The 115343-nt window shown below is 31.8% G+C and carries 105 protein-coding genes and 14 pseudogenes (2 of these 119 only partly in view); 81 read left to right on the top strand and 38 right to left on the bottom strand.

Annotation, left to right across the window (positions count from 1 at the left end; all coding sequences use genetic code 11):
• The 8 genes from MKX66_RS29245 to MKX66_RS29210 all read left to right on the top strand — a co-directional run.
• A protein-coding gene (locus MKX66_RS29245) for an NAD-dependent epimerase/dehydratase family protein (RefSeq protein ID WP_341087991.1) crosses the window boundary here: on the top strand, nt 1-390 show its end. 534 nt of this gene lie to the left of the window's left edge; 390 of the gene's 924 nt are visible here — the last part of the coding sequence; its start codon lies beyond the left edge, outside the window; it ends in the stop codon at nt 388-390.
• Complete coding sequence (locus MKX66_RS29240; protein ID WP_341087990.1) at nt 365-1606, top strand: aminotransferase class V-fold PLP-dependent enzyme; 1242 nt, start codon at nt 365-367, stop codon at nt 1604-1606. Before MKX66_RS29245 ends, MKX66_RS29240 begins: the two co-directional genes overlap by 26 nt.
• Before the next feature lie 11 nt (nt 1607-1617).
• Nucleotides 1618-2499 (top strand): peptidoglycan bridge formation glycyltransferase FemA/FemB family protein, encoded by an 882-nt coding sequence (locus MKX66_RS29235; protein WP_341087989.1) that lies wholly within the window; start codon nt 1618-1620, stop codon nt 2497-2499.
• Between the two features lie 3 nt (nt 2500-2502).
• Nucleotides 2503-3192: a WbqC family protein gene (locus MKX66_RS29230; RefSeq protein ID WP_341087987.1), complete on the top strand. Its 690-nt coding sequence runs from the start codon at nt 2503-2505 to the stop codon at nt 3190-3192.
• Between the two features lie 6 nt (nt 3193-3198).
• Complete coding sequence (locus MKX66_RS29225) at nt 3199-3876, top strand: PIG-L deacetylase family protein (protein WP_078205764.1); 678 nt, start codon at nt 3199-3201, stop codon at nt 3874-3876.
• Nucleotides 3877-3887: 11 nt separating this feature from the next.
• Nucleotides 3888-4823 carry an endonuclease gene (locus MKX66_RS29220; protein ID WP_341088160.1) on the top strand — a complete coding sequence of 312 codons (936 nt, stop codon included), beginning with the start codon at nt 3888-3890 and terminating at the stop codon, nt 4821-4823.
• A 131-nt stretch (nt 4824-4954) separates the two neighbouring features.
• Nucleotides 4955-6328 carry a M28 family peptidase gene (locus tag MKX66_RS29215; protein ID WP_341087986.1) on the top strand — a complete coding sequence of 458 codons (1374 nt, stop codon included), beginning with the start codon at nt 4955-4957 and terminating at the stop codon, nt 6326-6328.
• 108 nt (nt 6329-6436) lie between these two features.
• On the top strand, nt 6437-7711 hold the full coding sequence (locus MKX66_RS29210; RefSeq protein WP_002068800.1) for an MDR family MFS transporter: 1275 nt from the start codon (nt 6437-6439) through the stop codon (nt 7709-7711).
• A 179-nt stretch (nt 7712-7890) separates the two neighbouring features.
• On the opposite strand, the gene MKX66_RS29205 is transcribed toward MKX66_RS29210, so the two are convergent.
• Nucleotides 7891-8358, bottom strand: coding sequence for an RsfA family transcriptional regulator (locus MKX66_RS29205; RefSeq protein ID WP_002068801.1), 468 nt, complete (start codon nt 8356-8358; stop codon nt 7891-7893).
• Between the two features lie 425 nt (nt 8359-8783).
• Between MKX66_RS29205 and MKX66_RS29200 the strand changes: the two genes are divergently transcribed.
• The 7 genes and pseudogenes from MKX66_RS29200 (at nt 8784) to MKX66_RS29170 (ending at nt 16249) form a co-directional block, all read left to right on the top strand.
• Nucleotides 8784-10433, top strand: coding sequence for a S8 family peptidase (locus MKX66_RS29200; protein WP_341087985.1), 1650 nt, complete (start codon nt 8784-8786; stop codon nt 10431-10433).
• 428 nt (nt 10434-10861) lie between these two features.
• The gene (locus MKX66_RS29195) at nt 10862-11209 is read left to right on the top strand and encodes a YxeA family protein (RefSeq protein ID WP_016096888.1); all 348 of its coding nucleotides are present in this window, start codon (nt 10862-10864) and stop codon (nt 11207-11209) included.
• A 233-nt stretch (nt 11210-11442) separates the two neighbouring features.
• Nucleotides 11443-11850 (top strand): type VII toxin-antitoxin system MntA family adenylyltransferase antitoxin, encoded by a 408-nt coding sequence (gene mntA, locus MKX66_RS29190; protein ID WP_016093855.1) that lies wholly within the window; start codon nt 11443-11445, stop codon nt 11848-11850.
• Complete coding sequence (hepT, locus tag MKX66_RS29185; protein ID WP_016093854.1) at nt 11840-12253, top strand: type VII toxin-antitoxin system HepT family RNase toxin; 414 nt, start codon at nt 11840-11842, stop codon at nt 12251-12253. Before mntA ends, hepT begins: the two co-directional genes overlap by 11 nt.
• A gap of 407 nt (nt 12254-12660) precedes the next feature.
• Nucleotides 12661-13071: pseudogene (locus MKX66_RS29180) on the top strand (hypothetical protein).
• A 1046-nt stretch (nt 13072-14117) separates the two neighbouring features.
• Nucleotides 14118-15875 carry a methyl-accepting chemotaxis protein gene (locus MKX66_RS29175; RefSeq protein WP_341087983.1) on the top strand — a complete coding sequence of 586 codons (1758 nt, stop codon included), beginning with the start codon at nt 14118-14120 and terminating at the stop codon, nt 15873-15875.
• A gap of 158 nt (nt 15876-16033) precedes the next feature.
• Complete coding sequence (locus MKX66_RS29170) at nt 16034-16249, top strand: alpha/beta-type small acid-soluble spore protein (protein ID WP_001167047.1); 216 nt, start codon at nt 16034-16036, stop codon at nt 16247-16249.
• Nucleotides 16250-16324: 75 nt separating this feature from the next.
• Here MKX66_RS29170 and MKX66_RS29165 read toward each other — a convergent pair whose 3' ends face one another.
• The gene (locus MKX66_RS29165) at nt 16325-16738 is read right to left on the bottom strand and encodes a hypothetical protein (protein ID WP_341087981.1); all 414 of its coding nucleotides are present in this window, start codon (nt 16736-16738) and stop codon (nt 16325-16327) included.
• 743 nt (nt 16739-17481) lie between these two features.
• Entirely contained in the window at nt 17482-17943 is a 462-nt protein-coding gene (locus MKX66_RS29160) for a hypothetical protein (RefSeq protein ID WP_341087979.1), read from the bottom strand.
• A gap of 406 nt (nt 17944-18349) precedes the next feature.
• On the opposite strand from MKX66_RS29160, the gene MKX66_RS29155 reads away from it, so the two are divergent.
• The 3 genes from MKX66_RS29155 to MKX66_RS29145 all read left to right on the top strand — a co-directional run bounded on the left by MKX66_RS29155 (nt 18350) and on the right by MKX66_RS29145 (nt 19946).
• On the top strand, nt 18350-18538 hold the full coding sequence (locus tag MKX66_RS29155) for a hypothetical protein (RefSeq protein ID WP_341088168.1): 189 nt from the start codon (nt 18350-18352) through the stop codon (nt 18536-18538).
• Nucleotides 18539-18947: 409 nt separating this feature from the next.
• Complete coding sequence (locus MKX66_RS29150; RefSeq protein WP_341087978.1) at nt 18948-19274, top strand: ArsR/SmtB family transcription factor; 327 nt, start codon at nt 18948-18950, stop codon at nt 19272-19274.
• A 405-nt stretch (nt 19275-19679) separates the two neighbouring features.
• Nucleotides 19680-19946, top strand: a complete 267-nt coding sequence (locus tag MKX66_RS29145) for a hypothetical protein (protein ID WP_445662220.1) — start codon at nt 19680-19682, stop codon at nt 19944-19946.
• Between the two features lie 188 nt (nt 19947-20134).
• Here MKX66_RS29145 and MKX66_RS29140 read toward each other — a convergent pair whose 3' ends face one another.
• From MKX66_RS29140 to MKX66_RS29125, 4 genes are all read right to left on the bottom strand, one after another.
• Nucleotides 20135-20308: a helix-turn-helix transcriptional regulator gene (locus tag MKX66_RS29140; protein ID WP_219303818.1), complete on the bottom strand. Its 174-nt coding sequence runs from the start codon at nt 20306-20308 to the stop codon at nt 20135-20137.
• A gap of 221 nt (nt 20309-20529) precedes the next feature.
• Entirely contained in the window at nt 20530-21558 is a 1029-nt protein-coding gene (splB, locus tag MKX66_RS29135; RefSeq protein WP_341087973.1) for a spore photoproduct lyase, read from the bottom strand.
• Nucleotides 21555-21818, bottom strand: coding sequence for a transcriptional regulator SplA domain-containing protein (locus tag MKX66_RS29130; RefSeq protein ID WP_341087971.1), 264 nt, complete (start codon nt 21816-21818; stop codon nt 21555-21557). Before MKX66_RS29130 ends, splB begins: the two co-directional genes overlap by 4 nt.
• 174 nt (nt 21819-21992) lie before the next feature.
• Complete coding sequence (locus tag MKX66_RS29125) at nt 21993-22166, bottom strand: hypothetical protein (protein ID WP_000354585.1); 174 nt, start codon at nt 22164-22166, stop codon at nt 21993-21995.
• Nucleotides 22167-22439: 273 nt separating this feature from the next.
• Between MKX66_RS29125 and MKX66_RS29120 the strand changes: the two genes are divergently transcribed.
• Entirely contained in the window at nt 22440-22802 is a 363-nt protein-coding gene (locus MKX66_RS29120; protein ID WP_002090463.1) for a carboxymuconolactone decarboxylase family protein, read from the top strand.
• 315 nt (nt 22803-23117) lie between these two features.
• Here MKX66_RS29120 and hfq (MKX66_RS29115) read toward each other — a convergent pair whose 3' ends face one another.
• Together hfq (MKX66_RS29115) and MKX66_RS29110 are read right to left on the bottom strand one after the other, a co-directional pair.
• Nucleotides 23118-23306 (bottom strand): RNA chaperone Hfq, encoded by a 189-nt coding sequence (hfq, locus tag MKX66_RS29115; RefSeq protein ID WP_219303822.1) that lies wholly within the window; start codon nt 23304-23306, stop codon nt 23118-23120.
• A gap of 559 nt (nt 23307-23865) precedes the next feature.
• Nucleotides 23866-24079, bottom strand: a pseudogene (locus tag MKX66_RS29110) (hypothetical protein); the annotation flags it as partial.
• Nucleotides 24080-24696: 617 nt separating this feature from the next.
• Between MKX66_RS29110 and MKX66_RS29105 the strand changes: the two are divergent.
• Nucleotides 24697-25122: a DUF4879 domain-containing protein gene (locus tag MKX66_RS29105; protein ID WP_002017095.1), complete on the top strand. Its 426-nt coding sequence runs from the start codon at nt 24697-24699 to the stop codon at nt 25120-25122.
• A gap of 100 nt (nt 25123-25222) precedes the next feature.
• On the opposite strand, the gene MKX66_RS29100 is transcribed toward MKX66_RS29105, so the two are convergent.
• The 4 genes and pseudogenes from MKX66_RS29100 to MKX66_RS29085 form a co-directional block, all read right to left on the bottom strand.
• Complete coding sequence (locus tag MKX66_RS29100; protein ID WP_341087970.1) at nt 25223-25324, bottom strand: YjcZ family sporulation protein; 102 nt, start codon at nt 25322-25324, stop codon at nt 25223-25225.
• A 176-nt stretch (nt 25325-25500) separates the two neighbouring features.
• On the bottom strand, nt 25501-25845 hold the full coding sequence (locus MKX66_RS29095) for a DUF4064 domain-containing protein (protein WP_341087968.1): 345 nt from the start codon (nt 25843-25845) through the stop codon (nt 25501-25503).
• A 30-nt stretch (nt 25846-25875) separates the two neighbouring features.
• Nucleotides 25876-26136, bottom strand: a pseudogene (locus tag MKX66_RS29090) (DUF4352 domain-containing protein); the annotation flags it as partial.
• Nucleotides 26137-26251: 115 nt separating this feature from the next.
• Nucleotides 26252-26761 carry an excalibur calcium-binding domain-containing protein gene (locus MKX66_RS29085; protein WP_341087967.1) on the bottom strand — a complete coding sequence of 170 codons (510 nt, stop codon included), beginning with the start codon at nt 26759-26761 and terminating at the stop codon, nt 26252-26254.
• Between the two features lie 760 nt (nt 26762-27521).
• Between MKX66_RS29085 and MKX66_RS29080 the strand changes: the two genes are divergently transcribed.
• From MKX66_RS29080 to MKX66_RS29060, 5 genes and pseudogenes are all read left to right on the top strand, one after another.
• Nucleotides 27522-27656 (top strand): hypothetical protein, encoded by a 135-nt coding sequence (locus tag MKX66_RS29080; protein ID WP_016093845.1) that lies wholly within the window; start codon nt 27522-27524, stop codon nt 27654-27656.
• A gap of 10 nt (nt 27657-27666) precedes the next feature.
• On the top strand, nt 27667-27861 hold the full coding sequence (locus tag MKX66_RS29075) for a hypothetical protein (protein WP_033716034.1): 195 nt from the start codon (nt 27667-27669) through the stop codon (nt 27859-27861).
• A pseudogene (locus tag MKX66_RS29070) lies at nt 27858-28038 on the top strand (hypothetical protein); the annotation flags it as partial. The gene MKX66_RS29075 and the pseudogene MKX66_RS29070, both read left to right, overlap by 4 nt.
• A gap of 337 nt (nt 28039-28375) precedes the next feature.
• Nucleotides 28376-28504 carry a hypothetical protein gene (locus MKX66_RS29065; RefSeq protein WP_341087964.1) on the top strand — a complete coding sequence of 43 codons (129 nt, stop codon included), beginning with the start codon at nt 28376-28378 and terminating at the stop codon, nt 28502-28504.
• A 33-nt stretch (nt 28505-28537) separates the two neighbouring features.
• The gene (locus tag MKX66_RS29060) at nt 28538-28711 is read left to right on the top strand and encodes a hypothetical protein (RefSeq protein ID WP_341087963.1); all 174 of its coding nucleotides are present in this window, start codon (nt 28538-28540) and stop codon (nt 28709-28711) included.
• Nucleotides 28712-28725: 14 nt separating this feature from the next.
• On the opposite strand, the pseudogene MKX66_RS29055 reads toward MKX66_RS29060, so the two are convergent.
• Together MKX66_RS29055 and MKX66_RS29050 are read right to left on the bottom strand one after the other, a co-directional pair.
• Nucleotides 28726-28953 (bottom strand): annotated as a pseudogene (locus tag MKX66_RS29055) (IS4 family transposase); the annotation flags it as partial.
• Nucleotides 28954-29007: 54 nt separating this feature from the next.
• The gene (locus MKX66_RS29050) at nt 29008-29577 is read right to left on the bottom strand and encodes a TetR/AcrR family transcriptional regulator (RefSeq protein ID WP_341087960.1); all 570 of its coding nucleotides are present in this window, start codon (nt 29575-29577) and stop codon (nt 29008-29010) included.
• Nucleotides 29578-29978: 401 nt separating this feature from the next.
• On the opposite strand from MKX66_RS29050, the gene asnB reads away from it, so the two are divergent.
• The 3 genes from asnB to MKX66_RS29035 all read left to right on the top strand — a co-directional run bounded on the left by asnB (nt 29979) and on the right by MKX66_RS29035 (nt 32980).
• Nucleotides 29979-31805 carry an asparagine synthase (glutamine-hydrolyzing) gene (gene asnB, locus MKX66_RS29045; RefSeq protein ID WP_341087959.1) on the top strand — a complete coding sequence of 609 codons (1827 nt, stop codon included), beginning with the start codon at nt 29979-29981 and terminating at the stop codon, nt 31803-31805.
• Nucleotides 31806-32020: 215 nt separating this feature from the next.
• Entirely contained in the window at nt 32021-32575 is a 555-nt protein-coding gene (gene satA, locus MKX66_RS29040) for a streptothricin N-acetyltransferase SatA (RefSeq protein WP_341087957.1), read from the top strand.
• A 225-nt stretch (nt 32576-32800) separates the two neighbouring features.
• Nucleotides 32801-32980 carry a DUF4083 family protein gene (locus MKX66_RS29035; protein ID WP_002090483.1) on the top strand — a complete coding sequence of 60 codons (180 nt, stop codon included), beginning with the start codon at nt 32801-32803 and terminating at the stop codon, nt 32978-32980.
• A gap of 238 nt (nt 32981-33218) precedes the next feature.
• Here the strand turns inward: MKX66_RS29035 and MKX66_RS29030 are convergent.
• Nucleotides 33219-33468: pseudogene (locus MKX66_RS29030) on the bottom strand (IS4 family transposase); the annotation flags it as partial.
• Between the two features lie 402 nt (nt 33469-33870).
• Here MKX66_RS29030 and MKX66_RS29020 point away from each other — a divergent pair.
• From MKX66_RS29020 to MKX66_RS29010, 3 genes are all read left to right on the top strand, one after another.
• Complete coding sequence (locus MKX66_RS29020; protein ID WP_341088157.1) at nt 33871-34341, top strand: DUF6773 family protein; 471 nt, start codon at nt 33871-33873, stop codon at nt 34339-34341.
• A gap of 296 nt (nt 34342-34637) precedes the next feature.
• The gene (locus MKX66_RS29015; RefSeq protein WP_341087955.1) at nt 34638-35372 is read left to right on the top strand and encodes a DUF874 domain-containing protein; all 735 of its coding nucleotides are present in this window, start codon (nt 34638-34640) and stop codon (nt 35370-35372) included.
• A 475-nt stretch (nt 35373-35847) separates the two neighbouring features.
• The gene (locus tag MKX66_RS29010; protein ID WP_341087954.1) at nt 35848-36363 is read left to right on the top strand and encodes a hypothetical protein; all 516 of its coding nucleotides are present in this window, start codon (nt 35848-35850) and stop codon (nt 36361-36363) included.
• A gap of 552 nt (nt 36364-36915) precedes the next feature.
• Here MKX66_RS29010 and MKX66_RS29005 read toward each other — a convergent pair.
• The 3 genes from MKX66_RS29005 to MKX66_RS28995 all read right to left on the bottom strand — a co-directional run bounded on the left by MKX66_RS29005 (nt 36916) and on the right by MKX66_RS28995 (nt 39673).
• Entirely contained in the window at nt 36916-37185 is a 270-nt protein-coding gene (locus tag MKX66_RS29005) for an HU family DNA-binding protein (protein WP_098762818.1), read from the bottom strand.
• A gap of 138 nt (nt 37186-37323) precedes the next feature.
• Nucleotides 37324-37689, bottom strand: a complete 366-nt coding sequence (locus MKX66_RS29000; protein ID WP_016093829.1) for a hypothetical protein — start codon at nt 37687-37689, stop codon at nt 37324-37326.
• Between the two features lie 565 nt (nt 37690-38254).
• Nucleotides 38255-39673: a right-handed parallel beta-helix repeat-containing protein gene (locus MKX66_RS28995; protein ID WP_341087952.1), complete on the bottom strand. Its 1419-nt coding sequence runs from the start codon at nt 39671-39673 to the stop codon at nt 38255-38257.
• 543 nt (nt 39674-40216) lie between these two features.
• Between MKX66_RS28995 and MKX66_RS28990 the strand changes: the two genes are divergently transcribed.
• From MKX66_RS28990 to MKX66_RS28970, 5 genes and pseudogenes are all read left to right on the top strand, one after another.
• On the top strand, nt 40217-41518 hold the full coding sequence (locus tag MKX66_RS28990) for an SIR2 family protein (protein ID WP_341087951.1): 1302 nt from the start codon (nt 40217-40219) through the stop codon (nt 41516-41518).
• A complete protein-coding gene (locus MKX66_RS28985) occupies nt 41502-41993 on the top strand; it encodes a hypothetical protein (protein WP_341087949.1) in 492 nt (163 codons plus the stop codon). The genes MKX66_RS28990 and MKX66_RS28985 overlap by 17 nt, the downstream gene beginning before the upstream one ends.
• On the top strand, nt 41990-43984 hold the full coding sequence (locus MKX66_RS28980) for a hypothetical protein (RefSeq protein WP_341087946.1): 1995 nt from the start codon (nt 41990-41992) through the stop codon (nt 43982-43984). The genes MKX66_RS28985 and MKX66_RS28980 overlap by 4 nt, the downstream gene beginning before the upstream one ends.
• Before the next feature lie 341 nt (nt 43985-44325).
• A pseudogene (locus tag MKX66_RS28975) lies at nt 44326-45419 on the top strand (IS3 family transposase).
• 247 nt (nt 45420-45666) lie between these two features.
• A protein-coding gene (locus tag MKX66_RS28970) for an IS3 family transposase (RefSeq protein WP_341087944.1) occupies nt 45667-46997 on the top strand; the annotation gives its coding sequence in 2 pieces (ribosomal slippage) (nt 45667-46054 and nt 46054-46997; 1332 coding nt in all).
• 71 nt (nt 46998-47068) lie between these two features.
• On the opposite strand, the gene MKX66_RS28965 is transcribed toward MKX66_RS28970, so the two are convergent.
• Nucleotides 47069-47395 carry a helix-turn-helix domain-containing protein gene (locus tag MKX66_RS28965; RefSeq protein WP_097807950.1) on the bottom strand — a complete coding sequence of 109 codons (327 nt, stop codon included), beginning with the start codon at nt 47393-47395 and terminating at the stop codon, nt 47069-47071.
• Between the two features lie 143 nt (nt 47396-47538).
• Here MKX66_RS28965 and MKX66_RS28960 point away from each other — a divergent pair, with 143 nt between their 5' ends.
• Nucleotides 47539-47757 carry a helix-turn-helix transcriptional regulator gene (locus tag MKX66_RS28960; RefSeq protein WP_001105582.1) on the top strand — a complete coding sequence of 73 codons (219 nt, stop codon included), beginning with the start codon at nt 47539-47541 and terminating at the stop codon, nt 47755-47757.
• A gap of 127 nt (nt 47758-47884) precedes the next feature.
• Nucleotides 47885-48295 carry a hypothetical protein gene (locus tag MKX66_RS28955; RefSeq protein WP_341087942.1) on the top strand — a complete coding sequence of 137 codons (411 nt, stop codon included), beginning with the start codon at nt 47885-47887 and terminating at the stop codon, nt 48293-48295.
• A 371-nt stretch (nt 48296-48666) separates the two neighbouring features.
• Here MKX66_RS28955 and MKX66_RS28950 read toward each other — a convergent pair whose 3' ends face one another.
• Nucleotides 48667-49401: a hypothetical protein gene (locus tag MKX66_RS28950; RefSeq protein WP_341087941.1), complete on the bottom strand. Its 735-nt coding sequence runs from the start codon at nt 49399-49401 to the stop codon at nt 48667-48669.
• 510 nt (nt 49402-49911) lie between these two features.
• On the opposite strand from MKX66_RS28950, the gene MKX66_RS28945 reads away from it, so the two are divergent.
• From MKX66_RS28945 to MKX66_RS28910, 8 genes are all read left to right on the top strand, one after another.
• Nucleotides 49912-51036 carry a competence protein CoiA family protein gene (locus MKX66_RS28945; protein ID WP_341087939.1) on the top strand — a complete coding sequence of 375 codons (1125 nt, stop codon included), beginning with the start codon at nt 49912-49914 and terminating at the stop codon, nt 51034-51036.
• Nucleotides 51037-51120: 84 nt separating this feature from the next.
• The gene (locus MKX66_RS28940; RefSeq protein ID WP_341087937.1) at nt 51121-51564 is read left to right on the top strand and encodes a hypothetical protein; all 444 of its coding nucleotides are present in this window, start codon (nt 51121-51123) and stop codon (nt 51562-51564) included.
• A 37-nt stretch (nt 51565-51601) separates the two neighbouring features.
• Nucleotides 51602-52465, top strand: a complete 864-nt coding sequence (locus tag MKX66_RS28935) for a hypothetical protein (protein ID WP_341087936.1) — start codon at nt 51602-51604, stop codon at nt 52463-52465.
• A gap of 30 nt (nt 52466-52495) precedes the next feature.
• Nucleotides 52496-53032 carry a hypothetical protein gene (locus tag MKX66_RS28930; RefSeq protein ID WP_341087934.1) on the top strand — a complete coding sequence of 179 codons (537 nt, stop codon included), beginning with the start codon at nt 52496-52498 and terminating at the stop codon, nt 53030-53032.
• 36 nt (nt 53033-53068) lie between these two features.
• Nucleotides 53069-53236, top strand: a complete 168-nt coding sequence (locus MKX66_RS28925; RefSeq protein WP_327983285.1) for a hypothetical protein — start codon at nt 53069-53071, stop codon at nt 53234-53236.
• A gap of 41 nt (nt 53237-53277) precedes the next feature.
• Nucleotides 53278-53550, top strand: coding sequence for a hypothetical protein (locus MKX66_RS28920; RefSeq protein WP_098316128.1), 273 nt, complete (start codon nt 53278-53280; stop codon nt 53548-53550).
• 44 nt (nt 53551-53594) lie between these two features.
• Entirely contained in the window at nt 53595-53849 is a 255-nt protein-coding gene (locus MKX66_RS28915) for a hypothetical protein (RefSeq protein ID WP_341087932.1), read from the top strand.
• 24 nt (nt 53850-53873) lie between these two features.
• Nucleotides 53874-54308 (top strand): hypothetical protein, encoded by a 435-nt coding sequence (locus MKX66_RS28910; protein ID WP_341087931.1) that lies wholly within the window; start codon nt 53874-53876, stop codon nt 54306-54308.
• Nucleotides 54309-54440: 132 nt separating this feature from the next.
• Here the strand turns inward: MKX66_RS28910 and MKX66_RS28905 are convergent, their stop codons facing one another.
• Nucleotides 54441-54686: a hypothetical protein gene (locus MKX66_RS28905; protein WP_341087930.1), complete on the bottom strand. Its 246-nt coding sequence runs from the start codon at nt 54684-54686 to the stop codon at nt 54441-54443.
• 85 nt (nt 54687-54771) lie between these two features.
• Here MKX66_RS28905 and MKX66_RS28900 point away from each other — a divergent pair, with 85 nt between their 5' ends.
• The 3 genes and pseudogenes from MKX66_RS28900 to MKX66_RS28890 all read left to right on the top strand — a co-directional run.
• The gene (locus MKX66_RS28900) at nt 54772-56652 is read left to right on the top strand and encodes an ATP-dependent nuclease (protein ID WP_341087929.1); all 1881 of its coding nucleotides are present in this window, start codon (nt 54772-54774) and stop codon (nt 56650-56652) included.
• The gene (locus MKX66_RS28895) at nt 56645-58438 is read left to right on the top strand and encodes an ATP-dependent helicase (RefSeq protein WP_341087928.1); all 1794 of its coding nucleotides are present in this window, start codon (nt 56645-56647) and stop codon (nt 58436-58438) included. The genes MKX66_RS28900 and MKX66_RS28895 overlap by 8 nt, the downstream gene beginning before the upstream one ends.
• Before the next feature lie 488 nt (nt 58439-58926).
• Nucleotides 58927-59132 (top strand): annotated as a pseudogene (locus tag MKX66_RS28890) (tyrosine-type recombinase/integrase); the annotation flags it as partial.
• Between the two features lie 160 nt (nt 59133-59292).
• On the opposite strand, the gene MKX66_RS28885 reads toward MKX66_RS28890, so the two are convergent.
• Nucleotides 59293-59652: a helix-turn-helix domain-containing protein gene (locus MKX66_RS28885; RefSeq protein WP_097952583.1), complete on the bottom strand. Its 360-nt coding sequence runs from the start codon at nt 59650-59652 to the stop codon at nt 59293-59295.
• Nucleotides 59653-59804: 152 nt separating this feature from the next.
• Here MKX66_RS28885 and MKX66_RS28880 point away from each other — a divergent pair, with 152 nt between their 5' ends.
• Both MKX66_RS28880 and MKX66_RS28875 read left to right on the top strand, forming a co-directional pair.
• Nucleotides 59805-60002 (top strand): helix-turn-helix transcriptional regulator, encoded by a 198-nt coding sequence (locus tag MKX66_RS28880; protein ID WP_341087926.1) that lies wholly within the window; start codon nt 59805-59807, stop codon nt 60000-60002.
• A 97-nt stretch (nt 60003-60099) separates the two neighbouring features.
• Nucleotides 60100-60510 carry a hypothetical protein gene (locus MKX66_RS28875; RefSeq protein WP_098833162.1) on the top strand — a complete coding sequence of 137 codons (411 nt, stop codon included), beginning with the start codon at nt 60100-60102 and terminating at the stop codon, nt 60508-60510.
• 832 nt (nt 60511-61342) lie between these two features.
• Here the strand turns inward: MKX66_RS28875 and MKX66_RS28870 are convergent.
• From MKX66_RS28870 to MKX66_RS28860, 3 genes and pseudogenes are all read right to left on the bottom strand, one after another.
• Complete coding sequence (locus MKX66_RS28870; RefSeq protein WP_341087925.1) at nt 61343-61987, bottom strand: hypothetical protein; 645 nt, start codon at nt 61985-61987, stop codon at nt 61343-61345.
• A gap of 103 nt (nt 61988-62090) precedes the next feature.
• On the bottom strand, nt 62091-63743 hold the full coding sequence (locus MKX66_RS28865) for a pyridoxal phosphate-dependent decarboxylase family protein (RefSeq protein ID WP_341087924.1): 1653 nt from the start codon (nt 63741-63743) through the stop codon (nt 62091-62093).
• Nucleotides 63744-64229: 486 nt separating this feature from the next.
• A pseudogene (locus tag MKX66_RS28860) lies at nt 64230-64776 on the bottom strand (aldo/keto reductase).
• 365 nt (nt 64777-65141) lie between these two features.
• Here MKX66_RS28860 and MKX66_RS28855 point away from each other — a divergent pair.
• The 5 genes from MKX66_RS28855 (at nt 65142) to MKX66_RS28835 (ending at nt 75733) form a co-directional block, all read left to right on the top strand.
• Complete coding sequence (locus MKX66_RS28855) at nt 65142-72740, top strand: non-ribosomal peptide synthetase (RefSeq protein ID WP_341087923.1); 7599 nt, start codon at nt 65142-65144, stop codon at nt 72738-72740.
• 350 nt (nt 72741-73090) lie between these two features.
• Complete coding sequence (locus tag MKX66_RS28850; protein WP_002016818.1) at nt 73091-73222, top strand: hypothetical protein; 132 nt, start codon at nt 73091-73093, stop codon at nt 73220-73222.
• A gap of 148 nt (nt 73223-73370) precedes the next feature.
• Nucleotides 73371-74276: an ABC transporter ATP-binding protein gene (locus MKX66_RS28845; RefSeq protein WP_002204111.1), complete on the top strand. Its 906-nt coding sequence runs from the start codon at nt 73371-73373 to the stop codon at nt 74274-74276.
• A 2-nt stretch (nt 74277-74278) separates the two neighbouring features.
• Nucleotides 74279-75004 carry an ABC transporter permease gene (locus MKX66_RS28840; RefSeq protein ID WP_341087922.1) on the top strand — a complete coding sequence of 242 codons (726 nt, stop codon included), beginning with the start codon at nt 74279-74281 and terminating at the stop codon, nt 75002-75004.
• Nucleotides 75005-75019: 15 nt separating this feature from the next.
• Nucleotides 75020-75733: an ABC transporter permease gene (locus MKX66_RS28835; RefSeq protein WP_341087921.1), complete on the top strand. Its 714-nt coding sequence runs from the start codon at nt 75020-75022 to the stop codon at nt 75731-75733.
• Nucleotides 75734-75972: 239 nt separating this feature from the next.
• On the opposite strand, the gene MKX66_RS28830 is transcribed toward MKX66_RS28835, so the two are convergent.
• Nucleotides 75973-76638, bottom strand: coding sequence for a hypothetical protein (locus MKX66_RS28830; RefSeq protein ID WP_341087920.1), 666 nt, complete (start codon nt 76636-76638; stop codon nt 75973-75975).
• Between the two features lie 474 nt (nt 76639-77112).
• Between MKX66_RS28830 and MKX66_RS28825 the strand changes: the two genes are divergently transcribed.
• Together MKX66_RS28825 and MKX66_RS28820 are read left to right on the top strand one after the other, a co-directional pair.
• Nucleotides 77113-77274, top strand: coding sequence for a hypothetical protein (locus MKX66_RS28825; RefSeq protein WP_341087919.1), 162 nt, complete (start codon nt 77113-77115; stop codon nt 77272-77274).
• A 3-nt stretch (nt 77275-77277) separates the two neighbouring features.
• Nucleotides 77278-77430 (top strand): annotated as a pseudogene (locus MKX66_RS28820) (IS3 family transposase); the annotation flags it as partial.
• Nucleotides 77431-77535: 105 nt separating this feature from the next.
• Here MKX66_RS28820 and MKX66_RS28815 read toward each other — a convergent pair.
• A complete protein-coding gene (locus MKX66_RS28815) occupies nt 77536-77832 on the bottom strand; it encodes a hypothetical protein (RefSeq protein ID WP_326996883.1) in 297 nt (98 codons plus the stop codon).
• Between the two features lie 1478 nt (nt 77833-79310).
• Here MKX66_RS28815 and MKX66_RS28810 point away from each other — a divergent pair.
• Together MKX66_RS28810 and MKX66_RS28805 are read left to right on the top strand one after the other, a co-directional pair.
• Nucleotides 79311-80036, top strand: coding sequence for a hypothetical protein (locus MKX66_RS28810; RefSeq protein ID WP_326997876.1), 726 nt, complete (start codon nt 79311-79313; stop codon nt 80034-80036).
• 82 nt (nt 80037-80118) lie between these two features.
• Entirely contained in the window at nt 80119-80373 is a 255-nt protein-coding gene (locus tag MKX66_RS28805) for a hypothetical protein (RefSeq protein WP_326997875.1), read from the top strand.
• A gap of 144 nt (nt 80374-80517) precedes the next feature.
• Here MKX66_RS28805 and MKX66_RS28800 read toward each other — a convergent pair whose 3' ends face one another.
• Complete coding sequence (locus MKX66_RS28800) at nt 80518-80922, bottom strand: DUF3221 domain-containing protein (RefSeq protein WP_341087916.1); 405 nt, start codon at nt 80920-80922, stop codon at nt 80518-80520.
• A gap of 409 nt (nt 80923-81331) precedes the next feature.
• Between MKX66_RS28800 and MKX66_RS30960 the strand changes: the two genes are divergently transcribed.
• The 4 genes from MKX66_RS30960 to hlyIIR all read left to right on the top strand — a co-directional run bounded on the left by MKX66_RS30960 (nt 81332) and on the right by hlyIIR (nt 85719).
• Nucleotides 81332-81523, top strand: a complete 192-nt coding sequence (locus MKX66_RS30960) for a phage holin family protein (protein ID WP_445662216.1) — start codon at nt 81332-81334, stop codon at nt 81521-81523.
• 310 nt (nt 81524-81833) lie between these two features.
• The gene (locus MKX66_RS28790; protein WP_341087914.1) at nt 81834-83066 is read left to right on the top strand and encodes an N-acetylmuramoyl-L-alanine amidase; all 1233 of its coding nucleotides are present in this window, start codon (nt 81834-81836) and stop codon (nt 83064-83066) included.
• A gap of 306 nt (nt 83067-83372) precedes the next feature.
• Complete coding sequence (gene hlyII, locus MKX66_RS28785; protein ID WP_341087913.1) at nt 83373-84611, top strand: hemolysin II HlyII; 1239 nt, start codon at nt 83373-83375, stop codon at nt 84609-84611.
• Nucleotides 84612-85113: 502 nt separating this feature from the next.
• Complete coding sequence (gene hlyIIR, locus MKX66_RS28780; protein ID WP_326997870.1) at nt 85114-85719, top strand: hemolysin II regulator HlyIIR; 606 nt, start codon at nt 85114-85116, stop codon at nt 85717-85719.
• A 302-nt stretch (nt 85720-86021) separates the two neighbouring features.
• On the opposite strand, the gene MKX66_RS28775 is transcribed toward hlyIIR, so the two are convergent.
• A complete protein-coding gene (locus MKX66_RS28775) occupies nt 86022-87500 on the bottom strand; it encodes an Lsa family ABC-F type ribosomal protection protein (RefSeq protein WP_341087911.1) in 1479 nt (492 codons plus the stop codon).
• A 1098-nt stretch (nt 87501-88598) separates the two neighbouring features.
• Here MKX66_RS28775 and MKX66_RS28770 point away from each other — a divergent pair.
• Nucleotides 88599-88877 carry a hypothetical protein gene (locus MKX66_RS28770; protein WP_137077120.1) on the top strand — a complete coding sequence of 93 codons (279 nt, stop codon included), beginning with the start codon at nt 88599-88601 and terminating at the stop codon, nt 88875-88877.
• A 399-nt stretch (nt 88878-89276) separates the two neighbouring features.
• Nucleotides 89277-89501, top strand: coding sequence for a hypothetical protein (locus MKX66_RS28765; RefSeq protein ID WP_326997868.1), 225 nt, complete (start codon nt 89277-89279; stop codon nt 89499-89501).
• 228 nt (nt 89502-89729) lie between these two features.
• Here MKX66_RS28765 and MKX66_RS28760 read toward each other — a convergent pair whose 3' ends face one another.
• Nucleotides 89730-89885, bottom strand: a complete 156-nt coding sequence (locus tag MKX66_RS28760) for a hypothetical protein (protein WP_412097860.1) — start codon at nt 89883-89885, stop codon at nt 89730-89732.
• A gap of 763 nt (nt 89886-90648) precedes the next feature.
• On the opposite strand from MKX66_RS28760, the gene MKX66_RS28755 reads away from it, so the two are divergent.
• Together MKX66_RS28755 and tnpB are read left to right on the top strand one after the other, a co-directional pair.
• On the top strand, nt 90649-92631 hold the full coding sequence (locus MKX66_RS28755) for a methyl-accepting chemotaxis protein (protein WP_341087904.1): 1983 nt from the start codon (nt 90649-90651) through the stop codon (nt 92629-92631).
• Nucleotides 92632-93738: 1107 nt separating this feature from the next.
• On the top strand, nt 93739-94866 hold the full coding sequence (gene tnpB / locus MKX66_RS28750; protein WP_341087902.1) for an IS200/IS605 family element RNA-guided endonuclease TnpB: 1128 nt from the start codon (nt 93739-93741) through the stop codon (nt 94864-94866).
• Between the two features lie 555 nt (nt 94867-95421).
• Here tnpB and MKX66_RS28745 read toward each other — a convergent pair.
• The 3 genes and pseudogenes from MKX66_RS28745 to tnpA (MKX66_RS28735) all read right to left on the bottom strand — a co-directional run.
• Nucleotides 95422-95727: pseudogene (locus tag MKX66_RS28745) on the bottom strand (hypothetical protein); the annotation flags it as partial.
• Nucleotides 95728-96103: 376 nt separating this feature from the next.
• Nucleotides 96104-97216, bottom strand: coding sequence for a transposase (locus tag MKX66_RS28740; RefSeq protein ID WP_341087899.1), 1113 nt, complete (start codon nt 97214-97216; stop codon nt 96104-96106).
• Between the two features lie 11 nt (nt 97217-97227).
• On the bottom strand, nt 97228-97626 hold the full coding sequence (tnpA, locus tag MKX66_RS28735) for an IS200/IS605 family transposase (protein WP_002169923.1): 399 nt from the start codon (nt 97624-97626) through the stop codon (nt 97228-97230).
• 808 nt (nt 97627-98434) lie between these two features.
• On the opposite strand from tnpA (MKX66_RS28735), the gene MKX66_RS28730 reads away from it, so the two are divergent.
• The 6 genes and pseudogenes from MKX66_RS28730 to MKX66_RS28705 all read left to right on the top strand — a co-directional run.
• On the top strand, nt 98435-99175 hold the full coding sequence (locus MKX66_RS28730) for a 2OG-Fe dioxygenase family protein (protein ID WP_002065477.1): 741 nt from the start codon (nt 98435-98437) through the stop codon (nt 99173-99175).
• Nucleotides 99172-99918: an SDR family NAD(P)-dependent oxidoreductase gene (locus MKX66_RS28725; protein WP_002144105.1), complete on the top strand. Its 747-nt coding sequence runs from the start codon at nt 99172-99174 to the stop codon at nt 99916-99918. Before MKX66_RS28730 ends, MKX66_RS28725 begins: the two co-directional genes overlap by 4 nt.
• 144 nt (nt 99919-100062) lie before the next feature.
• Nucleotides 100063-100950, top strand: coding sequence for a DMT family transporter (locus MKX66_RS28720; RefSeq protein ID WP_412097835.1), 888 nt, complete (start codon nt 100063-100065; stop codon nt 100948-100950).
• A gap of 388 nt (nt 100951-101338) precedes the next feature.
• Nucleotides 101339-101740 carry an IS200/IS605 family transposase gene (tnpA, locus tag MKX66_RS28715; RefSeq protein WP_033733370.1) on the top strand — a complete coding sequence of 134 codons (402 nt, stop codon included), beginning with the start codon at nt 101339-101341 and terminating at the stop codon, nt 101738-101740.
• Nucleotides 101741-101745: 5 nt separating this feature from the next.
• Nucleotides 101746-102825 (top strand): RNA-guided endonuclease InsQ/TnpB family protein, encoded by a 1080-nt coding sequence (locus MKX66_RS28710; RefSeq protein WP_326996633.1) that lies wholly within the window; start codon nt 101746-101748, stop codon nt 102823-102825.
• 127 nt (nt 102826-102952) lie between these two features.
• Nucleotides 102953-103345: pseudogene (locus MKX66_RS28705) on the top strand (cupin domain-containing protein); the annotation flags it as partial.
• 295 nt (nt 103346-103640) lie between these two features.
• Here MKX66_RS28705 and MKX66_RS28700 read toward each other — a convergent pair.
• The 3 genes and pseudogenes from MKX66_RS28700 to MKX66_RS28690 form a co-directional block, all read right to left on the bottom strand.
• On the bottom strand, nt 103641-105026 hold the full coding sequence (locus MKX66_RS28700; RefSeq protein ID WP_341087894.1) for a glycosyl hydrolase family 8: 1386 nt from the start codon (nt 105024-105026) through the stop codon (nt 103641-103643).
• 401 nt (nt 105027-105427) lie between these two features.
• Nucleotides 105428-106228: an ADP-ribosyltransferase gene (locus MKX66_RS28695; RefSeq protein WP_326996637.1), complete on the bottom strand. Its 801-nt coding sequence runs from the start codon at nt 106226-106228 to the stop codon at nt 105428-105430.
• 283 nt (nt 106229-106511) lie between these two features.
• Nucleotides 106512-107952 (bottom strand): annotated as a pseudogene (locus MKX66_RS28690) (IS4 family transposase).
• Nucleotides 107953-108486: 534 nt separating this feature from the next.
• Here MKX66_RS28690 and hfq (MKX66_RS28685) point away from each other — a divergent pair.
• Nucleotides 108487-108675: an RNA chaperone Hfq gene (gene hfq / locus MKX66_RS28685; RefSeq protein ID WP_326996638.1), complete on the top strand. Its 189-nt coding sequence runs from the start codon at nt 108487-108489 to the stop codon at nt 108673-108675.
• Nucleotides 108676-108862: 187 nt separating this feature from the next.
• Here the strand turns inward: hfq (MKX66_RS28685) and MKX66_RS28680 are convergent, their stop codons facing one another.
• The gene (locus tag MKX66_RS28680) at nt 108863-109528 is read right to left on the bottom strand and encodes a helix-turn-helix transcriptional regulator (protein ID WP_326996639.1); all 666 of its coding nucleotides are present in this window, start codon (nt 109526-109528) and stop codon (nt 108863-108865) included.
• An 821-nt stretch (nt 109529-110349) separates the two neighbouring features.
• Here MKX66_RS28680 and MKX66_RS28675 point away from each other — a divergent pair.
• From MKX66_RS28675 to MKX66_RS28650, 6 genes and pseudogenes are all read left to right on the top strand, one after another.
• On the top strand, nt 110350-111219 hold the full coding sequence (locus MKX66_RS28675) for an arylamine N-acetyltransferase (protein ID WP_341087890.1): 870 nt from the start codon (nt 110350-110352) through the stop codon (nt 111217-111219).
• A gap of 1325 nt (nt 111220-112544) precedes the next feature.
• Nucleotides 112545-113384 (top strand): arylamine N-acetyltransferase family protein, encoded by an 840-nt coding sequence (locus MKX66_RS28670; RefSeq protein ID WP_326996641.1) that lies wholly within the window; start codon nt 112545-112547, stop codon nt 113382-113384.
• A gap of 91 nt (nt 113385-113475) precedes the next feature.
• A pseudogene (locus tag MKX66_RS28665) lies at nt 113476-113739 on the top strand (helix-turn-helix domain-containing protein); the annotation flags it as partial.
• 784 nt (nt 113740-114523) lie between these two features.
• Nucleotides 114524-114940 carry a DUF6018 family natural product bioysynthesis protein gene (locus MKX66_RS28660; protein ID WP_341087887.1) on the top strand — a complete coding sequence of 139 codons (417 nt, stop codon included), beginning with the start codon at nt 114524-114526 and terminating at the stop codon, nt 114938-114940.
• Between the two features lie 19 nt (nt 114941-114959).
• Nucleotides 114960-115097, top strand: a complete 138-nt coding sequence (locus MKX66_RS28655; protein WP_326996643.1) for a hypothetical protein — start codon at nt 114960-114962, stop codon at nt 115095-115097.
• 102 nt (nt 115098-115199) lie between these two features.
• On the top strand, nt 115200-115343 hold the start of the coding sequence (locus MKX66_RS28650; protein ID WP_341087884.1) for a DUF6094 domain-containing protein. It continues 948 nt past the right edge of the window; only the first 144 of its 1092 coding nucleotides appear in the window; it begins with the start codon at nt 115200-115202; its stop codon lies off the right edge, out of view.

The raw sequence follows: 115343 nt of genomic DNA, 5'->3' as shown, positions 1-115343 counted from the left end.
CAAGCTCATAACGGCGAAAATATGACTATTTATGGGGACGGGCAGCAAATTAGATGCTTTAGTTATATTAGCGATATTGTTAACGGAACGATATTAGCATTTGAATATGAAGGAGAGAATTTTGCAGATTTTAATATAGGAAATAACAAGCCTATATCTATGGAGGAATTAGCGGGGAAAATCAATGAGTTAATGGGAAACAAAAGTGAAATTGAATTTCTTAATTTAGGAGATGAGGGAGTAAGAGATTCTAACATAGAAATATTCAGAAGAATCCCTTCAATAGAAAAAGCTCAATTATTATTAAACTATCAACCAGTTATTTCATTAAATAAAGGGTTAGAGATAATAATAGAGGAGAAATATGGAAACACAGTATCTATATCCTAAAAACCCAAAAAAAATTAAGTATCCAATATATCCTTCTTTTTGGAGTATATTTGATCATATATATTTTTTGAAAAGTATATATAGATCCAATCATTCTAATCTAAAAGAGAGTTTACAAACTCTCTACCCTAATTCCGAAATTATATTAACTAATAGTGGTTCGTCGGCATTAGTAGCAGGGTTAAAGTATCTAAAGATAAAAAAAGAGGATGAAGTAATTTTATCAAATTTTAATTGTCCTAATGTAATAGAGGCAGTATTAACAGTAGGAGCAAAACCTGTATTAATTGATGTGACTACTGATTACTCACTTTCTCTTAATAAAATAAAAAAATATTCAAATGAAAATACAAGAGCAATTATTCTTACACATGTGTATGGATGTCATGAAGATTTAGAGGTTATTAATTGGGCCAGAGACAATGATATTTATATAATTGATGATGCAGCACAAGCAATGTTCTCTTATCAAAACGAAAAATTAATTGGTAGTTTAGGTGACATTGGAATTTTAAGTTTTGGGGGAACTAAACCCATCCCAAGTATAGGGGGAGGAGCATTACTTCTTAATCGTACGGTAAATGACTTGTGTGATATGGATGAAGAAAAGAAAGAAGAAGTGCTTTTAGATTATAAAAACCACCTGAAAACGCAATTAGCTATAAGAATTAAGAAGAGTAGGCTATTGAGTTTATTTACTGATTACTGGGAAAAGTCAGGGATTCTTCCTTCTTATAATGATAGCAAATTGGATTCTTTGCCAGAGGAAACGGAAGTTATATATCCAAAAACAATGTCCACATTACGCTCATTGCTAATTGATAAACACTTAAAGAGAACGAAAAAGATTTTAGAAATTAATATATGTAATGCCAGTTTGTGTTATACGATGCTGCAATCAATTGAAGAAAAGTACGGGGTAAAGATTATATTTTCAGCTCAGAATGTTTATTTGAACTATTTCACTATTATTTTCAAAGAACCCTCTGATAGGTATGAGTGTTCCGTATATTTGGCGGAAAAAGGAATACAAACTTGTTGGAATTATCTACCTCTAGGTGAAATCCCTATCTTTTCCAATTATGCCACAGAGTCAAAAAATATAGAATTTTTATGGTCTAGAGTATTATCAATACCTTTTAAATATCCTTTAAGGAAAAAAGATCTTAAGTATATATGTAGTCAAATTCTAATATATTTAGAGAAAAAGAAGTAAAAGGTGATTATATGGAAATCGAAATATGTACTGATGCCCAATATTGGGATACTTGTATGGAAGAATATAATGGTTCCGTATTCCATTGTTATGAATGGGGAAAATTAATGGAATTATTACCTGGTGTTCAATTTTTTCCAGTATTAATAAAAACAAGAGGTACAGTAGTTTTATCTCCTATATATGTACAGGATGGTAGGGTGCTGGGAAGTTTAATTGGTTATGGAGGCCCTGTAATCATTGGCCAAGATAAAATAGATTTTGCATTTTATGAATCGATAATAAATAGGAAGTTTGAAAATAAAATTCAAAAACTTTTATTACCTATAACAATAAATCCTTTTCAAAGTTATAGTGATGAAAAGTGGGAGTATAAAGAAACTTATATGTTAGATCTACCAAATAATTTTGAGGATTTATGGACATCGTGTTCAGGAAAAGCTAGGACAAGTGTTAGATATGCCCGTAAACAGAGTGTTGAAATTCGGCCTATAGCCTTAGAAGAATTAGATGAATTTTACAATTTATATCAGGAACATAATAACAGTATAGGAGCGAGTTATTCATTTAGTAGAGAGTTTTTTTATTATTTATTTATTAATTTAAAAGAAAGAATCTTTTTCTTAGGAGCATTCTTAGAAGAAGAACTAATTAGTTCCAGTATATTTATAATGGATAAACAAGTTTTATATTACTGGATTAATATTAATAATATCAAAGGGAAAAATACACAATCTTCATACTTACTACTAAATGTTGCGTTTGAATTAGCAATTCATAATAAATTAAAGTATGCGGATTTAGGATATTCACATAATAAAGGGATTGCTAGACCTAAGATATACTGGGGAGCAGCTTTGAAAAAATGTTTTTGTTTAAAAGAGAGGATTTAAACTATGATTATTAGTGGCCACCAACCAAGTTATTTACCTTGGCATGGTTTTTTTGAAAAAATTCATAAATCTGATGTGTTTGTATTTCATGATATAGCACAATTTGAAAAGAAAGGTTTTTTAAATAGAAATCGTATTAAAACTTCCCAAGGAGTATCCTGGTTAACGGTTCCGATGCAAATGAAAAATTATAAAGAAATCCCATTGAATAAGTTAAAGATAGATAATACACAAGATTGGGAGAGAAAGCATTGGAAGACAATAAGAATTAATTACTCTAATGCGCCCTATTTCAATGTATACAAGGATTATCTAGAGGGTTTTTATTCAGAAAAATGGGACAATCTTAACAGTCTAAATATGAATTTTATTCATTTTATTATTCGAGAACTAAATATTGATACGGAATTATATTATGCATCAGAGCTAGAGGGTATTACAGGGAAAAAAAGTGATTTTGTACTAGAGCTTTGTCAAAAGTTTAATGCCAGTACTTATTATTCCGGAAGTTTAGGTCAAGATTATTTAATAGAAAGTGATTTTGAGCATGAAAATATAGAAATCATGTACCAAAGGATAAGAGAGTATTCTTATCCACAGTTATTTGGTGAGTTTATACCGCATTTATCTATGCTAGATGTTTTATTAAATTGTGGTCCAGAGGAAACAGAAAAATTAATTAAAGGAGTTTAAAATCATATGAATGTACTAGTATTTGCTGCACACCCGGATGATGAAATTATTGGTGTTGGTGGAACAATAGCAAAACACGTGAAACAAGGTGATGATGTACATGTTGTAATCCTTGCAGAGGGGAAATCTTCGAGATCTAAAGAATACAGAGAACTAGATTTAGAGGTTAAGAGCCTGTCTTATAAAGAAACGGAGGGGGCATGTACTACACTTGGTGTAACAAGTTTTGCGAGATTAGATTTTCCTGATAATCGTCTTGATACATTGCCATTACTCGATGTTGTAAAAGAAATTGAAGAGCACATTAATAAAATAAATCCTACGATTATTTATACTCAATATGGTGGAGATATAAATATCGATCATACTGTTGTTTATAGAGCAGTGATGACAGCTACACGACCTCTACCAAATAGTAATATTAAATGGGTGTTTGCATATGAAACCTTATCTTCTACTGAGTGGAATTATAATGAGAAAGATAAGTTTCTTCCTAATTATTTCGTAAATATTGAAGAACATTTGGAGGCAAAATTAAATGCAATGAAACATTATGAATCGGAGTTAAGGGAATTTCCTCACCCACGTTCAATAGAAGCAATGAAGCACAATGCTTTTGTATGGGGAGCAAAGTCAGGATATAAAGCGGCTGAAGCATTTATGTTAGTAAGAGGAACATGGTAGGTGAAGAGAATATGTTAATACCGCAGGTACCATTCTTTGGATTAGATAGCAAACAAATTGATTTAAAATGGGTTGAACAAGGTTATGGATTAGAAGCAAATATTTTTGATGGAGAATCTTTACATGATAAGTCATATACAACAAAGTTTTCAGATGTACTTTCTTTTGTTCAAACACTTAATCCATCTTTATTAACCTTGCATTTTCCAACTGATAATGCAGACTATTTAAATAGTGAATTTATAAAAAAACAGTTATATGAGTTTATTAATCTTGCTATAAAATATAACGCAGCAGGTATAACAGTTCATGCTAATCAATTTATGAACATAGCAGAATTTCAAAAGTATAATCTTATTGATAATAGAAAAAAAATTATAGAGTTCTTTAAAATGATAGATGAGGAAATAAAAGGAACCAATATATGGATAGGTGTTGAAAACTTACCCATCATTGGAAACTTAGGTGATGACTTTGATCCTATATTTGTATACCCAGAAGATTTTAATGACTTGGTAAATTTAGATTTATCTAATGTTGGAATAACGTGGGATATATGCCATTGGTCTATCACTTATCTTACACGTCTAGGTATTTCTAAATTATTAAGACAAGAGGAAATTGAGTATAAAGACTTTCATAAGTATATAAATTTAATGGATCATATCAAACATTTACATTTTAGTTCTTTTAAACATTTGACGATTCCTTATAGTGAGGTACGCTGCTTTGAGGGAGAAATTCCGACTAATGGTTCTATTAATGAAAATTTATTACATGAAACTTTATTAAAAGTAAATAATCAAGTTTCAAGTAGAAATATAGGAATTGTATTTGAAGTACAGGAGACTGATTACACAAATAGAGTGAAATCATGGGAGACTCTTAATTGGTTCCAAAAGAATATTACTGGCGTACAAGCAAACTCGAATTTTTTAAAGATATAAAAGGAGTTACTGCTTTAATATCATAACAAGTAATTTGAGTTAGAGATGATTTTAATGAACCTTTTCTTCTAAATAAGTATGTTAGGAGGGAAGGTTTTACTATTAATGTTTCCTAATAAAAGGGAGGACAAATGAAAAAATTAACTATTACCCAAAAAAACATTGTAAGTTTTGGAATTCTATTTCTTTTCTTTTTTAGTAATCCACATGGAGAACCAGTAAAAGTAAATGCTATGGTTAATAATAATCTGTATTCTCCTGTGACAGAACAAGTTCGTGCTAATCGTGCCATTGAGCATATACGTTTTCTTTCTGAAAAAATTGGTCCACGGCCAAGTGGGACTATGCAAGAACATAGAGCAGCTAAATACATTGGAGATACATTGCAGAAATTAGGATATGAGGTTGAGTATCAAGCATTCCCTGTACCTGATCAATATATTGGAAGTATTTCTTTTAGTATGTATGGGGAAAAAGATTGGCAGGTTGGGGCAGCATCTAATGCATTTATATCTACAAATCCAGTGGTTGGCTCGGTAGTTTTTATAGGAAAAGAAACCAATATTAATAGTTTATCTGAGTCGATCCATGGGAAGATAGTATTATTAGAACAAGCCGATACTATTGAAAAATATAATGAACAGGTTGAGCATGTAGCAATAAAGGGAGCAAAGGGTGTGTTGTTATATAGTACGATTGGGGATAGAGGGAACTATGGAGAAGCTTTTAATCCAGTTTTAAAAAAGAAACAATCGATACCTGTATTTGGGCTTGCCTATAATCAGGGGATTAGAATGAAAGAAAAGTTATTACATAATCACAATGTAGTCAGTTTAAAGGCAAAGCAAGAAGTAAATTTACGCTCATCAAATGTTATTGCGAAAAAAAAGCCTAAACATACGACAGGTGATGAGGAAGTAACAATAATGAGTGCTCATTATGATAGTGTTATTGGGGCACCTGGAGCAAACGATAATGCTTCTGGAGTAGGGCTTTTATTAGAGTTGGCTTACAATTTTAAGGATATAGAGACTAATAAAGAAATTCAATTTATTGCTTTTGGAGCGGAAGAAAATGAATCTTTAGGAGCTTATCATTATGTTAATCAGTTATCTGCTAAAGACAAAACACGTATTCGAGGAGTGTTTAATGCAGATATGATTGCAACAAGTTATCATCAGGCTAAGGATTTATATGCAATGACGTTAGATGGATCTCAAAATGAAGTAACAAATACTGCTGTAGCTACTAGTAAAGAATTGAGGAAATCGGTTGTGTTAACTGGAAAGTTTGATTCTAGTGATCATGTACCATTTAATCAAGCTGGAATTCCCTCTGCTTTATTTATATGGATGGATGTAGAGAGTTGGGATCCTCTTATTTATCATGTTGAAAGGGTTTTCCATACACCTCAAGATACCGTTTTAGAGAACATCTCGGCTCAACGTATGCAAGATGCACTGGAGATTATTGGTACGAGTTTATATTATTTTATCAAAAAATAAGTATTTTTATGAATTGGTAGCTTATTTTGCTAAATTTAGATTTTGGTAAAAGTGTTATAAAGCTCTTTACGTAATAAAAAATATACAGTGAGCATAGGTGAGGTATATATGAGAAGTACATGGAAAGAGTTCAAGGGGATGGACCTTAATGTATGGATTCGCTTTATTGGAGAAGCTTTAAATGGTATTGCAATGATGATGTTAATGCCATTTTTCGCATTATATTTAAAGGATAAAGTAGATTCTTTGCTTGAGGTAGGTGTGATCATAGCTTTATCTCCAATTGCAGCAAGTATAGGCTCGTTAATTGGAGGACATATAGCAGATACTTATGGCCGGAAACCAACTATGGTACTCTCTATGGCTAGTAATGGGTTATTAATGCTGTTTTTTTTGTTCATAGATGGTTTTATAGCATATGCAATCTTATCTATCGGTTTAGGGTTATGTAACTCTTTTTTTGAACCAGCCGCATCTGCAATGGTTACGGATGTAACAGAACCAGAAAAAAGAACTGAGGCATATGGATTACTTAGAATGGCTCATAATATAGGAGCAGCGATAGGTCCTATAATTGGCGCAGCAGTTGTAGTTGTATCAAAAGATGTCATCTTTTTGATTACTTCTGGAACCATGCTGTTTTATACAATATTAATGGTACTGTTTTTAAAGGAAACAAAACCTAAAAATGTCATGATACATGAAGAAACACCTGAAAATTCAATAAGATCCACATTAAGAGTTGTTATAAGGGATAGGATATTACTTTTCTATATAGTTACAGGAATCATTATATTTATGGGATTCTCGCAATCGGAAGGTATGTTACCGCTTCATTTTAGTAATGAGAAGACAATGATTTTTGGAAATAGTAATCCATTTCCATATTTAATGACGTTAAATGGCCTATTAGTTGTTTTTTTTCAATTTCCCATTTCAAAATGGTTAACTCACAAATCGATTGGGAAATCAATGCTATATGGCGCAATTCTTTTTGGTATTGGTCTTTTGGCAATAGGATGGTTACCAAAGTGGTTTCAAGTAATAAACACAAACGATTTAGTTATTTTAGTTTCATTATTAATAGCTTATACAGTTTATACTTTAGGAGAAATGATTATGTCACCTGTCCAAATGACTTTCGTTGCTAATTTAGCTCCAGAACATTTGAGGGGTACTTATATGGGAGCCGCTAATCTGCAGTGGATTACAGGTAATATATTAGGGCCTCTTTTAGGCGGTTTATTACTGGAGCATCTTCTAGGGCATATATTATTTACAATCTTAGGTGTGGGATGTGTTATGTCTGGATTTGTTTACTTATTATTAGATAAACTTGTTGAGAATAGAAGTAAACAGATACCTATAAAACAAACATCTTAATTTTAAAAGTGTTATCAAGTTGAAAAAAATTTCTATTTTATGAATTAAGTAAAGCGCACGTTTATTAACAATAAACGTGCGCTTTGCTTATTATCATTTATAATGTATTGAAATTAATTCATACATAGTAACTTTGACAGGCTACGGTTTTAATATGATAAAAATTAATTTGATTCTTCTTAGTCGACTACAATCAGATTTCTTGTCTTATCGATATGGTTAATTAACATACGATACTCTTCTTCGTATGTAGTTAACCGTTGGAGAAGGGATTTATTCTCTGCCGTTAAATATTCAATTTGCTGTTGTAAATCGTTCACTTCACTCACTGCTTTATAATTTTGTAGAAAGATAATAATGTCATCTAATGTAATAGATAAAGAGCTTGTTTCTTTTGTTTGTTGGATGGGGGACTTGTTATTTCCAGTTTTTTGATTTTGTTTAGCCTGTTGTATTTCTTCTTCGTATTGTTTTCGTACGCATGAGTTCCAACGAAATCCGCAAGCAGCAGGTGTCCTAGCTAATTGCTTAGCTACCTCTTTAAATGCAGCTAATTGTGTTCCACCGTCACGAATATTTTGAAGTACTATTGTTGCGAGAAGTGAATCGTTATCGTTAGTCCAGGAATCTTGTCTTGAAATTACCATTTTTCAATCCCCCTTATATGCCTTTTATTACATATATGCAATTACTTAAAATGATAGAAGCCCAACTTCTCTTAAAATGTAAAGGTTTTATACTTAAATAAGAGATCGGTTTAATATGAGGAGAATAAGACTCATATTAAAATAATTAGGAGTAAGTTGATAGAAGTATATACTCTTTAAAATGCGAAATTGCATAAAAAATAAGGTTGACTATTTATTATAGCTGTAACTATAATGGTTACAGATATGCAACTAAAGTAATAGATTTGATGGCATGAACTAGTTGTATTAATGATATATAAGTGAATATTAAAAAATGAATGGAGTTGAAAATATAACCCTTAATATAAGACACTTGTAAGAAAAAGAAGTTAGGTAATCTATAGTTTTTTATAATCATATATAAATTAAAAGAGGTGCACGATTTGAAAATTTTTAAGGGAATTCTAGTTTCTTCAATTGCATTAACAGCATTTAATGGGGTGGGCGGACTACTCCCAAGTGAAAAATCAGAAGTTGCCTACGCAGCTAGTTACGATTATTCAAATAAGCAATTGAATTCTATTGTACATAAGCAAGTTACTAAACAATTAATTTTGAAATTTAAAAATGAAGCAAATTTGCCATATCAGGATGGGATAGAAAAATTCATTAAAGAAGAAAAACAAGACCCTGAATTAATTGGAATTTTAGCCGAATATCAAAATGTAACTATAAATCGACTTTTTAGTTCTTTAAATCCTAAAGAAATTAAAAATCTAGGTAAAGAAATAAAAGACTCTGATCATATTTCTTCTAATTTGCTAAACTATTATATTGTAGAAACCCAAGGTGATATTGATGTACAAGCATTGCTTGTAAAATTTGAGAAATCATCTCTTGTTGAAACGGCATATTTACAGGAAGAAGAAGCTCCACCTGAAGAGCGTTTATCCAATTTATCAGTTAATCCATATGATGAACCTAGACTTACAAGGCAAGGTTACCTTGAGCCAGCACCATTAGGAATCAATGCACCTTATGCCTGGAGTATAAAAGGTGGAGATGGAAAAGGAACAACTTTTGTAGATATGGAGTATGGCTGGTTATTTAGTCATGAAGATTTAGTGAATCAGAAGATCGAATTGATGTCCGGACAGAACAAGAGTGAACACCATGATCATGGTACCTCAGTCTTAGGAATTGTTTCTGCAGAAGATAATAACATAGGTGGAATTGGGATTGCACCAAAAGCTAAGGTAAAGGTTGTATCTCAGATTAGAGACAACGGTATGTATAATACAGCTGATGCTATATTAAGTGCGGTTAACAATATGCAAGCTGGAGATATTCTTTTATTAGAAGCTCAAGCAACTTATGAAGGATATGGAGATAAGAACTATCTTCCTGTAGAAGTAAAACCGGATATATTTGATGCAATTCGTCTGGGAACAAATAAGGGAATTATTATTATTGAAGCAGGTGCAAACGGCGGAAATGACTTGGATCAATTTAGAGACCGTAATGGTAAACAAGCTTTAAATCGTAATAGCCCTGATTTCAAAGATTCAGGGGCGATTATGGTTGGAGCAGCTTCTGCAAGGGTCCCTCATAAACGTTCATATTTCTCTAATTATGGTAGTAGGGTAGATGTATATGGATGGGGGAATGCAGTGGATACAACAGATGCTAAACCACGTGAATTTATGACAAATCTATATACTTCTAGCTTTAGTGGAACATCTAGTGCATCACCTATCATTGCTGGTGCTGCTGCATCAATTCAAGGAATTGCAAAAAATAATCAGGGAAAAGTATATACACCAAGCCAGCTTAGGAATATTTTAAGTGATCCTAGTACAGGAACGAAATCCAATGATCCAGCCTCTGATAAAATTGGTGTTTTACCTGATTTAAAAGCCATTGTATCTAAACTTGGCTTTTCGCCAAACTTAAGCAATGATTCTTCCATTGTATTTCCAGAGGAACAAGAAATAAATAAAGGGAATGAAGGGAATGAAGGAACTACTATTACATTCCCGAAAGAGGATTCCGCTAATAGTGAAGGGAACTCTAACTTCATTTTCCCAGAATAATTGTAGAAATACTTTCTATTTAGTATAAAGGAATCTTATGTAACTAGTTGCTTATGATACTAGTGAGATAGGCTCTTATGTGTAATAGCATAAGAGCCTGTTTGTTGTACTTTTAACTAAAAGAGAAAAATGCTTTAATCAATTTTTTCAAAATGACTTCTATTTATTTTTATAAGAGTTCACATAATTGTTAGCTCCTTTTTTAGCATATACGTTTAAGTTGTTATAAACCGTATCAGTGCTTAAGTGATACTTTCATCCCATGCCTAAAGGCGGACTAAGGTCCGATATGAGCTTCCCCACATCGCGAAATCTGTAAATGATATTTATGATCTTACAAAAGCGTAATGTTAGTGTCACATAAATGAATTTTGCTATTAAGAAGATTAGGATATAATTTTTGTGAAAAGAGATGTGAGGTGAATAATATGAAACGAATTATGCTTATGTGTAGTGTTGTTGTTTTCTTTACAGTATTATTAACAGGTTGTAACTTAAACCGTCTTGGTACAGATACATATTATGTGCAAATTACCAAGGATGGTGAACAATTAAAAGAGAAAAATGTAAATGGGGATACGACTTACCAATATACATTACCTGGATTTGATAAGGATGGCGAAAAGAAAGAAATGGAGTTTACAGCGTTAAAAAACCTTCGTAAAGAAGCATTTTTACTTATATATTACTCTGAGGAAAAAGGTGTGAAATCTTGGGAAGAGGTTAAAAAAGACGAGCTCCCTACAAAAGTAAAAGAAAAATTAAAGTTGAATTAACATATAAAAGACGCCATTGTTAGAGAAATATATCCCCTATTTCTTTAGAGTTTCAAAAGCGAAAGACTGACAGTTATTGTCGGTCTTTTGCTTTTACAGGAATAAGCACGTAATTTTGTGGTGCTTTAAGTACTAAGAAGGCTTAATTTTGTTTATGTATTTGTTGTAACTTAATGGATTTCGTAATGGCTATGATATAATAAAATTCAAGTATAATAAGGGGGATTAATTAAATGATTTTTCAAAGCATGATTACAGCTATTATAGAAAAATTACAAGAGACGGTGAATCCCTATTGGATAATTGTGTTTGGATCAACGGCTGAGAACAGAGAACGGGAAGATAGTGATATTGATATAGCTTATTTAAGTGACACAACTTTAGGGAACTATGAACGTTTTTTATTAGCACAGGAGTTAGCAAACATCGTTAATAGAGATGTTGATTTAGTTGATTTATCCGAAGCTTCTACAGTTTTTCAAGCTCAGATTATACATACAGGAAAGACAATATTTTGTTCGGATGATAAACGTAAGGTCGTTTTTGAAATGAAAACCTTAAAAATGTATTCAAAATTGAATGAAGAACGACAGGTAGTATTTGATGATATAAAGAAAAGAGGTTCAATATATGAAGAATGAGGTTATTTTAAATAAAATTTCTACAATAGAGCGTTGTATAAAAAGAATCCAAGATGTGTATGGAAATGCCCCTGAAAATTTAGAGGATTTTACAAAACAAGATTCAATAATATTGAACATACAAAGAGCTTGTGAAGCGAGTATTGATTTAGCGATGCATATTGTTGCAGGAAAAAAATTAGGACTACCCCAATCTAGTCGAGAAGCCTTTGATTTGTTGGTTACAGCAGGATTACTTAGCGCTGATCTAGCAAATAAGTTAAAGGCGATGGTTGGATTTCGTAATATTGCTGTTCATGATTATCAAAGTGTAAATTTAGATATTGTTCGTCAAATTATTGAAAAACATTTAACTGATTTTAAACTATTTACGAAAGAAGTAATGGGGATATTGGAATTTTAGGCGAAAGAACAAAATAATAGAGCTGAGAAAGAAAGTAATTTATACCAGCTATTGAAACAATTACTTAATTTCGTAAAAAGAAAAGCGGTCATAAGATGAATTTGTTCATGTTGAAGTGAATCTTTGCATGAAATGTATGTAGATAATAGTAGGAGCAATATCCATATACAATTTTATCAACAAATAAGTAAATATTTTTAAAACTAATTTTTATACATATAATGTATACCAAAAACAAAAAAAGTTTCCACAAGGAAACTTTTTTTGTTTTTGGTAAATTTACAACAGTTAATTAATATACAGTTTTTGAGAAAAATGATGAATCATGTCAAATCATCTTCATTTACACAAACATAAACGTAGTATAAAAATGAAGCATATCCAAAATAATTAAAGGGGCTGAAAAATTGATTAAAAAACTTATTATTGGTTCTATTGCTTTAGGCGCAACAATAGGAGTGAGTATACCTACATTTGCTGCAACACTACATTCTTCATCACAGCTTAAAGAAACTTAAAATTCCCATGTACAATCTCTACATTCTCCATGGCAGTATTTAGGGCAAACTTCAAGGGAACTTCAAATTAAAAGTAACGATCCAAACGTACTAGCTTTTGAACTAGCAAAAGAAGCGCCATTTTACGAAGAAGAATTAGTAGACATATGTTCTGTAATTTTAGATGCAAATGTAGATGTTGTATATTGGACAAGTAAGGAATGGGTTAGATTTGAAGAAGGAAATTATGAGTTTAAACATGAAATTAAAATTTTTAGAGATAAAGAACGTCAGCAATTAATTACTGCACTAGAATCTTAGATCTTTTACAAAAAAGAAGCAATGCTATACTCCCCTTATAGTAGATAGGATAAAGAAAACACATTAACCTGTTTACTATGGAGGGGATTTTTCTATGAGTAAAATTAGCACCACTGATGAAGTAGAATTTAAGAAAAAAGCAGTCGATTTATATTAAAAGAAGGAATGAGATATAAATAATTGGGTCTTTTTTTGTTTAACATGTGTACGTTTATTACTGATGAAAATCGTAATGTAATTAAATCCATGGCTTATATTTTAGGAGTATGTCCTTTAGTATTTATTAATACAAAAGTTTCGTAATAAGAATTTACTGATTGTGCTATTTCATATGACTTTAAGATAATTGAAGAAATATATTGGATTAGGGTAAAAGGGTTTAGGCTAACTTTGTACAAGTGGATATTAAAACACTATAGAAAAATAAGGAAAATAGTTATAAAATAGGAAACTGAACGGAACCGTTCGGTTTGTTTTTGTTGTGCAAGATAAAGATAACCAAAGATAAGGGCTTAGGAATTCTTGTCTTTGTTTAAAACAAACACTTAACGAAGGTATCAGTACAAATGGAAAAGGTGAAGTAGTAGAAGGTTAACGTCTTCCTACTAATAGATTTCCAAAATCAGCTGGATATATAAAAGATGAGATTGCAAATGGGAAAACTGATATTTGTACAATAAATAAGAATTGGCTTCAAAAAATAGAAATTAAACTTTAGCATTATTATTCAAAAGTGTCATAACTAGTATTTCTTTAGTGCTGCTATATAAAAGAGTGCTGAAAATTAGCTGCATTTTAATGCTAATCACAATGGTATCATGCTTTTGTATTTGTATACACAAATGCTTAGATTCGTTAAATTATTGCTTTAATTATAGTGAAACTATCAGTATAAAAGGAAAGAAACTCTATCAAACAAAAAAATTGGAACGTTTGATTAAATGACTAGTATGCTATTTTCATGTTCAAGTTAATAACATAAATAGAACCTATTAATATGTTACTACTTTGTTTTTGTATTGTTGAAAATAAGAAAGGTGAAATCAATGAAAAAATATTGGCATAAGCTATCGTTGCTTCAGAAAAATGTATTAATAACGGTAGTAGTAATTCTAACGCTTGTGGGAAGTATGGGGTTGTTAAGCTTTAACATGTTTCAAAATAGTATGATGTCTATATTTGAAAGGCAGTCTTTTGAAACAGGAGATACAATAATAAATCAATTAGATCTAGAAATAGTAAGAGATGTAGCAAAAGACCCTACAGCACAAAGAGTGAAGAAAGAAAAATTGACAGAGCAATTAGATAAAGCTATAAAAAATATGAAAAGTGTCGGACAAACATATGTTACAGGGGCTAAGCTAAATGATAAAGCTGAATTACAATTAGTTGCTTTGGATACAGAATTAGCAGATACGGTTTCTGTAAAACTAGGTTCTGTAAAAACAGGTGACTATTATGAGCATCCTACTCATTGGAAGAAGACATACGACCAAGTAATGAAAACGAAACAGGCACAAATGACAGAAGTGTATGAAGATGTACTAGGTACATGGGTAACAATTTTAGAGCCAATTACTGATGAAAATAATAATATAATTGCAATTGTTGCAGCGGATTTAGACGCTTCTATTATTCCTCTTACAAAGAAAGAATTTATAGTGCACGGTTTACTATTTATAATCATTTCATTAACAATCGCAATTACAATTCAAATATGCATCTCACGAAAATCTCTATCGCCTTTAAAGGATTTACAAGAAGGGTTACGTAAAGTTGGTGAAGGGGATTTAAGTATTAAGTTGAATGAAAGGTCTGATGATATAGGGATAACTAATATCTATTTTAATAATACTATTAAAAAGTTTAATAGGATTATAGATAAAGTAAGGCAGACTGCTGAACAAGTTTCAACATCCTCACAGGAATTGTCGGTAAGTACCAAAGAGAATAGCATAGCCTTTAAAGGAATTGCAAGTGCTATTACAGGATTAAATTTAGGAGCACATTCTCATGAATATGTAGTGCAAAAATGTTTAGGAATTGTTCAAGAAATGGAAAGTAAGATGGAAGAAATTAAAAGAGCTGCAAAACAAGTTGCGACTGCTTCGGAAGATATGGAACAGCATTCTGTAGAAGGAAAAGATTTGATTAAGCAAATTGTGAATCAAATGAAAAGAAGCCGAGATTCAATTCAAAGTGTATCTTCTAGTATTTATGCATTAGAAGCACGATTTAAGGAAATTAGTGAAATCATTACTGTAATTACAAATATTTCAAATCAAACAAATTTATTAGCTTTAAATGCTTCTACTGAATCCTCATATGCTGGAGAGATGGGGAAAGGATTTTCAGTTGTTGTGGATGAGGTACGTATATTAGCGGAAAGAACTGAGGCATCTGCAAGGGATATAGCTAAATTAATTGGTGAAACCCAAGCTGAAACAGAGGAGGCTGTAAGATCCATACAGAATGGTTCAAAGGAAATAGAATCAGGAATAACACTTGTTCAAAGTAGTGATGCTTTCTTTGAAAAGATTTCAGAATCTGCACAATCTGTTACAAATCAAATTAAAGAGACTTCGAATAATTCAAGTGACATTTTAAAAGATAATCAAACTATTGTTCAGATTGTAAATGAATTATCATACATTGCAAATACATATGTGAATAGCAGTAGTAATGTAGAGATAAGTATGAAAGAGCAAGAACTGTATGTACAAGATATTGCAGAGTTGGCAAATTCTTTAAATTGGCTCTCCCAAGAGTTACAGGAGTTAATAGGGGAATTCAAAAATAAGTAGGATAGGAGAAGGTATGGGTATGACCTATACCTTTATTTATTCCCACATAAGGGATGAAAGCTTAGGTATATATGTAAAATAGCTAAAAGAATAATTTTTTGCATATTTTGTTGGAAATAGAGCATGATATTACCAAATTCAACGGAGGTGTTTAAAAAATGCAAATTCGCGAAAATAATAATTCAAACGAAATCTTAATAGCAGCTGCAGCAAGTGCAATTGAACAAATGAAATATGAAATTGCACAGGAGTTTGGTGTTACTCTTGGGCCGGATTCAACAGCAAGAGCAAATGGTTCAGTAGGTGGAGAAATTACAAAACGTTTAGTTCGTATGGCGCAAGAGCAGTTATCTGGTCAATATAAAATTCACTAAAGTTAAAGGTATATCCCATGGAAGGGATATACCTTTTTAATTTGCCTTTAAAGAGGATAGTGAAAATTTTTACTGCTAGTTAAATTTAGACACTGCAAATTTGGCTGTGAAATTCATCTTCTTCATGTAAGAAGAATTTACTCCTGCTTGAAATTGAACCGAAATATTACCGTCTTTTTGTGCTTTGAATACGCGACCGTATGGTGAATTCGCATTGTATGTGCCAATTACTTGATCATCTGCATCAAAGACTGTATAAGAAATTGGGAACCCGGAATTTTGTACAAAGACCGTAAGTTCTTCCCCTTTATTAAGATTAAATGATTCTTTTTGAGAAACCTCATAGGAACTCATAGAGTAATATTTTGTAACTTCTTGAATTTCTAAATTTGTAGTTGCTGCACTCGCTTTAGGTGCCTCTGCTCCTGGTAAGTTCATACCTGATAGTACTGCAATTCCTAATGCCCCTGCTAAAATAACGTTTTTCATAATGCTAGTTCCTCCTTTAATATATTGTGAGATTTGAAAACGAAGTGAAAATATCACCTCTTGAAACCATTATAGTTACAACGAGAATGATTTTCAATGAGATTTAATATGTAATTTTGCATACATAAGATGTCGATATAAGGTAATCTATCCGAAGTTTAAAGTATTCTTAAAGAAGGAGAGAACAACTTTTCAAAACTATGAATGTGATGGTAGCTGGTTTTTACATACGTTGGTTCTATAAGTGAATATTTTGTTTTTTTTTATTGTGCATTCATTGTATGTAAATAAACAATCAATTGTTTGCAAAGTTTTATAATTCGGAATTATTAAACAAAATAAGAGATTATATGTTATAATAAAGCTGCAATAAGGTTTAGCATCCTAATCTTATTGTGTATATTTAGCCTAAGTATGTCGTTTGTATTAAAAATAAGAAGTCTCTCAAAAAGAGGCTTCTTATTTTTGGTATGGAGGGGGATTACAGATGATTGATTATTATCAAATTTTTTTATTTACTATGGCAGGTATTACCTTGTTTTTTTATATACAACATGCTAGAAAACCAACGAAAAGAAACAAATGGAAATTCTTTGTTGTAGTATTTTTATTTTTCCTTTTGAATTATTTATTTCTGAGATTTATATAGGTAAATGTAAGAGGGGATACGTTTTTAATATTAAAATATAAAAAAAAGAAGGTGTAATCCTTCCTTTCATAATCTAGTTTGTCAATGCGAATATTTAATTAACTAATGTCATTGGCGCTGTGTAAATTGTGTCAACAGATCCGTCAGCATTCGTAATTTCAACTTTATAACGGAATGTGCCTGAATCCCCAATATCTTCGCCATTGCCTGAGAAAGTAACTATTTCTTCATTTGAACCAGCTGGTAACATAGAGTTCCAATTGAACCAAGTTTCATAATAGCCCCAGCCAGTTTCATATTGTTTTTCGATAGCAACTTTGTAATTCACACTTTCAGCTCTATTATTTGTAACTTTTGCAATGACATTTTGTCCAAATCCGTATTCCGTAGCGTGTAATTGAATCGTGAAATTGTTCACTGTTTTGCTAGGGCCACAAATGTAACGACAATATTCGCTCGCTCCATCGGCATGAGCTTTAGGTGTTTCTATATTCATTGCTGTTAAACTACCAAGAGCCAATGTTCCCATTAATAATACTTTACCAAATTTTTTCATATAAAATCCCCCCTGAGTATGTTTTCAATTTGTTTAATAGTTGTCACATCAAGTAGTTATATGACATTAAGCAAATTGAATGTTCTTTTTCCCTGAGTACATTTGCTACCATTCTTCCATCTTGTAGTAATTTAATCTGTACATAAGATTCCATGGTTTTAAATCCTAAATATGTATCTGAATGTACATTGAATAGATCCTTTAATATATCGATGATACATTTGATTTATTTACTTGTATCACCTCTTCATTACCGTTTATTGGTAAAAAGGTAATGTTATTATACATAATATTGGAATCTACTGACAAGAGCTAATAATTTTGATTTAGTCATTAACAGGAAAGAAAAGTATTAAATTAGGACGGTGTTCAAAAAGAAGATAAAAACATTTGAAATGTGTGAGAAATGATTTGCAGAACAATTAGAGCACAAGTACTGTGGGAGTTTGTAAGTACTGTAACAGAAGAGAATATGAAGCAGAAGCAGGAGTTAGAGTCTACACCAGGTTTATTAGTAAATCTATTTAAAACTTGTAAAAGAAACCATTCAAAATCAAAAAAAAGCGAAATAGAAAGGATATTTAAGGAAATTTAAAAGGCCTTGTCATTTTAGACAGGGCCTTTCAAAAAGGGACACAATTGAAAACTGAAGGTGACTTCATATTACCATTTTTGGTATTTTAATTCCAGGGATTCATATTGAGAAATAAAATGATTATTTTGTAGAGTGTGAGATGGGGAATACTGCCTATCAATTTTTCAGGACGGGAAGGCATAAGCAGAATTTTTTATTTGCTTTAAACAAGGGATAGAAGAAATACTTTTGCTTAGTAAAGTGAGTTAATCATAGTTCAAAGTTATGTGAAAAACTGTTTTCAGGATAGGTAACCTTTTTGTTTTAAAAAGAGAATATATTTTCTCAACAGGACAAATGGTAATCATCTATAAGTACTACTTATAAGGATAATAGGAAAATAGAAATTAATAATAAAGGAGAATGCGAAATGAAAACAGTAGTATCTGATAGAAATCTAGCTGAAATCCGCGAAGAAGATGTAGAAGTCTTAAAGGTAATGGCACATCCGGTTCGGTTACAAATTGTGAATGAATTAATGCACCATAAAATGTGTAATGTTACGCAGTTAACGGAAATATTAAGACTCCCACAATCTACTGTTTCACAGCATCTATCAAAATTAAGGAGAACCGTACTCCGTGCAGAAAGAAGAGGGTTAGAGATGCATTATTATATAGATAATGCTAAGGCTCGTCAGATTGTAGAAATTTTAGGTTTGTGGGTAAATAATAAGCAAAAAAGTTCCCTTTTATAAAGTAGGGAACTTTTTGCATGTTTATCAAAGTGTGTACCATTATAAAAGAATATGAGATTTAGAAAGGATGCCAATCTAAAATATTTTATATAGGGTGAATGGGGGAAGTAATAAGTAGCGGCTACATTACATTTTAAAATGACACACATTTGACACTCCCAGCCCTAAAGGGGCCAGCTGACTAACATCAGTGGGATTCTTGCTAACAAAGGCGAAGTCTATTTCTGGTATCGCTGACGTGCAAGATTGCGGTGTGCCATCACCACTCCCACAACAGACCATATAGGTTCGTGGGCTACGGTACTGTGACCATACCGTACAGATTGTTGGTTCTCAAATTACGAAAACAATTAAATTGATACATTTAAGTTGCAAGTTATAAAAAATATTAAAGGGGGAATTTCTATATTTAAGAAATTAGTAGTAGGGGCTTTAGCAACTGGGGTTATGCTGTCTGGTGCTACAGGAGCATCCGCAGCTGTAGACACTGGTAATAATTTGAATAACCGTAATAATTCAATTGCCGCAACATGTGATTATAAGCCCTTTCCTTATAATAGTAAAGATGATATGCCTATGGTAGTGATTAAAGGGGGGATAAAGCATTATTTAAAAGGAACTGTTATAAACGGTGGACAGTTATACGGGTTATATGAACCTGAATATTGTTAAAGAAAGGACACTCATTTGAGTGTCCTTTCTCCGACTTGAACCATCTTAATTTTAAAAATATGAATGTTGGATGCCGATCCAATATAGGCATAATGAAAGGAACTATCAAGATTTCTTTAGGTACCCTATCATGCAGTGAAATCTTATTATTTAAAATTGTAATACCTTTGCAGAGATAAAAAAGTTATTTAATTGAAGCGCCTGTTAGTTAAAGTAAGTCTTTTAAAAGCAAGTTCCAATGTAGGATCATATTTGTTATTCTCAATCGCATTAATCGTTTGTCTTGAAACATGACTTAATTTAGCTAAATCTTCTTGGGAAAGCTTTTGCTCTTTACGTAAAATACGAATTATGTTCTCCATTTTTATGAACATCACCTTTAAATTTGTCAAAAGTTTTTTACATTTATAAAAGTGAAAAAACGATAATCCTTCTACACTTTAGATAGAAAGAATATCGTTTTTTTTATTTTGGGGGTATTTTCATTTGTTAGCTTGTTACCCCATAACAATGTCAACATATTTTTTCGTTTTTTGGGGGAGTAATTTCTTAAATTGGTGAAGAAAAGAACTTTGTTCTTTTTTTATGTAAAATATTCTAATTTTGCATTAGGAAAGAACTGTTTCATATAGGAATACAGATGATTTTTTATATCCTCTTCTTCTTCTTTTTGATAAATGTATTTTCCAATTCCATATTTCCCCCATTTATATCTTCTTTTCTCTTCGTCTAATTCTAATTTTGTCATCGGATAGTTTTTTTCAATCACTCTCTTAGCTGGCTTTGTAAAACGATGTTGAATAAACTCAAATGTAATATCATCCCGGGCGTCAAGAGGTAATTCAGCATTTAGACGTTCAAACATATGATAGTATCCATCCTGCCAGCCTTCATGAAGATATATAGGCGCTACAATGAAACCAAGTGGATATCCTGCTCTAGCTACTTTTCCTGCTGCCTCAATTCGTTTCGCTAATGGAGAAGTTCCTGGTTCAAAGTTTTTAATCACATAATCAGCATTTATACTAAAACGAAATCTTGTTTTTCCATTATGTTTAGCATCAAGTAAATGATCTACATGGTGGAATTTCGTAACAAACCTCAATTTCCCATATTCAGATTCTCCAAAATGCTCGATGGCCCGTTTAAGGGTATGCGTTAAATAATCGATTCCTACAATATCTGAAGTACACGACGCTTCAAATCTTGTTACTTCAGGTGCACGCTCCTTCATATATTTATCAGCAACATCTAAAATTTCTTCAACATTTACATACGTTCGTATATAAGGCTTACTTCCCATCGTTGTTTGTAAATAACAATAATGACAATGTCCCATACAGCCCGTTGCAAAAGGAATTGCATACTCTGCTGAAGGTTTGGAAGTATCAAATTTCAGTGTTTTTCTAACACCAACAACAAGTGTAGATTTTGCTACTCGATATTTTTGAAAATCGTTATCGCCTGGCAAATCTCTTACTTGATTATGGGAAGTAGTATGTCTAATTTCAACATCCATCTTTGAAAACTTCTCAAAAAGATCTTTCCCCAAAGGATAATCTAATGCTTTAGGTTCAAAATATACAAGCTTAGGCATAAATGGCTTATTCATTCCAACATCCCCTCTGAAATATCACCATAATAGTAAGTGTACGCTTGGTTTGCCTCATCTTCTGTAGCATATACAGCCACCTCGTTTGTTAGGGGATAATATGTTTCGTAAAGAAATAGTGCTAATTCATTAGGTCTTTCAGGATTATTTACAACTGCTGCAGCTTGTATATTAGCTACATCCTGCGTGTGGGGATTTCGATAAAAAATATAGACTATGTCACCAGCATTATACGTGTTACTTTCAGAAGAAAATTCCATTCCATCACCATCTCATTTCATATAATTCAATGTGCAAAGCTTTACTTTATAATGTTCCTGTGGTGTAACTATTTAATTTCATTGATAAGATTACGTCATACAAATATACTTTCAAATATGAATAATAATTGCACTACCAAAAAGGCAAGCATATATCAATGCTTGCCTTTCGTTCTAACGACGATGTTCAACAAGATCAATTACACCTAAAACAACGTGAGCTAAACCAAACCCAAATACCGTATTTGCAATCATTTTATTAGTTCCACGAGTTTGTTTAAGAGCATAACCTGCTGCTGTCACTGCTGTACCTAGAGCTGTTGGAATTAATCCTTCACGAATGTCCACAGTGATGCCTCCTTGTATCGTAGTTAGTAAATTTGTTTTAATACTTTGAAGTAAAGCATTAAAACAAGTATTAGTATTTTTCTTTTTAGTAAAATTATGTGGAGTCTTTCATAAATAAATATTTCTAATTCATTACAACAATAGAGATTGAAGAAAAATATTATTCAATTTTCTTTTCAACCTGTTTTCTAGTACCAATTATGATTAATCAAAACTGTTTAGGCCCATATTAATCTGTGTTTAATACATGATAGATATGGAGTTGAATGTAAAATGGAACATAAAGGTAGAAATTCAACGGAAGATGCACTACTCCAGTACAAATATGGTTTGGGAGTATTTGCTGAGAAAATGCCGAAACTTACTGAACAATTTAATTCATTTACGGAAGAGTGCTTTAAAGATGGTGTGCTATCAAAAAAGCAAAAACAATTGATTGCATTAGGCATCAGTCTTTATTCTCAGGATGAGTATTGTATTATTTATCATACAAAGGGATGTATTGATCAAGGAGCTTCCGAACAAGAAATCCTAGAAAGTATTGGGGTAACAGTAGCATTTGGCTGTGGCCCTACCATGAGTCAAGCAGTCACACTTGTTCAAAAATGTATAGAAGAATTAAAGAACATGAATTAATTAGAATAGGATTGCTTGCATGAAAGTTTAGCTTTTTCATTTGTGGATTCGTAATACAAAAAGAGCATCCCTATAACGAGGATGTTGCAACAGGAAAGAACACAGATTAAATTATAAAAAGAATTAATTATTTTATAATTTAATAATGAGACAGATAATATTGAGGAAATTAAGAAATAATTGAATACTCCTATATAATTATAATTGATTAAGAGTTGGAGTAGTATGCTGTCATCTGTCCTTTTTTAAAGAAGATTGGTCTCAATCTTCTTTTTTCTGTTTTTGTCTCTCTTCCCTCGAAAAGAAGAAAAGGAATTAACTAATAATTGTGGAAATCGCTTGTTTGTAAACCAGTTGTTGCTTACCATGAACCATTACAAGGACAGTGAATTTATCTGTTGAGAGGATTTGTCCACGTATGGGAACCCCACTTTTCAAAAATATAGTGCTGTCCCCTTTTTTCACTTTTAATTGTTCATACGTATCTTCTTGTAAGTTATACATGGAAAATGCCCCCTATATTTATATTTCCCTTCTAATCCTTCTTGCTATATAACTATCGTATCATATTTAAATTAAAATACCGCTTTAGCTACATATTTCGCAATAAATTTATCGAAAATACAGAAAGAATATTATCTTTTGTAAAAGTGGATTTAATTTTTTTATAAACGATAATGATGTTATTTTAGTCACAAATAAAAGGAAAATACGAACTGTAGCAAATATTATCAAAGATTAAAATGAATAGCGTTAATCGATTTATTCTACTATTTCCTCCTAGAAAGAGTACGGTCAAAGGTACTCTTTTTTCATTTTAATTAGCTTGTCATCCCTTAAAGGAATACGCATATATTTTGTATGTGAGGCTTTTTCACTCATATGACCCTCCCTAAAAAGAGCACTTGTTTACGGTGCTCTTTTTTAGCACCTAAAAATTTTTTCAACATCCGACATATAGAATTAATAAATTGTATTTTGTATTATATAAGTAACCTCAACGCAAACTTTACTATTAATTTTATTCCTGAAAGGGCCTACCCTTGCAAAAGGCCTTTTTTAAAATTTGTCTCGTTTCAGGGGAAACAGTAGTATAAGCGACTTTTTTGTCATCTAATACTTCAACTTGTTCCCAATCTTTAAAAGCCACAATGGCATAACTTATTTCTTCGTTTGATTCGTTACCATTCGATATAGTAAGTTCTTTTCCCTCATTTTCGGAAAAGATAGCTTGAAGTTTTTTCTTCATTTCTAGTAATAAATAGTGGTTCATAGAGATCGCAAAGACTATTGCTAGAGAAGTAATAACATTTGGATTTAAGAAGATCACTTCTAAAAACAAAAAGAAGAAGACCACCCGTAAGCCGGCAAAGCGTGGGCGGTCTTCTAAAAAACATAAAAAAATATAACAATCATCGAGTAAGTTTATTATAGCATCAATAAATAGGATTTTTATATGTAAAATTACATATATGTAGATTTATTTATGTTTTATCTATATAGTTTAATTGTCTGTTATTTGTTTTAATTCATTTACTTATATTATTTTTTGAGCGCTCCAGCAATGGAGCCTTTTTTTTATGCAATAAGACATTTTCTTTACATTATTTAGTCGATGTATATTAGTTTTTCCTTCTTAAAAGATATCTATATTTTACCAAAATATTGTATAGACGACCAGTCTTTTTATGAGAATTTAGTGAGTTAATAGTATTAAATTTGAAAATAGTATTTATATCGAAAGTAGTAGATGGATTATTCTGTATGTCAATCGATATGCTAAATTGCATATCGAAAAAAGTAGAATTTGTTAACGTTTTCAAAATAAGGAATATTTTTAAAAATTTCTGCTAATATCAAACTTGTACTTATTATAAAACAAGGGGATGTTTATATGTTTAAAAAAGTTACATTAGGGATATCATCATTAGCGGTGGCAGCGGTAGTTGGGTTAGGAATGGCATCGGAGGCATCAGCAGGACCAGCAGCACCTCTAACTTCTTTAAGTGTAGTAAAAGTGGAATCACAATTGGGTGGAGTTGAATACATTAATCCTAATAGTTTTAGTACAACTAAAGATCATGGGGGAAGTTACTTATATGTTTACACAAAAGAAATAGGATATGGCCAGTTTCCTTTTGCCAAAATGAATGGATTTGATGTGAAAAGTATTGGTTCACAAATAATTGGTGGTAATCCTATTGTAGGTTGGGAATATAAATGGGACGCATCAAATCATCAAGAAGGGACTTTTGAATATCAAAAGACTTCAATAAATTATCCAAGAGATACGTGGCGCACTTCGTTATATATTAAATAATTAGTTTTATATATTCGTAGCATGAAAATTCCTGCACCTTGTGTGGAGATTTTCATAAAGAAAAGGCACCCTTATGTAGGTGCCTTTTCCAATAGTTTGTTTAGCAGAAGCAGATAGCTCCAACTATGATTAATAAAATAAATAGTACAACTAATAAAGCAAAGCCGCCGCCACAACTACCGCAACTACCACCAAATCCCATTTTAATCTCTCCTTTGAGTAGGAGAGGAAAATTAAGGTCATTCATGTATTTTAACGGGTTCACTTTACCCTATGTTTTTACGGATTAATTGAGCAGGTCCTTTTGAAAATAAAAAAAGACACCCTAAGGTGCCTTCCTCCGACTTGAACCACTTTAATTTTAATAATGTAAGTACATTATGCAGATACAGTAGCTTTACCCTTACGGAAGATACCCATTAACCCGCCAATTAATAATAATACTCCTGGTAATAAGTAAACGATAGAGATACAGATGAATCCGCCAATAGCGGCAACTGTCATCATGATACCGCCAATTTTAGCGTTCTTCTTAACTACTACGCAGCCAACGATTCCTAAGATAGATAGAGCAACAGCTACCCATCCTAAACCAATGATGCTGTCTGCACCTTCAGCTTCAAATGCAGCTCCCATACCACCAATCAATAATGCAATAAATGCACAAATAATACCAAAAATACCACCAATAAGTCCTAATGCAAATTCAGCTATTCTTTTCAATTTAATGCTCCTTTAAAGTTTATTCTACTTTTAATTTAATTTAATTTCTTTACCCATCATACCGCCGCGAGCTTTTAATACTAAGCCTTGTGCGTCAGCAGGTACGTCAAAGATGATTTTACCGGTTTGAGTTAAACTAGGATTAAGTTGTTTTAAGAAGAAATCAGATTTATCACCATTTCCAATATCATAAGCTGTTTGAGCTTGTGTAGAATATGTAAATTCGCGGTCTTGGTTATCCATTAATTTGAAGCTATTTGCGTCTACAGTGATAGCATCTTTTTTATAGTTTTTGGTCAATATGTAAGATTTCCGAGCTTATCATAGCAAACAATCAATCGTAATTTTGTTATATTCTGTCGAACGGAAATAAAAAAAGCACTCATCAGAGTGCTTAACCATAAATTTAATGTTTTTTACTAGATTTTTTATGTCCTTTATTTCTTTCACAGGCCACACCATCACCATCGCGATCTAAATGTGAAGCATAAGCTGGGCTATCTGGAGTTATATCATAGTAACCAGCATTATTTGCATCCGTACAGTTTGCAAAGTGAACTTTCTCTTGTTTAGGTGCAGCTTGTTGTTGAGGTGCTGTATTAGCAGTAGTTTTTTGTTGCTCCTGTTCTTTTGCTCGAGTTGCTTCTTGTTGTTTCTTTTGTTCTTCCTGTTGTCTTTGAGCCTCTTCTTGTTTTCGTTGTTCTTCTAATTTCTTTTGCTCTTCCGCCTTTTTCTGTTCTTCTATTTTCTTTTGTTCCTCGTCCTGTTTTTGCTCATCTAGCTTCTTTTGTTCATCTTCTTTTTTAGTTTCTTGTTTTGGTTTTTCTGATGTACTTGCTTTATCATTTGAACCACAAGCAGCCAATCCCATAAGTAACACGCTGCATGCTAAAGCCATGAATAATTTCTTGCTCATAATTTAATTCCTCCAAGATATATAAAATGTAATATTTCTGGACAATCTTATCAAAATAATTATCCGTATATTGTCATATTTTGTCGATTAGAAATAAAAAAAGAGAGCCGTAGCCCTCATTGGTTAATTTGGTACAATCTTCACATAATTTTATCCCTAGAAAATGGAAGGAAGTACATTCTCGCATTTTATGATACTGGTACTAGTTATCGGAATTGCAGGATTCATTTACCTGATGGATCGGATAGATAAACGGATTATGAAGGATGAAAAGTGATGGATAAACAGCAGGGGGACAAGGTGACAAAGAAGAAATAGCAAACATAATCAAAATGATATGAGATTTAAGAGCTAGAGGGATACATAACAGCGCAGATAAGGTAGAGGAAGCTCATAAATATATTACTTTAGCTAAATAAAAAAGCCTCGCAGGGGGTAAGGCTTTAAACAGGGGAAAAGAATTGTCGAGTAAATAAGAATTACTTCTTGAGAATGGCTTAATTTTAACACATGCATCATAAAGGGTGAGGAAAATGCATCCGCTAGCTAAAAATTAGCATAATAAAAGGCCTGTGCAGATGCACAGGCTGGTTGATACACATATCGGTAATTAAATGTTAACAGATTTATTGAATAATTGTTATTGAGAAAATAAAAACAGTCGATTACCCCTAATTAACTGTTTCGTGAAACGATGCAATATTTTGCCCCTCTATTATAACATGGTCGTTTCTTCTAATTAAACAAGGAGTGAAAGCCTATGTTAGATAAAAATCAATCGAAAGTCTTCCTTCCTTCATGGGCATGGAAGGAAGAAATGAAAAAGAAGCAAAAGAAAAAGCGATTGAGTACATTACTCCCAATCGCTATCCAGGATACAAAATCATTGAAATAAGAGGCGATATATCGCTTTAGAAGGATTGGACCTAGTGTTTGATGAAAGCGAAGTGATTCAATTACGAGAAATGTGGGATGAGGATAAAGATATTCTTGAAATAGCAAAAGGGCTAGGAAGGAATCAACTAGAAATCGCCACATTAATCATGGATCAGGCAGATAAGAACAAAATTAAATCTCGTCCAATGGGGTTAGGGGCATGAAACAACTACCACGGGAGGGATATAGTCGGAATTTTTGATTATACTGCAACAAGTACAGCGGACAAATTTTTGAAGCGTAATAGAGTTATGACGTACTCAGTAAAGTTTTATGACAAAGACGAAAAGTGGAAGCTTCATTGGTTTGAGGCGAAGTCCAAGAGAGAAGCTATAGAAATCACGGGATTACCAATACATTACCATAATAGGTAATGTATTTCCAAATATTAGATGTTGAGAAATCTTTTTATAAATCCTTCATTCGGCACAACAAAGCAATCAGCTTAATTAGCTAACTGCTTGTTGTACAAAAGAACATTAGGCCCTGCAAGTTAGGATGTGTAACGTTAAGTTACAGTTATAGTGTTAGCAGGGCCGGAAATGTTATACGGGGATTAATGTAATGAAAATTTCATTTTGTCGAACTCTATTTGAATAAAGTAACTAAAATTAATTGATTGTATCCAATGCAAGGGATATTTTTGAATAACGTAACTTTAATCAAAGGGGATATATAATGACTGGACAAAACAATCGTGGTGGGAAAAGAGAAGGAGCAGGACGTAAAGTGATCGGTGTAACAAGAAAAGTATCGTTAACTTTACCAACTGAGTTATGGAGTGAGATTGAGTTTCTGTGTGAATAGGATGGGGGGAGTCAATCTAAAGTAATTCGAAAAATGTTAGAGACGCAGATACCGAAAACTCAAATGGTACGGGATATAAAAGAACTTCAGAATGCCAACATTGGTGCAAATATTACAAGTGATGAGGATTTCGTAGATTTTTGCGTGAAACTGGTTCACGAGATCTTTATACAGAAGAAGCATAAATATGAACCGGATTTAAATTAAAATCATATTGGCTAACGTAAAGAATACCAATCATTTACTTCTCCTATCAGCACAAGTAAATGATTGGTATTTCTCATTAATATTGCTAAGTCTGAACTACGAGCAGAATACTTTATTTCATTCTTTTTTCCCTTACAGTTTGATCTTGTAATCGCTGTTGTTCTTTTATCAGTCATTCCTACATAAGCGTTGGATATTTTGCAGGTTTGTTCAGACTGAAAAGAGCTTATTAAACCATCCATTATTCACGTTCTTCTTCACATATTTGTACCACAATTATTTTTTTGTTGTTAAAACTAGTTTTTAAGAAGCATATGCTTTAGCAACTGCAGAAATTCTTTATCACTTTTATCATCTTTTATGTAATCCTGTTCGTAGTTAAAAATCATTCGTACTAACATAAAAGCTGTAAGTGGTAATGGTACCTTATGCAAAGCTCCTTGATGATAACCTTTTTCGAGCAAATTACTTATCATTTTAATTGCTTCTTCTTCAGACTTTTTAAAACAAGCTGTAATTTCAGGCGAATGGTACTCTTTATATTCTTGAAAGAGTGTAGAAACAAACGGATCTTGATGATATTCTAGGCTGATATAATGAAGGATTTTTTGTATTCGAAGTAAAACATCTTTTTCCTCTTTATATAAATCAAACAATTGTGAACGTATAAGCTGAATATGACGCATATAGCAGTCACATAATATTTCAGTTTTATCTGTATAGTAATAATAAATAGTACCTTTACCAACTTTAGCTTTCTTTGCAATTTCATCAACCGTTGTGTTACGGACACCACGCGTAGAGAACAGTATTGTGGCAGATTGAATGATTTTCATTTTTTTATTTTCTTTTTCTAATTTGATCATTGTCTACACCCTATCCTTGAAATATTTAGCGAAGTTTTTTTTCATTACATTCTGTATCAGTCCATTTGTAATTTTTTAACTCCTAATAGAAAGTCCTCTATTTGCTTCTTATAGAATAACATACACCATTCTCATTTCTAGTATATAACTATAATAGAATGCAACTTTATAACTTAGGGCAAAAATGAAAGTTTAAGGTAATAACTTTTTAATCGAACGATGAGAATTCAAGTGAAAGGGGACAGTGATTTCTTTCTTGAATGAATTATTTGATTTTTTATTCAATTCGTTTTATTATATAAACATGACTAAAAGATGTTTTTAGTCGGATTTTTTTACGGAAAACCGACTGATATTTAATTTTAGTCGGTTTCTATACTATTTGAGAGAAGGTAGACACTATGTGTGGAATTGCAGGGTGGATAGACTGGTCTAAAGACCTGTCTCATGAACAAGAAACGTTAAAAAAAATGACAGATGCTATCACTCACCGAGGGCCTGATGCAGAGGGGCATTGGCTTTCAAAACGAGCAGCATTAGGTCATCGACGTCTCATCGTCATTGATCCTGAAGGTGGCCTTCAACCTATACTGTATAAAGATGGAAATGATACGATTGGCCTTACGTTCAATGGAGAAATTTATAACTATCAAGAATTACGTAAAGAACTTGAGGGGAAAGGCCATGAATTTCAGACAAGGTCTGATACAGAGGTATTACTACATGCTTATTTAGAATGGCAAGAAGATTGTGTTCAACACTTAAATGGGATTTTTGCTTTTGGTATTTGGGATGAAAGATTTGGGAAATTGATGCTTGGTCGTGATCATCTAGGTGTGAAGCCTTTATTTTTCGCTCAAAGAGGAAGCACAATTCTCTTTGGTTCAGAGTTAAAAGTTTTGCTTTCGCATCCGCTTGTAAATGCAGAAGTAGATAAAGAAGGACTTTCTGAGGTATTTTGTCTTGGACCAACACGTACTCCTGGTCATGCGATTTTTAAGGATATACATGAAGTACGTGCGGGTCATTATATGACGTTTACCTCTAAGGGTTCAAATACGACACAGTATTGGAAACTTGAAAGTAAAAAACATATAGATGATATTAATACGACAGTGGAGACAATCCGCTCCATTTTACAAGATACTGTTAAACGCCAGTTAATTGCTGATAGACCAGTGGTATCTATGCTTTCCGGAGGTTTAGACTCAAGTGGTCTAACAGGTTTAGCAGGAAACGAATTTGGGAATAAAGGGGAACGTCTTCATACATATTCCTTGAATTTCATCAATGATGAAAAAGACTTTGAGCAAGACTTCCTTCGTTTTGATCGTGATGAACCTTGGGTGAAACGTGTGGCTGAATATGTAGGAACAAAGCATCACTCTATAGAGTTAGGATCAGATAGTTTAATAGAGCATTTATTAATTCCAATGCGAGCGCGTGATCTACCGGGAGTTGGGGAACTAGAAACGTCTCTTTATTTGCTATTTAAGGAAATGAAAAAAGACGCAACAGTTGCACTTTCAGGCGAATCCGCAGATGAAGTGTTCTCAGGATATCCATGGTTCCATCAAGAGAAGTTTTTAGATGCAGAGATATTCCCTTGGAGTGTTAATTTATGGTATAGTACAGAAATTTTATCAGAGGATTTTAAAGAAAAGATTAGCCCTGAAAAATATCAAAAACAAAAATTTGAAGATGCGGTTGCTGAGGTTCCTTTTTTAGAAGGTGAAAGTGATCTGCAAATGAAGCAACGTCAAATGTCTTACATGTTTATTACACGTTTCTTGCCATTTATGCTAGAACGAAAAGATCGTACAAGTATGATGAATGGCTTTGAAGTACGAGTTCCATTTTGCGATTACTGGCTTGTAGAATACTTATGGAATGTTCCATTCGAAATGAAAAGCATAGACAATATTGAAAAAGGTATTTTACGTCGAGCTTTTGAAAATGTACTTCCAGAGGATGTACTTTATCGCAAAAAAAGTGCATATCCAAGCACAAAGGATGCCTCTTATCTACAAGGTATTAGTGATTGGATGTTACATGTGTTGAACAATCCTGAATCACCTATTTTGCCATTAATTAATGTAGAAAGAGTTCGTGCGATAGCAGAAGGAAAAGACGAAGTAATTTCAGGTAATGATGCACGAGGTATAATAGATTATTTACTTCAAGTTAATAGTTGGCTTCAGGAATATAATATTAAATTAGTATGGTAGATGTAATTTTCAAATAAAGAGAATAGCTGAAACATCAATGACCTAAGTGAACCGCATCTCCAATGGATTAGATAGTTATCTAATAATTGGAGATGCGGTTTTATTATCTTGATTTGCCATAACGTTAATCAGTTAGTAAATTAGAATCAAATAAAAAACATAGAAAGAAATAGGGGAATAGTATGAATTGGAGATACCCCGTAAAGGAGAATACGATGAACCTTTTAATTAGAGAATTAGAAGTAGATGATTTAGATAATTTACCGGAGATTGATGATAGTTTTATAGTAAACTCTCGGTTAATTCTTTCTCTTTCAAAAGTAAATAAGCAAATAGAATATACAGTAGAAGACGTTCCAAGTTATGAGAAAAGTTATTTACAAGATCAATATGATGATGAACTAGCATACACTGAATATATAAATAAGCCTGATCAAGTAATTTACATAGCAATTTTACATAGCCAAATTATAGGAGTAATGGTATTGAAAAAGAATTGGAATCACTATGCTTACATAGAAGATATAAAGGTGGATAAAAAATATCGCTCACTTGGAGTAGGTAGGAGGTTAATTGAGCAAGCAAAGCAGTGGGCAAAAGAAAGCAATATGCCAGGTATAATGCTTGAAACACAAAATAATAATGTAGCAGCATGTAGGTTCTATGAAAAATGTGGGTTTGTAATAGGTGGGTTGGATTTTTTAGTATATAAAGGGATACATGAAGAAAGCGATGAAGTTGCAATGTATTGGTATTTGCATTTCAAATGAAAGTACACCAAAACTTGAATATATAAATTTCTCGCTGTTACATTCGGGACAAGCGAATAACTAAAAGAAAAAGGAGGTTTCTTTCCGAGAGTAGGGGGGACTCTTTGCTCTTGGTACCGATAATGAGACGTTATACTAACTTGACATGTATAGAGTATACAACCAAAATCAAACAACAAATCACTTCTTATAAATGGTAAAATAGGGGAAAGGAGGTCCTGTATAATGCCTTTAGAAAACTCTATTTATTACATTGGAGTTACTATTATATTAGTGATCATCGGTGCACTGCTTGGGGGGATTATACGTTTAATTCAACATACTAGTAATTACAAAAAGCAAGATTCAGTTGAGCAAAAGTTAGATAAAGTTATTCAACTTTTAGAAAAACAAAACAAAGATTGACCTTACTCAAAATAGAAGTAGTTTGCAATAGCTCCCAATAACGAAAATTATGTAAATGAGCTGTCTATATGGACAGCTCATTTTATTTTTTCTTATCGTGGGTGTTCTTTGAGATGCTGAAGGTACCCAATCACTATCAAACTAACAAAAGCAAATATCCTCAAAACGAAAAAATAAGCCGGTCTTTGTCAAAAAGTAGGTGTTGTAAAAGTAGTACGGTCCCCTTATTAAACAGTTAATTCAGTCCCTCAGGGCTGATGAGTACTTCTGTTGATGCTTCTAAACAGCTAGATAACTGAGCAAAAGAAGTTATAGCTATATTTTTGCCAACTCATACACATAAATCTACTAAATCTTTTGCGCGGTACTGTCTGTTTTGTTGCACAAAACCAACATCTCTAGCAAGATACTGTAAGGTATTTGGAGATAAAAAAACTTTGAATTTCTTGAGCAAATAGTTCTAATTCATCATACACAGAAACAGAAATGAAAAAGCCATCCTTTCCTATAATTCTACAGAAAAAAATTCTATTCTTATATTTGTTGGATAGTTTTAGATACAAAAATAAAGAAATCAGTAATATATATGTGTCTTAATGTAAAATATACATTGCATTTTTGTATATAACAATTTAATATGTAGAATATAAGATTTATAGTATGAAGTTATCATTTACAAATGAGACGTATTTAAAGTCTAAAAGTAAAGAGAAAATTGCAAGAGTAAAAAAAGTCTAACTCAACTGAAGTTGGTCGATATTGTAAACGCTACGCGACAAACCACTAGTCTTATTGAAAGTAATAAGTCTAACCCTTCTTTAAAACTTTATATTTGTATAGTCGGAAATTTGTATAACAGTTTAGATAAATTATTTGGGAGGAACTTTAAAATGGAAAAACTAAAAAAATGGTTTTCACTCAGTACACACAAAGATGAAAGAATTCAACAAATTGAAATGAAAATTTGGGCTCAATCTGGAATTGTTGTCCTACTTTTAGCTTTTTTAGATGTTATCATAAGGGGAGCATATCTTCATCGCCCATTCCTAGAATGGATTGCTTCATTAGCCATTATGATTTGTTATATGATATTCTTTTTTATTAAATCTATTCTGACTGGTGCTTATGAAACAGATATTAATAATAAAGAACAATTAAATGAAAAATTAAAAGAAAAAATGAGTAATACCTTTATTTTTTGTTTTGTCGCAATAGGTGCTACTACATACAAATATTACTTCCCTGAAGATTTCGGTGGATGGTTAGCAGCAATAACAAAATTCATTATACTTTTCGTTTTCCTATTTGGTATTCAATATCTTATTACAGTAATAGCGTGGAAGAGATCCAATAAAATTTAATAAATATAGACAAAAAAACTTATCCTTTAGCACTTAATGATAAGCTTTTTTATTATTTTTTTATCGTTTTTGTGGTATTTGCTTCTCTTAGGTTGATAGCGATGTGGTGGTACTCCATCACTATCAATTTAAAAGAATGATTCCACGCTTTAAGAAAAAATTAATTTGTTTTGATTGAAAATAGATTATAAAGTTAATATTTAAATATAAAGAATTTGAATATTAATATGTTATCATTTGAATGATTCAGATATGGGTTAAAAAGTTAATATTTGTAGCTGAGGTAGTTTATACATATGAAAAAATTTAATTATGAAAAGGCGGTATTTATTATGAAAGCAATTAAATTAGCAGGCTTAACAATTGCAGCAAGTTTATTATTGGCAGCGTGTGGTAATGAAGAAGCGACAATAGAGCAAGATGCGAAGAAAGAGGAACAAAAAGAAAAAGTTAAAGCATTTCAGGTAGAAAAGCAGCAAGAACATAAGAAAGTAACTGTGCAGCAATCGACGGATAAATCAAAACAGCATGAAAATGTAGTAAAGGAGGCAGTTAAAGAAGAACCAAAAGCAGAGTCAACACCAGTTGAACAACCGAAAAGCAGTGGGTTAAATGAAGCGCAAGCACAAGAAAAAGCGGAACAATCAAAGACAGCACAAGGCCAGGGAGCACGTAATAAGGATGTGAAGTTAAGTCAATTAGGAATCCAAACAGCAAAGGATGGAATAAAGGTGGCTGCACAGGCGCAAGACGTCCATATTGAAGCAAAAGACAGCCTAACTCGAATTGTTGTTATCGTTCCTGTGGGAACAACGAAAGAACGAGCGCAACAAGTAGGCGACATAGCAGCGCGCCAGGTGGCAAGTTTCGGGACAATGGGGCTATATGTAGATTTGAAAACACCGTCAAAAGACTATTTAGGGGAATATTGGGAAAATTTCTCTGGTGATATCGGTATCTATGACAGCAATGAAAAACAATTGGCACGTGGGTATATTTCCAAGTTAAATCCAATAAAAATTAAATGGTAAGAAAAACAAGGTCCCTACACAATGTGTGGGGATTTTTCTATAAAGAAAAAACACCCTTAGGTGCCTTTTCTAATAGTTTTTAGCATAAGCAACTGCATCCGATAATGAATAAATATGAGATAATATAAATATAATTTTATATATTGATATTATATAATTGGATTTGTCTCAAATGCTATTAGGAAAATTGAATTTTTCTATATTTAGAACTAAGTTAGTAGGCTTGGTAAACGAAAAGACTATTAGGTTATACATAATAGTCTTTTTTATAGTTATATATTGAAATTCAAATAATCATAATAGGTGAATTTGTTGTAAAATATATACATTTATAGTTGTTTGTATTAACATTATTATAAATATTGGAAAATGAGGGTGGTAAATGTAAAAAATTTAAATGCAATTTGAAACTTTCTATAGTAAGTTTATAGTTTTGGGAGAAGAAGAAAAATTAAATTTTGGGGGTTAATTCACTATGTTAAAGAAAATGATGTTTATGTTATTGGCTCTTACTCTAGTTTTTGTCCCAACTCTCGCTTCAGCTGCAACTATTGAGGATGGGAAGAAATACAACGCAACACATGAGGACTTAGAAGCTCAAGCTAAAGAATTAGAATATATTTTTTCAGTACTTATGGTAAAAAATGAGGAAACAGGTAAATACGTTCTTAATAAAGAAGAACTAGCGAAATCTTCATACAATAATGAAGAAAAAGCAGCTATTATTGCTGGTGTTTATGTAATGAATGATGAAGAAATGCCATCTAATGTTTATTCAAGTAATGTTTGGGAAAGATGTTGGCAGGATGCATTGGGTATTGGAAAATCATATTTTAATAAAGTGAAGGAGTATATTAAGAAAGAAGATTACTGGGGAGCAGCAGGAGTGCTTTCATTGCTTGGTTTATCTATCAATCCAGTAGTACTATTTGGTTTTGCAGTAACTTGCGGACCAGCTCCGGCATATATTACACCTAATTCTCATGAATAATTAGCCTGGTATCTAATAAGTAAATTTACTAAAATAAGAATCTCTTTTGTGAATCTATTAATGCAAAAGAGATTCTTTTTATCTTTTTAAACAACTATAGCTGTTAAATGTGAAAATATTAAGTATATTCTGTTGAAAAAAGGTAGATTTGAAGTAAGTTAAACTTTCATATGTTATGCTTATTCTATACTAATTAATTTTAGGATGAGGAGTTGACCAGTTATTACTATTATAGAGAATATATATAATGCTTCTATATTATTAATGTTTTTATCTACTTTTAGTTTTTATCTATATTTGAGAAAAATAAAAAGGGAAAGAAAGCTCACTGGTTTCGAACTTACAATGTTTATCATTACACAGGTTGGTTATATTCTTTGGGGGATATATATTATTTATATAAACTTTGCATGATGTGTCCTTAGAAATACTACGTTTATAAATAAGGAGGTATCATCTAATATATATTGGATGATACTTTTTTGTTTTTTGAACAAAAAGGATATTGAAAGGGTCCTGGTATGAATATCAAACCCTTTTCAATATGTATAATTATTTCACTGCCTCTTTTAATTCTTTTCCAGCCTTAAAAGCAGGTGCTTTTGAAGCCGCGATTTGCATTTCTTCACCTGTTTGTGGGTTACGTCCTGTACGTGCAGATCTTTCACGTACTTCAAATGTACCAAAACCAAGAATCTGTACTTTCTCTCCATTTGCTAACGCATTTGTTATTGTATCTAATAGCGCTTGTGTTGCTGCTGCATCTTTTTGTGTAAGTTCAGCTTTTTCTGCTACTACTTTTGTTAATTCTGTTTTATTTATTTTCTGCACCTCTTCATATGTAATTAGGTGACTATTATAACGTGTGTGTATTCATGATGCAATTATACTGTACATAGAAAAAGCCATAGCAAAAGCAAGAGGACAATGTCTGTGTAAAAGGCATAAGAAGGATATTAATTATCGCTTTAAACTCTGTTCATATTTCTTTACATCTTCCATGGTTTTAAATATTAACACATCAAAAACTCCTTTTTCATTCCCACATACGACAACAAAACCATCTGTTGCTTCCAGAACTCTACCAACGCTACCATCTGTAAGTGTAATACTGGTGAGGTGTTTTACGTTCAGTTTTTCTTCTTTTCGAATGTAGGTAGTTATGGGTGTTCCTACAGGAAATGCGTCTGTGATCTCTTTTGTTGTATATGTGCCATCATCTATTGATTGAGTTTTAGCTGTAATAGAATCAGTTTGAGTGGCACATCCTGTTGAACATATTAAAAGAATACCAGTAATAATACTTACACAAGCTGTTTTTACCATTCACAAAATCCTCCTATAACTGTTCGTATTGTCAACCCATTTAGGGTAACAAATTATATATACGAAGTTTGTTGGTTTATGTGAGTCGTAAATTAACAAAGATACAGGTATTTTGCCAGAATATGTTTCAAACAAAAGAAAAGACACCCAAAGGTGCCTTCCTGCGACTGGAACCATCGTAATATGGTATTGGGTGCCAACCCGATTGTTATTTTATCACATTAAGTAATTTTGGTTGTTGAGAAATATAATTCAAATCTATATGTTGTTTACTTTTGTCTCTTTAGCTTTTTTGTTGTGGATTCTTCAATCTGTTCAGATTTACTTTTACTATCTTGATACTTCCTTGAGCCTTTTTATCATTTTAGCCAACAAGACTTCTTCTTCAAGGGGCGTGAACCCTTCATATTAAGAGAAATTAATCGCGGCTTACTAAATTTTATAGATTACCTCTTTACTTATAGAATCATCAATACAGAGTCTTTACGACTTATCATTTTTCTTTCACTTTTATAGGAGAGGGAAGGGGAATGAGCTAAGATAAAGCTGGTTTAGTTGATTTGTTTTATTTTAAAATTTGTTTGAACGAAGGGGATAATTTACTAAATACACTATGTTGTTCATTTCCTTCTTGGTTCATACCTGCTTGATAAGAAGAAAATCCTTTATACGTTTTTCTTTTCCATTGCCATAAACCATTACTTTGATCGAATTCACCATAGTATTGATTGTAATCCAGTTTGTTTCCAGTGTTTTTATTAAAATTATTGCTAATAAAAATACGGCTATTACTTGCATAGATTTGGTTATTGGTAATTACATTGTTCCGGGTATCGTAATTTAATTCGATTTGGCCACTCTCTTGATCTTTTGTATCATTTTTATAAATCACATTATTTGTAATCGTGTTATTTTCCGCATATCCTTGCTGACTGTCATACCCACCAATTGTGATGCCACTCATGATATTATTGGATATTGTATTGTCTCTCACAGTAATTTGGCTTGCACTTTTTCCTGCATGTTCGCTGGCTACTTCAATACCGAGATCATTTTCATAGCTTTGATTTTGCTCAATGATAATTTCCTTCCCACCATCCACGTAAATACCATCAGCTGAATATTCATTATAACTAGTATTATTAAAGGATGAATTGTGATGGACAATGTTATTACGAACAACTCCATTTCGTGCCTGATCTAAAGCAGCTACTGGAGATACGCCTTCATGTCCAATCAGAACAATTCCAATATTGTTGTTATCATGTACTTTGTTATTGGTAACTTCAAAGGAATCTACATTACCATTCACAGCAATAGCCTCACTCAGTCCTAATTTCAAATTTGCTACTTCGTTATTATCGATGACAATATGATTTAAATTATTTTGTGCACTAGATGAAGTACCGTAGACAGCAATGCCATGTGCATTTCCATTCTTTACATTTGCTTCAATGTGGTGAATATAATTATTTCTAATATCAATATAACTTCCTGTTCCAGTGATATAAATACCAATAGGGGTTTCGCTAACTTTCGTTGATTTTAAATTGCGAAGTTCTAATCCATTTACTTGAATATAGTTTTTATCTTCTATTGTAAATAACCCATCATCTTCTAACTTGACTTTAGAACCATCTAGAATGACTTTTTCATCTTGGTAATTTTGAAATGTAATGGGTGCTCCTGAGGCACCAGAATGAGTGACACGAACTTTTTGGTTATAAACTCCGCCTCTTATGTAGATTGTACTTCCTTCTTTAGCGACGTTAGCAGCTTTTTGAATAGTAGCGAAAGGTTGATCTAATGTACCGGGATTAAGGTCGTTTCCTGTTGGTGATACATAGTAATTTGTAACAGAAATTACAGTGTCATTGGATTGTGCAAAGGTAGAGGCAGGAATCGTAAGAATTAACATACTAAAAGAAAGCATGAAGATAAAAAGAAATTTCTTTAATGAGGGAAATATTTTTTGATATTTCATCATGATCCTCCGTCTTTTTCTTAGCATTCCTTCCCAACTATATAATTAAAACTTGATATTTATATCTTGTATTAATAAAAATATTCACTTGAAATTTTAGGGGAATTTGATGTACTAATGATTAGGGAAAAAGTCAAACAAGTACTAGAATCAATAATAAGTGATAAGGGTGAATTCTTACCGCTTGTACACAATTTAAATAGTGAAGTATTTTACTTCGTTCATATGTTGAATATTGGCTAATTATATTCTTAAAAAAGGATGCATGCATTTATTATTTAAAAGTAGATTTAGCAACCATTGCAAAATCCTGTATTTCGTATAAAATAATATAATGTTATCGCGTTATTCTATTTCTAATTTTTAGGGAATGGCAATGAACCTGAAATAAAAGCAGCGCGATTGGTAAGAAAAATCAAACTAGATGGATGGAAATGGTACTGTTTGATAGAATAGTTGTAAATATATTAAGAAAATGGTGCAAATGTTTTTAGAATAAAATTAGAGTTGAATATAGAAAGGAGCGATTGTATGGAGGGGAATTTGAAGCAATTAAAAGAAGCTTATCATGAAAACAAAGTAGTTCCTTTTATCGGGGCTGGATTATCAGTACCTTTCAATATCCCGACATGGGGAGATTTGATAAGAGATATTACTGATGAATATGCTAAAGGTAAAATCGAGGTATTGCTACGAAGCGTTGTTGATTGGCATTTAGAGGATAATGATTATTGGGGCGCGATTGATCAAATAAAGAAATTTGCACATCTAGTGGACCAAGATATTCAAAAAATGATTGTGAAATTAATCAAACAATATAAAAAAAATGTAGAAGATGATAATTTACATAATTATTCAGATTTGGCCAAGATGAACTTTAAACTCCATTTAACAACAAATTATGAAAATCTATTATATGAACATATAAAGTGTGATAATCTTCCAATTCTACTTAAGGATTTAGATTTTAGTTCTCAAGATTTGTATGATGAAAAACGAATTTGTCATCTTCATGGATTTACATCTAATTTGGGATCAATTGTTATTAGTAAAAGCGGCTATGAGACACTTTATAGTAATGAAAAGTACGGGGAGTTATTAAAGGCGGTTACAAGTAGCAAAAATTTGTTATTCATGGGTTTTTCTTTTGATGACAAATTTGTAAGTGATTTAATTAAGGATTACAAGCAGTATCTTAATGGGACGCATTATATCCTTCTAGCTAATCCTACTCAAGAAAGAATTAAAGAATTAAGAGATAAATATGGTTTAATTACTATTCCATATGAAACACAAGATTCTACACATGTGCTTGAGATAAGAAGGATACTGAATCAAATGGCTGAATCAAATTCGAGGAATACAAATGGAGATTCTAATGGTTCAAATGGCACTGCTACCAGTTCTGTTGTTCTCGGAGCAAGATTAGCGGACTTTAAAAAAGATGTAAAAGGCAACTTGTTTTACAAAAAACTAAAAATAGAAAATATCGATGAGCCTCTTATTGAATTAAGTTCAATATTTTATGTGGCATCAGAGCAATACATACGAGCATTGAAACAAGCAGGGATGTCTATAGATATTATTGATGCAATATTGGGTAAAGTATTCACGAAATATAAAGAAAAGTATGCGGATACATACAAGAAGTACGGGGATAGCGACCAATTTTTAACAGTTGTGCATGGAAGTTTAGAAGAGTTTAATTTTGGAAGATATGCTGTGTTTTTTGAAGATAATCAATCAGATGAAAACGAGAATAGAGGGTTAATTCATCTTTTGGCTGAGGATGAAACAATGGGTATTTGGTGGGGAGATGAGCGGTTAGATGAGCAATCTAATTAATAAAATTACAGTAGTCCCTCCGTCAATTGAACTTTTATTTAATAACGAAAAGTTAGATTTAATGAAAGTACTATGTCTAATGTATGCTTTTACATTAAAGAGCAAGAAGCGTAGAAAAGTTTCGGAAATCATCTTTTATTATAGTCTTGTCAATTTTGATTTAATTAAACTATTTGAAGACAGTGAAGAAAATAAAATGGGTATAATACCATCTCCCAATTTATATTTTCGTTTCCAGACTAAAATTAATGAAATACTTTTGAATATGTCGCACCTAAAATTCATAAATCTGCAAGGGGACTTAACTAAAAAGTTGGGTGACATAACAGTGCAATTGAATTCAGAAGGTGCAGCAGCTTTTGAAGAAGTTGATTCAGTATTCTTCTCTAATCTAAAAGTAGAGTATACAAAAGCCTTTGAAAAAGTGAAGTTTTCAGCTGGTAATATGCAAATAATAAGGGGGGTGCGAAAGTGAGCAGTATATTTATTAAAAAGTTAATTGTTCAAGGCACGTCATATAAGCGCACTATACGTTTTAACGAAGGTCTTACCATTATAAGTGGTGAGAAAACATCAGGAAAATCCTTGATTCTTAGCTTGATTGATTACTGTTTAGGTAAGAGTGAGAAAATCGATTTAAAAGTTCAAAAAGAATTGAATGTACATTGCGATCAAATTTTTATTGAATTAAAAATTAATGATGAAATATTTACATTCAGCCGTTTGTTAAAAAAGAAGCAAAGTAATATCAGCATATATTTCTGCGCCTTTGAGGATATAGAAGGGTATACGCCAAAGATCGTAACGATAAGTGAAGCGATGCACTTTCTTATGACAAAATTAAATATTAATGAATATAAAATAATTAAACATCAAAAACATAGTACAAAAAAAGAGCTACAAATCGTATCTTTCCGAGATATTTTTAGATATGTGTATATAAATCAGCATGCACTCGGAACAAAGGATTTTTTAGAAAATAAAACTACGTTTAAGAGAAATAAAAATCCACACGCTTTTAAACTGATATTTGGCCTAGTGGAATCTGATAAAGATGCATTAAAGGAGAAATTGGTGGATACACAGAATAAAATTGAAGATGCATATAAGGTAATAGCTGGATTAAATTTATATTTAAAAGACAAGGATGCTGAAGATTTCAATGTTTTATCTGCTAAATACAATAGGATTAAGAAAGATATTGAAAAGCAGAAAAAAGAAAAGAAAACAATTATAGAAAGTAGTAAATTGAATAACAATAGTGAAAATAAACTGTATATTAAGCTAAAAAAGGATTTAGAAGAGATTGCTAACCAAATAGTTGAATATCAACGGAATAAAAGACAATTATTAATGTCTATAAACTCTAAAAAATTGTTAGTGGAAGAATATAGAGTTGAAGAAAAAGAAGTAGATGCGACATTGGAAATAAATTATACGTTAGTGATACCGGATCAAAATATTGAATGCCCTCTATGCAATTCAACCGTTTTAATTCATGAGCAAGAAGAAGTAAATCAAGGTACGAATACAGAAAAAATGTTAAGGAAAGTAAAAAAAGAAATAACCGACAAAATAAATCTGGTCAAAAATTTAATTGATGATGATATGAAGAGTATTGAAGGTATCGATGTACAAATAGAGAGATTGTTGAGAAAACAGGATATTTTGAATGAAGCTATTGTTGAATTCGTTAAAGAGACAGATGTTCCGTTCCTCTCCCAAATCGATAGTATCAATATCTTGTTAAATCGTTTAATTAAAGATCATGAAATAGTTAAAGAAGGGATACGAATTCATCGAAAAATTGATGAAAAACAAAAGGATATTACCAATCTGGAAACTACTGCGACACGACTAGAAGGTGAAATAGCAGCACTAAAAATAAGTGATAAGGATCAAGAAACTATTTTTGATTTTTTAAACACAGAGTATCAAAACTTTATGACAAGACTAAAGTATGATACAAATGGTGAAACCTTTATCCACCCTGAACAGTATATTCCATATTATGAAGGTGCAAGTGTTTATGCCCATGAAAGTGGAGGTCTGTTAGAGTGTATGCAGCTATCATACTTAGGAGCAATTTTAAACAGTAAATCCGAAGGATATGCTCCTGGACATCCAGGACTTTTATTGTTAGATTCAATTAGTAAATATGTAGGTACTTTGAAAAAAGGTGAGCAGAAAGAAGAACAGGATGGGAATCGCCAGCAAAATCTGGTTCCGAAATCTGCTGAAGATCAAACTAAAATTGAAGAAAAGAATTTGATAAATGACCCAGAAGTATACGAAGAATTTTATAAAATATTGATTGAGTTAAGTACTTATCATCAAATCATTCTTGTAGAAAATACACCGCCAGAAAAATTTAATAAGTACATAAAGTATGTATTTTTAAAAGGGAAAAAGGGTTTAATTAATCCAGAAAAAAATGAATTTACAGAGGGAGATGAAGGTTTGTGACCATAAACAGGTTAGGGCAATGGCACACATTCCTTTCTCTCTTAATATTATCATCCCTTTCAAGCTTTCTATAAGGATTGAGCTGATTATGCTTGAGTAACTAAAAAAATTGATTTTACAATGTTAATGTGAGTTTTATATCATTCAGCAAATGATCCCCTGTAAATAACCAACTGTTTTTTATTATTAGACGAATGATGTTTAACTTGGTAAGTGTTATTTTTATACTTAAAATAAAAACACCTAATAATTTATGAAGTGAACCCGAATAGTGGTACATGAAAAAAACACCTCCTGAATTCGCATACTAAGTATGCAAATTCAATGGAGGTGTTTTTGGTTTGAAAACAAGAGTTCATTATCCAGAAGAAGTGAAGTGGAAAGTCATTGAAATGAAAAAGGCTGGGTATTCCAATCGGACCATTATGGAGAAGTTTGGAATTAAAAATGTTTCCCAAATTAAGACATGGATGAAATGGTATCGCACCGATCAAACGTGCCGTTTTCAACCACCTGTAGGAAAATAATATTCTTATGGAAAAGGGCCAAAAGAGTTAAATGAATTGGAACAGCTACGGTTAGAAAATAAACAGTTAAAAACAAAATTACTTATATGGGGAAAGTATCTGGAAATCGAAAGGAGTTGAACAAGGAAACTGTAGTTATTTTATGGAACGACTTCAAAACAAAAATAACGGTAAAAGAATTGTGTAATGTATTAGAATTACCCCGTTCCACATTTTATCGCTGGTTACAACGAACAGAGGAACTTAGAAATGATATAGAAGAGAAAATAAAGGACGTTTGTCTTAGGCATAAATTACGGTATGGATATCGAAGAGTGACCGCTACTCTTCGAAAAATGGGGCTGTGTGTCAATCATAAAAAAGTATTACGAATCATGAAACAATATCATATTCTCTCAAAAGTGCGTCGAAAGAAAAAGAAATATATCAATGGTGCGGAACCAGTGGTAGCCCCTCATCGATTGGAACGTCAATTCGAAGCTTCAGCACCAAATGAAAAGTGGTTTACAGATGTGACGTATCTATTATTTGGAGAGCGTACCTTGTATTTATCAACGATTATGGATGCCTTTAATCGTGAAATTATTAGTTATGTCATCAGTGAGTCTCAAGCACTACCATTAGCGATGAAAACATTAAAACAAGCAATGAGAGGGCGAAAAGTAAAAGATGTCATTCTCCACTCGGATCAAGGAAGTATTTATACCGCAAAGGAATTCCAAGCGTATGCCAAAGAAAAAGGCATTATCACCAGCATGTCCTGGAGAGGAAATTGCCACGATAATGCCGTCATGGAAAGCTGCTTTGGTCATTTAAAAAGTGAAGCTTTCTATTCACAAAAGATAACAAAAGTATCCAACACAACTGTGCTAGAATACATTCATTACTACAATTGTGTGCGGATTTAAGAAAAATTAAACCACCTATTCCCTAAAGAATTTAGGGAACAGATGGTTTAGGTGTTTTGATATGTGTCCCGTTTTCAGGGTTCACTTCAGTTATAAAGTATGAGAGTAATCAAATAAACCTCCATCCTGTCTGAACTGTACCCCGAATCATGGACACTTAAAAAAGCCCCATGATTCGGGGTTTTTATGTATTTTTATCAAAAAACCTCGTTATAATGGAACCAGCGATAGAAATGAGGTACGGAGAATGAGTAAAATTATTTTTAACGAAATCCAAATGAAACAGATAGAAAAAAATAAAAATGTATTAAAAGTGTCGGAACGTTCGATTAGCTATTGTTCAGATTTCAAAGTAAGAGCGGTAAAAGAAAATCAACAAGGAAAAGGCACTAGCCAAATCTTTTTAGAGAATGGGTTTGACTTAGCTGTGATTGGTGAGAAAAAGCCAAAACAATGCTTGAAACGTTGGCGAAGAACCTTTGAACAATTTGGTGAGGAAGGCTTTTATACAGAACGCCGTGGGAAAGGAAGCACGGGACGCCCTTCGGAAAAATCCCTCTCTTCTGATGAAAAATTAAGGAAGGCAGAAGCACGTATTGCGTTTTTAGAAGCGGAATTGACATTCCTAAAAAAGTTAGACGAACTCGAAAGGCAGGCGTTACAGAAGAAGCGTTAACACCACGAGAAACATACACACTGATTGAACAAACCATACGTCGATTCCAATTCCCACGTATGGTGCGTTACCTTTGCACACTAGCTGGGGTCAGTCGGAGCGGATACTATGCGTGGCTTCATCAGACAGATAAACAGCTGGAAAAAGAACGCAATGATGAAAAAGATTATGAATGGATCCAAGAAATTTTTAATCGAAAAGGGAAAACATATGGTGGCCGTTCTATCAAAATGGTATTGGAAAAGACAAAAGGAATTTGCATGAATCTCAAGCGTATTTATCGTATTATGCGTAAATATAACCTTGTGACGAAGATTCGCCGAGCGAATCCCTATAAACACATCGCAAAAGCGACACAAGAACATAAAACATGCCCGAACCTTTTAAAACGCCAATTCAATCAAGAAGAGCCTGAAAAAAGTATGTTAACGGATATTACCTATTTATTTTATGGAAAAGGAAAGAAGGCTTATTTATCATGCGTAAAAGACAGCACAACACGAGAGATTTTAGCCTATCATGTCTCCTCCTCTTTACGAATGGATATCGTCTATCAAACATTAGATAACTTGAAAGAGAGATTAGGAGAAGTCATTCATCCTGAAGCGCTTCTACACTCAGATCAAGGTATTCATTATACACACCCTGAATTTCAGAAACGTGTAAGAGAAATGGGGATTAGACAATCTATGTCCCGTAGGGGCAATTGTTTAGACAATTCACCAATGGAATCCTTTTTTGGTCATATGAAAGATGAATTAGATTATAAAGATTGTCAAACCTTTGAATCCCTTGAGCTCACCATAAAGGCTTATATGGAGGAGTATAATTATAATCGTTATCAGTGGACATTAAAAAAGAAGGCTCCGATTGAATACCGGAACCACCTTTTAAGTGCTTGATTTTTCAGGGCTTTTTTATTAAACTGTCCATTTTATAGGATACAGTTCAGTCAGGGGGGAGGTTTATTTGATTACTCTTCTTCTTGCATTAAAAATTTCCAAAAACGTTTTAGTTCTTCACGCTTTTGGGATGGTGCAAACTTTATATCTTTTAGCCATTGATCTAATTCTATTTTGTTTCCGTCCTCTGTAACATTAAAATCTCGCCCTAGAAGAAAATCAGTAGATACATTAAAGTAATCTGCTATACGTATCAAGGTATTGTAATCAGGTTGACGTTCATTACGTTCGTACATACCAATTGTACTTTCACTTAGCTGAAGCGAGTGAGCAAGTTCTTTTTGCGTAATTCCTCTTTGTTTTCTTAAATCACGAATTATATTTCCAAACGTTTTCATTCTATCACCTGATAATATATTAACACATTATGTGTTAAATAATTAAAATTTTTAAAAGTTGATAATTAGAATCTATTGACAACACAAAGTGTGCAGTTTATATTTTAAATAACAACACGAAATGTGGTTTTAGGGGGGAAGACATGAATTATGAAAGAGTGGCCAAAAATCTAATTAATTTAAGAAATGAAAAATCTAGAGAAGAAGTGGCAAGGGCTGTGGGAATCAGTGTTAGTACATTGCAAATGTATGAAAATGGTCAGAGAATTCCACGGGATAATATAAAAATAAAATTAGCGAATTTTTATGGTGTTACAGTCCAAACAATTTTTTTTGATTCAGAACAACACGAAGTGTGTTGAATAATATTAGATTTTTAAGATTATGTAGTTATTTTTTAGAAATGTAAGTTTGGAAAGTGTTTTAGGGAATTTTACATATAAAAACAATATTTTTATCATTATATATAAATAATAGGAGTGTATTTGCATGAATATGAAAACATTTGAAATGCGTGAAAAGCGATTAGCAGAACTACTAGGTGCAAAAGTACTATGGGAGTTTATTAGTGCAGTAACAGAAGAAATTGAAAAACAGGAATTAGAGTCTACACCAGGTTTACTAGAAGATCTATTCATACATGTGAAAGAAACCATTCAAATTCAAAATATGAACAAGAGTATAACAAAAGCCCCTGTAAAAACAGAGGCTGATGGTATAAATAAAGATACATTATTTATGGAAGCATATGTAGAATTAATTAATCATAAGTTTGTTATTTCTGAATTAGCTGTAGAGCTTTCATCTGTTCTAAAAGAATTAAATTGTTTTGTTCAATCATCTTTGCCACAGCTTCAAAGTGACCTTGATTCTCAAGAACCTCAAGCTGCTTCTCTTTAGAGAGTGATTGAAGTATTTCTTTTATTTCTTTACACTCGTATATGTTAGTATCTGATTCTTCAATTACTTTACAATAAGTCTATGTTTAATATATTAGTTATTGATTTTACCCATTAAACAAAGGTGCATTTGATGACTTAGAAATTTTATTTTATTCTAAAACGTCTGGGGAAAGTCAGGCGGAGTTATATCATATATTAAACAGTATCGTCTTAATCCAATTATTAAAAAAGGTGATGAAAAATAAGAATTTGGAGCCCTTCTTTTTTAGAACGGCTCCAAATTCTTTAAAGTTATCAATCTTCTGCCCACATAATAGCTAAAAGAAAAGAAATAATTTTAGAGCGGGAGCTTAGTAAATTAAAAATTTATTATCCAACTATATGTTTCCATATACTTGTTGCTTTCTCAACATAACTATTACTCAATCCCAATATGTTTTCGCCAAATTTTAGTTTTTCGGTGATAGTACTAAAAATGTTATTTTTAATACTAGGGCTTGCAATGATTACATTTTCATTACCCTCAGAAATTTTAACCTCTTCTCGTTCACTTTGGATATTATTTGTTTCTGGAATTTTTAAATCTAATTTTAATTCTTCCATTAGTTTAGGGTGATTTTCCTCTTCTTGATAAAAATTGAAATTTCTTTTGGGTAATCTCGATAATTTACTCCAAGAATCATTCTTAATAAGCATTTCAGCTAATTGAATTTCTGCATCTACTCTTACTGCAATTGTACTTGTTTTGTTAAAGCGTTGTTTTTTTAACAAGAAGCTCCGAAAAGAATAAAAGTCAACTATATTATTACAATGTAAAAATACATCGAATTCTATATCTAATAATCTGTTTTGGAGATTTTTAGGTAACTGTAAATAAGCAAATTGAAGTTGATTAGCTAAATTAAATAGGGTAGGATGACCTAATTCGTATTCGTGGATTGTATTTGGATTTGCGTTTTTTACTATTCCTGCATTTAAATATTCCATCAGGGCATTAAAGTATGAATCAAATATAGTTTGAAAGTCCTGTACTGCTTTAAGTAATTTAGTAGTTACTTCAATTGATGTGTACTCAAGGTCTGTTGATTGTTTTATGTTTTTCAAAAAAATACCCCCATTAAAATAAGTAATATTATTAAAATATTATCATGATTTACTTAGTTTAATCGATGAGTAATTTAAATCAGATTGCATTAATTTCACACTATAACTTAGTTTTTATATACTAGAAAAGAAATATGGCAAATCGGTAGAGAAGTGATGTCTAGGAATGAAGAGCAATGAAGAGCAATGAAGAGCAATGAAGGGTATATCGAGAGTGTAGGTACTTATATGTTATACAATATAGGAATGTAATATAATTAGACCTAAAGAACTCCTTAACAATGATAAAAAAGAAGAACTCAGTAAATTGGACTCATTTTTTCTTAATAATATTCATATAGAACGGTTATTTACTTTACTCAAAATTGTAAGACCAAAAATTTTCTTTTTTGAGTCCTCTATGTACTATTAAAACTTTTGATCATAAAAGATTGGAAAAAATATGGTGTAATTTATAGTATAATGAATGCTGTAAATAAATTTAATTCTTTATAAAGGGAGTGTATTGGGATGGGTGTAAAACTTAATTTTGCCTTGTGCGGAACGGATATCGTACATATTGAAGATAGGCTATATAAAAATATTAAATACAGGTGTCCGCACTGTCATGAGGATGTGATTTTTAAAAAGGGGAATAAAAGAGAACACCACTTTAGTCATAGGCCTGGAAGTAATTGTGTTGTCTCTCGTGAAACTCTCCTACATTTTGAAGCTAAGCACTTTCTCGTTAATAAGATGAACAAAGAAGAAGACATAAAGCTCAAAATTGATTTAAGTTATTTTAAAAGGAAATACAAAGAATTTTTAAGAGCAATTAATATAGTTTCTTACGAAATATCATTATTAGATATATTGAAGTTTTACAAAAAACGTTTTGCTGAAGTTGAGCAATGGATAGGAGATTCTATAGCCGACGTTGTAGTAAGAGGAGAATATAATGATCCCAGTCCATTTGTAATAGAGGTTTATGTAACACATGCAAACGAAGAGGAAAAAGTTCAATATTTTGACGAAGAGGATATACCGTTTTTAGAAGTAATTCCTATTAGAAAAAACAGTGAATTTATGTTCGAGATTTCTGACGCTTCTATTTCTGAGTATATTGATCATATATCTTCTAAAATCTCTACGACAGCAGCTGATATTAGTTATAACATCTTTAAAGATGAATTGATAGATATAGCTAGAGAAGATTTAACAGATGAAATATTGTTACAATATAAAAAACAAGCAATACACGAAGTAGAGGATGCAATTAAAACTCTAAATTATAGATACTACATTAACGGTAACACCTATAAAAAAATGAATAGCGTTGAAGCTAAGTCGTATATGAGTAAGGAATTTAGTCGTGAGGAACTACTTAATATATCGTATAAGAACTCCTCGCAATCTAAAGATAAATACTTGATGGTTAATGACCGTTATTTCTTATCTAACGAACAAAATTTATTATATTCATTAATATATGAAATACAGGAACATTACCAGGTTGAAGCTATTATAGGCGGCTGGGAACATACCAAAAGGAAAAAAGTAATAGGTTTTAATATATTAATGCCTAATAATAAAATTGTAGTAGAAGAGATGAATAGAATACTAAATGATATGTTATCTAAAATCAAAAGAGACTGAATAAAAAATTAATTTTATACATCCGATGAAGTAACATATATAATATAGGAAACTCGTTTTATTCTATTTAAAGGAGTATTTTTAATGTTAGACATCATCCAATTTGATAACAGCCTTAAAGAAACCCTGGTAAGTAATTCGTTATTGCCACTTGATTCGAATTCACTATGGCGTTGTTTCGAAATCACTTTTAAATATAATGAGAATGAAAAGCATACGATAGGCCTACCATTAAGAAGAAAAATCGATGAATCTGTTCCTAAAAATAAGCGAGGATTATATGTATTTGTTGATCCTATTACCGAGGAAGCTTTGTATGTAGGTGAAGGTTGGATACGCGATAGATTGCATAGACATATTAAAAAGCTATACCTTTTAGAAGAAAAGACTAGCAGAGAGTTCTTCAAATCAATTCAAGGCGATGTTCGAATATACTGGACTGAATGCGTAGGTTATTATAGAAGAATCGCAATTGAAGGTGCTCTACAATGTGTACTCAAACCTCGTTATAGAAGAAATGATGATTAAATAAAAACTATATTTTATTCGATAGGAGAACAAAGAGATGGATGAAGAAAGCAAGCAACGATATAGATACGAATTTCCAACCCCACCCCCACTAAAAATGGACTTTGCTTCCGAATTTACCGAAACAAACAGAGTAATACAAGAAATGGTTCAAAAACTTGGAGAGGTGCAAAGGAGTATATGGGAATCAATTAGTGAATCATTATCTTCCTTACGTGATGTAGATTGGGAAGAAATTGAGCAACTACATAAAGAAGCAGCAGAATCATTAGCTCAAAAGGGTTGGACTATTCCAATGAATATGGCAACCAGCGATATAATTGAATTATCCGAAATCCAGGATCAAAACGAACTAGATCTTATATTTCAAGAGTTTTACAAAATCGAAGAGAACTATTTATATGTCAAATCTGCGGTTCTTGAACATAAACTAGCTCAAGAATGGAAAGAGCTTCTTATACAATGCTTTGATAACTATGAAAGAGAAAATTATTTAATTGCAATTCCCAATCTGTTTATTATTATAGAGAATATCGGCCATATTCTTATTTCCCCAAGGTTTCAAAAATATATTGATCCGAAGATTAAAAGAAAACCAGCCTTAAGAAATCAATATGATAAAGTAAAGCAAGAAATCGAAGATGATAGAACTTATATAATATATTATGTTTCTGTTGCAGAATTTTTCAAAAGTGTGTTTAAAGGTGGTAACTTTGATAAAAATTCAACTCGGTTGCCGATAATTAACCGAGATTGGGTATTACACGGACGTGATTATCCGAAGAATTGGAAACAAGTAGATGCTTTAAGGTTGTTTAACGCACTACAAACTATCGTAGAATTGGATTTCTTACTGGAAGGTCTAGAAAAAGAAGCAGCTGATGTAGAGTTGGTTAAATAATAATTATTTTTTATGCAAAGGGGTACAGATATGGACTTTATGAAATTATGGTTTGATCAACTGGATTCCTATATTGAAAGCAATATAAATAAATTAACTTGTAACGACTATTCTCAATTATATAAGTCTTTTTTAAGAATCCACAAAGAAAGATGCGGTACTTCACAAAACCTTACTGGAATTAGTGAGTATCTGGCTAATAGAATGTTTTTATATTTAATAGATAACAAAGAAGGTTTTACTCTTAAATCACAGGTTCGAGTAGAAGGAGTAGAAAGCTACAATATTCCTGACCTGTTAATTTATAAGAACAACGAAATATATACATTGGTTTCTGTGAAAGCTTTTAATGAATTAGGTAATAAAATGATTTATCAGGACTTACAACGAATTGATAATATTAGAGTAAATAATTTTAATTCAATTATGATTAACTTCCTTTCTCACAAATCTACCAATAAAAAGACTATGTATAAATATCAAAGAGAGAATCATAAGTTACTATTCCTGGAACACAACAATAATAGCTTGATTGAAGAAGTGAATGATTTTCTATTTTGCAGTTAAATAAAAGTTTAATTTTATTTAAAGGAGACGATTAACTTGGACAAATTAACAGAAAAAGTTTTAATGAAAAAGATCTTGAACAAAAAAATCAGCAATCAAAGAGCAGCATTGAAAAATGTCAGCTTCGTAAATGAAGAAGAAAAAATTAAATTAGAAAATAGTATCAAAAACCTTGAAGATAAACGTGATGCATTAAATGATTAATATAAAATAAGAGTTTTATTTAATAAGGAGGTAAACGTTCGATGTACAAGATTATTGATATTTTATCTATTACACAACCAGAGAAACCGGTTTATACTTACACAATTACGATACATACAGATGATCATATGCAACTCTTTACAAGTGTTGATTCTGAAGAAGCAGGTTTAGAAAATAAGATCCAAGAAGAGTTTGTCTCATTTATTGAAAATAATGAACATCAAGAATCTTTCTTATTACTAGATTCTGAGGCTATTAAACTCAAGAAAGTTGTTTACGTAAAAATAGATAGACGTACTTATCTGCCTTTTTAGGGAAATGTATATAAAATCTTAATTTATATAAAGGAGACAATGATATGAGAAATTTAATAGATGTAATTAATCAAATTTTAGAGGTTTCAACAAATAAAGAATTAAATGAAAAACTGGAGCAAATCAAATTTGATGCAGGATTTACAGCACCCGAACTAATGCGTATGAGATGGGATTTAACTCAAGTAACATTAAAAACATATATCTTAAATCCTCTTGAAAGTGATGAAACACTTAAGATTATTAGCATATTTACGACTAAATCAGAAGAAGAAGTTAGAAAAGAATTTCAAAAATAACTAGATTCGGGCAAGGAGTTATACATGGATTTTCAACAGAACATCAAGAAAATATTCTACAACAAACCATTCAATAGAGCAGCTGTACTCAATCACTTTAGAGACTTCGGATATAACGAGGTCTCTAATGAGTATAGAGAGGGTTATCACCGCTTTCTCTTTATGCAAAGTGGAAAGAAAAAGACCTTATTCATGAAAGCAAATAATAAAGGTATTGTTAAATATATAAAGATTCAAGAGGGGAGGCATCATATCCCTAAAACTGAATCCAAAACATTAAATAATCTAATTAAATTGATATTCATATATACGGTAATTGGTTTTGGATACTGGTGCATTTCTTACTTAGACTCTGATAGTCCTGGGAATGACGATAACCCTTATAATCAAGATTTTGATGGAGATGGTATCAAAGGAACCAAGAAAGATCATGAAATCTATCACAAATACTATAAATAAAGGAGGGAAGGTATAGATAGAAAACTTTTTAACAGTTCAGGAAATTATGAACCTAGTTAATGTAACTTTAATATATTTTAAAGTTACATTAGGAAGGAAGAGATTATAACTTCCCTTCCTTTATTATTATTATTATTTTATTAATGGTATATATTTTAAAATTTTCATATTCTTCGATGGTAAATAATCAAATTGAAGTAGTGATCTAGACCACTCAAGTTTAGCTTGTCTATACCGATCGTAATAATACTTTCGTTTTGCTTTCATTTCAACTTGAAATGCTTCTTGAATCTCATACGAATGTCTGCAATTAATATTATTCCTATTTGTCAATTTTTCGTAAGCACGTTTATTGCACAAAATATTAAACTGCTTCATAAAAGTGTTTTATTTGTTTATATACTATACCACACCTTTTATAATAGAAGTATTTGGAACATTATCGTAAATATGGAGGTCTTTTATGTATATATCTAATGTGAAAATTTTGAATTACAGAAGCTTTTCGGAGTTTAATGTAAGTTTGAATGAAGGCTTATCTATTATAATTGGAGAAAATAATGTGGGGAAATCCAATTTTTTAGAGGCTTTGAGTCTTATCTTTAATAGTAATTACTCCTTACGAAAACGAACATTGCAACAAGAGGATTTTTGGAATGGACTCAAGATTCAAGGTACTTGGCCAGAGATTACAATTGAGGCAACTTTAAATGGAATCGAAACAGAAAACGAGCTTGCTATTACAAGTAGATGGCTGACAAGAAATCCAGGTGAGGCAAAACTTACCTACAAGTACAAACCAAAGGAAAATATTTCGGTTTCAGCTCCTCTTGATGCTACCCCTATTAGCAAAATTCAGCTTCCCCTTCATGAGTACGAGTGGATAATTTATGGTGGGGAGCGTGAAACATTAGACACCTTTGATTTTAATATGCTATCCAAGTTTGGAGTCGAGTATGTAGGGGCTCTTAGAGATGCAAATGTTGAATTAAAAAAGTCCTCTGGTCAATTACAGAGAATCCTAAAAAATTTCGATCTTGGAGAAGAGGAGCTTCATAAGATTTCAGGAAAAATTGATGAGCTTAATGAGCAAATTATGCAAGGTAGAGAAATTCAGAAGGTACAGAGTGATATCAATGAACACCTTGGAAAAATTACAGGGACTATGAGACAGCAAGTGAAAATCCAAATGGGAGAAAGTGACTATGACGCTTTATTGAAAGATTTAAAGGTTCTAATCGGTTCAAATGAAGATAAAGTACATTCTGTTGATATGAATGGTCTTGGTTATAATAATTTGCTGTATATTAGCCTTTTGCTTACTCAATATACAGCCATTAAGGAAAAGCGAAATCAAAATCATGACTATGTGTTTCCACTTTTAATTGTTGAGGAACCGGAAGCTCATTTGCATAGTCATTTACAAAAGTTCTTAGCTAATTATTTCTTTAATCAGAAAGTCGTGGGCCAGGTTATTATGACAACCCATTCTTCACACGTTAGTTCTCATGCAGAACTGGATAGTTTAGTAGTGTTTTATAAGGGGAACAATAAAACATTATCTAAACGTATTGGAACAATTTTTGATACCAATAAAAAAGAGGAAAGTGATTATAAACGGTATTTAGAAAGATGGTTAGATGCTACCAAATCTGATATTTTCTTTGGTAGAAGGGTCTTATTAGTAGAAGGAATTGCAGAACGTCTATTAATACCGAAATTTTTCTCTATGCTACAAAAGGGATACGCGGGAGAAGATAAAACATTAGAAAGTGAAGGGATCTCTATTATTTCAGTAGATGGTGTAGCATTTAGGCCGTTTTTACAGTTATTTGGATCAAAGGGATTAGATATGAAGTGTGCTGTTTTGACTGATAGTGATCCAGAATCTGTTCCTGTAATAGACATGCATGGGGATGAAGTGATTGGAAGTGACGATAAGGTTGTAAAAGAGGCAGCTTATCCTACGAAATTTGGTGAGTTTCCAATCTGTTCAAGAACAGCTGGTTTAATTAATGATTTCAGCACATCCTCTAATATTTATATATCTAGTAATCTTAAAACATTTGAATATGATTTGATGATGGAAAATAATGCATCTTTCTTTCGTGAATTGATTCAAACATACGATATTGGAACAAAAGCAGAAAGGGAAAGAATTGTTACTTTGGACGGGCACGAATTTGCAAAAGAAGCCTATGAAGTTATTTCAAAGGAGAAGGGTCAATTCTCCCAGTTCATATTAGATGAATTGAATAAAGGGAAAGTTCTTCATATTCCAGCATATATCAAGCAGGTATTTAGTTTTCTTACGAATGAAGAGGAGGTAAGAAGTGATGGTTGATAATGATGATTTCCGGAGAAGTATAGCATGTGCTCCTCATACTGATTCAATTACTGTACAAGCTGGACCTGGAAGTGGTAAAACGACGTTATTGATAGAGCGGTTAAAATATATAATTGAAAATCGCATAAATGCTTTGTCCGGGATTGCATGTATTACTTATACCAATGCGGCTAAAGAAGAAATCATGATGCGACTACAAAATGAAGGGGTGCAGCTACCTAATGAGCTGTTTATAGGAACAATTCATTCATTTTTATTGGAGCATGTGATTAAACCCTATTCACACTTTAAGCATAAGGAAGGGATACCATATAAACTTGCTTCTGTGGGCTTTGCTAGGGGATATAAAGATTATATTGCTAATATGTTAGGACGCCCCCATTATCATATTAATGAGAGTATATTTAAAGCGTTCGAGAGCCTGGGCCGTGATGAAAAGGGAAATCCTTACTGCTATAGAAATAAGATTTCTCCTTCAGATGCATTGACATGGAAGAGCTTTATCAAAAATAAAGGGTACATAGATCAACAAGATGTGATTTATCTTTCTTATCTTATTTTAAAAAAGTATGGTCATATTCGAAATGCATTTAGTTCCCGCTTTAAATATATTCTTGTAGATGAGTATCAAGATGTTACTTATTATCAAGAGAAGTTATTTTCTTTGCTAGAACATTCTTCGTTCTTTTGCGTCGGGGATACAAATCAATCAATTTATAGCTTTACAGGAGCAAAGCCAGAAATATTTCAAGCAAAGTGGGACAATGAGAGTCACAGAAACTATATGTTAACCAATAATTTTCGTAGTACGCAACACATTGTCCAGTTTGCTAATTACAAAACAGAAATTGAGCAAACTGGAGCTGGTAACAATGCTACAAGAAAGCAAAAAGTGATATTTATAAAAGATATTAAAGAGGCTTCAGAGGCTATTCAATTGTTTCAAAGTATTTGTACAGATATAGAATGTGAGGAACAAAAGAAGCCATTTATGATTCTAGCTAGACGGAATGATTATGTGAAAAATATAAATAGTCTTTTAAAAAAACAAGAAGTGGAAGTAAGCCCTTTTTTTAAGAAATTAGCAAAAGAGCATTATCGTCGCTTTCAAATTTTGCAAAATTTCATATTGGCTATCTCATATAAGCGGAGAAATGAATTTGACAGAGCTGTTGAAAGAATGAGTGAAGCCTTCAGCTATTTATTTTTTAATGAACATCCTAATTATATTGCATTAGTTGAAATTGGATATAGTATGTTTATGTGGAAAAAATTACAGATCTTTACGCTTCAGTTTTTAGATAACCTGGTATTAACAGAAACATCGGTGGAAGAGCTGTTTGTAGTACTGAAAAAATTTCTGATGGAAGAATCAAAAAAACTGTATGGTAAATCTATAGGGAAGAAACTATATATGCTTAATTACAAATGGAAGAATCAAGTTAAAGCATCAAAGAATACCATGTTATCACATCTCATAGAGCAAGTAGAGCTGCAAGGGCACTTTTCTGAAAGTGAAGGCTCTGTTTTAAACATTCATGATGCAAAAGGTCAAGAAGCGGAATGTGTATTGGTAATGGCTGAATACGAATCTCAGCTTAAGGAGTGGCTTGGAAAAAATGGAGAAATAGAAGAAGCACGTGTAGGTTATGTGGCGTTTTCTAGAGCTAGAAAGTTATTATGTGTATGGGCTCCTTCCATTCAAGAAAGCAACTACATGCACCTACAACAACATGTTCAATTTGTAGATAAGACCTATGCCGCTGAAATGAAAAGTGTTTAAAGGATATAACTTTCTATAAGTTATGGTAATGGAATATGAAGTTTGGATAATTATTAAGACAGTGTTAATAAAATAGCTAATTACTTAACTAACTGTCTTTTTGGGCAGTTAGTTATATTTTCAAGTGATATTATCGCTCATATCAGTATTGTATTTTTGGAGATAATGGTTCACTAATTGGGATTCCATAAAAAGGACGAATTAAACTATTCAACAAACAAAACAGGGACACCATTTAGATTAGCGCTTAGTTATAAGCTATAAGTTATGGCACCGATGTGGTTAAGTTTAAAAAAATCCTCATTTTTGATAACAAACCCCCAAAAAAGAATTGGTAAATCATGTAAAATGGAACTATATCCATCAATCCAAACAAAAAACTCGAACTATTTGCGAACTGTTTACGGACAAATTGCGGACACCTGGCACAAAATAAATTGATACAATTTTATGTATACACAACAATCAATCCTGCTAATGTGTGATGAAGTTTAAATGCGTTGATTCAGAAAGCGGCTGTGCCGAAGATTCGTTTTCATGATTTACGTCATACACATGCTACACTACTACTAGCTAAGGGTGTGATTCTGAACGCTTGGGACACAGTAACATCAAAATCACACTAGACACCTATTTGCATGTATTACCAACGATGCAAGAAGATGCAATTAACAAAATAGAAGAGATTTTGTAGGGAATGTGACCAATTCTGTGACCACTGACTCTTTTGGAGTTGAGGATGAAAAATAAAAACCGCATCAAACATTAAATTGATACGGTTTCTACAACTATGACCCCGGAGAGGCTCGAACTCAAGACCTCCACCCTGTTAAGGTGGGGGTCTTTTTGATATATTAATCTTTCTTGTGTATTATAAACTCCCAAAACTTCTTTAATTCCTCTTGTTTTTGGGGAGAGGCACTTTTAATAGCTTTAAACCATTTCTCTAATTCTGTATCAGGTACTTCGGTACTATCATTTGCAATGAATCCTATCTCTTCTAATAAGGATTTAGTACTTATATTCATGGCGTTTGCTATTTTTTCTATTACTAATAGTGTTGGTTCTACCGGTTTTCCAGTTCTGGAATCTACGCCTTTTTCAAGTTTGTCTATATAAGTATGACTAACATCACATTTTTGAGCAAAATCGCGCAAGGATAGCTTATTTGTTAAACGATAATTTTTAATAATTTCACCAAGAGTTTTCTTCATGTGTAATCCTCCTAGTACAATTGTAAACAATAATTTACAAAAAGAAACAAAAATATAGAAAAAACTTGTAAAACATTGTTGACGATAAAGTAAACTATGGTTTACAATAGTTTTGTAATCAAATGAATACAAGAATAAAGGGGATTGGATAAATGAATAAGATAGCTGAGTTGAGGAAAGAAAAACTAATGTCACAAGAAACATTAGCAGGACTTGTGGGGCTATCCCGCACCTATATTTCCGAAATAGAGAATAATAAAAAACAACCTAACGTAAAGTTAGCTATAAAAATAGCGGAAAGTCTGGGAACAAATGTAGAATCTATTTTTGGACCTCCTTGTAAACTATAGTTTACAAAAAGGGGGTAGAGAATTTAATTACCATATATAGCAGTTTTATCAGATAGTCCAATTAATAGTAAAAAATAAAGAAGAGGAAGTGTTCAATTTGAATATGAAAACATTTGAAATGCGTGAAAAACGATTAGCAGAACTACTAGGTGCAAAAGTATTATGGGAATTTATAAGTGCTGTAACAGAGGAAATTGAAAAGCAGGAATTAGAATCTACACCAGGTTTGTTAGAAGATCTATTCATACATGTGAAAGAAACTATTCAAATTCAAAATATGAATCAACGCATAACAAAAGCCCCTGTACAAACAGAGGCTGATGGTATAAATAAAGATACATTATTTATGGAAGCGTATGTAGAATTAATTAATCATAAGTTTGTTATTTCTGAATTAGCTGTAGAGCTTTCATCTGTTCTAAAAGAATTAAATTGTTTTGTTCAATCATCTTTGCCACAGCTTCAAAGTGAGCTTGATTCTCAAGAACCTCAATCTGCTTCTCTTTAGAGAGTGATTGAAGTATTTCTTTTATTTCTTTACACTCGTATATGTTATACTCCGAGTCTTCAATTAATTTATTGCGACGATTGGTGTATTCAAGTGCACCTAAAGTCGCTAATGCGCGAGGATCTAATCCTAGAATTTCCATGTATTCCTCTCCTTTCCTCTACAATAATTCGATAGGGGGAAGGAGATTCCTTTAATGATTTAGTAGAGTCTTTATATAGCTATACAAATTGTTAATGATTAGTGGACATGTTATTTAGCAGGAATACAATAGAATTAGACTTAAAAGAGCTTCTTAAAAGGAAGAGAAGAAAGAGGAATTCAGTAATTCTCACTCTTTTTTTAAAATGGTAAATATGCCACGGTTGTTTCCTTTTATCATGAATTTTACATTAGATTCTTTAATGAAGATTAGATAGCTATAGGGTATGTAATATGAATAGATAAACGAATTGTAACCGTCAGTGTTATAGGGAATATCAAGGGGTTATCAGGTAATATGTTTTAAAGTGTTTAAGAGTGGGAATCTATGTATCACTCGTTACTTAAAAAGTAAAAGATTAGACATTAAAATAGGGAAAAGTATTTAAGTTACTTGTATAGATGAAATAATGGAGCATATGAAATTAAAGCATGATGAAACATGTTGAAATAAATAGAAGGGGATCTTTAGGTAGGTTAAGCAGAGAAATAAGGCATGCTGAGAAAGTGGCTATTGAATTCGAAGAAGTTAAAGTGTGAAAGGTGTCACTTATGTTAGAATTTCTATTACTAATTTACTCTATATAAAAAAAGCAGCTGCACAAAAGTACAGCTAGCCTTCTTCGTAAATTTATATAGCCTGAATGACAAATTGAGATTGAGGTATATATAGTAATTGAGCTGCTAAGGAAGTTGTTGTGTTAGCAAATGGGTATGCTTCCTTATAAGAAAAATTACTATACACTATTTCATTAATTTCCAAGGTAGTATACAGTTTTTTAAGGATTTTTTGAGAAATTTTATTTGTACAAGCAGCAATAAAATCAAAATCTCTTTTACTTATTTCTTGAATGGCATGTGAAAGAAGGGTAGTGACTACCCCGCTTCCCATCCAATCTGGATGAAAAGCGCCCATATCTAGATAGACCAATTTTTCTTTATCTAAATGAGAAAACTCAATAGATTCTGTCTCTAATGTATCTAAAAGTTGAAAAATAGGATCCATTTGTGGGCATAGTTCAGTCGCCTTATCTTTATCTATTAGTGGTTGGGTTACTTTTCTTGTTAAAAGAACCCCAACAATTTGAAAATTTTCAATTGCTACAAATGACATAGCTTGAGATACAGCTTGTTTTATCATTTCTTCGCACATTTTGTGAAAAGGAGCAAAGGGAATTTGTAAACTGCTTACAAGAGGTTCGTTATTCACAAAAGAATGTGCAAGTAAATGTGCTGCATCATTCACGTGTTGTGTATCTAGTAGCTCTATATTCATATGTTTTTCCTCTTTCCTGATATAGTGAATAGTAATTAATAGGATTGAAAATTTTATTTAATTTAGTTAAGTTTAATTATTAAAGCGCTAACAAATATGGTTATTAAACATATGAATAGATCTGCTTGGTGGCAATCGAAATATGTTTATAAAGAAATTCTACGATCTCATCTATACATTCAACAGTTGTATATGGAGAGATAGAAAAGAATTTTAATGTGGAAATCGGATTTCTATCACAACTGTTTATTACATCTACTACACAAGAACGAGTTGTATCGCCAAAAAATACTTGATCGCGATTTTTTCCTAGGTAATTAAATAGTTCTATATTTAATCGATTTTTATCCTCGATCTCTTCTTTTGTTGCAAGACCTATTCGTTCTTTTCCCCAATTTTCTTGGCCATCTCCATTCATATAGAAACGGAAAGTTGTAATTGGTCCATATGTAAAATCATTTGTGATTGCTACTTGAGGTAGGGCCTTGCGTAACTTCTCTCTAAATAATAGATTTACACGAATATAATTTGCTAATAATTTTTGATATCCTTCAATTCCAAAGGCTAATAGATTGATATACATCGGAATAGCACTACCAGCTCGTGAACATTCTAAGGTATAGCCTGTATGATAACTCCCATATGATCTATTACCAAGATAAGGTGTATCATCTTGTTCAATGTCCATCAGTTGTAAATCAGTATGATTTTTTACGATTAAAATACTTGAAGCATAAGGTGTTTGTCCTAATTTATGGAAATCGAAACATACACTATCTGCAAGGGACATATATTGCATTTTATCTTGTACGTATCGTAAGGCATTTTTCACATTAGGTTCAAATGAGAGTGGATTTTCTTCAAAACTATAATTATTAAAGAAACTATAGAATCCGCCCATTGCAGAATCAGCATGGATATAAATAGGTTTTAATTTATATTTTTTCTGTATTGTTTCAGCACTCTCTTTAATTTTTTTTATATCATCAATGGTAAATGTATCTGTTGACCCCATAGTAGCTAGAATATAAAGGGGGATACCGCCATTTTTAATAACTTGTATCATTTTATTCTCTAAATCTTCTATATCCATAGAATTTGTATAAGGATCAGTTTTCACTTTTATTAAGTGATTTGACCCAATGCCAGTTGCTTCAGCTGACTTTAATAAACTATAATGTGCATTTTCAGAAGCAAAGCAATATACATTTTGTGGAGCGCCATGTTCTTTTGCTGATGGGAATTGTTTTGAGATTGCTAAGCGCAAGCTCGAAAAAACGCATCCTTGTCCACCCCATGTTGTATAGCCACCGCTATTATGCGGATTATAACCAATTAGTTTTGAAAGCATGGATACAACTTTTACTTCTGCTTCAGCTGCTCCCGGACCATATACATCCCAAACACCATTCTCATTTAAAAGGGCCATGGTTATTACACCTAAAAGTGAAGGGATACTTGGTAGTGGTACAGCGTTAGACAAGTAATATTTATTTGGGTAAGGATGACCATTCATAAATTGATTTAGCTCTTCTATAACCTCAGACATAGTGATTCCAGCTAGTGGTATATGACTTTGTTGAATTAAGCTATTGTAGTATCCTTCTGATTTTTCCTCACATTTACCTAAAGTAGCTCGCTCTTCATTTTTTAATCGGTCAAGATTTTTAATTATTTTCTGCATAGATTCTAATAAAAGTTTTTGTTTTTCTTCATTTCCGTCAACGCTCGGAAATAGTTTTAAAATATCTTGCATGCAGTCACTTCTCCTTGTGAAAATCTGGATTTTTATTTTACTTGGTTAAACATAAGAGCATAAAAATTTGTAATTATCCTTTCGAATATTTAGAAATGAGGAGCTATTTAGAAAAAAATGTAATTCCGTAGAAGATTATATGAACTATGGAATTTAAAGTAAAGAAAAATTTTTTGATTTATTTTTAAAAAAGCAATTGTGAGATAATGAAGTTTCTAAAAATATATCTGAATTAATTGTTTATTTAATTTGCATGTTGTCCTAGCATGTATTCAACTAGTGTAGTAGATATTTTAATATAAAATAGAACTATTATAAGGTAGTTGAATATAAGGACTCAATATCAATATAAACTGCAGATATTGTCGAAAAAAAGATAGAAAGATTCTCAGGTGGAAGGTGCTAAATATATGTTTTAGTGGAGAAGAAGTAGCATGGATTTGGTAGTTAAATTAGCATAATTTTCATGGGAGAATACTAATCTAGTTAAAGCTTTTTAATGAATTCAATTTCATTATCTAATAATAATGGACGAGTTAAGTATGAAGAGTTTTCTTCAACCTGATTAGAATTTTTTGCACCAGGAATAGCAACTGAAACGGCTGGGTGACTTAAAACATAACGTAAGGCGATTTGCGCTAGACCTCGATTTGAGCGTACAAGTGAACGTAATTTCTCTACTTTGTTTAAGCTGTAGTAAACTAGCCTCAAACGCATCAATAATCTTTTGAGGATCTCCAAAAACTGCTGGTTGATTTTGGTCATAATGATGACCGATTAATCCACCCTTTGTAGAAAGAATGATATCCTGCCTGCTATTATTTATAGCTTTTGCAACGAGTGTTTCACTATGACCTAGTCCATAAACATCAGCAGTGTCAATAAAATTTACCCCTAGGTCAATTGCCTTTTCAATTGCATCAATTGATTCATTATCTTTTACTGCTCCCCATTCATCTCCACCAATTGCCCAAGAACCAAATCCTATCTCTGAAACTATTAATCCTGTGTTACCTAATAATCTATATTCCATTATGTACGGATTCCTCCTTTTCAGTTATGTTATTAGAAATATATATAGTGACCAGTTGGAATATTCTTGAATTTATTTTCGGGATATAAATTAGAGTATATATTTTAATAAATATATATGAGATTACTTTATAAAAAGTAATTGGAATTATTAGTAAAATGATTTTTTATGCTTAAATTGAATAAAAGTATGAACTTTCACGGTATAAATATAAATTTTATTCATAATTTTAATAACTATGCAATAAGTGAAATAAATGTTGAATTTAGTCGAAAGAAATACATTTACAAATCGTAGAATATGTACATATAGTTGTAACTGTAAATATTATCCGTTTTGAAATATTTATAAAAGGAGAAATTCATATGAAGAAAATACAAAAGCAATATGAAATTGTAGAAGAATTGGATGCAACAGTAGGGCAAGAAGCATTATGGATAGCTCATCAAATGGAATTAGAAAATGGAATGAACAATGAAGCTGCCCTAATAAAGCTAAAAGGAAATCTTCAAATAGAGACTCTAAAGAAAGCGCTTACTTTAATAGTGCAATCTCATCCAGCGCTACGTACACTATTTATTAAAAGGGACGAAAAAATTAAACAATTCATTCAAAAGAGTATAGATTTTGATATACCAATTAAGGATTTAACTGCTTTTAAAAACACAGAACAAAAATTTATTTTAAAAAAATTCTTAGACTCTATAGTGAATGAGAAATTTAATTTAGAAGAAGGGCCTTTGTTTAAATTCCACATCATTAAATTGTGTGAAGATGAATTTATTTTACATATGATTTTTCATCACATTATTTATGACGGATGTAGTTTAGGAGTTTTTATCCAACAATTGTCTCATACGTATTGTGAATTACTTCAAGAAAATACGGGTTTAGTATTAGAATCTCCTTATAAGAGCCTTGTAGAATTTGAGGAAGGTTTTATTGACAGTGCAATATATAGAGAAGGATCATCCTATTGGAAAGATTATTTACAAGGTGAATTACCTCCTACAGAGTTTCCTGCTACTATTAATAAAATGAATGAACCGAAATATACGAATGAAAATATAAGTAAGAATATTGATGCCGATCTATTTTATCAAATACAATGTTTTGCTAAAAGAAGTAACATAAGTGTCTATCGGGTTATGTTAAGTACTTATTGTGCCTTGCTTCATCAAATGACAAACGCTGAAGAAATTATTGTAGGTATTCCAATTAATACTAGACCACAAACGGAAGAAGGGAATGCTTTTGGTTATTTTGTTAATACATTACCAATACGTATAACAATAGAAAAGGGGGATACATTTAAGGGGATACTTAACAAGATGAACAAATCTGTTCATTTGGCTATTAAGTATAAACATAATCCATATTCACATATAGTAAAAGATTTAAATCTAAATAATAATACACATCATAATATGATATATTCAACAGCATTTAATACGGTAAGGATACCTCAATTGAAAATTCCAGATATTGAGTCCACAGTTTTAGCAGATTGTAAAAGAGTAAATCCTTTTAACATGACCTGGAGAATAATGAGATATGAAGGGGAAACAGAGAATAAAATTGAGGTTGACTATAATTCAGCGTTATATAAAGCAGAGAGTATTAGTGATTTAGTTGAAAGATATATATATTTGTTACAAAAACTAATGAAGAATGTAAATGAGCCTATCCATTCATTGGATTTACTTTTAAAAAAGGATCATCGTTTATACAAAGATATAAACTCAAATACTCTTGCATATCCTAATTCAAAAACACTAGATCAATTAATCGATCTACAAGCATTAAAATCGCCAAATCAAATAGCGATTTCAATGGGGGATAAATCGATTACCTATTATGACTTGCAGCAAAGGTCAAATCAAATTGCGAATTATTTACGTGAAAATGATATAAAAAAGGGACAGCGTGTAAGTATTACTATGGTGAGAGAGATTGATACAATTGTGTGGATTCTAGGCATACTAAAATCAGGTGGAGTTTATGTACCAATCGATCCAAAGTTTCCTGAAAAAAGAATAGAATATATATTAAAAGATAGTGAAAGTCAAATGATTATTACAAAGAAAGAATTCAGGGGATTAATTGAAAGTTTTGCGATTCATACAATTTATCTAGAGGATTTTCATTACGCTAATTCTATAGAAAATATTGTACCTACACATACCATAGAAGATACAGCGTATATTATCTACACGTCAGGTTCGACAGGTTTACCAAAAGGAGTAGGTGTACCACATAAAGGAGTAATTAATTTATCATATTCATTAATGAATCAATTTAATTTAGACAAAAATGATGTATTTTTACAATTTGCAACGATGATTTTTGATGCCTCCATTATGGAAATATTTCCGATTTTGTTATGCGGAGGGAGAATGCATTTAATTTCTGAAATCGAAAAACGTTCTGCAGAAGAATTTATAAATGTAATTAAAAAGAATGGTATTACATATGTTCTTTTACCAACTGCATTTTTTAAATTAATAGCTGATATGCCAAAAGAAATGTTACTTACATTAAATTCTTTAAAATGTGTATTTGTGGGAGGGGAAACCCTACCTGCTGAATCAGTTCGTAAATGGCAAAGTAAATTGGGGTTACAGATTCCAGTTCTTAACGCATATGGTCCTACTGAAGCTACCGTATGTACAACCATTTATGAAGTAAATCATGAGATACAAAAAGAAAGTTCTAATATCCCAATAGGTAAACCAATTGCTAATAGTAAAGTTTTCGTGGTCAGTCCGTTCAACACATTATGTCCGTCAGGAGTAGTAGGTGAGTTATTCATTGGTGGTGATGGGGTTGCCAAAGGATATATAAATCAAAAGAAAAAAACAGAAGAGGCATTTATTTCTTTTGGTAAATTCTATAATTATAATAAAAAAATATATTGTACTGGGGATTTAGTACGTCTTTTACCAAATGGAAACTTAGAATTTATCGGAAGGAAAGATAATCAAGTAAAACTACGAGGGTATCGAATTGAGCTTGATGAAATTGAAAGAGCATTATTTAAACACCCAGAGGTAAAAGATGCAGTAGTAGTAACTTATCAAAATGACAAAATCGCTAGCTTTTATTTATCAAAAAACAATACAGAGATAAAACAAGAGGACTTAAAAACATTCTTAAGTGAAAGTTTACCAGATTTTATGACTCCAAATTATGTATTTCACCTTAAAACATTTCCATTATCACCAAGTGGTAAGATTGATAGAAAAAAATTAGAATTACAAATCCCATCTTTACTTGAAAATATGAAGAATCAATATGTACCACCAATAAGTGAAACAGAAAAAAGGTTGGTAAAAACATGGTCAGAGATTTTAAATTTAGGGAAATATAGAATCAGCAGAGATGATGACTTTTTTAAACTTGGGGGACATTCATTAATTGCTGTGCAAGTGTTAAATCAAATTCAAAAAGAGTTTCATTTGAAAATAGAAATTAGAGATATTTTTGAGCATACAACAATTGCTAGTCTATCTGCTTACATTGATAAATTAATGGAAGTAAATACGGATAGAGAAGAACATGATATGCAAGTATTCAAGGTTGCAGATAAGGAATGTTATAAGTTATCCAGTGCTCAAAAAAGAATCTGGTTTTTAAATAAGTATAACGCTATTAATAGAGTATATGATACACAACTACACATAAATATTGAGCCAAGTTTAAAAAGGAATATTTTACAAGACGCCATAAGATTTTTAGTTGAACGACACGAGATGCTACGAACAGTGTTTATTGAAAAAAACGGGGAGCCTAGACAGGTCATATTAAAATCAATATCTATTGACCTTATTCACGATGATATTGAACACATAACTAAAAAGGAACAACAAGAATATATACGTAGAACAATAAATCAAACGGATCATACACCATTTGATTTGGAAAATGGACCACTTTTCCGGATTAGAATTTTTAATCTTGATAAGAAAAGATCCTATTTATATATCAATTTACACCATATTATTACCGATGAGTGGAGTGTAAGGAATTTATTAGATGAATTAATGAAGGTATATAATGCCTTTGCTAATCGAAGAAATCCTGAGTTACCAACTATTTCTAATCGATATGTGGATTATGTTGAGTGGGAACAGAAGCAGCTAAAATTAGGCCGGTGGGATACAGAAAAATCTTATTGGATGACCGAGCTTGCAGCGCCTCTTCCCCTACTAAATCTTCCGTTAGATTTTAGTAGGGATCGTCAAAGTACAAATAAAGGTAAAGTCTTTGAAATGAAGTTAGATAATAAAATGAAAGAGTCTTTGAAACAAGTATGTGAACAAGAGAATGTGTCTATGTATATGCTATTTTTGGCAGCATATATACAATTGTTACACTATCTAACGGATCAAAAAGATATTATTGTAGGTACACCGGTTGCCGGAAGGAATTATCAGGAATTTGAACAAATACAAGGATTTTTTGTAAATACTTTAGCTATTAGAACACAATTAAATGATGTGAAAAATTTAAAACAACTAGTACAAGTCGTTAAAGAAAAATGTTTGAATTCTTTCCAAAACCAATCGTACCCATTTGATAAAGTAATTGAGCAAATAAATCCTGATAGAAGTTTTGGAAATAACCCTATCTTTTCTACAATGTTTAGCTATCAGAAAGATATTTTGCAACAGCATGATGCGTACAAGCTTCAATTGTTACCTAATAAACAAGATGTTAGTAAGTTTGACATTTCTTTAGCTGTTGAAGAAGGATCGGATTATGTAGAGATTTCATTTGAGTATAATATTAGTCTTTTCAAGGAAGAGTCAATTAATAGGTTTACTCAAAATTTACTTAATATACTGGACGCATTTATTCATCAAAGAACAGTGGCATATGAGAATCTTTCATTCCTATCACTGGAAGAGGAATCTCTATATAGAAAGGTAAATCATACAGAAAGACCGTATCCTTATTTTCAAAATATACAGGAGCAATTCTATAAGCAAGTAGAAAGACAATCAAATAGGATTGCTATAGGTACAGAAACAGAGTCTTTAACATATAGACAATTAAATATGAATTCTAATCAAGTAGCTCAACATTTACTCGAAAAAGGTATAAAAACAGGTGACAAAGTAGCCATATTTTTAGATAGAAGTATCAATAGTATTGTCTCTATGATTGGAATATTAAAAGCTGGTGCTGCCTATATACCAATCGATGTAAAATACCCCGAGGATAGAATTAATTATATAGTAAGTGACAGCGAGGCATGTAGAATTATAACGAATTACAAATACAAAAATCATTTGAATTCAAGTAATTATAACGTTTCAATAATAGAGGATATATATCGTACGACAATAAATGATGATGTTAAAATTTTAAATAAACCAGATGACTTGGCATATGTAATTTATACTTCAGGGTCAACAGGCAAACCAAAAGGTACATTATTAACTCATAAAGGAGTATTAAATTTAGCTGAATGGAGAAATGAAGTATTTCATATTTCCCCAAATGATAAAGTAACACAGTTTTATTCCCATAGTTTTGATTCTTCTGTATCGGAAATTTTTTCTACCTTGTTAAATGGGGCGGAACTATATTTATTAAGTGATGAACAGCGCTATTCAACTGTCGCATATGCTCAGGCTATTCAAGAAATACAAGCAACTATTTCTGACTTACCCACAGTATTTTTTAATGAATTATCGACTTCATTAACTAAACTGGATAGCGAAAAGATACGTTCTTTAAGATTCATGATAATGGGAGGGGAAGCTGCATCCACAAATGCTATTAGGAGTTGGCAAAATACTTTTAAAAACCAAGTGCAACTGGTAAATGAGTATGGTCCTACTGAAGCAACTGTTTCAGCGATGTATTATTTCATACCTGTCTTAGAATGCGAAAATAACCTTTTAGGAAGTATACCGATTGGTATTCCAATTTCTAATACAAAGGTTCATATATTGAACTCATATATGCAACATTGTCCGGTAGGGGGCATGGGCGAATTATATATTGAGAGTTTAGGATTGGCCCAAGGGTATTGGAAACAGGAAGAGAAAACTAAACAGGCATTTATTTCAAATCCATTTTCAGAAGATAATAGTAAACGGGTATACCGAACAGGCGATTTAGCAAAGTGGTTACCAAATGGAAATATAGAATTTATGGGAAGAAAAGATAAACAGGTTAAAATTAGAGGGCATAGAATCGAATTAGGGGAAATAGAAGATGCAATATTACAATTTAAGGGGATAAGTCAGGCTGTTGTAACACAAACAAAAGATGGAATGCTATTGCAAGCTTACTATAAAACAGTGGACGGTATAGAAATAGAGAAAAATAAGTTAGCAATACATTTATCAAATGTATTGCCAGAATATATGATTCCTAAATATTACTCTCATGTATTAGAAATACCAATAACGGCTAATGGGAAAATTGATTTCGAAAAACTGCCAGAAATAGAGTTTGATAATGAGAAAAAGGATGATTGTATACTTAAGCCCCAAACTAAAGTGCAAAAAAACATTGCAAAAGTATGGTCTGAAGTTTTAAACATAAAATCTATTGGCTTAAAAGATGATTTCTTTAATTTAGGTGGGCATTCTTTAAAAGTTATGCCGGCATTAGTTAAATTAAAACCGTTATATCCTAACTTGAAAATTCAAGACTTCTTTAAGTATAGAACAATAGAAAAATTAGCCTCTCATATTGAAGAGATGGAAAATATGTCGTTAAAGAAAGAGAAAAATTTTAATGTAGCATGTATTGAAAATGAAACGAAAACGAATCCGGTTTATAAAAGAACTAAATTAGAAGAATGTGAGTTAGATATGGTGAATTATCCAAAAGCAGTTTTCCTTACAGGAGCAACAGGATATTTAGGCGCACATATTTTAGAACAATTATTACAGTTGCCATCTACGACTATTTACTGTTTAGTAAGAAAAAATGAGAATCAAGTAATTGATGAAAAGTTAAAAGAAAGAATGAGATTTTATTTTGGTAAAGAAATTCTTCAAAAGTTGGAGGAGAGAGTAGAATTAATTGAAGGAGATTTATCTTTGATAAATCTAGGTCTTGATCCAAAGAAAGTGGATCATTTAAAGAGTAACGTAGAGTCAATAATACATTGTGGTGGAGAAGTTAGACACTATGGAGAACGTGAGCATTTTCAAAAGGTAAATGTTCAGTCTACAAAATACTTATTGGAATTAGCTAAGAATACAAATGCACGCTTTCATTATATATCGACTTTAAGTGTGGTAGGACAGGCTGAAAGCGATCCAAAAGAATTTAAATTCTTTGAGTCTAATTTTGATAGAGGGCAAAATTTAGATAATGTATACTTAGAAAGTAAGTTTCAAGGCGAGAAAATGGTCAGAGAGGCAATGGAAAAAGGAGTTCGTGCTACTATATACCGTGTGGGAAATTTAGTGGGTAACTCTAAAACGGGTAAATTTCAATTCAATATTAATGAAAACGCTTTTTATAGATTATTGAAAGGTATATGCTTATCTAACATAGCACCTGAAATCAATACGTATGTAGATTTAACACCTGTGGACTATGGAAGTTTAGCCATTACTGAACTATCTTATAAGGCCAACACAGTAAATAAAACCATGCATATTTGTAATCCAACTCAGCTTAAATGGGACCAATTTATTAATAGTTTACAAGTTTTTGGATACGATTTAATGTTAATGAGGCAAGAAAAGTATATAGAGAAGTTTTTTAATACTAATCTAACTACTGATGAACAGAAAGCTTTAGAGCTCATAATGCCTTTATTAGAATCTGTAGAAGAGCTATCAGTAGCTATACCATCTTGTTTGTATACGCAAGGATATTTGAAGAATGTACATTGCTTAGAACCAAATCAAGAGTATATCAATTTGTTATTAAATTATGCCATGAGTATCGAGTTTTTACCAACCATTAAAGAACCAATATTGCTATAGAATATACTATCAATTTTGAACAGATTGGTCTATAAATATGAAGTTTTGAATGTTCGTTTACTTCTCCTTAACGTTTGGAAAATTAAAAAGAACTTGTAGTTTTATCTACAAGTTCTTTTCGATTAAAAGGTTTATACATTTAGTTGGTTGGATAATATTTCAATTCTTCATATTACTAACAGAAGAAATTAACTAAAACAAATAATTCTTTTCAATAAGAGAAAAAATACAGTTTTATATTAAGACCAAACCCATTGATCATCAGTTAATGTTTGAGATCATTAACTTTTTCGGGTGGCCATTTTTACGTAGATTGATATTAATGCTCAGGATAAATTCTTCTACATGCCATGCGACCTAATTCTGGAGAAGAAGCAATCATTGCGGCAGAAGCCACGGCAGTCATCCCAGAACTTCCAACAGCAGCAGAGGCTCCAATGGTTGCAATAGTAATTAAATATATCAAATTAATTTTGTATTAAACTTTTTTGGTGAAGCCTTAGAAAACAAAAGAAATTGAGTTAATAAATCCCTTTTTATGGTGAAATTAACTTGAATGATATCTTCTGTAAATCTGATTATACGAAAATCGATACTTAATTTTATGCGGGGATGAGAGAGAGGGACAAAATGAAATTAGCAATTCAAACTAAAAATTTAACAAAGTCTTTTGCAAATCAATCCATTGTAAGGGATATAAACTTATCTGTTCCAGAAGGAAGTTTATATGCTTTTATTGGACCAAATGGTGCAGGGAAAACAACAACAATGCGAATGTTATTAGGATTAATTCCATCAGATGAGGGAACGATATTGTTTGATAATAAAGATATAAAAGAATGGAAAGAAGAATTATTTGAAAATGTGGGTTGTTTTATTGATTCACCTACCTATTATCCTAATCTAACAGCATATGAAAATTTAGCCTATGTACAAAAAATGATTAATAAATCTTTAGATGAAATAGATAGAGTATTAAAAACTACAGGAATATATAAAGCAAAAGATAAAAAAGTTAAAGATTTTTCTTTAGGAATGAAACAAAGGCTAGGTATTTCCTTTGCTATTCTTAATAACCCTAAAATACTAATTCTTGACGAGCCAACAAATGGATTAGATCCAGAGGGAGTACATGAGATAAGGCGTTTATTACTTCATTTGGTAAAAAATGAGGGGAAGACTATATTTATTTCTAGTCATAATTTAGCTGAAATTGAAATGATAGCAGATCACATAGCATTACTACATAAGGGTAGCTTACTCTATGAAGGAAAATTAGACAGTATTATTACTTCTGGAGAATATATCATTCATGTTAATACTACTACTTCTACAGAAAGAATTTTAAGTAATGAAGGTATACCTTATAGTATTGAAAAAGAAGGGGTATTCAGAATAACAATAGATCAAGATAGTGTTCCTAGTTTAACCAGAATATTAATTAGAAATGATATAGATATTTTTGAAGTTAGCCCTAAAAAGCCAACATTAGAGGAAGTTTTTTTATCTTTCACTAAACAAAAGGAGTTATTATAATAATGCAATTTATCTTTAAAAGTGTAAATAGTGAGATGAGGAAAATTGGTGGGAGAAAATTATTATTAATCTCTTTGTTTTTTTCGTTATTATCAAGCTTTTTGTGTATAAGTTATTTTATTTTTAACAAGAATAATCCCGACATGTTTCAATCTACAAATCTTATAGCAATTACAGTAAACTTTAATACACTAACGTTAAGCATTTTTTCTGCTTGTATGTGGTATTTTATCATTTCTTCTGAAAATAAATATGGTACTTGGGCCATTATTTATACACAGCCCATTTCGAAACTTAAATTATTGGTAACTAAAAATTTAATGTTTATACTGTTCTATTTGGTCTTTAATATTTTGAATTTTTTGGTTATGGGTATCTATACTTTTATAAATGGATATGAAATATCCATACTTTATTTTTTAAAAATGTTGATACTTTGTACGATTTTATCTCTAGCAATACCATATTCTCAATTGCTTTTTCATTTAATTATAAAAAAGGGAATTCTTGCGGCATCCTTGTCAGTTATTTGGCTTTTTTTCTTTATAACATATGGATTATTCCCTTTAATATTTACAAAGACATTTCCAATCTTTTATTCATTGAATATAGTAAGTGACGTAGCGTTTAAAGAAACAATTATTTTATTATATCTTGCAATTTCTTCAATATATATTTTAGGAATTATGTTATTGTCTGTGAGTTTTAAATATTATACATATGAATAATAAAGGGTGAAACAAGTGGATATTTTAGGTGAATATAAAAAAAGTCTTCATAATGGATTGTATATCCTGTTACTAGTATTTCTGTTGATTCCAATTAGTTTTCAAGTTTTACTAACTGTATCGTCTCAATTAAAAGATGGCGTTTTCATGCATATAGCGATTCTGAGCCTTTTTTGTAGGTTATTTTTACCTATTGCGATAGGTCTATTAGTGTCATTTTCTTTTGTAAACGAATTCAGAAGAAAAGGATATATGTCTGCTATTTATCATGGGATCACTTTAAAAACTATATTAAGTAATAAGTTTTTATTTTGCTTAATAATTACTTTTTGTTATTTACTATGTGCTTTAATCATAACTAGTATACCTATAGTATTAACGGTTGATAATCTAGGGACTGTTTATCAAAGTTTAAGTTTTTCTATACTTTTTCTGGTAATTAGCTCTTTAATTATTGTGAATCTACATTTTTTAATAAATATAATATTTTATAAAATCCCGTTACTTTCATTATTAGTAGGGGTTATAGGTGGACTTGGTAGCTTTTTTATCTCTCATACAAACTATTGGATACTATTCCCTTGGTCATATCCAATTATGAGTCTTTATTTTGATAGTATTGAAACAAACCAATTGTATATTATTCTCTTTGTATATCTATTATCATTACTAAGTTGTATATTTATGTTGTCTACTTTATATAATAAAAAATCAATGAGATGGAATTAAAGTTAAAATGAGGAGATTAGCATTATTAATAGTAAAACAAGTTGAAGTTACTATAAGATGGATCCCGATACGTTCAGTCGAACAATAAGATATACTGATAAAGTGCTAGAAGTTAAAGTATGAAAGATGTTAGTTATGGTCGCTCGGACATCTATTACTAAGTTACTGTATATAAAAAAGTAGCTGCACAAAAGTGCAGCTACTTTTTTCACAAACACGTTATTATGCAAATAACATCCTTAGCGTAAACTTGCGCTTAGTGGTACTTGAGAATAAACTGTGAAATTACTACCGTAAGAACCGTGTCTAGAAAATGAGGAAGAAATTGAACTGTTCCAACTTTTGTAGGTAGACCCAGATGTATCTGTTCTTAGAAGTAAGTTTGAAAAGCTAGCTTGGCTAAAGGAATTCCGTCCAGTATCTTCAACACCCTGAACGATTTTTACTGGTTCGTATTGAGAAAATGAGCCATATACAGGCTGATTTGCATATCTAGGGCTTCCATTTACATACATAGTAACCGTACCATTTCCGTTATTAACTATTTTAAGGTTTACTCGATCACCATCTTTAATTGATGTATCATATTGTGTGTTCCAATACTTACTGTTTTGACCTGATTCATTATATCCTGAATCTTTATATCCACTTGGTGTTTTTGAGATACCACCCTCAACCTTAGATGCTCCAATACCTAAATACCAATTCACATATCCATCTTTAACAACAACTGATTTTGGTAGATTTATATCAGCTGCAATCCCGGTATAGCTACTATTTGTAACACTTTTTACAGCACCTTCTGTAGCTGCAAAACTTGTAGTTGAAAACATTGATAGAGAAATTAGAAGTGAACCGACTAGATACATCATTTTTTTCTTACTTTTCCTTAATACTTGATTCATTTTAAATCCCCCTTATTTTTTATTATTAAATTGTATTGAGAGTTGGCCAACTAACTACGACTTACAAATCAAAGATACATTAGGTTCAATTTAATATATATATTTTCCTGTTATAAGTCATTGAAATGTCAAATAAATTGGATGTTTCGTATTTATGAATATAGGGGGAGTTGACAGATTAAAGTGGTATGTTTATTTGAATATAAGACGGTTTTGATAAAAATACTATTAAAACCTATAAATGTGTTGGGTATAATATGTACTATGATTCATTTAGGAGAGATAAATATGGAAGGAATACAGGGGGGATTTTTCAAAGGATATATCTGAAATTTTTAGAAATAGAATAACAACAAATGAAATAAATTAATCGTTTTTGTCAAGGGATTTATTGGAATAGTTCGTAAGTGGAAGGAAATATATGATTTAAAAGGCGTGGATTTCCTATACGAAAAGAAGAAAGGGCGTCCAGCTATGGAAAATACAAATACAAGATCAAAGTTAAATAATACACCTATTGAAGGGGTTATAGAGGCATTAAAAGATGAAAATCAATGTTTGCGTATGGAAATCGATTATTTAAAAAAGCTAAAGGCCTTAGTTCAAAAAGAGAAGAAATTACAGAACATAGACTAAGTGGAAGTAATTTATCTTAAAGAGTCCGAAAGTATGAAACATTTTAAGATAGTATTAGATAACTATATAGGTTATTACAATCACAAAAGAATTAAAGCGCAGTTAAAAGGAATGAGTCCAGTACAATACTGGACTCACATTCAAACGGCGGCTTAATTTTTTGTTTAACTCTTTGGGTCCAGTTCATATTAGGCGATCGATTGTTGGCTTGCTACGCTTAGTAATTGTGATTGTTATTCTTTAACTAATCTCATATTGCGTTTAGTTTAAGTATTGAGAGTAAAAGAATAGTAATAGGAAAATTAATGTTTTGCTAAATAATGTATTAAATATACTTAAAGGAATAAACAGTTCTCCTATTGTAAGGCTTTTGATTGTATTTTTGTTTTGTCTTTTTATTAGCTCTTTCAATGTTTGGAAGTTTATTTTATTAACAAAAGACCAACTTGACACAGCTTTTGTAGCCGAATCTATTTTGAAAATTATATGAATACTAGGAAATTTAAAACCGCTTATACTTAAAATAATCATAAATCCTAAAATAACGAACCAAGTCATTTTTCAACACCTCTTTTCAGTATTTAATATTAAGATATTAAGACCGTTGAGGAAGTGTGCTATTGTCCATGAAAAATATTGAGAAATTGTTGCAGAAACGTTGAGAATGTTGCGATGCTATTGAGAATAGGGGAGTTAATTATGTTTTGACATATTTACAAAACAAGCCTAGATAAAAAAAGAACAAAAAAGCCGCCCGTAATAGGCGGTTAGCTTTGGGATTTATTTATTAGCGTAAGCAGGATGTTCCCAGTAATCTTTAACGATATTAGGAATGGTTTCTTTATTAGTGCATTTGAATAATTTAGGTGATAAGTAATGGAACAATTGAGTTTTCATTATGAAAAAGGTTGAAAAAACACATTCCAGAGAAGTCCTGGATTTATTTTTATGAAACTAATGGTTTTGCAACTTTAGTTGCTGGTTCGATTTTCATAGTATCAACCTTCAAATATTTTTGATCACGCATCACGTTGGAAACATCTAGGCTACTTACTTCGCTTGGTTTTTGCATATTTCAGTAGCGTAGGTCGTTAACACGTTGAAGATTTTACGTCATAGACGAATTTCCTACAACAACCTTATATCTTCAGTTTTCAAAGAGTAATCTGTACAAGTATATGATAGCAAATATGTTAACCGAAATTCATCTCCCACCTACCGTTCGGCTATCGGCCTTCACAGGCTTGAGGAAGGAGAATTCTTTCGGGAAGTGTGGTTAAATATCCCCGAAAGGTATGCTGTTATTAAAGAGATAGATTGTTTTATCGTATTTTTTGTTGGGATTTTAATTGCAAGATACAACTAGGAAAGTAAAAAGAGAACAGTTGCGTAGACTGTTCTCTTAAGGAGCGGAAGTGCTGAACATTTTTAATGACAATGATTCAAGCATTCCGTTAATAGTATGTGCATAAGTTTAAAATTCATACAAGAAGGCAGCTATAAAAAATAGCTGCCTTGCCTCAGGGAGAATTCAAGAAAATCAGAGATTCATTATGGATACAGATTGGCTGTTACCAACCCATTTATAGTATTGGAAAAGATTTTATTAATTATTCATACGTTAAAGTCAATTTATATTATAGATAATGGCTTGCAAAGTAAAAAGAGCACTTTTCAAAAGTGCTCTTTTTAAGATGTGCATTAGGACTTGAGAGAAGCATCAATAATAATTTAGAAGGAGATATCCCTATACAACATATGGAGATGCTATGGGAAGGTGACAATAAAAAGAGCAGTTAGAATGAACTAGCTGCTCAGCTCCAGGGGAATTGGAGATCTGGTTATTTATAGTGTGAAGGAGATTTTGGGGTACTATTCAATTATAATATTGAAAATCTATTCAGATGAATAATAAGAGTTATCCTATTAGTTTGTTGAAAATTCTGTAAAAATTTTATAAATTTAAATTCATTTACAAATATATCCATTAAGGCTATGTTTAATGTGTGTTAAAATTTTACAGAAGAGGTGGTTTTGTGAAGGGAAAAAGAGGTTTTCTTTTTAAGTTTGTGCCGTTGTTAGTATGTTTAATTTTTATTTTACAGACATCTTCAGTAAGTTTTGCAGATAGTTCTTCAGAGTCTTTAGAAACTACTAATTTTAATAGTTGTGATAAGCTATTGGACAGTGTTTCTGTTGAAGAGCTTGAGAGAACTGTATCGTTGGAGAATAATACTGAAACTATTAAAATTACTAATCCAGACCTTGTCAAAAAATTTGTAGAAGAAAATAATTTTGAAAAGCCGTCAAATCTTTTACCATCTGAACTTACTTTTGTAAGGTCTTTATCAAACGAAAATAATCAAAGTGATTTCTCACAAAGTTTAGCACCAGCTTCTTACTATCTTAAAAATAAAACAGCTACTTCAGCTTGTGGAAGTTCTGTATTAAAAAAGGTAAGTGGTAATTCGGGTTCTTTAACATTAAGTTTTTCTTCAAAAATTGCGGCTTCATGGAATGCAAGTGTAGGTGTAAGTGCTAGTGTGGTTTCGGCAGGAGTAGGGTTTAATGTGTCAGCTGAGTATTCTGTAACTCAAAGTAATACAATTGATACAAATGGAAGATATGCTGAGATTAGAGCTTATGCAGAATATACAGGTTATCGTTTTGATGTATGGGAGTCTGGATGGTTTGGTGATAAAAAAGTTGGAAACGGGACAGCGTTAAGACCTGTTGGGATATGTTTTGTGACATATCGTTAATTTAATATTAAGAAAAAGAATCCTTGAAATTAAGGATTCTTTTTTCATAGTTTGATAATATGGTAGGAAAGGGGTGAATTGTTTGAAAAATATAAAAGTACGTAATGTAGTTTTAACATTTATCGTATTGATCGGCATTATACTTCTTGTGAAAAGTTTGGACTTTGCGAATAATCTTACTCATTCTTGGGTGCAAAGTTTAGGTGGTGATGTAGATACATCGACATATAATATTATGCTAAATAATTATATGAATGTTTTCCAAATATCAGGGGGTATTTTATTTGGAATCGGAGTTTTTTTATTGTCATACTCAGTATTATTTTATAAGGAGTAGATCAATTATTAAATGAAGATTGTGGGATATACTTGCTGCAACCATTTTCCTATTTAACAGTAGACAGCTTAAAAAGGGAAAACGTTGGTGAGATAAAGGGCATCATTCTAATAAGAATGATGCCCTGATCATGTTATACATTACCTACTGAGCTATTTTTTCAATCGTAGGCATAACAGCAATTGGTGGTAGAGATTTAGTCCATGCAGCAGCATAAACATTTAACTGTTCACCTATGGTGTAATTTTGACTATCTGAAATAGGAACTCTCAAAATTTTATTTTGATTTACTAACTCCCACCAATCATTTTGATAAGCAAGTGCTTCATCCTTTGTAGAAGTAGCAGCAACTACTAAATAATTGTTATCTACTGAAATGACATATCCAGTAAAAGGCTCTTGTTCTTGTTTTTGAATAGAATGAATAGGTGTTGCGCTTATAGGCGACTTATTAGAATCTGCAAAGGCTGGTGTTAATCCGAAAGTAAATCCACATCCTAATGTTAAAGCTGTTACGGTTGTTATGAATGTTTGTTTTTTGTTAAACATGATATATATCCCCCTTATATTTTATCCCTACACTATCCATTTTCAATTTACATACATATAAAGCCTTTTAATATTAAGATGCTTAACAATTCTGTCACAACCATTCCATAAATGTTAATATTATCTATTAATGGAAGTGAATTTGTGTTATAATTCACTAGGTGAACTATTATTGTTCCTTTCATCTTTTGATGATTGTATGACCCCTCTAACATTTAAATATGTTCGATTTATTGGTGAAGAGGGAAGAAATCCCTCTTCTTTTTTTGTTCCTTGTAAAATTCGAAGGTGCCTTAAGGGATTGAAAAGATGGTTTGTGTTGATGTATTAACAAAAACATTTGTGGCCGCTTTCAGTGGTTTCTTGAGATGTTTTTTTTGGGGATACAATATTATAAGTTCTAGTAATCATGGCAGCAATTGACTATATTACAGGAGCATTCACAGTGGGATATAACGGAGAATTGAAGAGTAAAGTAGGATTCAAAAGCATCGCCAAAAAGATGGTTGTTATAAGTTATTTACCTACCAAAATAATCAATGTTTGTTTAAAATATAAGATTACTATTTTATTATATCAAGTAATTATTTACATTATTTAATAATTATTTAATACATTATTAATATGGTTACCTTACAAAAATGTAAGATTATTTTAATTGACACTCGTATATATAAGTAACTATACTGGTTACACACGATTGATAAATATATCGAATAGTCTCTAGCTATAAGTGTATGTCTGTGGATTCTTTTCGAAATAATAGTTTAATTTAATTAAAGATTATTTATCTGTAATATAGTGACAATACCAACCTAATCTATTTTTAAAAATTAAGTCGTATTACTTATAAGCTTAACTATAAATGATATATTTACCAATTTGTAATAACTTGTTAGAGGTGCTAAATTTTGAAGAAAAAATTAATTGCTACAGGAATTCTTGCTGGAAGTCTACTATCTTATTCTTCTAGTATTTTTGCAGATACTCATAAGTTCCCAGATGTTCCTGCATGGGCTGACAAATCCGTTAATTATTTAGTTGATAAACAAGTATTGACTGGTTATCCAGATGGAACTTTTGGTTCAAGCGATAAATTAGATAGGGCTTCTGCAGCAACAATTATGACAAAAGCCCTTGGTATACACATTGACTTAAATGCAAAACCATCTTTTACAGATTCACAAAACCACTGGGGAACGCCATATATTGCCGCAGCTGAAAAAGCAGGAATAATTAAAGGTGAAGGAAATGGAATATTTAATCCTTCTGGAAAAGTTACTCGTGCTGCTATGGCTACCATGCTAGTGAATGCATATAAACTACAAAATATAACCACTAGCAATGGACAAAGTAAATTTGAAGATTTAAAGGGACATTGGGGTGAAAAGTTCGCAAATACTTTAATTGATTTGAAGATTTCAGTTGGTACAGATAACGGTTGGCAACCAAATAGATTCATAACACGCGCTGAAGCCGCACAACTAACCGCAAAAACAGATATGCTTCAATATAGTCCAAATAATCCTTTAGAAAATAAAACAATAATTATTGATCCCGGACATGGTGGCGAAGATCCTGGAAAAGCCACAAAGGGATTACCTGAAAGTAAGATCGTACTAGACACTTCTTTACGTCTACAACAATTACTTGAAAAGCATACACCATTTACAGTTTTACTAACTCGTCAATCTGATATTAGACCAGGACATGATCAAAAAAGTTCTTTACAGGAACGTGTTAAATTTGCTAAACAAAATCAGGGTGATATCTTTATAAGCGTTCATGCAAATGCTTTTAATGGTAATGCAAAAGGGACAGAAACATACTACTATAAATCTTCTAAATCTGAAAAAACAAATTCTCATGTGGAAGAAAGTCGTGTTTTAGCGGAAAAAATTCAAACACGTTTAGTAGAGGCCCTTCAAACACGTGATAGAGGCGTTAAACATGGAGATCTTCATGTTATAAGAGAAAACGACATGTCAGCTGTGTTAACGGAACTGGCGTTTATAGATAATGGTATCGATTACAGTAAATTATCTACGGAAAACGGCAGACAGATTGCAGCAGAAGCCATTTATGAAGGGATTCTAGATTATTATGAATGGAAAGGAAATAATGTATCTGAATATAGGTTGTAATAAGTAAAAGAAAATATAGTAATTCTAGGAATAAAGAATTTCTATAATTTTTTTACACTTTTTTTAAACAACAATTTTAAATATGTATTTAAAATTGTTGTTTAAATCGTTATTCTGTGTTTTAATAATATTGCTAATAGTTATCAATAAAAGAGAGATAACTATTAGCGAAACATGTGTTGATAGTTATTGTCATAAAGATTAATAAATTTCTACATTGTATCGTTATGAATCTATCTCTAGTATTGTGAACTAAAAATAATATGTCTATATCTTTTAAATGTTTAAGAAGGAGTGGCTGTCTGTATGAAAAAAGCAAAAAGAATAACTAAATGTGTTGCGGTAGCTTCCGTTATTATGTCTGGATCACTTGGTTTACAAGCAACATCTGCATTTGCAGATTCTAAAGGAACTGTAGAAAATCTTCAAAACGGTGGGAAGGTCTATAATAGTTTTAAAACTACTTATGACATGAAGCAGAATATCAAAAATTCAATAAAGGTTTCTTTTATTGAGGATCCTTACGCAGATAAAAAGATTGCAATTGTTACCACTGATGGTAGTAATATAGATTCTAAATATACAATTAATGGTGGATACTATAATGGAGGTTTAAAATGGCCATCGGCATATCATACGGAAGCAGAAATAACAAGTGGTGATAGTGCTCAATTCCATAAAGCTGCCCCAGTTAATACAATGACTTCAGCAAAGGTTACTTCTGAGGTAGGGTATACACTTGGTGGAAGTGTTAAAGTTGGGGTAAATGATAAAGGGCCAAATGCCGATGCGAGTATTACAGGTAGCTTTGCTTGGAAAGAAAGTGTATCTTACGATCAAGTAGACTATAAAACGGTGTTAGAGACTCACACAGATAAAAAATTAAATTGGAAAGTAGGATTCCAATCATTTAATTATCCGGAATGGGGAATTTATAATCGTGATTCATTTAATACTTTTTATGGTAATCAATTATTTATGAAATCACGTAGTTATAATGAGGGAACGAATAATTTTGTTTCAAAAGATACAGTACCAGCATTAACAGGTTATGGTTTTTCTCCAAATGTAGTAGCGGTTATTACTGCTGATAAAACAGAATCTACATCAGAATTAAAAATAACAAATCGTAGAATTTCAGATCAGTACAATATTGAATGGGTAAGTTCAAAATGGTGGGGAACAAATAATAAGGATACATATAATGAGTTCTTTGCAAACCACTATAAATTAGACTGGAAAAACCACCAAGTTACTCTTGATAACCAAAAAGCCTTTGAAGAACAAATGAATGGTATCAACAGCGTGAATGACATACTTAACAAAGGAAAAGGGAAATTATCTTTTTCAATGAATGGAAATCAAATCAAAGCTACATCTAGCAATGCCGGTTATGGTATCAGTTACGAAGATAAAAATTGGGGTATCTTTGTGAATGGTGAAAAGGTCTATACTTTTAATGAACAAACAACTGTAGGCAATATTTCAAATGATATTAACAAATTAAACATCCAAGGACCTTATATCGAGATTAAACAAATCTAATCAGTAAATGAGATACGATTGATGGATGATTATTTCATCAAGATATGAGTAAAGAGGTATTTTCTAACTACGTATTATGTAATGAAAGGACCAGGGCTTATCCATAAAATAGATAAGCTCTGGTCCTTCTTATTTTTTCGTTCGCACACGAAATTAAGATAAAAATAGATACTTTTCACCCATTCTTTCACTCAATTAGAAAAGAGAATGAAGCATTTGAGAGATATTCATTCTATACAGGTGCATATTAATTTAGGAATGTTGTATGCCTTTCGTATTTTTTCTGAATTGATTCTTGTTGTGAGGAAGTAGGAGAGAGGTATGATTGAAAGTTCTGTTTTTTAGGTGAGAGTTAAGTAATGAATTGTCCAAAGTAATCAAGACATCATTGGTTGTTAAGTTACCACTTTAAATATATAATTAAATTTCATTAAAAAGATACTCTATTCAAGGTCCTTATTGGATTTTTGAAATGAACTATATATTATTTGAGGTGTGTGGAATGGGAAAATCTCGAGAGCAGACGATGGAAAATATTTTAAAGGCTGCTAAGAAAAAATTTGGAGAGCGTGGATATGAAGGTACGAGCATTCAAGAAATTGCAAAAGAAGCGAAAGTGAATGTTGCTATGGCTTCTTACTATTTTAATGGGAAAGAAAACTTGTATTATGAGGTATTTAAGAAATATGGTCTTGCTAATGAGCTACCCAATTTTCTTGAGAAGAATCAATTTAATCCTATCAATGCCCTTAGAGAATATTTAACTGTTTTTACTACACATATAAAAGAAAACCCTGAAATGGGATCATTGGCATATGAGGAGATTATTAAGGAAAGTGCACGATTAGAAAAGATTAAACCGTATTTCATAGGTAATTTTGAACAGTTAAAAGAAATATTACAGGAGGGTGAACAACAAGGAGTTTTTCATTTCTTCTCCATCAATCATACGATACATTGGATCACTTCCATTGTTTTATTTCCAAAGTTTAAAAAATTTATTGACTCGTTAGGGCCAAATGAAACGAATGATACAACTCATGAATGGATGCCAGAAGACTTAGTGAACAGGATTATTACCGCATTAACAAGTCCACCTAATATGTAATCTATCTATTGTTTATGTACACAGATTAGGAAGATTCAAGTTGAATTTCCGATATTATATTTTTTAGGCTTCTTTGATTGAAAGAGATTAAGTATTTTCATTCATAGTAGAAAAAACTGATGCTTTTATTCGTGTTCCAATTCATGAGTACATTCCGTTAATATGAATCTTAATTTTTCTATTAAAAAGCCTAATTTCTCAATTCTTTGTAGAGAAATTAGGCTTTTTTCATCACTTTATTAAAGTGCTTTATAGATTAATGACTTGATTTATTAATTATATCTTTAATTATTTGATTTGATCTACATCGATATAGTTTTCGTTGCAACGGTTTGTTGAAATGCCTTATCATGCTCAACAATAACCATTGTGGGATTAAATTGTTGAATAAGCTCTTCAATCTGCATACGCGAATAAATATCTATAAAATTTAATGGTTCATCCCATATATATAAATGAGCTTTTTTACATAAACTTTTAGCGATAAGCAGTTTTTTCTTTTGTCCACCAGAATAATGAGATATATCTTTCTCAAATTGAATTCTGTCAAAATCCATCTTACGTAGGATGGATTTAAATAACGTCTCATCAATCTTGTGTTCTTCAATAAAGTCTGATAGCGATCCCTTCAAATGAGAAGTATCTTGTTGGACATAGGAAATGTTGAGTCCTGTACCTAAAGTAACTGAGCCTGTATGCTGTATCTGATGTCCTAGAATTAGTTTTAGGATACTACTTTTCCCGCTCCCATTCTTTCCATCAAGTACAATTCGGTCACCTTGTTCAACTATGAAGCTAATCGGCTCATTCACGACTTGGTCATCGTACTTAACAGACACGTCAGTCAAAGTAACCAATTCATTTGACTTAAACTTCAATGCTTCTAATTTTAATGACTCAGTTTTCTCCACATTTTTTAGTAATTTTGACTTTTCTTCAATAGCTTTTTGTTGCCTTGATTCAAGGTTTTTTGCTCTTTTCATCATCTTGGCTGCTTTATGCCCTATAAACCCCTTATCCAATTTAGAGCCTGAATTCCTCGTTCCATTTTTTGAAGCTTCCACATCATGAGACCAACCTGCTGAACGTTTGGAAGACTGTTTTAATCTTCCTATGTCTTTTTGCAAACGTTCATTTGTAGCCTCTTCGTGTTCTTGCTGTCTATCAAAATTTAACTTCCAAGAAGAATAGTTTCCACTTTGAACTTCAATATTTGCTCTATTTATAGATAAGATATGGTCAACGCATCCATCTAAAAAGATTCTGTCATGTGAAATTAAAATAAACCCTTTTTTCTTCCTTAGATAATCAGAGACAATCTTTCGTGCATCAGTGTCTAGATGATTTGTTGGCTCATCAATTAATAGAAATTGACCCTCATTCAAAAACAGCGCAGCAAGTAACACCTTTGTTTGTTCGCCATTTGATAATGTTTTAAAGGGTCTGTACATGACCTCGGCATCAACATTTAAATAGGATATTTCACGCAGAAATTCCCAATCTTCCGCTTGAGGACAAATTTCCTCAATGATTTCATGAGTAAACTTGTTCTTATCCGAAACGGGATAGGGGAAATAATTAAATTCTACCGAAGCAAGGATCTTCCCATTGTACTCATAGTTCCCTAATAATAAATCAAAGAATGTCGTTTTACCTCGTCCGTTTCTACCAATAAATCCTAGTTTCCAATCTGTATCTATTTGAAAGTTTACACCTTCAAAAATATTATCAAAGCTACCTGGGTATGAAAAAGTTAAGTCTTGGACTTTTATCATTGACATTATAATTCCTCCTTTATATATCGAAATGTTTCATATAAAGTCGGAATATCCATCAATTTTTTATTCCTCTATATAAGTTTGATGGATATTAACGACTTATATAGAGCATTACATGTGTAACAATAGTTTCTGAATTAGTCATTTTTCTCGCTCCTTTATTTGTTAGGTGAATTTAAGGATTAATAAATTTTAATTCATATATAAGGGAATCAAAAAACCCCCCAATTTGTAATTGGAAGGATTAGTCTTTCGCTTATACTTAATAAATACTTATTAATCATTTGAATCATGACAAATAAAGTATGAAATGAATTATAAAAAATGGATAGACTAACCCTATATTTTGTAGTTTGAAGTTATTAAATTCAACTTAAAATATAAATTAGTTAATCATTACTCATCCATCAGTCCTTTCATAATTCTATTTTTAGAGTAACATTCTTTTGTAGGGGATGCAATATTAGAATTACCTTCGCCTTATCCAAGCTCATTTAAAATTCTTCGATCAAAGAGATAAAGCATCGCATCTCTCATCCATTAAAAGGGGAGTTGTTTGTAATTGACATCAATTCTGGTTGTAACTATAATTGTTACAGTAGGTTTGGTGAATTGATTTGAACTTCTAAGTTAATGATTGTTTATTTTTATTTTTTCTAAGTGTGATAGTTATCAACCAACTATTTTCCAATGGAAGCTTTTATTAAATTTCATATTCAAAGAGTAGTTAAGCTGTTTCATTCAGATTTACGGTGTGCAAATACTTTAAAGAAACCACTATCTTCATCTTATTCTTTTTGTAATCCTCGGAATAAAAATATTAAACATCTACAGATATTAAAGCGAGAAGATTCTTGCTCTTCTCCCAGTCACCGACACAGGGCGTGCAGCCATACTATTGATGCGGTGATTTGGAGAAGGTTGAGAGTAATCTTGACCTTGAAAGAAGGAACTTTACCATTTGTTTTTTTCATTTCTCTCTATTGGAGATGTTAACTATGGCTGATAGTTTTATAAAACATTTTTTTGAATTATTTAATACAAACATATATAATTATATTAATAAATAGATGTTAACTTGTTAAAAATGGGGAAAGAAAAATGAAGATTAAATTTGATGTGGTTAAGGATGAAAGTTTTGATTTTACTTTATTAGAAACGAGATTGCTGAAAACTTTTAAAGAAGTGGATAGTGAAGCAATAATTGAAAAGGTTGAAGATAAAATTTTTGAAAAAGATGATATGAAAACCCATTTAGCGGAGATTACTATTAATGTTACAGGAAAGAATATCGGATATAGATCCGTTTCAGCTAGTATATTTATTGTTCTAGAAAGTTTATCAATAAAGCTATTCAATATTAATATTAGTATACATTAAGCATCCAAAACGGGTGCTTTTTTCTTTGTTATATAGAAATTACACATTAAACATATTTAAAGAGTGTTCTAGGTATAAAGATAATCGATAATCATACAATAATATGGAAGGGTCTCTTCTAGCTTGTTAGTTACCTCAATGTATATGTATCTCTTGGCGCCTGGGCGAGGTGCTTTTTTTATTGCACATTATGATAAGGACAAGCATATATTGAAGTGTAAGACAAGTTCACTCGCTTGTATCCTATTTCAATACTCATCAGAAACTCCTTATCACACATTTTAGCATCTACTGACGTGGATGCTCTTTTTTATTGTATAAAATGGACATTTGAATAGATAATCTTCTCTCCTAAAATAACCTAAATAAAGTTGATTTTAGAAAAGGGGTGGAGAGGAAATGTTTCAGAAGCTCAAATTTTATTTAATCAGTCTTGTGATTAGTGCAATGTTAGGCGGAATTATCATAGGTGCTAATTTCTTGGTCCATAACATCTATTATTTAGTTGTAGGTAAAGAATTTCATTTTAATATGTGGTCTTCCATTATTATATATAGTGTAGTATTTATTTCAGGTTTCGCGTATATGTTGAAGAAGGGTCCAGATATACTTGTTAATGATTAAACCAATAGCAATTATCGTAGGCGCTACCGTGATCTGGGTGGCGTCTTATTTGTTGTTAAGGAAAGATAACAAAACAAACGAACATAACGAACGAAAATAGAGATAGTTAACAATGTGAAGTTTATGCAGGAAATAGCGGTGATGAGGTGCTGAAAACTCGCTAAAATAGGGCGTGCATAAAATCATGCATAAATATATGGAATGATATGTAACGGAAAGTGAGTGATATCAACGATTTCCCATGATATCAACTTTAAATCCCCAATCATCATTAAAAGGATCAGAATATGCAGCTTCAACTTGTTTTGTTGGTGTAATCATTTCGATGCTAGTAAAACCGCCTAATAATAGGCTTCCAATTAATACGACTTTACCTAGTTTCATTATAATTCCTCCTATCAATTTTCATGAAACAATTCAATATAAAAAATGTGTCACATTGTTTCATTCTCCAAAATACATATTGGTTTCTGCGGTTATATATTCTAATGCTAGTATTTTTCTATATAGATGGTAGCAAATTAAAATTCATACTAAATAATTTGTAATATATGAAGGTACGTATAATGAAAAATTTATATATTTTTTGATTTTAATATTTAAAACGTATGTATACATGTTACAATATAGTCCTCCAATTTATTATATTCTTCTATTTAGAATTTATGGTTCAGTAATCCAATAAAACAAAAAGCGGCTGTAGTAAATAGATGTATGAATGAAGTGAAGCAGTTAGAGTGGTTTAAAAAGCCATTAAGTAGAATTATCCAGGGGATATATTCACTTAGTTAAGTTTTAGAGAATTTCTTATGGTAAGGATTTCATACAATTTAATTAGGCCTAAATTAAACCTTTTATCCAATCAAAACTAAAAACCATTTTAATAGAGTGAAGTATATATTTTAAACGGTTTATTTGGAATAATTCTTATTTTTATATTTGCTTAAAATAGAAAAATAACATACTTGAAAGGGGGGATAAATAAAGCTCCGCTTGTGAAAGTTAAATTGCTATCTATGAAGATGCATGTAAAAGAATATAGTAGTAATTTCATTTCAAACGATACCATAAATAATTGTAGAAAAAGATAAAGGAGCAAACGTTAAAAAAATAACAAGAGCTGCAAAAACGAAAGGAGAAGTAGATAGTGTTTAATATAAAAAAAAGATTGGGACAAATAAATCTCAAAACGAAGTTGTCTATGGCATTTATTACAATATTAATTATACCTAGTCTTATCGTAGGAATAACATCTTATGATGAGGCGAAAACAGATCTTAATGAAACAATTTTACAAACTGCAAAAGATAATGTAAGTATTTTAAATAAGATTGTTGATGATGAATTAGAAAATAAATATACAGATGTAACTTATTTTGCAAAATTACTCACACAAGGCAATTATAATCTTGATCAATTACAAAATGTACAGAGTAAATTTGAACAATATATACAGTTACATCCAGAGATAGAAACAATTTATACCGCATCCAGTAACAATCAATTTATTCATGCCCCAGTTGGAAAAGTGCCAGAAGGGTTTAATCCGTTAGAAAGTAGTTGGTATAAGGATGCTGTAAAAGCAAATGGTGAAATTATTGTTTCATCTCCGTATAAATCAAAGGCTACTGGAAATATGGTAATAGCAGTTGCCAAACAAAATGAAGATAAAAGTGGTGTCATTGGTATGGACTTGAATATTGATGATATCGTAAAAATATCTAAAATGATAAAAATAGGAAAGCAAGGTTTTGTATCTATAGTGGGGCAAGATAAAACTATAGTTGTTCATCCAACATTAAAACCTGGTGAAAAATTAGATAAATCTTTAGCAGATGAACTTTATAAGAAAGAAGATGGAGAGATTACGTATAGCCTCAATGGTGAGGATCGAAACATAAGCTTTAAGACAAATAAAAAAACAGGCTGGAAAATAGCTGGTGTAATGCCTACGAAAGAAATTGAAGAAGCTACCAATCCTATTTTTTATAAAACATTTGCTATAATAGGAGCTTCATTATTATTAGGTGGAATTATAATTTTCTTCGTTCTTAGATCTATTATTAATCCACTAAGACAATTAGTTATTTCAGCTCAAAGAATTAGTCGAGGAGATTTAACGGAGAAAATTGATATTCATTCAAAGGATGAACTTGGTCAATTGGGTGATAGTTTCAATGCAATGGCAGAGTCTTTACGCAATATTATTTCACAAATTAACACATCTGCAGGACATGTAGCAGCTTCTTCTGAGGAACTAACTGCTAGTGTAGAGCAAGCAAGTGTTGCAACAGAACAAATTACAAAAGAAATGGAAGAAATCGCACATAGTGCAGAAGTTCAAAACAATGAAGTTGAGTCTGGAGCTAAATTAATAGGTGAGGTAACACGAAATATTCAATGTGTAGCTGATAATGCTTCTGAAGTATCGACCTCATCTTTATACACAAAACAAAAAGCAAATGAGGGGGAACAATTAGTAGAACAAACTGTAACACAAATGCAGTCTATACATAATTCTGTTTCCCAATCCGATAATGTAATTAAATTATTAGATAAGAAATCGCAGCAAATAGGCACTATATTAGAAGCGATTCAAAATATTGCTGAACAAACAAATCTACTAGCACTAAATGCGGCGATTGAGGCGGCTAGGGCAGGAGAACAGGGACGTGGATTTGCAATTGTTGCGGATGAAGTTGGGAAATTAGCGGAACAATCAGGACAATCTTCGATGGAAATTGGAAAATTAATTAAGGAAATACAATTAGATGTACATGAGACTGTTAAAGCTATGAATGAAGTAGGAATAGAAGTACAGTCGGGAATTAAGGTAGCGAATGATACAAAACAAAGTTTTTATGAGATTTCAAATTCAGCGAATGATATCGTTTCCAAAATACATGGTATGGTGGACCTATCAAATAAGATGACATCTGATGCAATGCAAGTCGATACATCTATTAATCAAATAGCAGTAGCTGTAAAAGAGAACACCACAAGTATGCAAACTATAGCTGGTTCATCCGAAGAACAACATGCTTCCATGGAAGAGATAAATTCTTCAGCAACTCAATTGGCACAAATGGCAGAAGAACTTCAAGAGTTGATTGGAGGGTTTAAGGTATAAGTGAGCATTTTAAAATATAATTGTGTGAAGTGTTATAAGTCATAGCAAGTAAATGCTAATTATGACACTTGTAAATGAGGACCAACTACTTTAAAAGGTAGTTGGCCTCTTTTTTTGGAGGGAAATTTATTAAATCTATTTAAATGAAAAGTTTAAATAGATTTAATAAAAATTGAGAAAATGAGAATATATCCTTTTTTAAAAAGATACAAAGAAAGAGGACGGAAAATCCGTCTTCTTCATCTAATTCCAAATAATATCTGATGATTTGTAAGCCCAGTCAAGGTATGCAGGTTTACCGCCACTACTAAATGATAGTTCAAAAGCAGCCTTAAAGCCTTGCGGGAAACCTTCTTTATTACTTTTCCACTAGCCTTATGTTTAAGAGAAACATATGAATTAGATTAACCTCGATTTTTGATATATACTTTAAGGTGACCGTATCCTGCAGTAACACTAAATGGTATATAATCACTACTTTTCTGGTGGGTTATTGTAGTACGGCTATTTTCGTCCATTACTCAAGCACTAGCGCCCGTTGGAAATGAAAATGCTGTAAAAACAAAACCAAACATTAAAACGATAGAAAGTAATACTGAAAATAATTTGTTCCTTTTCATAATTAAATCCTCCTATCTTCAATTAATTTATTTCAAGTATAATGAGTATTCTGGATAATTAGAATAAGTGCATTTATCAAAAATATGTATAGTCTTAATTTTTTGGAAGCGTTCTATATAAAATATGAGTGTTGTGATGAAGAAAAATTAAGAGGAAATGATAAAGAACTTCTTTCAGATTCATTGAATCTTATATGTATATTGAATGAGAATGATATTGGTAGAAAGAATTCTCAAAGATGAAGGCTAGCAATTCCATATGCAAGTTTTAGTAATACTTCATATATTAAAATCTATTATAAATATAGATCTTATATATTAGAAAGAAATAAAGATAAAACTTTTATCATTTTCCGACAGAAGACTCCTTCCTCAAAAATGCGAAGGTGTGAAACACCAATTTTAGGTGGGAGATGAATGTCGGTAGGCGTAAGCCTACTTTTTTTGTATACTATTAAGAAGAATGCTAGAAAGAGAGGTGCAATCAATGTTAATAAATAGAGCATATAAATTTCGTATCTACCCGAATAAAAGACAAGAAATCTTGATTGCGAAAACGATTGGATGTAGTCGATTTGTGTTCAATCGCTTCCTTACTATGTGGAATAATACTTACAAAGAAACAGGGAAAGGATTAACATATAATTCTTGCTCTGCCGAGCTCACTCAATTAAAAAAACAGAATGACACGATATGGTTAAAAGAAGTAGATAGTATTGCGCTTCAATCCACATTGAAAAATCTAGCAGATGCTTTTTCACGCTTTTTTAAGAAACAGAATGATCTTCCACGATTTAAGTCAAAACAGAATAAAATCCAATCTTACACAACAAAACAAACAAATGGAAATATTGCTGTAATAGATAATAGAATCAAACTACCTAAAGTCGGACTTGTGAAGTGTGCAAAGAGCCGTGAGGTAACAGGACGTATTCTAAATGCTACCGTTAGACGGAATTCAAGTGGCAAATACTTTGTATCTTTGTTAGTTGAGACAGACATACAAGAATTATCGAAAACAGGCTCTTCCGTTGGGATTGATGTGGGATTAAAGGATTTTGCTATTCTTTCAAATGGAACTACATACAAAAACCCTAAATTCTTTCGTACATTAGAAAAAAAGTTAGCGGAAGCACAACGCATTCTTTCCAGAAGAACAAAAGGTTCTTCGAACTGGAATAAACAACGTATGAAAGTGGCACGAGTCCATGAACATATTAGTAATGCAAGAAAAGATTACTTGGATAAAATCTCTACCAAAATCATCAAAAGCCACGATGTGATTGGTATTGAGGATCTACAAGTAAGCAATATGCTAAAAAACGGTAAACTTGCCAAAGCAATCAGTGAAGTTTCTTGGTCACAATTTCGAAATATGTTGGAATACAAAGCAAAATGGCACAGGAAGCAAGTTGTAGTTGTCTCAAAAACATTTGCTTCTAGTCAGCTATGTTCAAGTTGTGGTTACCAAAATAAAGACGTTAAAAATTTAAATCTTCGTGAGTGGGATTGTCCTTCTTGTGGCACACATCACGATAGAGATATTAACGCAGGACTGAATCTTAGAAACGAAGCGATTCGTCTCTTAACCGTAGGGACTACGGGGATAGCCTAATCAATTAGAAACCGCTAGGTTTCCGTACTTAGGAATCTCCCACTTCAAACAGTCCGTTAGGATGTTAAGTGGTGAGTAGTTCAATCAAGACTGTAAATATGGATTTTTTCTTTATTTTGGTAAATGGAGTAGCATTTATCGGCTAATTACCCACAATTTATTCAGATAAAGAGGCTACTTGTTAACATTATTAAGTTTTTACACAGAACTCACATTATTCTTGATGATTTTTATTAGGTATAGGTAAAAGGATTAGTAACCACATGGGTAGTAGGGAATTTTTATTCACATTTCATTATATTTGTCCTCATATCCATTATTTTTATATTTTCTCTTCTAATTTTTTGTAGATATAAAATAGTATGTTTTACTACACAGGAAGAATATTCACATGTATATTGTGGAGATTCATGTATAGGGAGCAGGAGATTTGTATAGAAGTGCATAAAAAAAGACTCCATTTTACAAATAGAGTAGTAGAAAAGAATCGCTAATGAAACAAACATGAATAGCCCTCTACTTTCGATTTTTTCACAAATAGAGAGCTTGTTGCTATTATTTTATTTCCATTGCGGTTAGCACCTGATCTGGAGCTGTTATTTTTACACCAGCACGTACTAAATGTTCGAAGGTACGCATAAACTCTAGTAAATTAAACTGCTTTGATAGCTCAATAACACGAAGTTTTTCTTGTGGTAGTTTATCAATTGCCTCGATAAACCATTCACGTACATCACCTGGAATCGTACGTTCTTTATGGCCACGAACTTTTAATTTTTCACGCATTTCAATTTCTAAAGCGATATATGCATGGAGATTCACTCCCTGATCATATGCATATTTTCTAAATAACGTTTCTTCCTACGATTCATACATTTAAGAATGGATTAGCTACTACAGGTGAGAAACACGGTGCTACAAGGATTACTGAAGACGATGCGTTGTTTATTAGAAAAAATTATAAAGCAAGAGATACAGCGTTTGGATCAACGGTTTTATCCCGAAAATCTGGAGTATCCCAAAAACAGTAGAGAACATCACTAAAGGCATTAAATGGAAATATATTTAAGGGTGACAACACTACATACAACTGAACAGTGAACTACCCGCCACTTAACGTCCTAACGGACTGTTTGAAGTGGGGGCTTCTCGGTTAGTCGTTACTTTTGATAGCTAACGAATTCGTCCTAAGACAGCCGAGCTAACTCCCTTGTTCCAAAGGTTATTTTATTGCTATTTACGCTAACACTAATAGACGTATTGCTTCATTTTTGATATTGATAGCTGCGTTATAATCTCTATCGAGATTTACACCGCATATACAAGAATATACTCGTTCAGACAATGACATATTTTTTACATTTCCACAACTGCTACATGTTTTTGTGGAAGGAAACCATTTGTCTATTTTCATAAGTTGTTTTCCTTGTTCGTATAGTTTATAAGCTAAAAAAGAAGTGAACATTCCCCAACTATTGTCAGCGACACTTTTTCCAAAATGAAGTGCTTGCGACATTCCTTTCATGTTTAGGTCTTCAATAGCTACAACATCAAAATTAGTAGCCAACTCTTTAGACTCATGATGAAGGAAATTCTTACGTTGGTTAGCTACTCTCTCATGTAACTTAGCTACACGAATACGTTGTTTATTCCAACGCTCAGAACCTTTATTGCGTCTTGCTAATACTCGTTGTGCCTTTGCTAATCGGTCTAACATTTTACGATAGAACTTAGGATAATTGGCTTTCTCACCCTCAGAACTAACATATAATCCATCCATCGCAAAGTCTAATCCAACAAATGTTTCTACTTCTTTTTGTACAATCTCTTTTTCGTATTCAGTCAAGATGGACACATAGTATTTACCAGTAGGTGTCATAGAAATCGTACATGACTTGATCATATAATCTTGTGGTATCTCTCTATGCTGTTTGATACGTACCATTTTCAGTTTTGGCAATTTGATATGACCATTAAGCAACATAATATTTCCGTTTACTACATTCGTTGTATAAGACTTTCTGTCTTTTTTACTTTTGAATGTTGGGAAGTCATTTTGACCACTAAAGAAATTCTTATAGGCAGTTTGCAAGTTTAGTTGAGCATTTGCCAAAGCTAATGAATCAACTTCTTTTAACCACTCAAATTCTGCTTTATATTTCGCAGGAGTTGGAAGCTTTTGTTTCTTTAGTTGTTGCTTATCATCTTTGTATTTTTCGTACGCTTCTTTCCGTTCAGCTAACATTCTGTTATACACGAAACGTACACAACCGAAGGTTTTACGCATAAGATATGCTTGTTCTTCTGTTGGATACAAACGGAATTTATATGCTTTATTATGCTTTGTCATATCATTTCACCTCACTTTTCACCTTGGTTTTCAATATATTTCTTTACTACATCTATTGGAGAACCACCAGTAGTTAGTAAGCAAAAACTTCTTGACCAAAACATCTCTTTCCAAAGTTTCTTTTTCACTTGTGGAAAGTCTCTCTTGATTAGTCGAGAACTTGCACTCTTATAAGCATTGATGAATTTTGTCATTTCTGTATTCGGATGTGCCTTGAACAAAATATGAACATGGTCTACATCATGATTCCACTCTACCAGTGTTATGTTGTAATTCTCGGATAACCTGACAAACATGTCTTTTGCATAATCTGACATATCATCATCAAACACATTTCTTCTGTATTTTACGACCAACACAAGATGATAATATAACAAGAACACTGAATGATTATTGCTGTCTAATTTCATTGATATACCAACCTTTTTTTCTTTATAAGACTGATTATATCAGAGGTAAAATAAAAAGCAAAGCCTTTTGGCTACGCCAAACCGAAATTCATCTCCCACCTACCGCTGGGCTACGCCCTTCACGCGCTTGAGGAAGGAGAATTCTTTCGAGGAATTCGTTAAATTAGCAGAATTTTATTGAAAAAAGAAGATAAAAAGAGAAGGCACTCGAAATGAGGGGTCACTGTTTTGCTAATAGATTAGCGCTGGACTAGGATGACGGTGGTCATGCATAGCGTTCCATTTAGAAGTGGTGGTTCTTTATATATTACAATTAAGAAATAACGATATGTATATTTGCATTTGATTTAACAGTTAGTTTTTTCAATAATAAAAATATGGAGATAAAACATTCTACTAATAAAAGGTAATATTTTACCTTTTTAAAATATCAATTCTCGTCTTTATATACATATATTTATACAGGTGGATTAATCGACGTTATTTGAAAAAATTCATTTGAATGATACATCTTACATTTTGGAGGGGACAAGCAAAAATGGGGAATAAAGAGAAAAAGCCTAGCGAGTCAGAATAAAAAACTAATTAAAATAAAATTTCATACAATTCGAAAAAATTTGCAAAAATTCTCTAATATGGTTTATACTGTAATAGGAGTGATTAATAACCAAATGGTTAATGGATAGTTAATGTTGTGTATTAATTTAACAAGTTATATTTAAGGTTATTAAACATATTACTCCTCAACCCATGCTTCATTCTGAATATACAGTGGGGAAAATATAATTTGAAAGTTTGAGGTGCTCTTATGCTAACAACAGTTTCTAATAAGACAAGCAGTTTTGACGTAGAACAAAATGTACATGAATTCGAATCAAATGGATACATTCAAATCTCTAATGATATTTTTTTACAAGATCAAGAAGATCAGGCATTACTAACGAAAGCACAGTTAGACTACTACAGCTTACAAAACGACGCATATGGTGAATGTCGCGCTAGAGCCTATTCAAGATATATAAAATACGCTGGTTCTTCAGATTATGTTCTAGATACAGACAATGGATATTTCCAATCTGAAGAATATAATTATGACGATGGTGGGAAAATTAGAAATTTCAACAGTATAACAGATGAATTTTTACATAATTCATTAATTGAGAAAATTGTTCGCTTTGATAGTGAATTTGCATTTAATACAAACATACTTGATACAAGTAAGGATATAATTATAGGTTTACATCAAGTAAGATATAAGGCAACGAGAGAAAACCCTTCTTTTAGCTCTCCAATTTGGCTACATAAGGATGATGAGCCGATTGTCTTTTTACATCTCATGAATTTAAGTAATACAGCTCTTGGCGGAGACAATCTAATTGCAAACAGCCCTAGGGAAATTAACAAGTTTATAAGTTTGGAGGATCCCCTAGAAACTTTAGTATTTGGACAAAAGGTATTCCACGCTGTAACACCACTAGGAACAGAGTGTAATACAGAAGCCGTACGTGACATTTTATTAGTAACGTTTTCTTATAAGGAGCCAAAATGATAAAAAATAAAACTATTATGATTTCAGGCGCCAACAGTGGTATAGGAAATGCTTGTATTGAATATTTTTTAGAAAAATCATTCAATGTAATAGCTCTTGATATTAATACAAATAAATTAGTAGACTATACAAAAACACATACGTCTTTTAAGTTAGTACAAATAGATTTAAGTAACAGCAATGAGATTAATAATCTTTTTATACAATTGGATACAGATACCCTTTGTCCCGACATACTTATAAACGCCGCTGGTATCAGGGAAATAACACCTGTATTAGAACTTTCTGATGATCTATTTAAAAAAGTAATAGATGTTAATTTAGTAGCACCCTTTATTCTTTCAAGGGAAGCTGCTAAGCGTTGGTACAAGTCTAAAACAAAAGGTTGCATAGTAAATATAGCATCTGTTTCAGGATTAATGGCTGAACCTGAAAGAGCGGCTTATGTTGCATCAAAACATGCTCTAATTGGACTTACTAAACAGATGGCTATGGAGTTTGGTAAGCAAAACATACGAGTGAACAGTATTTCTCCCGGTGTCATTAGAACAGAGCTTACAGAAGAATATTTTAGTGATGAGCGTTTGGTATCCCTTATAAAAAGCAATCAATCCTTAGATACGTGGGGACTACCGCAGGATATTGTTTCGTGTATTGAATATTTAATTTCTGATCAGGCTCGCTTTGTTACAGGTTCCAACTTTGTCATAGATGGCGGTTGGACAGCTGGGAAGAATTTATAATTAAGTGTTTTTTGTAAATAAATGAAAAGCACCTGTCCTTTATAGAAGGTCGGTGCTTTTCTTACTAAAAATTAGATATTTAACGGGGGGATTAAATTGATTCAACAAAATTCTATTGAGAGAAAATCATTACCGGCTTTGAAGATGATAATATCAATGGTTATTTTCGGTTCAGTCGGCTTTTTTTCCGTACAAACAAATTTACCTTCATTTGAGTTGGTATTTGTACGATGCATTTTTGCTACAATATTTTTAAGTCTATGCTGGCTTATTACTGGACAGTACAAACATGATAAATGGGAACGAAAAGAAGTTATTCAAGTCTTGATATGTGGATTTTTCCTTGTATTTAATTGGGTATTTTTATTTAAAGCATTTGAAAATATGTCAGTCACAGTTGCAATATCAGTTTATCACCTTGCTCCAATAATTGTACTTATCATTGGAAGTATTGTTTTTAAAGAAAAATTAACAGTATTATCTGTTATCTCTATCATTATCTGCTTTGTAGGAGCGTTATTAATCGCTGGCATAAACAAAAACTTCTCTTTCGACTCGATAATGTCTTCTGGCATGGTTTGGGGACTTCTCGCAGCTCTGTTTTATGCATTTACAACTTTATTTGGAAAAGGTATTAAGAACATGAGTGCTTATGCAATGACCTTTTTGCAAACATTTTTAGGGATTTTTCTTCTAATACCCTTTATAGATTTTGATGCATTCCATGGACTGACTCAAAGTAATTGGACGTATATTATAGCAACCGGCCTTATCCATACAGGATTGGTATACTACTTATTCTTTGATAGCTTACGTGATTTATCAACAAAATTAATCTCGATATTAGTTTTTTTAGATCCAGCTGTAGCAATTTTATTGGACACGGTGCTTACAGGATTCCGACCAACTTTAATGCAAATATCAGGGATTACTCTAATTTTTGTTGGTATGGCTCTAACTTTCAAAAAATCTAAAAATAAGACCCAAAAATTTAAAAAACAAACTATAGAAGACGACGCTGGTGTATTGTAAAACAATCAAATCATAAAAAAACACTTGCGACATAATTGGGGTAGCAGGACATGCCCATCAATCTAGTGAAAAGAAACACCTCAAGACAGTAAAAATTTTCTTTTTCTACAGGTGATTTTTTTTGAAATTCATCTTATTTTTTCTTAAGTTTATGAGGTATCTAACTATTTAGATATCCAATTAGGTATATTCTATTTATTTTAATTTTTACAGCCATTTCCGAACGAGAAAGCCCATCGCCTTTAGGCATGGGATGATAGTGAGGTTGGATACGGAGTACCATTAAAAATCGAAAGGTTTGTGGTACTTTAAGTATCCAAAGTGTTGGTGTCTTTTATTTTTTATCCTTTTTGTTGCAGTTAGATAAACAAAATGATACAGTATAACCATGATAAATGACTATAGAAGAACTAAAACAACCGTATCATTCATTAACTATCATTTTGTGTTTTGTCCAAGATACAGAAGAAAGATTTTTCTAAACACAAAAGTAGAAGAACGTTTCAAAATGTTGGTTCAAGAAATATGTAACGGCCTGGATATTGTTATTATCGCAATGGAATGTGATACAGACCACGTTCACTTGTTTTTAAATACAATGCCAACACTTAGTCCCGCCGATACAATGGCGAAAATTAAAGGGGTGACATCAAAGCGTTTGAGGGAAGAATTTCCTCACCTTATGCACTTGCCAAGTTTATGGACACGTTCCTATTTTGTTTCTACTGCTGGAAATGTATCAAGTGAGACAATAAAACATTATGTTGAAAATCAAAAAACAAGGGGGTGAAACTTATGTCGCAAAACATAACAGTTCAAGTTAAATTGCTTCCAACAAAAGAACAAATCTGTTTATTGGAACAAAGTAGCTACGAATATATCAGAGTCATTAATGAACTTGTATCTGAAATGGTTGAATTAAAGAAAAGTACTAAAAAAAGTACAAAAGATGTTCTCGCTAACCTACCAAGTGCGGTTAAGAATCAAGCGATTAAAGATGCGAAAAGTGTGTTTTCTACAAAGGTGAAAAAAAGTAAATACAAAATCGTTCCGATTTTAAAGAAAACCGTTTGCGTATGGAATAACCAAAATTATTCATTTAACTTCACACACATCTCGATTCCATTTATGGTGAATGGAAAATCAACTCGTTTGAAAATACGTGCTTTATTAGTAGATAAGAATAATCGTAACTATAATTTGTTAAAACACAAGTTAGGTACACTCCGCATCACAAAAAAATCTCACAAATGGATTGCCCAAATATCTGTTACAATTCCTACAACCGAAAAGACAGGAACAAAGATAATGGGTGTTGATTTAGGGCTAAAAGTTCCCGCTGTTGCAGTAACAGACGGTGACAAAGTTCGTTTCTTCGGAAACGGAAGACGAAATAAATATATGAAACGTAAGTTTCGTAGTGTCCGCAAGCAGTTAGGAGAATGTAAGCAATTGAATGCTATTCGCCAATATAATGATAAAGAACAAAGATGGATGAAAAACGAAGATCACAAAATAAGTCGTAAAATTATTGATTTTGCAATATATAATAATATTTCTGTCATTCGATTGGAACAACTAACGAATATTAGACAGACGGCAAGAACAAGCCGTAAAAACGAAAAAAATCTACATACATGGTCATTTTATCGTTTAGCACAATTCATCGAGTACAAAGCGACAATAGTTGGTATTAAAATCGAATATGTGAACCCTGCTTATACAAGTCAAACCTGTCCAAAATGTTCTGAAAAGAACAAGGCACAAGACAGAAAATACAATTGTAAATGTGGGTTTGAGAAACATCGTGATATCGTTGGAGCGATGAATATTCGCTACGCAACTGTGATTGATGGTAACAGTCAATCAGCCTAAGCACCTATATGGTCTGGTTTAGGAGGGGCAATGAGATGCCCTCATCTTGAAGGCTGTTCAAAACAGAAATGGATTGCGAACGCTTAGTCATTCAAGAATCCCACCCGTTAATCCGTAAGGATTAGGGCTTGCGACTTCAGTCGTGGGAGTCTCAACTGGTGCAATGAGAGAACTCCATTGGCACCCAAATACGGATGAATGGCAATATTATATCTCAGGTAAAGCAAAAATGACGGTATTCGCTGCTGACGGTCATGCCCGCACATTTAATCTTCAAGCTGGAGATGTTGGCTATGTTCCATTTGCAATGGGACATTATGTAGAAAATATTGGTGATGAATCATTATTTTTTCTTGAAATATTTAAAAGTGATCATTATGCTGATATTTCATTAAACCAGTGGCTGGCACTTACACCTCAACAGCTAGTTCTTGAAACCCTTGATGTGGACAAGAAATTCCTTTCATCACTCTATAAGGAGAAACATCCAGTTGTGAAATTTGAAAATAAAAACAACTAGGGGTTCATCCCATCGTCATCAAGATAGTATTTTGAAGTGTCCCCAAAACAAAAATTTTATTACTTTACAGTTATTTATGAGAATTCAGCTCATTTTTTCCGTTTGGGGAACAACCAACTTCTTAGTTGATGGTGATATAGTACTACCCCTCATATAAACAATAAAATGTGTGAACAAAAACCGTAGGAATATGTATTCCTACGGTTTTTACTATAAGCTTTGCCATCAAACGCCTATCTCTATATTTTTTGAGAGATGAGAAATTTCAACTTTGATATTCATAGAAATCTGAATTCTATTCCTTAAATTCAGACTGAACTTCTGAATGTATTGGGCTTTGTAAATTTTTTTCATCAGGAATCGGTTTCCACCAGTTCCCAGTTAAGAATAACATGGTCAATAGATTATAACTATCACTGAAATAACTTTCATTCTTATTCTTCATCCAATCCCATCCATTATTTACCCAATCTTGATTATTACTGTTGGTTGTACCAGCGGCAATAAATGGTGAAACGAATACGGCTGTTGGATAATCACCAATATTTGATCCATCTAGTTTATAACCGTCTACAATTTTAGATGGATTACCTTTAGTTTTATTTTTTATCCACTTAGCAACCTTATCAGAAATCACCTTACTTCTCTTTTCTCCATACATTGCATAGTCCATAACAATTCGGAGTGGTACACGACTCGCATTATAGTAATATGCATCGGTATGTTTTGATTCATCTAAAAAGTTTTTAGGTGCAGGCTGTGGTGGATTTTTCACAACAAAATCAGAAATCAATCCTGTAGTTGGCGAGTATTTATTTGTAAACTGTGTATAAGTATTGTAGAGATTGTCAATAACATTAAGCCAAGTTTTATCCCCTGTAAATTCGTGGAACGCTCTTAAATGAGACATCATCCAATCGGAAGGTCTAGTATCAAATGTACTTTTTGAGCCCCAATCACCCAAATTCAAACTATTATTTTTGGTCACATTACTAGTCTTAATACCTTTTGTAATCATATTTTGAGCCTCTTTCAAATAGTTGATTGTACCATTTGATCCCCATTGCTTATGAGCAAGAAGAAGTGAGTAAGCAATGTCTAAATCCCCATCTGTCGCAGAATCAAAATGCCCCTGTGCTTTCTTACTATCGGCTACAACCCAACCCATTAAATTAGGATTTTCGGAACTTTTAAAAGCTCTCGCTGTCTTAAATAAGCCATTATAAATAGTTTGGGCGTTTGCATCATAACCTGCCATTAAGACCGTGATAATCATACCATAACCTTGTCCTTCTGAAGTTCCTAACGGTTTAAATCCATCTGCATTTCCTGTTATCTCTCCTTTGACGTAGTAGCCACCAGGAAGTGAAGAAAGATCATTCTTTAGATATTTCTTTTTCCAATTATTATAATAATTTTTAACTGAAGCATTCAAACTTTCTTGTGAAACATGATTCGGTTTGATAATACCAGAGTAGTTGACTTGCTGTGGAAAGGGCTTCATCTCTTTAGCAATAGCTGCTACTTGAGAATTGTTTGGTGTAGTAGAAGAATTTATTATGTCTCCAGTATTTCTTAATGAAGTGTTATCTAAAACCTCTGCAGCAGTACAATTAGTATAACTTGCTAACCCTATCCCAAATGCGCATATAACAGTGAATATCTTTCTTTTTCGGCTCATTATTTCGGCTCCTTTTAAAAAATTTTTCAAATGCATATCTAATCCTTATTTAACAACAAATAACAAGAATCCATTTTGAAAATAGATTGATCAAAATAGATTCTTCGCTTGCTAAATATATACAAATTTTATAAAAACGTTTGGTTATTTTTGTTATCCGTTGGAAGGTATTTTTTCTTATTTTAGTAAAATTATCACATGTAGGGACTACAGAACACCCTTCAAGATCTGAGTAATTTGATTCATTTATTCTAAATTGGTATTAACTTGCTTTTTTGCCTTACTTTCAGCATAAACAGGAGGAGGCATACCCATTAATTAGCATTGGAGCAATTAATGTGCAAGCGCAAACATCCTAGTTGATCTTTTTTCGTAATTCTTCATCTCCAAGCTTTATTAAACTATTTATTTACCACACTCGCGTCAACTTTTACAATCAATTTTCCTTTTTCAACAATTCCTGAAACTTTTTTTATTTTTAAGGAAGCATTTCTTGGTAATATTAATTCTGCATATTCATTTCCCATATATACAGCATGTGTTCCTTTTGGAACTTCAATGTCCATACGAATTGTTTTTGGCTGTCCTCCTAGGTATTTATCAAGAATAGCTAGTGAAGTACTTGTAAAACCTTTGTCTTTAACAGGTTTTCCTTCATATTTTTTCTTGAATTTTTCAATTGATTCTTTATTAACTATTGTTTCTTTTGGGTTTTTTGGATCTTTTGGAAAAAATGTACCTGGTTTAATTCCAAACTGTTTTTCATCTGTATATCTATACACCATAATTGTATCTGGTACACTAGCAGTATTTTGCTTAAATACTTTATCCATTTCATCAGCGTATTCTTTTGATATTTCTACATACTTTTTAGGATATCCATCTACTTTCCCTTCTCTTAATGCTTGATTCATTCTTGTTCCATTCATCTCATAGTTATCAAAAGCTTCTTTCGCTTTCGGTGTTACTACAATTTTATTTCTGTGATTAGGAAGGTCTTTTCCATAATTTTTTGCTTCTTTTTCTTTGTCTTTAAAATCTATTAGTTTATCTGAAAATGTATCTGTTTTTTTTGTAGATTCAATAGAAGAAATAGGATAATCGAGAGTTGAACTTTGCTCCATTGCAGATGCTACATTAGCTGTTCCACTCATAAGAACTACAGTAGCTAGACTTAAACAAGAAACTTTTTTACTTAACATGTGAATTTTCCCCTTTCAATATCTTTAATATTTTTCAATTATCTAAAATAATACAATATTTACCTAATTATGTAAATGTTAAGAAATTTATAAATATAAAACAGAATTTTAAGTTTATTTAAAATTTTAGAAAATCTATTTTGGGGTCCCGCCACATCGCTATCAAGCTAATCTTATGCAAAGTCAATTTTAGACGAGATTGTTTCTTTTTTCTAAAGGGCAAGTGTAGCTGATTGAAAGATTTGCATAGGAAATAAACCCTAACGGGTTTCACTTTTTTGAATTAAGCGGCTTGATTATCAGACAGGGTACAATTGTAAACGACACCTAATATATCAAAGACCGTTTTTTTCTCATATCGATGAGATTTCCGCCCGTTTTGCTGTAGGAGATTGAACAGGCGAAGTAACACCTTTGATAGCCCTTGGATGTTTTTTTGTATAGTTTGGAATAGAAGAAGAAAATAGTCTTTAATCATATATATGGCTTTATACTCACTAAGCTCTCGTTTTTTCTTCATGAGGAGCAATTGGCGCATTTGAAACATGATAGAAGAACAGAGTAGGATGGCAATCAATTGACCATATAAATGGCACTCCAATCGTTCTGGTTTTATCTTTTTACAATGATGAATTTGAAAGAATGACTTCCACGTTTTAAATAAAATTTCGATTTGCCAACGCAAAGAATACCAGTCATGTACCTGTCCCATCGGGACAATATCTGTAGGGGTGTTTGTCATATATACATTGATACCATTGAGTCGTTTACTACGAGGAGAATACTTCATTCCTTTCTTTTTTTCTCTTACAGCTTGATCTTGTAATCGTTTTTGTTGCTGTTGTTTTGTTAATCGATGAACAATTACACGAGCTGGCACTTTATCAATCATACCTACATAAGCATCAGCTATTTCACATGTTTGTCCTGGTTGAAGAGAGTTCATTAACGTCTCCATATCTATCTGTATATACTCTGTACCTTTCTTAATTCTTCCATCTTGAAAATAATCAGGGTTAGGATTTTTTTGATAAATACGTGTATTCGACTTGATACGAGAGATATAGTAGGCCTCTTTATCTTGTATATATTGAAGGTCTTTTAAATGAAAATAACCTAAATCTCGGATACATAAATCATTCGCCGTCACAGTTGGGGCACACAGAGAGCCGTAAGTACGATCATGTTGTTTACCTGGACCTGTATGAATATGTATGAATATGTAGGAACTGTCCACTTAACAAATCATACTCAAGTTGAATTTTCATCCCAGCCGTATGGCTGCATCCTCCTGCACCTGGATAAACCGATGAAAATACATCCGGGAGTTGAAATGCAGTTGAATCTAAAATACGAATACGCTTGAAAACAGAAGTGTATGGAGAAGAACTCGGCATAGATTCGGCCAATTTTTTGCTTAGTAGTTCGGCTAGTAGCTGTTGTAAAAGTAGAATGGCCGCCTTATTAAACCGTTGATTCAGTCCCTCAGGACTGATGAGTACTTCTGTTGATGCTTCTAAACAGCTAGATAACTGAGTTAAAGAAGTCATAGCTACATTTTGGCTCACCCATACACATAAAGCTACTAAATCTTTTGCTTGGTACTTACTGGTTCGTTGTACAAAACCAACATCTCTAGCAAGATCCTGTAAGGTATTTGGAGATAAAAAACTTTGAATCTCTTGAGCAAATAGTTGTAATTCATCAGATATAGAAATAGACATACAAAAACGCCATCCTTTCTTATGATTCTACAGAAAGAATAGCGTATTTTTTCATTTTAGGGGGCATTTCTTTTTATTAGGTTGATAGCGATGGGGTAGCACCACATCGCTATCAACCTAAGCTTATGCAAAGTCAATTTTAGACGAGATTATTTCTTTTTCTTAAAGGGCAAGTGTAGGTGATTGAAAGATTTGCATACGAAATAAACCCTAACGGGTTTCACTTTTTTGAATTAAGCGGCTTGATTATCAGACAGGGTACAATTGTAAACGACACCTAATATCCAATTTAAATTGATTGAACCACTGTTAGATTTTTTTAGAACAATACGAGAAGTATTTACAGCATTACAAACATATTTACCTATCAAGGAAAGCTTTACATCAGGAGGAGTCTCATTCCTCCTGATGTTTTCTTTTTGTATAGTTTATTTATATGAAGGTAACATAAAATGTTGTTAGCAAAATTTTCGTTTCTTTTGATACAATTGTTATTATGGAATGAATATTTGTATAAAGGGGATGGAAAAATAAATGAGGGACTTTCAAGAAGAACAATATAATCGATTAAAAATAGAAAAAAAGAATATTACTCTATTTTTAAAAAGTGGCGTTAGAATACCAGGGCAAATTGTTGGAGTAGATCGTTTTACTGTACTTATGTTGGTTAATGGAAAACAACAACTGATTTACAAACAAGCTATATCCACAATTGCTATGTGAAAAATAGGAGTCGAAATTGACTCCTATTCTCTTAAACTTTTGAATATATTATCTTATAAAAATTGTAATTGAACATTTTTATGAGATGATATGATATTTAAACTTTTCACTATCCTTATACAAGAGATGCCTTTTTGGTAATATATACAGGCTTTTTCGAATTGATTTTCCTTTTGATAACAGGTCGCTAAATCAATATAAAATATGGATAATTGTTTATTGTCTTTCTGGTTTTTGAAAAAGGAATAGCTGTTGTTTCAAGAAAGCTTTTTAAATTTGTTTGATCGAAATATAAATGATTTTGATAGGAAAATAAACAGTATAATTTAGGATATTTATTTTTTGTAGATCGCAGTCCTCGATGTAACATCTTTTTAGCCCCATTATTTTTTTCCTTATCAAAAAGAGAAATCATAGTGTCATACAACTTTTCTAATTCAAGTATTTCTAAATCTACTGTCTTTGTATTATTTTTAATTTCTTTTAATCTCTTATATAACAATTTTTTGATATTCAAACTTGGGGCCAGTTTATTATTTTCAATTTTACTTAAATAAGATACCGTACATATTCCATAGCATAGGGTTTCTTGTGTAATCCCATGTTCTAATCGCTCTTTGAAAAAGAATTCTCCTATATTTTCATTCGGAACATTATCATTCTGAATTTCAGTATTAGACTTAAATGTCTTCATTCGCTCTGAAAGTAATTGTATTACTTCAGGTTTGGCTTCAACTTTATTATTTTCTATAAGACTTAAATGGGATACTGGACATATTCCTTTACATAGTTCCTTTTGGGCTAGATTATATGTCTTTCTAAATTCACGAATTTCTTTACCGATATTATTCAATATTATGCCCTCCCTAGAATCTCTTATAAATTACTCTTGATTCTTACAATTATAATACCTATTTAATGAAGGATAGTCCTTTCTTCAGAAAAATTCAAATAAAAAAACAAGAACAAACTTCAGTCTTGTTCAGGAGAAAAAAATAAAATTACTAACTCTTATATTAAGAATACAATATTTATATTATTTTTTAAATATTTTACTCCTAAAAAATACTATTTATTTCTTTTTTTGTAAATTAGCCAAATAGTAACATTTAGATATAAATCACTTATAAATTTTACATCTAAAAAATGAAAATATGCATATTTTCTAATTAAATAACAATTATGTAAATATATAGGTTATAATGAATATGTAGACACTCTCCGAGTCTCCTAGATATATATTTTTCGATACGAAGTCTCTTTATAGACTTCGTTTTTTTACAAAAATGAAAGTAAACTTTTACCTATTAGTTTACTTTCGCTTTTTCTAAAATATTGAATTTATCTAAAATCCCCTGATACCCTCAGAATCAACAACAAAGGTATACATCAATACACTGTAAATAAAGAAATTAGAACATCTGTAAACAAAAAACTAAATCCAAACTAATTTTTTATATAAATACGATTATGATAGCTGTATACACAAAATTAAACAAACTACTTATTAACGTGACAATATTTGCATTAATATAACATATTCATACTAGAGAATGAGAATTAGTCCCAAATAGTATGAATATGTTATATTAATGCATTATTTTCTATTTAAAAGAGGATAGCTACACTATAAATTTTCATAAAATGTTCAAAATATATAATGGAGTTGATACAGTGAATCTATTAAAAAAGGATATTAATAAAGTCGAAGAAATATGCTTGGAATTTGGTGTAAGTTTGGAGCTGATAGAAGCTGTTATTAGTAAATTGGGGTTTCAACAATGGCCTAAAAATAGTGTAGATAACCTGAGAATGCTTTATCAGTCATGGTGCAGAAATGTTCCGCAAGATAATATACATAAAAGGATTTATTTTGGAAATCAAATGTCAGGTCCATTACCAATTGGAAATCCTTCAGAATTCTTTTCGAATTTTTTAGCACATTCAACGGGAGGGACATGTTGGGGACATTCAATAGGTTTATACAGTCTGATAAAAATTTTAGGATATGATGTGCGCGCTGCGGCAGGATCGATGGTAGGGCTTACTCCACCGGAAAATGGTCCAAGTCATGGCATGGTCATTGTTACAATTGAAGATCAACAATATTTGGTAGACGGTATTTTAATGATTGAAGATATTGTCCCTTTATCCCAAGAACGTCCTTCAATCGGAGGACCTCTACCTTTTACAATCAAGATATATCCGAATTTTAATGATTTGTGGGATATTGTATTTCGAACGGGTCACAGTGAGAAAGAAATTACCTGTAGGTTAGAGATTGATAATGTCGAATTTTCATATTTACAGGAGCGCTGGGAAAATACTCGAAACTATAGCCCATTTAATAGTAGTTTATTTATTCGTAAAAACATTGGGAAAAAGGCTGTTACACTAGGTCGAAATAAACTTTTTCATTTAAATGAAGATGGTAATATTACAGTTGAGGAAATAGTAACGAATAAAGAAAAGAAACGAATTTTAATTAACATATTTGATTTGAGTGAGGAAATTGTTAATGCAATACCGTTGGATGACCTTTAAAAAATTGGACTTGTGAACATTTACTGACCCTAAATATTGGTTTGGGATTTATATTTAAAGGTAAAGCATCCAAAACGGTTACTTTTTTCTTTATTGCATAGAAATTACACAATAAACGTATTTAGAGGTTACTTTAGGCATAATGAAGGCCAAGCATCATATAATTATACAGAAAGGCTTTTCTGACATACAACTAGTACCCCTACACTTTATGTGGCACCTGAATAAGGTGCCTATTTTATTGAACCTTTTGATAAGGACAAGTATATATTGAAATGTAGGACAATCAACGTGTTCTATTTAATTCTCAGTTAACGCTTCTTTCCCCATTAAGAGCATCTCCTGCTATGGATGCTCTCTTTTTATTGAAAAAATTGGACACTTGAATGTGGTTATAAACATGTAATAGCGATTATCGTAGGCCTACTGTGATTGGTTTAGCGTCTTATTTGTTGTTAAGGAAAGATAAGCGATATTAAAGTTACGGTTCATCTATATACCACTTGCATTATTAGAATTCATCTTTGCTGGATTCTAAGTATTGTACAGAAAATAAAAATAAGATTATGAATCGAAAAAGCAATTAACTAGATTAATTGCTTTATTGAACTCGTTTTGCAATCTCGCTAAACAAACGAACACAACGAACAAAAATAGAGCTAGTTAATAAGTCGCTGTTTTTAGGTGTAATAGTTGAAGATAACTACAATTTAATTTTGTATGTATATATTATTCCTATATCTATATTTTTTATAATTCATTTAAAGAACTTTTCATATTCCGTAATATATCCGTATAGAGTAGCAGGGGAGAGAGGCGTCTTCATTTCGGATCTGGTGCAAAGGTTTCATTCATTTGAAAGAGGTATACAGATTACGTCCTTTTTTAGATTGATAGTATCAGATCAGTATGTCCAAGTTTTATAGATTTCTTGCACCAGAACCGTTAAATTTTTGCAAATCTTATCACCATAATTCAGAAATTAGTAGGTTTTATGTAACTATTAAATGACTATTTCAAGATATTTTTTGCTTGTAAATGTTGATAAAGTTCAGTTAATGCAACAAATTATCGTCTGAAAGATTCCTTAAATTCATAAAAATATTAAAAACTACATTTGATTATAGGGATTAATATACATATTATATGCCACATTTTATACTGATATGAGGGGATAAGTTAATGAGTTAGAATATTCTTAATTTATAGAATCGATTCCAGAAATGAATATTATTATAAATTTCCGGAACTTGAATTGCATGTTAAGAAGTACTAACCTGTTAGGTATAGTTATTATTTACTATAAATAGAAAGGGGTTTTCGCTGTGACTGATTTACAGAAGTATTTGTTTTTAAGGTTAGGGATTCCTGTAAAGGAAAAGGTATTATTTGAAGACTTACCTGAAATTCTTTTCCGTATGGGTAAAATTCTACCCTATGAGAATTTAGATGTTATGGAACAATCTACAAAGAATATTTCTAGAGAGAACCTCATAGAAAAACTGCTTCTTAGACAACGTGGTGGCTTATGCTACGAACTTAATTCATTATTATATTACTTTTTAATTGATTGTGGGTTTGATGTATATAAAGTAGCTGGAACTATATACGATTTGAAAGATAAGAAATGGAAACCAGATGATGGTCATGTAATCATCATTATGACTCACGAGAATCAAAAATATATTATTGATGGAGGGTTTGCTTCACATCTTCCACTGTACCCTGTTCCATTCAGTGGAGAAATTATCTCTTCTCAAACAGGAAAATATCGAATTTGTAAACAGGACACTCTAAAAGGGACTTACGTCCTACAAATGAAAAAAGGAAATAATGGAGAAATAGCTGATTTTCTTGGTTCTGAGCCTACAAATGCATGGGAAATTGGGTATGCTTTTACTTTAGAAAAAATAAGTGAAGCAAAGGTGAATGAAATACAAAGAATTATTGTAGAACATAAAGAATCACCTTTTAACAAGGGACATATTATATGTAAATTGAATGACACAGGATATGTTTCACTTACTAAACAAAGTTTCACTGAAACTTGCAGAGGTAAAAAAACAAAACAATCTATAACCGAAGAAGAATATAATAAAATTCTTATAGATGTATTTGGAATAACACAAGAAAAATATGTAGGGAAAATCCTAGAACGCGGCTAGTTAAACTAATATTTCTCAAGAACAGTATTTAGATTAGTTGATTGTCATTGAGATGAAATATGTAAAAAAACCGAGCCGAATTTTCTTTAGAGTGGAAAAGCCACCAGTAATTGAAGAGAAGCCAATAAGTATACTAAATCAAGAAATTCCTGATAGTATCGAGTTCTATATTGAAAAGATGAACACGTATAAAGAGAAGAATAATAAGAGCATACGTGAATTAGCAAAAGAGATTGAAATTTCATATTCAACACTTTCAAGGATGTTATCCGGTAAAAGAAAACGATTAAATGATGATACGAAGAATAAGCTAGATAAGTGGATAGAAAGACAAGAAGTAATGAATTTATTGTAGGATATAATCTTTACAAATTATGTTCCAAACGGAACTACTCGGTTATCCAAAAAAAGATGCATTCTAATTTTGTGACAGCCTATTTGAACACAGGAAATTAAGCTCTAGAGTATGTGAGTTTACCTTTTCTATATAATTTTTTGTTAAGATATATTTAATACTAGAGTTTCTGGAGGAATAAATGTGAAGAAAGAAATAAAGATTAAGCAAGAAAATATAAGTGAAGTACCTGATATAAATATGAAGATATAATTAAAGCTGCTAAATCAGGTAATCTTATTATTTTTGTAGGTGCGTGGATTGAAATTTAGTTTGTGAAGCAGCAGTTTCACAAACTCTTTCGCCGCACCGCTTATTGGTGTGTGGATTGAAAGTGGTAAAACACTTGATAGTATTTCATTAAACCTTAACGCATTACCCAAATTCTTTTTGACTATCATCCTTCACAAGCTTGAGGAATAAGAATTCTTTTGGATAATGCGTTAATTTTAATTAATACTTCTTGAAATCCATAATGTTATTATGTAATATATAGTTATATTGTTAGTTTATTTGATTCCGTTTATTCCCACACCTTATGTGTTGTGGTTGAGTTGTAGAAGCAAGTTGCGTCTTGTTTCAATTGTGAAAGGGCTTCTTTGAGCCGATTAGTGTATATATAGCTTATTTTGCTATGCACATTTTTAATCGACTTGAAGAAGCCCTTTTTGTGTTGTTTTCAAGTTCGCAGGCGGGGTTATGTATCAAAACATAGCAAATTAAACAGTAGAGGAGATAAAACAAAATGAAAAAAGATTGTAGACACTTACGACTATTACCAACAGTAGAGGAGCATAAAACACGAATAGAGACATATCAACAGGAGTCATACGCTACATCTACAATGTCATCTGAAACAAGAGGGAGATTAAATCAAATGCGAGGTTGTTACGAGGCTGAAATTACATTACCAGATGGTAAATTTCAGTACTTTAAACCACGTGCTACTAATGAAAAAGAAGCTACTCAAGAAATAGCATTATTTATTGAGGGCATTCAGGAAGCAAAGGAAGGCTATGTAATCTTATGGCGCTTTGTCGGGCAACAAAGTTTTTACCAGGGTACTAAGATTGTAGCTGAACAAAAGTTTCGTAAGATCATCCGTAGGCTGAAAAATTATTTTTTTGAATACGAAGAAATTGTTTATGAAACTGAAAAATAAGAAAGATAGAGGGATAAATATGAAAAAAGATAACATTTGGACGGTATTTGGTGATCCAAAAGAGCAGGAAACAAGAGAGCAATCCCAAGAGCCGGATGATATTTTTGCGGGTATGGATGAGCTAACGGAGATTACAGATGAAGAACTACCATTTTAAACAAGTCGAGGTAGTTTATAGAGGGTAAAAGGAAGAACTAAGTGATGTATATACTTGGATCTTCCTTTTTTTATTGTAAAAAAGAACTTGGAGGGAACTTTTATGCGCATAGGAAATGATTTAGCGGCAGGATTTTATCCAACACCACTAACAGAAGGGCAACACTTAATGCAACTATTACAAATGGAACCAGAGCGAGCTTATGCTTGCTTTGATCCATGTTGTGGAGAAGGTACAATTTTACGA

This window comes from Bacillus sp. FSL R9-9530 (assembly GCF_038008145.1).
GTDB classification, from domain to species: domain Bacteria; phylum Bacillota; class Bacilli; order Bacillales; family Bacillaceae_G; genus Bacillus_A; species Bacillus_A mycoides.
The sequence above is the reverse complement of the archived record's forward strand: the minus strand, read 5'-3'. Positions and strand labels throughout refer to the sequence as shown.

Excerpts from the sequence above, each read along its gene's own strand:
- mntA (WP_016093855.1), top strand. The coding sequence starts at position 11,443 with ATGATTTTTCAAAGCATGATTACAGCTATTATAGAAAAATTACAAGAG.
- MKX66_RS29105 (WP_002017095.1), top strand. The coding sequence starts at position 24,697 with ATGTTTAAAAAAGTTACATTAGGGATATCATCATTAGCGGTGGCAGCG.
- MKX66_RS28930 (WP_341087934.1), top strand. The coding sequence starts at position 52,496 with ATGGACTTTATGAAATTATGGTTTGATCAACTGGATTCCTATATTGAA.
- MKX66_RS28825 (WP_341087919.1), top strand. The coding sequence starts at position 77,113 with ATGGAAAATACAAATACAAGATCAAAGTTAAATAATACACCTATTGAA.
- MKX66_RS28895 (WP_341087928.1), top strand. The coding sequence starts at position 56,645 with ATGGTTGATAATGATGATTTCCGGAGAAGTATAGCATGTGCTCCTCAT.
- MKX66_RS29160 (WP_341087979.1), bottom strand. The coding sequence starts at position 17,943 with ATGAAAAAATTTGGTAAAGTATTATTAATGGGAACATTGGCTCTTGGT.
- MKX66_RS28695 (WP_326996637.1), bottom strand. The coding sequence starts at position 106,228 with ATGTTAAGTAAAAAAGTTTCTTGTTTAAGTCTAGCTACTGTAGTTCTT.
- MKX66_RS28655 (WP_326996643.1), top strand. The coding sequence starts at position 114,960 with ATGAAAAAAGATAACATTTGGACGGTATTTGGTGATCCAAAAGAGCAG.
- MKX66_RS28905 (WP_341087930.1), bottom strand. The coding sequence starts at position 54,686 with ATGAAGCAGTTTAATATTTTGTGCAATAAACGTGCTTACGAAAAATTG.
- MKX66_RS29230 (WP_341087987.1), top strand. The coding sequence starts at position 2,503 with ATGATTATTAGTGGCCACCAACCAAGTTATTTACCTTGGCATGGTTTT.
- MKX66_RS29085 (WP_341087967.1), bottom strand. The coding sequence starts at position 26,761 with ATGAGCAAGAAATTATTCATGGCTTTAGCATGCAGCGTGTTACTTATG.
- MKX66_RS28710 (WP_326996633.1), top strand. The coding sequence starts at position 101,746 with ATGTCGCAAAACATAACAGTTCAAGTTAAATTGCTTCCAACAAAAGAA.
- MKX66_RS28910 (WP_341087931.1), top strand. The coding sequence starts at position 53,874 with ATGGATTTTCAACAGAACATCAAGAAAATATTCTACAACAAACCATTC.
- MKX66_RS29205 (WP_002068801.1), bottom strand. The coding sequence starts at position 8,358 with ATGGTAATTTCAAGACAAGATTCCTGGACTAACGATAACGATTCACTT.
- MKX66_RS28730 (WP_002065477.1), top strand. The coding sequence starts at position 98,435 with ATGCTAACAACAGTTTCTAATAAGACAAGCAGTTTTGACGTAGAACAA.
- MKX66_RS28985 (WP_341087949.1), top strand. The coding sequence starts at position 41,502 with ATGAGCAATCTAATTAATAAAATTACAGTAGTCCCTCCGTCAATTGAA.
- MKX66_RS28850 (WP_002016818.1), top strand. The coding sequence starts at position 73,091 with ATGCGACCTAATTCTGGAGAAGAAGCAATCATTGCGGCAGAAGCCACG.
- MKX66_RS28955 (WP_341087942.1), top strand. The coding sequence starts at position 47,885 with ATGAATATGAAAACATTTGAAATGCGTGAAAAGCGATTAGCAGAACTA.
- MKX66_RS28855 (WP_341087923.1), top strand. The coding sequence starts at position 65,142 with ATGAAGAAAATACAAAAGCAATATGAAATTGTAGAAGAATTGGATGCA.
- MKX66_RS28815 (WP_326996883.1), bottom strand. The coding sequence starts at position 77,832 with ATGACTTGGTTCGTTATTTTAGGATTTATGATTATTTTAAGTATAAGC.
- MKX66_RS28940 (WP_341087937.1), top strand. The coding sequence starts at position 51,121 with ATGTTAGACATCATCCAATTTGATAACAGCCTTAAAGAAACCCTGGTA.
- hfq (WP_326996638.1), top strand. The coding sequence starts at position 108,487 with ATGAGGGACTTTCAAGAAGAACAATATAATCGATTAAAAATAGAAAAA.
- tnpB (WP_341087902.1), top strand. The coding sequence starts at position 93,739 with ATGTTAATAAATAGAGCATATAAATTTCGTATCTACCCGAATAAAAGA.
- MKX66_RS29050 (WP_341087960.1), bottom strand. The coding sequence starts at position 29,577 with ATGATCAAATTAGAAAAAGAAAATAAAAAAATGAAAATCATTCAATCT.
- MKX66_RS29015 (WP_341087955.1), top strand. The coding sequence starts at position 34,638 with ATGAAAAAATTTAATTATGAAAAGGCGGTATTTATTATGAAAGCAATT.
- MKX66_RS28760 (WP_412097860.1), bottom strand. The coding sequence starts at position 89,885 with ATGAAACTAGGTAAAGTCGTATTAATTGGAAGCCTATTATTAGGCGGT.
- MKX66_RS28740 (WP_341087899.1), bottom strand. The coding sequence starts at position 97,216 with ATGACAAAGCATAATAAAGCATATAAATTCCGTTTGTATCCAACAGAA.
- satA (WP_341087957.1), top strand. The coding sequence starts at position 32,021 with ATGAACCTTTTAATTAGAGAATTAGAAGTAGATGATTTAGATAATTTA.
- MKX66_RS29235 (WP_341087989.1), top strand. The coding sequence starts at position 1,618 with ATGGAAATCGAAATATGTACTGATGCCCAATATTGGGATACTTGTATG.
- MKX66_RS28880 (WP_341087926.1), top strand. The coding sequence starts at position 59,805 with ATGAATAAGATAGCTGAGTTGAGGAAAGAAAAACTAATGTCACAAGAA.
- MKX66_RS29155 (WP_341088168.1), top strand. The coding sequence starts at position 18,350 with ATGATTTGCAGAACAATTAGAGCACAAGTACTGTGGGAGTTTGTAAGT.
- MKX66_RS28765 (WP_326997868.1), top strand. The coding sequence starts at position 89,277 with ATGTTTCAGAAGCTCAAATTTTATTTAATCAGTCTTGTGATTAGTGCA.
- MKX66_RS28770 (WP_137077120.1), top strand. The coding sequence starts at position 88,599 with ATGAAGATTAAATTTGATGTGGTTAAGGATGAAAGTTTTGATTTTACT.
- MKX66_RS29215 (WP_341087986.1), top strand. The coding sequence starts at position 4,955 with ATGAAAAAATTAACTATTACCCAAAAAAACATTGTAAGTTTTGGAATT.
- MKX66_RS28845 (WP_002204111.1), top strand. The coding sequence starts at position 73,371 with ATGAAATTAGCAATTCAAACTAAAAATTTAACAAAGTCTTTTGCAAAT.
- MKX66_RS29195 (WP_016096888.1), top strand. The coding sequence starts at position 10,862 with ATGAAACGAATTATGCTTATGTGTAGTGTTGTTGTTTTCTTTACAGTA.
- MKX66_RS28965 (WP_097807950.1), bottom strand. The coding sequence starts at position 47,395 with ATGAAAACGTTTGGAAATATAATTCGTGATTTAAGAAAACAAAGAGGA.
- MKX66_RS29100 (WP_341087970.1), bottom strand. The coding sequence starts at position 25,324 with ATGGGATTTGGTGGTAGTTGCGGTAGTTGTGGCGGCGGCTTTGCTTTA.
- tnpA (WP_033733370.1), top strand. The coding sequence starts at position 101,339 with ATGATAAATGACTATAGAAGAACTAAAACAACCGTATCATTCATTAAC.
- MKX66_RS28870 (WP_341087925.1), bottom strand. The coding sequence starts at position 61,987 with ATGAATATAGAGCTACTAGATACACAACACGTGAATGATGCAGCACAT.
- MKX66_RS29020 (WP_341088157.1), top strand. The coding sequence starts at position 33,871 with ATGGAAAAACTAAAAAAATGGTTTTCACTCAGTACACACAAAGATGAA.
- MKX66_RS28915 (WP_341087932.1), top strand. The coding sequence starts at position 53,595 with ATGAGAAATTTAATAGATGTAATTAATCAAATTTTAGAGGTTTCAACA.
- MKX66_RS29120 (WP_002090463.1), top strand. The coding sequence starts at position 22,440 with ATGGAACATAAAGGTAGAAATTCAACGGAAGATGCACTACTCCAGTAC.
- MKX66_RS29175 (WP_341087983.1), top strand. The coding sequence starts at position 14,118 with ATGAAAAAATATTGGCATAAGCTATCGTTGCTTCAGAAAAATGTATTA.
- MKX66_RS29065 (WP_341087964.1), top strand. The coding sequence starts at position 28,376 with ATGACTGGACAAAACAATCGTGGTGGGAAAAGAGAAGGAGCAGGACGT.
- MKX66_RS29130 (WP_341087971.1), bottom strand. The coding sequence starts at position 21,818 with ATGGAATTTTCTTCTGAAAGTAACACGTATAATGCTGGTGACATAGTC.
- MKX66_RS28900 (WP_341087929.1), top strand. The coding sequence starts at position 54,772 with ATGTATATATCTAATGTGAAAATTTTGAATTACAGAAGCTTTTCGGAG.
- hlyIIR (WP_326997870.1), top strand. The coding sequence starts at position 85,114 with ATGGGAAAATCTCGAGAGCAGACGATGGAAAATATTTTAAAGGCTGCT.
- MKX66_RS29170 (WP_001167047.1), top strand. The coding sequence starts at position 16,034 with ATGCAAATTCGCGAAAATAATAATTCAAACGAAATCTTAATAGCAGCT.
- MKX66_RS29150 (WP_341087978.1), top strand. The coding sequence starts at position 18,948 with ATGAAAACAGTAGTATCTGATAGAAATCTAGCTGAAATCCGCGAAGAA.
- MKX66_RS29035 (WP_002090483.1), top strand. The coding sequence starts at position 32,801 with ATGCCTTTAGAAAACTCTATTTATTACATTGGAGTTACTATTATATTA.
- MKX66_RS28800 (WP_341087916.1), bottom strand. The coding sequence starts at position 80,922 with ATGTTTAACAAAAAACAAACATTCATAACAACCGTAACAGCTTTAACA.
- MKX66_RS29210 (WP_002068800.1), top strand. The coding sequence starts at position 6,437 with ATGAGAAGTACATGGAAAGAGTTCAAGGGGATGGACCTTAATGTATGG.
- hfq (WP_219303822.1), bottom strand. The coding sequence starts at position 23,306 with ATGTATAACTTACAAGAAGATACGTATGAACAATTAAAAGTGAAAAAA.
- MKX66_RS28720 (WP_412097835.1), top strand. The coding sequence starts at position 100,063 with ATGATAATATCAATGGTTATTTTCGGTTCAGTCGGCTTTTTTTCCGTA.
- MKX66_RS28885 (WP_097952583.1), bottom strand. The coding sequence starts at position 59,652 with ATGAAGAAAACTCTTGGTGAAATTATTAAAAATTATCGTTTAACAAAT.
- hlyII (WP_341087913.1), top strand. The coding sequence starts at position 83,373 with ATGAAAAAAGCAAAAAGAATAACTAAATGTGTTGCGGTAGCTTCCGTT.
- MKX66_RS28840 (WP_341087922.1), top strand. The coding sequence starts at position 74,279 with ATGCAATTTATCTTTAAAAGTGTAAATAGTGAGATGAGGAAAATTGGT.
- MKX66_RS29000 (WP_016093829.1), bottom strand. The coding sequence starts at position 37,689 with ATGGTAAAAACAGCTTGTGTAAGTATTATTACTGGTATTCTTTTAATA.
- MKX66_RS28775 (WP_341087911.1), bottom strand. The coding sequence starts at position 87,500 with ATGTCAATGATAAAAGTCCAAGACTTAACTTTTTCATACCCAGGTAGC.
- asnB (WP_341087959.1), top strand. The coding sequence starts at position 29,979 with ATGTGTGGAATTGCAGGGTGGATAGACTGGTCTAAAGACCTGTCTCAT.
- MKX66_RS29220 (WP_341088160.1), top strand. The coding sequence starts at position 3,888 with ATGTTAATACCGCAGGTACCATTCTTTGGATTAGATAGCAAACAAATT.
- MKX66_RS29060 (WP_341087963.1), top strand. The coding sequence starts at position 28,538 with ATGTTAGAGACGCAGATACCGAAAACTCAAATGGTACGGGATATAAAA.
- MKX66_RS30960 (WP_445662216.1), top strand. The coding sequence starts at position 81,332 with ATGGCAGCAATTGACTATATTACAGGAGCATTCACAGTGGGATATAAC.
- MKX66_RS29225 (WP_078205764.1), top strand. The coding sequence starts at position 3,199 with ATGAATGTACTAGTATTTGCTGCACACCCGGATGATGAAATTATTGGT.
- MKX66_RS28830 (WP_341087920.1), bottom strand. The coding sequence starts at position 76,638 with ATGAATCAAGTATTAAGGAAAAGTAAGAAAAAAATGATGTATCTAGTC.
- hepT (WP_016093854.1), top strand. The coding sequence starts at position 11,840 with ATGAAGAATGAGGTTATTTTAAATAAAATTTCTACAATAGAGCGTTGT.
- MKX66_RS28995 (WP_341087952.1), bottom strand. The coding sequence starts at position 39,673 with ATGAAATATCAAAAAATATTTCCCTCATTAAAGAAATTTCTTTTTATC.
- MKX66_RS29010 (WP_341087954.1), top strand. The coding sequence starts at position 35,848 with ATGTTAAAGAAAATGATGTTTATGTTATTGGCTCTTACTCTAGTTTTT.
- MKX66_RS28935 (WP_341087936.1), top strand. The coding sequence starts at position 51,602 with ATGGATGAAGAAAGCAAGCAACGATATAGATACGAATTTCCAACCCCA.
- MKX66_RS29080 (WP_016093845.1), top strand. The coding sequence starts at position 27,522 with ATGTTAGATAAAAATCAATCGAAAGTCTTCCTTCCTTCATGGGCATGG.
- MKX66_RS29140 (WP_219303818.1), bottom strand. The coding sequence starts at position 20,308 with ATGGAGAACATAATTCGTATTTTACGTAAAGAGCAAAAGCTTTCCCAA.
- MKX66_RS28865 (WP_341087924.1), bottom strand. The coding sequence starts at position 63,743 with ATGCAAGATATTTTAAAACTATTTCCGAGCGTTGACGGAAATGAAGAA.
- MKX66_RS29240 (WP_341087990.1), top strand. The coding sequence starts at position 365 with ATGGAAACACAGTATCTATATCCTAAAAACCCAAAAAAAATTAAGTAT.
- splB (WP_341087973.1), bottom strand. The coding sequence starts at position 21,558 with ATGAATAAGCCATTTATGCCTAAGCTTGTATATTTTGAACCTAAAGCA.
- MKX66_RS28660 (WP_341087887.1), top strand. The coding sequence starts at position 114,524 with ATGAAAAAAGATTGTAGACACTTACGACTATTACCAACAGTAGAGGAG.
- MKX66_RS28960 (WP_001105582.1), top strand. The coding sequence starts at position 47,539 with ATGAATTATGAAAGAGTGGCCAAAAATCTAATTAATTTAAGAAATGAA.
- tnpA (WP_002169923.1), bottom strand. The coding sequence starts at position 97,626 with ATGAAATTAGACAGCAATAATCATTCAGTGTTCTTGTTATATTATCAT.
- MKX66_RS28920 (WP_098316128.1), top strand. The coding sequence starts at position 53,278 with ATGTACAAGATTATTGATATTTTATCTATTACACAACCAGAGAAACCG.
- MKX66_RS28725 (WP_002144105.1), top strand. The coding sequence starts at position 99,172 with ATGATAAAAAATAAAACTATTATGATTTCAGGCGCCAACAGTGGTATA.
- MKX66_RS28945 (WP_341087939.1), top strand. The coding sequence starts at position 49,912 with ATGGGTGTAAAACTTAATTTTGCCTTGTGCGGAACGGATATCGTACAT.
- MKX66_RS28700 (WP_341087894.1), bottom strand. The coding sequence starts at position 105,026 with ATGAGCCGAAAAAGAAAGATATTCACTGTTATATGCGCATTTGGGATA.
- MKX66_RS29165 (WP_341087981.1), bottom strand. The coding sequence starts at position 16,738 with ATGAAAAACGTTATTTTAGCAGGGGCATTAGGAATTGCAGTACTATCA.